Here is a 99,616-nt window from a genome sequence, read left to right on the forward strand (position 1 = left end):
CACAGGTTTGACGCCTACTGAATATCGGTCAAAGATTGGGTCCTAGATTAGTTTGTCCTGTTTTTTCGCAAATGGGGGATTTCGGACATCCGAAATATCAGGTTTTCTAGTTTTGCTGAAACGTTAAATGTTAACTATGAAAACTTGGGTCACCATTTTTTTTGTTTTTGCTTTTACATTGGCTTTAGGGCAGAGCAATTTGGTTTATTTGGAACTGGGAGGAAACGCAGGTGTGGCATCCCTTAATTATGAGCGTAGTTTTCAAAGAGCAAATAATTTAGGTATTAGGGTAGGACTGGGGATTTCTTTTTTTGAATTTGAGGAGGAGATAAGTTCAAATTCTATGTCCGAATGTATAGGATGTGGTGTATTCAGCGGTTTGCCAAAAACTTCTCTTAGCATTCCTTTTTCCATTCAGTATCCTATCAACTTAGGAAATAACAATTATTTGGAAGCTGGTGTTGGCAGTACAGGGCAAATATCGAATAAGTCCATCCTTGTTCAGTATGGCTCCTTGTTTTTTAAAAGGCATTTTGGGGAAAATAGAAAGTGGATATGGAAAGCTGGGCTAACTCCAATTCTAGGGGTAGTGGGTAATAATTTGGATAAAGATTCCGAATCCACCATTTGGTTTGGAGCTTCGTTAGGAAAAAGATTCTAAAGTTGAGAGGAAAACAACTAACAATTTTCAGGACCATCTTAATGTTAATTACTTCAATAACAATTCATTAAGATAGTGAGAAGGCAATTTCAAGTTACTATTAGGTAGTACTAAGAATTGATGGTTAAGAATGGATTTGAAAATGCGTATGTCGAATAATTCGTCCATTAAACAAATAAATTGGAGAATCAATCGTTAATTAAGCAATTTGAGGTCAATGTTCCCAAAATTAATTTACAAAACTACTATTATGGCTGAAAAACTAGTTATTGTCTCGGATATGTGGGGCACCAAAAAGGGCCTTTGGATCACTTCATATTTAGGATATCTACAACAATATTTTGATATCACTTTTTATGATAGCCAACAACTTGCGAATATTGATTTGCCAGTACAGACCGAGCAGAACATCCATGATGCTTTTGTAAATGGAGGTATCGATACCGCGGTAGCCCATCTTCTGAAAAAGGAAACTTCACCTTGCTATTACCTAGCGTTCAGCACAGGAGGTACCATTGTTTGGAATGCCGCAAAAAAAGGTCTACCGGTAAAGTCGCTTTATGCGATTTCCCCAACAAGAATAAGGTTACAGAACGAAAAGCCTTTGGTTTCCCTAAATCTCATATATGGGGAAAGGGATACCAATAGGCCCAATGATATTTGGGCCAACAAGTTAGATGTGTACATGGATACCGTTCCAAATTACGGACACACACTTTATACCGATGAAAAAATAATTAGGAAAGTCTGTTTATCCTTGTTGAACGAAGTCACTTCGATAAACATCCCGGAAAAGATTGAAAAGAAAAAGGCGGTTTAAGAAACCGCCTTTAATTTTTTAACTGTTTCGTAGGACAGTTTTTGTTCTGCATAAGGCTTAGTAACCTTGAACTCCCTTTCGTCCGTACTGGGCATTTCAAACATGGCGTCCGTAAAGATAGCTTCGCAGAGAGATCTCAAACCTCTAGCGCCCAGTTTGTATTCAATCGCTTTGTCCACTATATAATCCAGGGCCTGCTCCGTTATGGTAAACGAGATGTTGTCCATAGCGAACAGTTTTTCATACTGCTTTATAATGGCATTTTTGGGTTCCGTTAATATGGCCCTCAATGTTTTTTTGTCCAGCGGATTCATATGCGTAAGCACGGGAAGCCTACCAATGATTTCCGGAATCAATCCAAATTCCTTAAGATCCTTTGGGATGATGTATTGGAGGATATTGGATTCGTCCAGATTCTCCTCTGCCTTGGAAGCACTGTAACCAACCGCTTGTAGGTTCAAGCGTTTTGTGATGGCCCTTTCAATGCCATCAAAAGCACCTCCGGCGACGAACAAGATATTTTCCGTATTTACCTCGATAAATTTTTGGTCCGGATGTTTCCTTCCACCTTTGGGTGGAACGTTTACGGTAGTACCTTCCAACAATTTCAGCAGTCCTTGTTGAACACCCTCTCCAGATACGTCCCTCGTAATGGAAGGGTTGTCGCTTTTACGGGCAATTTTGTCAATTTCATCGATAAAAACGATGCCACGTTCTGCCTTTTCCAGATTGTAGTCCGCGGCCTGTAACAAGCGGGTCAGAATACTTTCTACATCTTCCCCAACATACCCTGCTTCGGTCAATACCGTAGCATCCACAATGGCCAGGGGAACATTGAGCATTTTTGCAATGGTTTTTGCCATAAGGGTTTTTCCGGTTCCCGTTTGGCCTACCATGATAATATTACTTTTCTGTATCTCTACATCGTCCTCCTTGGAAGCTGGTTGCAATAGTCTTTTGTAGTGATTGTAAACAGCGACCGACATGACCTTTTTTGTGCGTTCCTGACCGATAATGAAGGTGTCCAAAAAGTCCTTTATTTCCTGAGGCTTTTTGAGCGTAAGTTCAGATGATAGGTCGTTGGTTTTGGTTTGTCTTGTTTCCTCTGCAACGATTCCATGGGCCTGCTCGATACATCTATCACAAATATGGGCATCCAGGCCGGCTATCAATAAATTGGTTTCCGGCTTTTTCCTTCCACAAAACGAGCATTCTAAGTTTTCCTTTGCCATATAAAAGATAATCTGACCAAAAACTTAACGAATATTATTGGTTTTTGGTTCACTAAAAAAATAAAATTCTAGCTTGTTGGACGAAATTATTCTTTGTCCCTTACTAAAATCTCGTCAATCATACCATATTCAAGGGCAACATCGGCTTTCATCCAATAATCCCGATCACTGTCCTCATGGATTTTTTCTATGGGCTGACCTGAGTGTTTGGAAATTATTTGGTAGAGTTCCTCCTTCAATTTAAGGATTTCACGAGCGGTAATTTCAATGTCGCTTGCCTGCCCTTGTGCGCCACCCATGGGTTGGTGGATCATAACCCTTGAATGGGACAAACCACTGCGTTTTCCCTTTTGGCCCGCACACAATAATACGGCTCCCATGGAAGCCGCCATCCCTGTACAAATGGTGGCTACGTCCGGCTTTATGAATTGCATGGTGTCATAGATGCCAAGACCGGCATAGACACTGCCGCCGGGCGAATTGATATATATCTGTATGTCCTTGGAGGCGTCCGCACTTTCCAAAAACAATAGTTGTGCTTGAACTATGTTGGCCACTTGGTCATTGATACCTGTTCCCAAAAAGATGATTCTATCCATCATCAAACGGGAGAAAACATCCATGGCAATGGCATTGAGCTGTCTTTCCTCGATTATGTTGGGGGTCATGTTTACAGGGTACATGCTGCTCATTATCTTGTCATAATACATACTGCTGATACCCTGATCCTTTATGGCGTAATTCTTGAACTCTTTTCCGTAATCCATAAACTCTTAATCGATTATTAGTAGTAAAAAAAGGTGCCGAAAAATAATTTTCCGGCACCGTAAAGATACTCAATTTATTGTTCGGATATTACCCGTAAACCTCTTTCACAAAGTTTTCATAGGTAACTTCTTTTGTCTTTAGGTTTCCTTTCTCCTTGTACAAGTTCAATAATTTTTGGCTCATAAGCTGTTCTGACAAACGCTTTACTTCATCCTGATTGCCCAAAACCCTTACTGCAATGGCATCCAATTCTTCCTCCTTTGGGTTCATTTGTCCAAATTGCGCCATTTGAGATTTGATGAATCCCTTCGCAAACTCCTTCAATTCATCAAATTGGACCTGAAGGTTGTTGTCCTTGATTATTTTACCCTCGATCAATTGGTAACGTAATCCCTTTTCGGATTTCTCATATTCCTCGCTGGCCTCCTCAGGGGTCAATTCCTTATCCCCCGTCATTTGTATCCATTTCGTCAAAAACCCTGTAGGAAGCTCAAACTTGGTATTTTCTATAAAGTACTCAGTTACGTCGTTGAGTAACTTTTGATCCGCTTGCTGTTCAAATTGCTTTTCGGAATCCTCGGCGATACGCTCTCTTAGTTCCTTTTCGGACTTCACGTTGTCTTTTCCGAAAAGTTTATCAAAAAGCTCTTGGTTTAATTCCGCGGGCTGCCGTTCGTTTATTTCTGTAATGGTGAAGGAAACCTCTGTGTCAAAATTATCGGCCTTATCCCTACCGATGCCCAAAGCACTGGATAGAAAATAATCCTCTTTAAAGAGTCCCTTGGTCTTCAAGGTAACAGTATCACCAACTTTCTTCCCAACCAAGCTTTCGATGGCTTTTTTGTTTTTGAGCTTGTCCATTTCCAGAAGTGACTGGTTGTCTATGCCCTCGGCCTCGTTTTCGAACTTACCGGAAACCTCGTCATTTTTACCAACTTCCTCTTTGCTCACAAGTTTTCCGTACTGTTTTTGGATACGCTCCACCTGTTCGGAAATCATTTTCTTATCGGCCACGATTTTATAATGGGTTATGGCCTTTTTAGTTTTCAAGGGAACTTCAAAATCCGGGGCCAAACCCAATTCAAACTCAAAATCCAATTCTTCCTGGTCCCAATCAAAATCGTCTTTTTGTTTTGGTAAAGGATTTCCAAGAACATCCAATTTTTCCTCCGTAAGGTATTTGTTCAAATTGTCTTGAAGCAATTTGTTCACCTCGTCTACCAATACGGCTTTTCCATATTGCTTCTTGATAAGGCCCATAGGTACCTGGCCCTTTCTAAAACCCGGAATATTGGCCTGTTTTTTATAATTTTTTAGGATAGTGTCCACCTTGTCTTGATAGTCCTCCTTGGTGATAGCGACTTTAACTACGGCGTTCAGGTCATCTATCTGTTCTTTTGTAATGTTCATTCCTTCAGTATCTTCTTAATTACTTAAATAAAACGGGAGGCAAAATTAGGCTATTTTCTTCTGTTGACCAAGTTTTTAAAGTCTTGAATCTCAAATAATAACTACTCTTTGTCTTCTTTTAACAGGGAAAACAAAATGGATTGTAAAAAAGAAAGCAGAAGACTGAATAAAAGGGCCCACCAGATGCCGTCCACATTGAATCCGGCTATTAAATTATCGGCCAAAAGAATTATCAACGCGTTTATAATAAGTAAGAACAACCCGAACGTAACTATGGTAACGGGTAGGGTAAGGATGACCAAAATGGGTTTGACCAAAAAGTTCAAAAGGCTCAGGACTATGGCAACGATTATGGCAGTACCATACGAATCTACCGATACATGGGGTAGGAAATTGGCCAATAGGATTACCGCCAAGGCACTCAACAAAATACGTAATACAAGTTTCATATCAATCTGGTTTAGGTTCTCCTTAAAGATAAAAAATAATGCGATAGGGTCAGATATCCAAGCATTAGGTGGACTGCCCTATTTTAGAAAGTTATATGATTTTTCAAAGAATTGATCCGGGTTTTCTGCATGCAGCCAATGTCCTGCGTTGTCGATAACCTCAATGTGCGCTTTGGGAAAATGCCTTTTGATTTGTTCCGTATCGGCATTGGAGACGTATTCAGATTTGCTTCCTTTTAGGAAAAGTGTAGGTCCGTTATAATTTTCAGAACTGGAAATGTTCTCCCCGATATCTTCCATCCGATCACTAAGTACGGTCAGGTTCATTCTAAACCCAAAAGTATTGTCCGCCGTTCTGTATAGGTTTTTCAGCAAGAACTGCCGCACACCAAAACTCTTCAAGTATTTTTTAAGTTGGTCGTCCGCATCGCTCCTTGTAGTTATTTTTTTTAAATCCAAATGGTTCAATGCATTAATAATATCCTGATGATGGGGAGGGTAAAACCTGGGCGCAATATCTGCCACCAATAATTTTTGCGTTTTCTCCGGATAGGTACAAGCGAATTGCATCACTGTCTTACCGCCCATAGAATGTCCTATCAGTGAGGTCTTTTCAATGTTTTTATCGTCTAGGTAGTGCAATAGGTCCTCGGCCAAGAGGTCATAGTTGAATTCTTGCGACCAAAAACTTCTACCGTGGTTTCTCTGGTCTATTAAGTGGACCTCAAAACCATTTTCGGCATAGAGATTCCCAAGGGTCTTCCAATTATCGGACATACCCAAAAACCCGTGCAGGATACAAAGTGGTTTGCCGGAACCTAGGATGTTGGAATGTAAAATTGGATTCATTTCAATTTGTTTTTGTACATGTTCACCACGTTTTCCAATCCCAGGTAAATGGATTCGCAGATCAGGGCATGGCCAATGGAAACTTCCAATAAACCGGGAATGTTCTGTCCAAAATATTGAATGTTGTCCAAGCTGAGGTCATGGCCCGCGTTGATGCCAAGTTCCAGTTCGTTCGCCTTTTTTGCGGCTTCCACAAATGGTAAGATGGCTCGCTCCCTATCCGTTGCATAGCCCGTTGCGTAGCTTTCGGTATAAAGTTCTATCCGATCCGTTCCCGTTTCTTTGGCACCTTCTACCATTTTGGGGTCAGGGTCCACGAAGATAGAGGTTCGTATACCTGCATTTTTGAACTCCTTAATCACTTCTTTCAAAAAGGACTTATGTTTTTGGGTATCCCAACCGGCATTGGAAGTTATGGCATCCTCCGCATCGGGTACCAAGGTTACCTGATCCGGTTTTATCGCTAGCACAAGATCTATGAATTTCGGGTTCGGATTTCCTTCTATGTTAAACTCGGTCGTAACGATATCCTTCAAGTCCCTTGCATCCTGGTAACGAATGTGGCGCTCGTCCGGTCTGGGATGGATGGTAATCCCATGGGCGCCGAATCGTTCAATATCCGAAGCAACTTTCAGCAAATTGGGCACATTTCCACCGCGGGCGTTACGCAAGGTGGCAATTTTGTTCACATTGACACTTAGTTTCGTCATATTGTCGATAATATAATATAAGGAGCCCAAAAATACGAATAAGGCACGCCTTTTGATATTATTAATTGTTATTTTGCGTTATAATTTCAGCTATGAATATTCAGCAACATATAATTTCCAACTTACCGGTTTTCGATGTTAAGACTACCTGTGGAGAACTTATGGAGTTCTTTAAGCGAAACACGTTTTCCCATATAGCGGTCATGGAAGAGGACCGTTTCTTAGGTGTGTTTTCAGAGAATGATATGGACGTTGTTTCGGATGATTCCAAGATTGACGAATACCGCTATGATCTGGAAACGTTTTTTGTAAGGAACGAAACGAGCTGGTTGGATGTGCTAGAAGTATTTGCCCGAAACGAGGCGAATCTGGTCCCCATTTTGGACGAGGTGGAAAAAGTGGTGGGCTATTATGACCTTACCGATATCGTCTCCGAATTTATAGATACACCCTTTTTTACGGACCCGGGAAACATATTGGTGGTCGCCACCGGCATCAAGGACTACTCCTTCAGTGAGATTTCCCAGATAGTTGAAAGTAACAATGCCCGACTCATTGGCGGTTTTATCACGGATATGGAAAATGACGTGGTACAGGTAACCATCAAAATAAGCACTGCCAACTTTGACAAGGTCCTACAAACGTTTAGACGCTATAATTACCAAATAATCTTTGGCAATAGCGACGATCAATTTTTGGAAGATTTGAAAAACAGGTCGGACTATTTGGACAAGTACCTAAACGTCTAGTATGAAGGTTGCGGTTTACGGTCAAATATATCAAGACAGTGCCATTGAGTATTTGGAAGAGCTTTTGGACGAAATCGCAAAGGAAGCTTCATCAGAGGTCTACATAGAAGAAGAATTCTACCATTTATACAAATCGAAAAATGCGGAAGCATCCTTTTCCACCTTCACGGCCCTAAAAGGCCTGGACACTTCATTTGATATGTTCGTAAGTTTTGGCGGGGACGGTACCATCCTGCGTGCTACGACCTTTGTAAAGGACCTTGGAATTCCCATTGTTGGTGTCAATACAGGTCGGTTAGGATTTTTGTCCACCTTTAAGAAGGAAGATGTACGAAAAGTGGTTCAGGAATTTTTGAAGGGCGACTACACGATCGTGGAAAGAAGTCTGGTTCAAATACATGCCGATGCTTTGGACGTTGAGTTTGGGGAATTGAATTTTGCATTGAACGAAATTACGGTCAGCAGAAAGGATACCACCTCCATGATTACCGTGGAGACCTATCTGAACAATGAATATTTAACCTCCTATTGGGCGGACGGCCTGATTATTTCCACCCCCACGGGTTCCACAGGTTACTCGCTGAGCTGCGGAGGTCCTGTTATGGTGCCAACCGCAAAATCCTTGGTCTTAACGCCCATTGCTCCACATAACCTCAACGCAAGGCCTTTGGTGATTTCGGACGATACGGAAATTAGATTGCGTGTTTCGGGTCGTGAGGAAAACCACTTGGTTTCCTTGGATTCACGCATAGCCTCCCTTGAAAATGGTCACGAAATTACCATCACCAAGGCACCTTTTGCAATCCGAATGATAGAATACAATTCTGAAAGCTTCCTGAAGACCCTTCGGAATAAATTATTATGGGGCGAGGACCGGAGAAATTGAACTTTCCATTGAACAATATTTACCGTTAAAATCTGTTTACCTTGTGAGAACGCCCTATGGGCCAAAACGTCGATTATGTTAACCGAATACCCCTGTAAACGATTCTTACTATGATACGTAGCCTGGTACTGCTTACTTTTTTAATGGTATCGATGGGTCTTAATGCCCAGATGTACGAAGTGGGTGTTTTTGCCGGAGGGGCCAATATGATCGGGGATGTTGGAAGGACCAATTATATTCTTCCGTCAGATTTGGCATTTGGGGGCGTGTTTAAATGGAATATTAGCAAAAGATATGCTTGGAGAGGCAGTCTTACCTACGGGAAATTCACTGCGGACGATACAAAATCCAGCGATACTTCCAGGCAACAGAGGGGCTATGTGGTAGATAATGCCATTTTAGAAGGTTCCGCGGGGCTGGAATTTAATTTTGTGGATTATAATTTGCACAAGTTAGGGCCGGCTTTTACCCCTTACCTATATACGGGAGTGACCTATTTTAGGTACGATTACAGCTATTTCAACGGTGGGGTTTTACAGGATTTATCACAGTCCGATGGCTCTTTTGCAATACCAATGACCGTAGGTTTTAAGTATCGTATCAACCAGTTTCTTATTTTTGGGGCGGAAATTGGTGCCAGATATACTTTTACGGATAATCTAGATGCCAGTAATCCAAAAGGTTCCAATTTTGAGGAGTTCGCTTTTGGAAATATTTTTAGCGATGATTGGTACGTATTCTCCGGGGTGACCTTGACCTACACCTTTGGAAGAAAACCCTGCCAGGATTGCTTTCAATAAATAACAATGGAAAGTAAAATAGACGATATTGATTCACATAATTTACCACGTCACATGGCCATCATCATGGATGGTAACGGAAGATGGGCCAAAGAGCGGGGAAAACTAAGGGTCTTTGGGCATGAAAACGGAGTTAAAACCGTTCGGTCTACTGTAGAAAACTGCGTAAAGCTAGGGATAGAGTTTCTTACTTTGTACACGTTTTCAACTGAAAATTGGAACAGGCCCAAAATTGAAGTGGATACATTAATGCGCCTATTGGTTTCCTCCCTGCGTAAGGAATTGGCAACTTTTTCAGAAAACAACATTCGTTTGAATACCATCGGGAATATTTTGGCCTTGCCCGATAAAGCCCGTTTGGAACTTTTGGAGGTCATGAAAAAGACGGAACACCATACTGGTATGACGCTGACATTGGCGCTCAGTTATGGTTCTAGGGAAGAGCTGCAATCCGCCATAAAATCGATAGCATCCAAAGTTAAAAATAATATAATTTCGCCCGAAAATATTGACGAAACCATTATTAATGACCATCTTTACACGCGAAATTTGCCAGACGTAGACTTGCTAATCCGAACGAGTGGAGAACATCGGATCAGCAATTTTTTATTATGGCAGATCGCATACGCCGAATTATATTTTATTGATGTATTTTGGCCCGATTTTAACGAGCATCATTTGGTAGAGGCCATAAAAAATTACCAGAACAGAGAACGAAGATTTGGAAAAACTAGCGAACAACTCATTTAGAGATATGACCAGGTTCATATCCGTGAACCACTTAACAGCCCTTTTTTTACTTCTTATTTTTGCGAAAACCACTGCACAGGATGTTTCCTTTGATAGGGATAAAACTTATATTTTAGGCGGTTTGGAGGTGATCGGATTGGAAAGTTACAATGAACAGACCGTAAAGACCTATACGGGACTTCGCGAAGGTCAGCCAATAACCCCTTCAAGTGAACAACTTAGCGATGTGGTAAAAAAATTGTGGGGATTGGAGCTTTTTACATCCATCGATTTTTTCGTTACCAACATCGATGACAACAATATCTTCCTGGAACTACAGATTATAGAGCGTCCCACATTGACGGATGTCACCTTTAATGGCGTCAAACCTCGTAAAGTTGACGAACTCAGAAACGATACGGATCTTAAAAAAGGGAAAAAAATTACCGAGAGTTTGATTTCCAATACAAAGAACTATCTCACCAATAAGTATAAGAAACAGGGCTACCTGAATACCAGGGTCAACATTATTACCGCCGTGGATACGTCCGAAACGAATGCCAGAAAAATGGTGGTAAACGTCAACAAGGGCGATAAGGTAAAAATCAAGGAAATCGTTTTTGAAGGCAACGAGGAGCTCTCCGATAAAAAATTGAGAAAGGCCCTTAAGAATACCAAGCGGAAGCGATTTGGTAGGTTTTGGAAAAAATCAAAGTATATCAAAGATGATTATGAGGAGGATTTGGATTTATTGGTTGATAAATATGCCGAAAATGGATTTCGTGATGCGAGGGTAATTTCCGATACGCTAGAAAAAGTAGATGAGAACAACATCCTTTTAAAAATCAAGGTAGAGGAAGGAAACAAGTATTATTTTGGGGATATCGACTTCGTAGGTAATACCGTATACACCGATCGTCAATTACATCAGGTGTTGGGAATCAAGAAGGGCGCAACCTACAATGGGGTATTGTTACGGGAACGTATTGCGGACAATAGTAAACCGGAACCGTACGATGTAACCAGTTTGTACCAAAATAATGGATACTTGTTCTCCACGATAAATCCGGTAGAGGTTTCGGCAGCGAACGACACCATCAATTTTGAAATTAGGATTATTGAAGGAAAGGAGACCTTTCTGGACCATGTGACCGTATCTGGAAACGATAAGACGAATGATCATGTGATTTACAGGGAATTGCGCACGCGTCCTGGACAAAAATACAATAAGTCGGACATCATTAGAAGTATCCGTGAATTGGGCCAACTGGGCTTTTTTGATGCGGAACAGATAAAACCGGATGTCCTAAATGCCAACCCCAACGAAGGCACCGTCGATTTGGCTTGGAGCTTGGTAGAGTCCGGATCTAGTCAAATTGAATTACAGGGTGGCTACGGTGGAGGAGGTTTCATTGGAACCCTGGGGCTTTCCTTCAACAATTTTTCCATACAAAACCTGTTCAAAGGGGAGGCGTACAAACCAGTGCCCATGGGCGACGGGCAAACCTTTGCCCTGCGTGTACAGGCCAGCCGGACCTTTAGGGTGTATAGCTTGAATTTCGCAGAACCTTGGATGGGCGGTAAGAAGCCAGTAAGGTTCAATTTAAATGTTTCAAGAACGCAGCAATTTGCGGCCCAGTTTACCAATAGGGGAATTGATGTAAATAAAGATCAGCAGTTTTCCATTACTGGGGTAAGCTTAGGATTGGCGAAAAGGGTACAATGGCCAGATGATTTCTTTACCATTTCGCATTCCTTGGGATACCAATTATATGACTTTAGAAACTATAATATTGGCCTGTTCAATTTTGGAAATGGGAAAGCCAATTCCATAGCCTATACTATAGGAATCAATCGGAATGCCATGGAAGGGGGGCGTATATTTCCTAGGGGCGGATCCAATTTTGAAATTACCGCGAAATTTACACCACCGTATTCCCTTTTCAGTAATAAAGATTTTGGAGCTTTGAAACAACGGAGCACAGAACTTACCGAGAAAAGATTTACTACCCAAGAAGGACTTACTGCTGCTGAGACAGCTGAATTGGAAGAAATAGATCAAGAGCGTTTCAGGTTATTGGAGTATTATAAAATCAAATTCAAAGGAGATTGGTATACTACCCTGTTGGGTAGTGCGGACAAATCCTTGGTGTTGCGTACCAATGCGGAATTCGGGTTTTTGGGAAATTACAACAGCGATACGGGAGATGTTCCTTTTGAACGTTTTTTCGTTGGTGGTGACGGTCTCAACAACTTCACATTGGATGGACGGGACATTGTTCAGCTTAGGGGGTACGAAAATCAATCCTTGACTCCGATTGATCCTGTCACAAGGCAACAGGAGGGTGGATTGATCTATAATAAGTTCTCCATGGAGTTACGATATCCGCTTACCTTAAAACCTTCGGCATCCATTTACGGACTTACCTTTTTGGAAGCAGGTAATTCCTTCAACAATTTTCAGCAGTTTAATCCGTTTCAATTAAAACGATCGGCCGGTGTGGGGCTTCGCATCTTTATGCCAGCGTTTGGTTTATTGGGGATTGATTTTGGCTATGGGTTCGATGAGGACTTAAGGCCGCAATCCATAGGCAATGGTCCAAGCGGATGGCAAACGCACTTCATAATTGGTCAGCAGTTCTAAATTTAAATTGGAATTATAGAATCGGTCTTTATGCTAATCCTTTCATTTTAAAAGTTTTAGTAATTTTGGCACGATATTTTCTATTAGATTAAACGATATCAATAATGAAGTCAAAAACAAAAGTTCTTTTATTTCTTGTGACCGTTCTTATGGGTTTGGTTTCCATGGCCCAAAGAGGTGTTCGAATCGCCTATGTGGACATGGAATACATACTTGAAAATGTGGAAGAATACCGTGATGCCAGTGCCCAGTTGGATACCAAAGTCCAAAAATGGAAAGTGGAAATCGAGCAAAAGCAAAGTGTGGTGGAACAGATGAAGAAGGATTTAATGGCCGAAAAGGTATTGCTGACTCCTGAACTCATTGAGGAACGCGAGGAAGAAATCCAGATCTTGGAGAAAGAGATGATCGAATACCAACAAGACCGGTTTGGTCCGCAAGGGGACTTGGTGCTCCAAAAACGCCGGTTGATACAGCCAATCCAAGATCAGGTCTTTAATGAGGTTCAAAAATTGGGTGCCAATAAAAAATATGATTTTATTTTTGATAAATCTGCGGATGTTGTAATGTTGTACTCCGAAAAAAGGCACGATATTAGCGATTTGGTTCTCAGGGGTATTGCAAGGACCAGAAAGATTAGCAAGCCGAAGGAAGGTACGGACAGTAGGAGTAGGTTGGAGGCTTTTGAAGGAGAGGATGAAATAGAGGCGGAAGAGGTGGTTTCGGAAGCTTTACAGGAACGAATAGACAGAGCTGCAGAGGCTCAGGCAGCCCGGGAGAAAACCGCTGCTGAAAAACGTGAGGAGCAGCTTAAATTGCGCGAGGAACGAAAGAAGGCCTATGAGGAACGACGAAAAAAATTGTTAGAGGAAAGAGAGGCCAAGAAAAAGGAAAAAGAAGCAGAAAGAAATAACGATAACTCGGGAAACGATCCCAATAATAACTAGAAATCAGAAACCATTAATTAATACTCAAATAAGAATTAAATTTTAACTCATGAAATGAGCCATAACAAGTCTTGATACGTACCGAGATGGTTATTGGCGAATTACATCTAACTTATGAAACACAATAAAAACAAACAGATGAAACAAGTAAAGAAAATTGCGGTTGCCTTAATGTTGTTCGTGGCGGCGACCAGTTTTGTAAATGCGCAGAGTAAAGTAGCTCATATAGATGTTACCCAGTTGCTTTCTGCCATGCCGGAGATGAAAGCTGCCGAGGCGGAACTAAAGAAGTTGCAGGAAACCTATGGTGCAGATATCCAGGCCTCTATGACCGAATTACGAAATAAGTACACCCAATATCAGAACGAAGCAGCTTCCAAATCAAAAGAGGAAAATGAAAAGAGGGCAGTGGAGCTTCAAGGCATGGAAAAAACGGTAGGTGAGTTCCAACAAAATGCACAACAGGAAATCCAAAAGAAACAGGCCGAATTGTTCGCCCCTATCTCTGAAAAGGCTAAAGCAGCCATAGAAAGGGTTGCCGCGGCCCAGGGTATTGATTATGTTATCGATGCACAGCCAGGTGGTGGATTGATCGTAGCTAGTGGTAAAGATTTATTGGCAGACGTTAAAAAGGAATTGGGGATTTAAGACCACCCCATAATATTTTAAAAAGCCATTCTGTACGGAATGGCTTTTTTAATTGGTCAGCTTAGATTTTATATTCTTCCACCGCAAACCGCGAATGAATTCTCCTTCTTCCGAACTTACCAAAAATGTTTCGCCCCGACTAATAGCCTGAAAATACCCTTGTAAATTGTCAAATAGGACTTTTGGTCTTTTTGATTTGAGTGCCATTTTAAGTGACGCGATAAGTGTAATCAAAAGCCCGTAACGCATGGTATACATGGCCTTTCCTTGTAACAACCTAGCTTTTCTGTTATAGGATGTTCCGGTGGGCCTGAGGTGTTTTACTTGAAGGCTCTCATCCGTAATTACTTGGAATCCGTGATATTGCGCCAATAATTCGTCAACCGTGTCCCAGCCCATGGCATTTTTAAGGCCGCCAATGGCCTCAAAACAGGTTTTGAAGTAGGACTTGAATGCGCCCCTAACATGTGTTTTGCTCATTGGGTGGTTCAAATGCCAATTTCCTTGACTGTCTTGTTCGTAGGCAAAACCGCCGGCAATACCTGCTTTTGGGTATTCGGTGAATATCTTGGAAATAGTTTGGAAATAGTGCTTCGGCAGAACGATATCGGCATCAAGTTTTACAATAAAGTCAAAATTATCATCCAACGTTTTCAATCCTTTGTTGAAGGCATTGATGACCTTGCTGCCTGGCATATGGCTTTTGTCCGATGTTGTATTCAGCAATTCGATATAAGGTACACTTTGTGCGAAGGCCTCCACAATTTCCGGGGTGCTATCGTTGGAATGGTCGTTGACGACCACAACTTTTTTAGGCGGAAGGGTCTGCAATATCACGGATTCCAAGGTCAAGGAAATACATGCTTCCTCATTATGGGCCGGTATGATTATGTAATACTTCAAGTAAAGGTTTTAACGGCTTTTTTTCCTAGTGGCGTAAACAATATAGTAACGCGGTGTAAACATTCGTAAAATAGGCCTTATACCTAGTTTTTTAACGGGATGGGTCCATTTCTTAGAATCCTGTATTTCCCAGCCTGCCTTCTCCAAAAGCCAATCGAACTGCCAATCCTCAAATTCGTGATAATGCCGGTCCCAAGGGTCGGTTTTACTTCGATAGGCTGGTGAGAACCAGAGTCGGAGTGGAATACTTGCCACCAATGTATCGGCCTTTATTTTTGAAAGCGCGTTCAAAGGAGCCAAAAGGTGTTCAAAAATTTCAAAAGCCGTCACTACCGATGCATCGGAATTGATTATCGACGAAAAATCCAGATCGAGATCTTCACCTTTCGTGTTTTCCACGGTATACCCTTCCCGCCGCATGATTTCCGAAAAAGGATTTTCCACGCCTAGGTCCAAAATGGCCTCATTGGGATCAATGTGCTTTTTCAGAAACTCCAAGGTGTATTGAAACCTTTTATTCGGAAAGGTATGTTCGTACATTTTTACAATTTATTCAACGCCCTTGTAAATAGTCGCTTGCGAATTTATTATTCCGCTTCCGCATATGCCTCTATAGGGGCACAGGTACATATTAAATTACGATCTCCATAGGCATCGTCCACTCTCCGCACCGATGGCCAGAACTTATTGTCGCCCACATAGGGCAACGGAAATGCCGCTTGTTGTCGTGTGTACGGGAAGTCCCAAGTATCGCTCGTCACCATTTGCAGGGTATGCGGGGCGTTTTTCAAAACATTGTTCGGATTGTCCGCTTGGGCTGCATCGATTTCGGTGCGAATAGAAATCATAGCATCACAAAAACGGTCCAATTCCTCCAAACTTTCACTTTCCGTGGGTTCTATCATCAAGGTGCCGGCCACCGGAAAGGAAACCGTAGGAGCGTGGAAACCATAGTCCATGAGTCTTTTCGCAATATCGGTCACCTCAATGCCATGTTGTTTAAAGGGTCTACAATCGATGATCATCTCATGGGCCGCCCTGCCTTTTTCACCGGTATAGAGGACCTCATATTTACCGCTCAACCGATGCTTGATATAATTGGCATTGAGAATGGCGATTTTGGTGGAATTCGTAAGTCCTTCCTGTCCCAACATTTTGATATATCCGTAGGAAATAAGGCATACGAGGGAACTTCCCCATGGCGCTGCGGATATTGCCGAAATTGCTTTTTCACCGCCTGTTTTTATCACAGGATTACCGGGTAAAAATGGAACCAATTGCGGGGCGACACAGATAGGGCCTACTCCCGGACCACCGCCCCCGTGGGGTATGGCGAAGGTTTTGTGCAAATTGAGATGGCAAACATCCGCACCTATGGTAGCGGGATTTGTCAATCCCACCTGTGCGTTCATATTGGCGCCGTCCATGTACACCTGACCACCGTGGTCGTGGATCAGTTTCGTAATTTTTCGTATGGAGGATTCGAACACCCCATGCGTGGAAGGATAGGTTACCATTAAGGCCGAAAGATGATCGGCATGCATTTTTACCTTTTCTTCCAAATCCGCTACGTCGATATTTCCTTTATCGTCCGTTTTGGTCACTACCACCTTCATTCCCGCCATAACGGCCGAAGCGGGATTGGTGCCATGGGCCGAAGCAGGAATCAGGCAAATATTTCGATGTCCTTCACCATTGGCCTCGTGATAGGCCCTAATGACCATTAAACCTGCATATTCACCTTGCGCACCTGAATTCGGTTGTAGGGAAGTACCGGCAAAACCGGTAATAGTTGTTAAATCTTTTGCCAATTCCTTCAATACGATTTGATATCCTTCAGCTTGCTCCACAGGCGCAAAAGGATGGATATTTGCCCAATTGGCATTGCTCAATGGCAACATTTCAGAAGCGGCGTTCAACTTCATGGTGCAGCTGCCCAAGGAAATCATACTGTGGTTCAAGGAAAGGTCCTTACGTTCCAACTTTTTGATATAGCGCATGAGTTCCGTTTCCGAATGGTAACTGTTGAACACCTTATTCTCAAGAAAGGATGTAGTCCTTTGAATATTTTGGTGAATGGCCGATTTTTCCAGTAGCTGCGAAACTTCCTTAGTTTCTTTTTGCATGGCTTCGGAGAAGATACCAATGATTTGGTTCAGGTCGTTGATGGAGGTGGCCTCGTTTACGGCGATTACCACCGTATCGGCATTCGGATATAAAAAGTTTACCTCTTCCCGCTCCGCGATGCCACGTATTTCGTTTGCATTCGCCTTTAATTGGATGGTGTCAAAATAGGCACTGTTACTTTGATAATACCCAAGTTTTTCCAAGGCATCCGTTAACGTAACCGCCGTGGTGTGTACTTTTTGCGCGATGTATTTCAAGCCTTTTGGACCGTGATAAACGGCATACATGCCCGCCATTACCGCCAAAAGCACTTGGGCGGTACAGATGTTTGACGTTGCCTTGTCCCTTTTAATATGCTGTTCCCTGGTCTGTAAGGCCATTCTCAAGGCGGGCCTATCGTCCCTGTCTTTGGTCACACCAATGATCCTTCCGGGAATGTTTCTTTTATATTCCTCCTTGGTCGCAAAAAAGGCGGCATGCGGACCACCATAACCCAGAGGAATCCCGAATCTTTGGGAGGTACCTACAACCACGTCCACCCCAAATTCACCGGGAGGGGTCAAAAGGACCAAACTAAGGATGTCCGCGGCAACCGCTATTTTGATATCCTTTTCCTTGGCTTTTAAAACGAATGCCTTATAATCATGTACCTGACCATATTTCCCAGGATATTGTAGCAAAGCACCGTAGAAGGAATCCTCAAACCCAAATTCCTCATGATTACCAAAGACCAATTCTATGCCCAGTGGATTTGCCCTGGTTTCCAATAAAGCCATTGTCTGGGGCAATACTTCCTCCGAAACAAAGAATTTTACAACCTCGTTCTTTTTCTGTTCCCTGGTCCTGACCTCAAAAAGCATGGTCATGGCCTCCGCGGCGGCGGTACTTTCATCCAGAAGGGAGGCATTTGCCAGTTCCATTCCGGTGAGATCGGAAATAACCGTTTGAAAATTCAAAAGGGCTTCCAACCGGCCTTGGGCAATTTCCGCTTGGTAGGGCGTATAGGCCGTATACCAACCCGGATTTTCCAAAATATTTCGTTTGATTACTGACGGAGTCAAGCTCTCGTGGTATCCCAAACCAATGTAGGAGCGAAATACCTTGTTCTTTTTGGAAAGTTCCTCCAAATGGGCCAAGAATTTATGTTCGCTCATTGGGGCTGCAAGATCCAATGGATTTTTTAGTCTGATATCATCGGGTATAGTTTCATATATCAGCTGATCTATACTCTCAACAGCGATCGTTTTAAGCATATGGTCCAAGTCTTCCTCTCGTATTCCAATATGGCGGGATGCAAACACGTCAGTCTTCATGATTTGAATAAATTAGTCGTGCAAAATTAGGCATTAATTACGTCAAAAAATACCCGTAGAATAGCTTCTTGGGGAAAGTTTTTAACCATAAACCAGGGTTATAAACAGTTTGGGTACATTTGTTTCATGGGGATGTTTAAGCGCCTGTTCAATTTCTATATAAATGCAAGTATCCATGTAGCTTTTGGGGTGTTTGCATTGACCCATGTTACCATAAAAACTTTTGGTTTAAAAGGGGACGATCATTTGGCCTGGTTTCTATTTTTTGGCACCATCGTGTGTTACAACTTTATAAAATACGGGGTTGAGGCCAGAAAATATATCATAGTGGCAAATCCCTATCAAAAAAACATTCAGATCGTAAGTTTTTTGGCCGCACTAATTGGGAGTTACCACGCCTATTTTCTAAAGAGGGATATTTGGTTGGGCATACTTGTTCTGGTGCTATTAACCGGACTTTATGCCATCCCCGTATTGCCAAATGCAAGAAACCTCCGAAATTTAGGGGGTCTAAAATTATTTTTGGTAGCCTTGGTCTGGGCCGGGGCAACCGTTGTCCTTCCAACCTTAGGTTCGTTGCACACTGTTACTTGGGATATTTGGGTGGAAACTGCCCAGCGGTTTTTTTTCGTTTTGGCCTTGTTAATTCCCTTTGAAATCAGGGATCTTAGGTATGATGATCCGGCACTAAGGACACTTCCGCAGCGGTTTGGTGTTTGGCGGACAAAAATGATCGGGGTGCTTTTTGTGTTGTTGTTCTACGTGTTGACCTTTTTCAAGGACGATGTGTTGGAGGTGGAAATCATCGTCAAGACGGTACTTTTCTTTGGTCTTATTGTCTTGATGTTTTTGTTCGGTAAAAATCAGGGTAGGTATTTTGCTTCTTTTTGGGTAGAGGCAATCCCTATAGCGTGGTACTTTCTTTGGGTGCTTTGCCTTTGTTGGTGCTAGCCCTGTCTTCTGATACTTTCCTTCATTTTTTCCTTTTCGGTCTCGGAAAGGGAATGAAGATTTGCCTTGCTGCAAAGGGAGGTAAGTTTGGTATTCTGCTTCGCGTAAGCAGCACAGACCTTACAATAGATAAGATGGAATTTTAATTTAAGCCGTTCCACAAAGGTAGCCTCATTGTATTGAGCCTTTGTACAAATATCCGCCGCTTTTTCACACGAAATCATGCGTTGAACCATTTTTGATTTAAACATTCCATTAAGGCCGTTCTGGCTCTATGAATCATTACCCACAGGTTAGACGGGTTTATTCCCAATTCATTACAGATTTCTTCCGTAGAAATTCCTTGGATGGTCTTCATCGTAAATACCTGTGATTGTTTTTGTGGCAACCTGTCTATACAAAGCTGAAGGGCAAGGCCCAGTTCCTCGTTTTCAATGGTGTCGCTTCCCAAATTACCGTTTGGGTCCGCTACTTTTTCTTCCAGCCAATCCCCTTCGGTCTCATCAGGGTAACCCAAACTCATGCGCACTTCGGCCTTACCCTTTTTGGAGTTGGATTTGCGGTAGTAGTCTATTACCTTCCGTTTTAGGATGGCTATTAACCATGTTCTTTCGGCGGCATCGCCCTTGTAGTTTTTTGCCGATTTCAATCCGGCCAAAAAAGTTTCGGAGACCAAATCCTTGGCGACTTCTACATCGCTCACCTTACCAATGGCATAGTTGAATAGGTAATCGGCATACTGGTCTACCCAGGAATTCGGATTTAGTTGGTTCTCTGCCATCGTTGATTCTTGTTGTAAAAGTAATAGAATTTTCCGTCTTGGTTTCACATTTTAGGTATGTCCTATTCTATATTTTCATTTAAATTGGAATTTAATGTATTTTCGAAGTACGTAAATTAAGGTATGTTGCCAGTTTAAATAATATAAAAATACCGTCATGAAGTATCCAGTAATTCTGTTGCTTTCCTTTCTTCTAAACCTGTCCTGTGCCCAAACACAAACGCCTTCCTCAAAACCTATTAACAGTATAACTGCGGATGAAATGAAAAACGTGGTCCTGTTGGATGTACGCACTCCCGAGGAGTATGCCCAGGGCCATCTTGACAATTCTTTAAACATAAACTGGTTCGATGCCGATTTTGCCCAGCAAGTGGAAGGAATCGACAAGAACGAGACCATTTATGTGTACTGTAAAGTGGGGGGTAGGAGTGCCAAGGCACAAGAGAAATTAAAATCCTTGGGATACAAAAATGTAGTGAATCTTGAGGGTGGCTATGATGCTTGGTCCCTTAAACACCCCAGATAGGATTGGATTTTATACTTCCCACCCAATTTGTTTTCATCGATTCATATATCGTTTGGAATCGGTAACGTATTAAACGATTTTGGAATTTGAAAGAACTAAAGACACCTGTATTCGCCGTATCCTTTCCAGATAATTTTGAATCGGTTCGAAGTACAAAAATAAGCATCAGGGCAGATGACCTCCTTGCCCAAAGTAATCATCAGAACCCTCTTTTTTCCCTGGCCCTTCTAAAAAGGGAGGACTTGGACAATGCTCTATTTGAGGGTACTACCTTACAGGAAAAGTTTGAAGATTCCTGTCTTTCCCGGTTCTTTAAATCCGAGAAGATACAAAGTGGAAATATCGAGTTCAAAGGTTTTGAGACCTACAACCTGCATGCCCATACAGATGCCCTCTGGATGGATTCCCATTTTAAGATCAAATATTTTTTTGCATTGATCCTTTTGGATGACGACTACTTGCTTGAGTTCAATGCAATGCATGAAAAACTTCCGGACGATTCAGTGGATGCCTGGGTGATGTCCGTTTTTGAATCCATAGAAATCCTGGGCGATACAAAGGACAGGGAGCATATTTGGAAAGAGCATCAACAGGATATGGAAAAAGAGGACCATGTTTGGGATACTGCAAAGGAAGAGCAATCATCGGAATTCAAGGAAATTTATATCCCTGAAGATGGAGAGGAGGGTATCACTATTGGGGACTTTTCGTTCGATTTTATTTTGAAAGATTGTAAAGCTGAGATTCCCGAATTTTCGAGACAGTTATATGTAACCATTAAGGCAAGAACATCGGAACCAAAAATGGCAAAATCGGCCGATTTGTTGAGCGAGTACGGTGACGACGGCGAGGTTCAAATATCCATCCCTGCCAAGGGAATCCATACTAGTGGAATACCTATCGGACAAATAGAATTTGCAGAGGGAAAAAGCAACGCGCCCTACTACTTATATACCCGCATAGAGGGTTTCAAATACGATCTTGATTTTAACGGCGTGGTGAAATTCGAGGCTGGGTGGATATTGATCGATGGTGAAATGGCCAAAACCTATCATGATAGAAAGTATCCATTGCGTATTGCCAAGAAAATCGACTTACAAGGTTTGGATTGGAGCAATTACCAATTTCAGTCCATGGAGGAAACGGAGACCGCCAATCCGGAGCTGGTACGGTTCCTGGTTTTGGAAAACCCTACGTTTACTGAAATTCCGGAAGCTGTGTTTACATTCAGGAATCTTGAGGAGCTTTCCATTTCGCTGAAATCGGGAAATTGGCGAAATGAGAAATTACCATTGACAGAGGTATCAAATCGAATAGGGGAGCTGAGGGAATTGAAGAAACTGCATATTTCGGGCGCCGAAATTCAGGCACTTCCACAAAGTCTTTCCCAATTAAAGGACTTGGAACAACTATCTATCAACAATTGTAAATTGAATTCGGTTCCCCAAGAATTGTTTCAACTGCCCAAGTTGAAATTTTTGTGGCTTGCCACAAATGAACTAAATCAAATACCGCAAATTATAGCCCTTCCTGAGCTTAGGACTCTAGACCTGAGTAACAATCTGTTAAAGACCTTGCCCGAGGCTTTGGCGGTCCAACCTAAGTTGGAAACCTTAAAATTAACGGGTAATCCTTGGGAAACTCTGCCCACAGGATTCAATGGTATCCAGAATTTGGAACTTCCTATCGGGGATAAATTACGATTGCTGGATTTTGAATATAAAGGAGCCGATGGACACGGACTGATAGCATGGGATGACAGCCAATTTTATGCATATTCGGACGCGCACCTTATTGCCAGGGTAGACAAGGTCATTGAGGAAAATAACCTGAAATCAATGGCCGATGCACTGCGAAGTACCGTTAAAAAGGCTATCGGTTTTAAGTACTTGGGAGCGGAGGATTATTCCGGGATCGGCAACCATCGTTTTGGCGGGATGCCGGACCTGCCAAGGGAAATAGAGTATCCGGAATTTTACGATGCCTACAGGAAGGAAAAGTACAAGTATGAGTTTATTGGGCAGATCAATTGTAAGGAACTGGCTCCTTTGCAGGATTACCTTCCCAAAACGGGCATGTTGTATTTCTTTTTGGAAACCGTTCACAGTATATATAATAGCTCGAACAATCCTTGTAAGGTAATTTATGTTGCGAGTAATGATGGATTGGTTTCTGGTAGGAATATGAATTTTGACCGCGACGATTATTATGAAATGATGGACGGTGCATATAAGGCCTATACCGTATCGGCTTTTCAAATGAACAGCGCACCTTCATACTATGCCCATTATGTAAATAAACACCACTTCTTGGGAAAAGCCTCCATTTTGGCGGATAACCGTGATTTTCTAGAGGAAGCTTTTGACGTATTTGAGGAACCCATAAATAAGGACAACCCGGGTTTTGAATATGCGGTCAACAATTATTCCTTTACACAACATGAGGATCCGGAGCTGCAGGCCTCGTTAAGGCTTAAGGGGAATCCGCAGGATTGGGTCATATTGTTGACGGTTACTTCTTCAGGCGATATGCAATGGGGAGATGCCGGCGAACTTTTCTTTGTCATCCACAAAAGTGATTTGGCCAAAAAGGATTTCAGCAACGTTTTTGTAACCATGGAAAGCAGTTAAACAATACAATAGGTATAGACCCCATCGGGGTTTAATTTGCTTAAACTGCCTAGCGGCTCAAATAAATCTTGTTGGCCAGATACAATTGGATGTCCTCCTCTGCCATTCCAGCTGGAAACTCATTATCGTAGGCAAATTGAATAATGGACTTTTCATCCTCCAGAAAGTCGTTTTCCAAGGCAATACTGGAGCAAAGGAAGCTTTTTTCCGTATCACATTTATCAGAATGTCCAAAGCCCAGCACATGGCCCAATTCATGTTTGAAAAGGACTCCTGCGGGGTTGGAAATCCACAATCTGGCATTGCTCAAAACCCCAACATTGTTGGAGGTCATTGCATACCCTGAATAGGTGCCTCCATCAATAATGGCGAACATATCCGGCCAAAGAGCCTCCACTTCGGAGGTTTGTCCAAAGAAGAGGTGTGCATTGGATTCGTCCAAGCTTTCTACCAAGGAAACGCTAAAGTCACTATTCTCGAAGATTTCATTGTATTCTGCCAGTGCGGCATCCACATTGTTCCGGAATTCATTGCTCAGTGTTCCGTCAAGATACAGATGAATCGGTTCGTTCCATCGGCTCGATACTTCCAGAGGAGCACCGTGGGTTGGGGCTTTCCATAGGGTGAGGTACTGAAAATAAGTGATAAATTCCTGTTCCTCCGTGGTCAATAATGCATATTCGTCAATATTGTTAATGGAAAGTTCAAAGGACTGCTCCACGATGGAATTTCCATCAAAAACGGATATAGTAAATGGTAGCCTCTGTAATTGTTCAAAATCCAATACCGTTCCGTTTGATAGGGTAATCTCGCCCGTAGTTTCGTTAATATCCAAACCACTTTGCGATTCCATGGTGAAAGTTAGTGTATCCCCATCCGCATCCGAAGCAGATACGGTCCCAATGGAAGTCCCGGCAGGGGCATGTTCGTCTATACTGTAGGATTTTAATGTAATGGTAGGTGAACTGTTCCCGTTTTCTTCTGGAGTGCCGGAAGAATCCTTGCTACAGGAAGCCAATAACAATACCGAAATAACAAAACTAAGCTTTCTCATTTGTGACCGATGGTTTGTGGTTTAGGGCCACAAAGTAGTTTCATCTTACCGCACATAAAATTTTATGTGGTCAACCGTTTTGAAAATGTTGTGTGGAGTGACTTTTTAAAAATGTTACGAATTTCTCTTCCAAAAAATGGCTATAGTAATCCGGCCCTTTCCAAGAGCGCCTCCACTTTGGGTTCCGCACCTCTAAAACGTTTGTAGAGTACCATCGGGTTTTCCGTGCCACCTTTTGACAGCACATGTTCCTTGAACCTAGAGGCCACTTCCTTATTGAATATCCCTTGTTCCTTAAAGTAGGCGAAGGCATCGGCGTCCAGGACTTCGGCCCATTTATAACTATAATACCCGGAAGAGTATCCTCCTTGAAAAATATGTGAGAACGAGGTGCTCATGCAAGTTTCGGGGGTGTCAGGATATAATTTAGTGCCCTCAAAAGCTTCGTCCTCATGTTTTTTTACATTAATAATTTGGGAAGGGTCTATGCCGTGCCATGACATATCCAACAGTCCAAAACTTAATTGTCTAAGTGTTTGCATACCTTCCTGAAACGTGGCAGATTCCTTTATTTTGGTGATGAGTTCCATGGGGATTATCTCCCCGGTTTCATAATGCTTGGCAAATAGCTCGAGGGCTTCCTGCTCATAACACCAATTTTCCATCACCTGACTAGGCAGTTCCACAAAATCCCAATACACGGACGTTCCTGAAAGGCTTGGGTATTTGGTGTCCGCCAACATGCCGTGCAGCCCGTGTCCAAATTCATGGAACAGCGTCGTCACCTCATTGAATGTAAGCAGGGAGGGCTTGCTTTTGGTCGAAGGGGTAAAATTGCACACATTGCTTATATGTGGACGCACGTTTTCACCATTTCTTTTCCATTGGGATTTAAAGGATGTCATCCATGCACCTCCGCGTTTTCCGGGTCTTGGATGGAAGTCGGCATAAAAGAGCGATATAAAATTACCGTCCCCGTCATACACCCTGTATGTTTTTACGTCCTCATGATATTTGTCGATGTCCGTTACCTCTTCAAAATTAAGGTCGAACAGTTTTTCGGCCACCTTGAAAACCCCATCGATAACATTTTCCAGTTTGAAATAGGGTTTTAGTTTTTCATCGTCCAAATCGAACAACTTTTGTTTCAGCTTTTCGGAATAATAACTGCCATCCCATTTTTCAAGTACCTCAATGCCATCCAGATTTTTGGCAAAATCCGCCAATTGCTTGAACTCCCTTTCTGCGGCGGGTTTGGCCTTTTCTAGGATTTCGTTTAGAAAATCATATACTTTTTGGGGACTTTCCGCCATACGTTCCTCGAGCACAAAATGTGCATGGGTTTTATAGCCCAACAATTGCGCCCTTTCAAAACGCAGATTGGCAATTTTGAGCACGTTTTCCTGATTGTCCAACGCGTCATTATGAAACCCTTTGCTGCCAAAGGCTATGGAAAGTTCCTTTCGCAATTCCCTATTTTTGGCATATTTCATAAATGGGATGTAACTGGGATAATCCAGGGTGACCATCCAGCCGTTATCCTTTCCCTTGGCCATTGCCAATTGTGCGGCAGCTTCCTTTTCACCTTCGGGCAGCCCATCCAAGTCTTCCTCGTCCGTAAGATATAGTTGGTATTTGTTGGTTTCGGCAAGGACATTCTCACCAAATTTTAGCGTAAGCTTGGAAAGCTCGGCATCTATCTGTCGCAATCGCTTTTTCTTATCTTCTGGTAGATTGGCCCCGTTGCGGCTGAAATTTTTATATTTTTTTTCCAACAAGGTTTTTTGTTCCACATCCAGACCTAATATGTCCTTTTTTCCGTAGACCTCTTTAATTCTTTTGAACAAGGCTTCGTTGAGGGTAATGTCATTGCTGAACTCCGAAAGCAAGGGCGAAACCTCTTGGGCGATTTTTTGGATATCATCGTTCGTCTCAGCGGAATTGAGATTGAAAAAAACACTGGAAATCCGGTCCAATTGTTGACCCGCAAATTCCAAGGCCTCAATGGTGTTTTCAAACGTTGGCTCCTCTGTGTTGCCCGTAATCGCATCTATTTCGGCCTTTGCATCCTTAATTGCCTGTAAAAAGGCGGGTTTAAAATGTTCGGTCTTTATTTTGGAAAAAGGTGCGGTGTCAAATGGTTGGAGTAGGGGATTGTTTTTTTCTGTTTGGGATTGCGACATGATGGTAAGCTATTTTTTCTTGAGTTAAGAGTTAAGAGTTTGAATAAGTTATTTTATCATTGTTCACTGTCCACTATCCACTGTTCACTTTTCATTGTTCACTTTTCACTTTTCATTGCGAACCGACTTAGCCCCCTCAATCACTTTTTGTTTCAAACCTTCTTTGTAAAAGATGATTTTATCCAGAACACACTTATCCGAACTGCCAATAATCTGGGCGGCCAAAATTCCGGCGTTTTTGGCCCCGTTCAGGGCTACGGTAGCCACAGGAACGCCTCCCGGCATTTGAAGAATGGACAAAACGGAATCCCACCCATCTATGGAGTTACTGCTTTTAACAGGCACTCCAATAACAGGTAACGGCGACATGGATGCTACCATACCCGGTAAATGTGCAGCCCCTCCGGCGCCAGCGATAATTACAGAATATCCGTTTTTATGGGCGTTTTTACTAAAGTCGAACAGTTTTTCAGGAGTTCTGTGGGCCGATACAATATCCACATCCACCTCTATGTCAAAACCTTTTAAAATGTCTATAGCATCCTGCATTACGGGTAGGTCGCTGGTGCTGCCCATTACTACGGCTACTTTACTCATAACTTATTTACTTATTACTTTGATTTTTTCCTTTACCTCCTGTGCTACATGTCTTGCTCGGGTCATATTTTCATCGACAATGGTCACATGGCCCATTTTTCTGAAAGGTCTTGTTTGTTTTTTTCCGTAAATGTGCGGTGTCACCCCTTCTAGCTTTAAAATTTCCTCCATGTTTTCGTATACCACATCGCCAGTATACCCTTCCCCACCCACTAGATTGACCATGATTCCAGCCACTTTACTTTCCGTAGCACCCAAGGGTAGGTCCAAGATACAGCGAATGTGCTGTTCAAACTGGTTGGTATAACTAGCTTCAATACTGTAATGCCCACTATTATGGGGTCTTGGGGCCACTTCGTTCACCAATATTTGATCGTCTTGGGTCTGGAACATCTCAACGGCCAATAGACCCGTCAAGCCAATTTTTTCAGCTACCTTTAAGGCAAGTTCCCTAGCCTTGGCGGCTACTTTATCGTCAATCCTGGCGGGACAGATAACATACTCAACTTGGTTCGCTTCCGGATGAAATTCCATTTCCACAACAGGGTAGGTCTTTATGTCCCCGCTGTTATTCCGCGCCACGATGACCGCCAGTTCGTTCTTAAACGGAATCATGGTTTCTGCGATGCATTCGCCTTTGGGTAGGCCTTCCAAATCAGATAGTGTCCTGACCACTTTTACCCCTTGGCCGTCATAGCCAAATTGTGCGGCCTTCCATACAAAAGGCAGTTTCAATCCACCGTTTTGGACACTGTCCTCAATTTCGCTCAAATAGGCAAAGCGCTGAAATTCAGCCGTTGGGATTTCATGGTCCACATAAAAAAGCTTTTGCTTGGCTTTGTTTTGAATGATACGCAGGGCCCTTGGTTGTGGAAACACCTTTAGCCCCTCTTTTTCCAATCGCTCCAAAGCGTCCAGATTTACATTTTCAATTTCTATGGTAAGTACATCCAGACCTTGGCCAAAATCATAGACCGTGTCGTAATCAAGTAGATCGCCTTGTACAAATTGGTTGCAGGAAATATTGCAGGGAGCTTCGGGGGAAGCGTCCAATACCTTGGTCCAAACATCCCACTTGCGGGTTTCGTAGAGCATCATTTTGCCCAATTGGCCTCCGCCAAGAATACCTAGTTTAAAATCGGAAGAAAAATAGTTCATATCGAAGGCAAAAATACGGTTAAATCTTAGAATCCTGATTCCCATTATTCAAAAACACGGGGCAAAACCCTATATTTGCCAACCTTGATAATTTTTTAAAATTGATACGCTTACACGACAAATTTTTCAAACCTTTCCTCAGCGAATTACAGATCCAAGGAGCTGTAAGGCGTATGGCGGAGGAAATTGCCGTGGACTATAAGGATGGAAACCCCATCTTTGTTGGGGTGCTCAACGGGGCCTTTATGTTCGTTTCCGATTTTCTAAAGGCGTATCCGCATCCTTGCGAAGTGTCTTTTGTAAAACTAAGTTCCTACCAAGGGCTTACCTCAACCGGGATCGTGGAAACCCTGTTAGACGTTCCCGATAATATTGAAGGCCGCAGTATCATCATTTTGGAGGATATCATCGATACCGGACGCACTTTACAAAAACTGGTGCATTTGTTCAGCAACACCAAGGTGAAGGAATTTAAGATCGCCAGTCTTTTTTATAAAGCGGAAGTCTACAATGGCGAATATGCCATAGATTATGTGGGGCTTGAAATCCCTGATAAATTCATAGTGGGCTATGGACTGGATTACAAGGAATTAGGAAGGAACCTTAAGGAAGTATACCAATTAAACCAAAAACATATGATCAATCTTGTACTCTTCGGCAAACCGGGAGCGGGCAAGGGCACACAAGCTCAATTTTTAAAGGAAAAGTATAATTTAAAGCATATTTCTACGGGAGACGTTTTCCGGTTCAACATCAAAAACGGAACGGAATTGGGAACCTTGGCCAAATCCTACATTGATAAAGGCGATTTGGTACCCGATGAAGTGACCATAAAGATGTTGGAGGAAGAAGTGGATAAGAATCCCGATGCGGACGGGTTCATTTTCGATGGATTTCCACGTACTACCGCCCAAGCGGAAGCCTTGGATAACTTTTTGGAATCCAAGGATATGAAGATAGACGCCACCATTGCCCTGGAGGCCAACGATGACATTCTTATTGAACGGTTGTTGGAAAGAGGCAAGGTCAGTGGTAGATCAGATGATCAGGATGTAAGCAAAATCAAAAATCGGTTTGAGGAATACAATTCAAAAACGGCACCCTTAAAAGAGTTTTACGAGGACCAGCATAAATTTCACAGTGTGAACGGTATCGGTTCTATAGATGAGATTACCCAACGCCTAACAGCGGTAATCGATTCCTTAAAAGCATAGTCGCACATTGTTATAATTGCCGAAGTTTAATCGGCTTAAAATCGAATAGAACCCATGGCAGAGGAGGTGATAAGGCCCAAGGATGCCTTAAAGAGCTGTTTTATTATTGGATGCGGTTCCATGCTGGCGGTCGTTCTCATAGCTTTAGCCTATTTAATATACCTCCATTACTTTTATGACCCGTTGTCATAAACCCATTGCCCGTCGTTCATGCTTAATTGCGTAGCTTTGTAGGCGATTAAAACACCATATTCAACATGACCGAAGGTAATTTCGTAGACTATGTAAAAGTGCATTTGGCTTCCGGAAACGGTGGCAAGGGATCTATGCACCTACACCGTGAGAAATATGTGGCAAAAGGAGGCCCGGATGGGGGAGACGGTGGTCGCGGCGGTCATGTAATCGTAAGGGGCAATCAAAATCTTTGGACTTTGGTCAATTTCAAGTTCAAGAAGCATTTCAAGGCAGGCCATGGCGAGCACGGGGGCAAGAGCAGAAGTACAGGGGCGGATGGTGCCGATGTTTTTCTGGACGTGCCCTTGGGAACCGTTGTCAAAAACCCGGATACGGACGAGGTGCTTTTTGAGATTACCGAACATGGTGAGGAAAAAATTGTCCTGGAAGGCGGTATGGGCGGCCTTGGAAACTGGCATTTTAAGACATCCACCAACCAAACCCCTAGGTATGCCCAGCCGGGGATTCCCGGGCAGGAGGGGTATTTTCTATTGGAATTAAAGATTTTGGCAGATGTAGGTTTGGTAGGCTTTCCAAATGCAGGAAAGTCCACACTACTTTCCGTAATAACTTCGGCAAAACCCAAAATCGCCGATTATGAGTTCACCACACTGAAGCCCAATTTGGGAATCGTGGAGTACCGTGACTTTCAGAGTTTCGTCATGGCCGATATTCCGGGAATCATAGAAGGTGCCGCGGAGGGAAAAGGTCTGGGACATTATTTCTTGCGACATATAGAACGCAATGCCACTTTGCTGTTTTTGATTCCTGCCGATAGCAAGGACATCAGTCAGGAGTATGCGATTTTATTGGATGAATTACGACGGTACAATCCGGAATTGTTGCACAAGGAGCGTTTGATCGTTATTTCCAAATGTGATATGTTGGATGCCGAATTGATGGACGAAATGAAACAGGAGCTGGATGTGGATTTCAAGGGAATTCCCTACATGTTCATCTCGTCAGTAGCGCAAATAGGCATTACGGAACTAAAGGATAAACTTTGGCAAATGCTGAATGATTAATATTTATTATTGATGAAGCGGTATTTAAAAAATATTGTTGAGTTAAATGATAATCCCAAGAGCAGATTCTTTGCCTACTTTATCCAGATTTTAATTTTAGTATCCATTATTTCTTTTTCTTTTGAGACGGTACCTGATTTGGAACCACAAACCCGTATTCTTCTCCGTGGCATTGAGGTTTTTTGTGTCACTGTCTTTACCCTGGAGTATTTGTTACGCATATACGTTGCCGATAAAAAGACCAAATTTATATTTAGTTTTTACGGTGTCATTGACTTTTTAGCAATTCTCCCTTTTTACCTTGCATTGGGCATCGATTTGCGATCTTTGAGGGCCTTGCGGTTTCTTCGCTTGTTCAGGATGCTCAAATTGATGCGCTACAATAGGGCGATTAAACACTTTACAAGGGCCATTGTCATGGCCAAGGAAGAGATTTTGCTATTTCTTTTTGTCACCCTTATTCTGATTTACTTTTCCGCTGTTGGTATCTACTATTTTGAGAACAAGGCCCAACCAGAGCATTTTTCATCGGTCTTTGATAGTCTTTGGTGGGCAATAATTACATTGACTACGGTTGGCTACGGCGATGTATATCCAATAACTGTGGGCGGTAGGATCTTTACCTTTTTTATTTTGATGATCGGTTTGGGTATTGTAGCAATTCCAACAGGAATAATTTCATCGGCGCTCACAAAAAGTGTGGACAGGAAAGAGGAGGACTGAATTTTTACTATCTTAAAGTAAAATATTCAGGATGAAATATATAACAACACTGCTGCTTGCTTTATTGCTGGTTTCCTGTGGAACGATAAAGGTGCACTACGATTATGAGCGGGAAACAGATTTCTCTGGCTACAACACCTATAATTATTTTGCGGATATGCAGACCGGAATTCCGGAACTGGACGAAAAGCGTTTTTTTAAGGCCATGGATATTACACTCCAGACCAAGGGCCTCAAGTTTTCCGAAGAACCCGATATCCTTATCGATGTAAAAAGTATCATCTATGAAGCCCGATCAAGAAATACGGTAGGCGTTGGACTTGGTGGCGGTAACGCTGGTCTTGGTGGCGGTGTCTCCCTCGGGATTCCCGTGGGCGGTCCCAATCTTACCCGGGAGATTGAAATTAACTTTATAGATGCTCGTAAGGATGCCATGGTATGGCAAGCCATAGGTACGCAACCTTATAAGGAAGGTGCCCCACCGGCCGTAAAAGAGGAAAAGATGCAAGAATTGATTTCAAAAATATTTGACAAGTATCCCCCAAAAACAAAAAATTAAAGGCTTTCAAAAGACTTTTTTAAATACCCCGCTCTTCTTCGCCAAGCCCTAGTTTATAGGGTTTTTGAGCTATGGTAGCGGCATTATTAAGAACTTAATTTATTGTTTATCAGTATATTACATTTTAGTTAGATAAAACTTCCGTTCGGTGACGACTTTCTACCGTTCGTCATAAACCTTTTAGTTTCTCCCCCAAGGACCTGTAGTTTTACGTCGTAGTATTAATCAATTAAAAAACAACATTATGAAAACTATTGACAAAACAAAAGCAACAGTATTGGTAATTGGGGTTCTTACCGTAATGGTATCCCTGATAGGAGCCTTGAAAGATTTAAACCTTATGAATTACTTTTTCCCATTGTATGCGGGATTGACCTTAGTGGGCGTATCCCTCTTGAACAAGGAAAACATAGTGGAAATTCCAAATAAGGAAGCCAACGTGTAAGGAAAGAAAAATAATCATGAACCGAATCCATTAATCGAAAAAACAAATAGCATGATTGCAATTGTAAAAATTATTATGGTATTGGTAATTCAAATCTTATTTTAGTTTCAGCCTATTTGGCTGAAACTATTTTTGTTCCCCCTTTAGTTACCTTTTAATACCCGTATGGCTTCCTTTATAAAAAAACACAGATGGGCTATTTCATTTTGGCTGGTCCAGTTCCTTTCCTGGGGCGGGTTGGTCTTTATTGCCTATGCCTTTACCCCGGATACTGATGGTTACAAAGCCACTAACATTTTCAAATACGGTCTTTTGTCCACCTTTTTGATAGGTGTCTTTTCCACAAGTATATTACGATATTATCTAAAAAGCATCATCAATTTTGATGCTTTTGGAACAGGACAGATTATAAAAATATTAGTCGGGATTTCGCTGGTGTCACTAATATATTTTGGGCTTTCCTACGGTACGGGCTACTATATGGGTAAATATGGGGAAGAAGACGTTAAGGTGCCGGAAATGTATAAGGATTTTGGAACCGGTTTGTTGATGATCAATTCCTTTATCACCATTTTTGGTTGGACTATTTTTTATATATCGGTAAAAATTGCGGCAAAATTGAATGCAAACAGGGTGGAGCGTGCTGAGCTCAATGCGACCTTGAGACAGGCACAGTTGAATACCTTAAAAGGACAGATAAACCCGCATTTTATGTTCAACAGCCTGAACAATATTCGCGGACTTATGTTGGAAGATGTAGAAAAATCGAGGGATATGCTAACCAAGCTTTCCGAGATGCTCCGGTACTCCCTTACCAAGAACAATGTCAATGCCATAAATTTAGCGGAAGAACTGGAAATGGTGGAGAACTATATTGCACTTTCCAAAATCCAGTTCGAGGATCGTTTGGAATTCATAAAGGAAGTGCAGGATAAGACTTTGGAGCAAAAGATACCTCCAATGATTATTCAATTGTTGGTGGAGAACGCGGCAAAACATGGGATTTCCAACCTTAAGTCCGGAGGTACCATAAAACTGCTAACCAGTTTGGAGGAAGGGAATTTGATTATCAAAGTTGCGAATACCGGAACATTACAAATAGCCGAGGGTTCCACGCAGCTAGGTCTTCAAAACATCAAGCAACGAATACGTCTCCTCTATGGGGATCAGGCTAATTTCTCCATTGAGGAAATAAATGGCGAAGTTGTTGCCACCATAAAAATACCCTTGTCATGAGCCAAATTAAAGCAGTCATTGTAGAGGATTCAAGGCTTGCCCGAAACGAGTTGAAAGAACTCATTAAGGGCTATCCACAAATTGAGGTTATCGGCGAGGCCGAAAATGTAGATGATGGGTTCGCCCTCCTCAATAATGAGCTTCCCGATCTCCTTTTTTTGGATATCAATATGCCGGAAAAGGACGGATTCGAACTTCTTGAGATGCTGGATGATGTTCCAATTACCATCTTCACGACCGCTTTTGATGAATATGCCATAAAATCCTTCGAATACAACGCTTTGGACTATTTGTTAAAACCTATCAATGAAAAGCGTTTTGCCCAGGCCATAGAAAAGGTGGAGGAAAAACTCAGCAAAAATACTGAAGCTACCACAAAGGAAAACACGGAACGATTGACGGGTAACAGTCAAATTTTCATCAAGGACGGGGAAAAATGCTGGCTTATAAAGGTGGGCGATATTTCCCATTTTGAAATCGTGGGCAATTATACCCGGGTGTTTTTTCAGGATGAAAAACCCATGCTGTACAAATCCTTGAACCAAGTAGAAGAGAAGCTCCCGGAAAAATATTTTTTCAGGGCCAATCGGCAGCAGATTATCAATACCAATTTTATCACCAATGTGGTGCCTTGGTTCAATGGAAAACTAAAACTGACCATGGCCAATGGAGAGGAAATTGAAGTTTCACGAAGACAATCCTACCTTTTCAAGGACAAAATGAGCCTTTAATTTCTACGGACCTTTACAACGTACGTGGCTATTTTGTCACCTTCAAATACAATATGGGTGTCATATAACCCGGTCCGATTAAAGGTATAATTCATATGAATTTTTCCAGGTTCCAACAAGGTGATCTTTGGCTGAACTTCCACATCCTTTCCGCCATTATTTAGGGCAAGCCTAAATTTTTTTACGTCCAAACCCTCAGGTATTTTGAGTTCAAACGAAGTGTTTACATCCCGTAAAACCTCCAAATGCATTTTTTTGGGTAGGTTTGGTGCAATGCAGAATCTAAACGACGCTTTGTAAATCACCGGTGCTTCCATAAAATCACTTAGGGTTGGCGGCTCTTCCAATAACGAGAATTCCGGTTCCAACGGGTAGTGGTTCTTTGCGAATAATTCAGGATTCGGTAGGAAATAAACATCATCATAATCAGGTTCGAAATGAGGTCCTTCGGCATCGAGCATGATTCTTCCAGCAGCCCATGTGGCATCGCACAAATACCATTGTCCGTCCAGCTGTACCGTATTCCAGGAATGGTTGGGCGGGTTGTTTTCACTTAAAAGCAAGGTGGGTGTCCGCCCATAACCGTTTACGATTTCGCTCTCAAATCCGGCCAGGTTGGCCATTTCTTTTATGAGGTAGGCGTACCCAGTACAAGCTGTCCTCTTTTCTGAAACTAATTTTTCAAATACCTTGGGAGTAAAGCTTTGGTTCCATTCCAAAAAGCCTGCCCTATCCTTTTGTATTTTCTTTCTTTTTTTACGGGTTTTCAGATAGGACTGGTAATCGTTCTCAATGTTGGTGCAGACCCAAGTGAAAATCGCCCTGAATTTTTCAATATCGGTAGGTAGGTCCTTGGTCAGCTCATAGGTCAATACCGGTAGGTTTTTCAGGCTATGTCCTTTATATGAAAAAGCGATGCTATCGGCCTTGGAAAAGTCAGATTCCTTTAAATTGACAAACTGTCCAAGACCGATAGCATGGTAAAAAAGCAGCAATAAGGATGCTAATCGCATTATTTAAAGAGTGCGATGAATTTTTGGAAAATGTTTCTCTTGGACTTGTAAGCGCCACCTACTACTACATCGCCCATGAGCTCGATATCAGTGGCATCGAAAACGATGATAATATCGATGGTGTCGTTTTGACTTGCGGCAACTTTAAACTCTTTGGTGTCGTACCCAATATAGCTAAAGACCAAGACGTCGTTGGCTTCCAGTTTTTGCGGAAACTCGAACTTCCCATCATAGTCGGTCGTCGTGCCTATGGAAGTTCCTTTGAGTATGACATTAACGCCCGGCAAGGGCAAATCGGTCTCGTCCAAAACGGTTCCCCGTACGGTGTAGCTTTCGTCCACAACCTTCGCGTTGCCTACTTTTTGGGAAATTACCATTTCCATTTTTGGAGTGGCTTGGGCAACTTCCTGGGATTGGACAGGAGCAGTCGCGCACAGTGCCAAAAGCGAAAAACTGGCAATGCCTAAATTTTTTGGAAAGATGTTCATGTTCATGATGCCAACGGATTCAAATTCATAGTTCTTGAGTTGGGAGGTCCTGAATCGGCCACAGGTGTTGCCATTGTCCTTTTTAAAATGCTGTACGACTTGCAAATCCGATAGTCCGGTAAAATCGATAACTTCCTTTTGACAGCTGTTGCAATAACCTCCTTGCTCGGTCTTTTTAAAATTAGCAAAATTTTCTGAACATGGTTCTAGAACGGAAAGCCTAAATGAATTTTTCATAATAACGTAGTTTTAAGGATTGACCCTAAACTACTTTCATTCTTGCGCTTTAAAAACTACGGTTTAGGCAAATAGACCTTTGAATGAGGGAAACGGTGGTATCAGTCGACCTGAACCCGAATACCCTCACTGTGGCTGCTAAATTCTGGGGCGTACATGCTCTGTATGGTGGTGATGCCATTGCTAAAATTCCCCGAATTGTTGACCCTAAGGTCATATTCAAAAACATACACACCTTTTGGCATGTAGTCAAAGAAAAAGTTCGTGCTGGCATCTTTGGTGCTTTGATAATAGCCCAGACCATCCTGCCATTTATATAGGGAGAGCACATTGATCGGCTCAAAACCGGCGGCCCGCATATCCTTAAGGTGAATGAACTCCATATCCCGGTCCAATTTCAGCTCGATCCGCACCCGAACCAGATCTCCAACGTTCAGTTGGGTACTTTCCTTGATTTCGGTCAGGAGTTCCCCATGGTTCGTATTCTTTTTCAGGAAGAGCTTTTTCTTTACTTCCAAGGCCTTGCCGGCCTCTTTTCCCGCTGGGGTGATGTGGTCTAAATCCTCAAAATACTGCCAGTAAAGCGCGCCCCAAGCAATTCCTTCCCCTTTCTTCTGAATACGGACCGTTGCCATTTCAGGACTTATTTCCTGGGAATTCCAGGAGGTTTTAAAATACCCGGTACCGGATTCTATCTTGACGTTCTCTAGTTTTTTTGGGTCAATTTCTATGGAGCCTACTTTTACATCAACGGCATCGGTGACGGACAGCCAATCGCTCCCTTGTAATAAAAGTGCATAGACCGCATTGCTTGTGGCCTTTGTCGTCTCCCATTGATTGGTCTGTTTATTTTTCAATAGCCAGACTTTTAGCTCGTCAATGGTCTTGGTGTCGTTCCCAATTTCCGAAAAGGCTTCAATTAATAGGGAATGCGTTTCAATGGGTGCCTGTTGCCAATACCAATAAGGCGTGTTTTCTTTCCAGTACATACCCAATTCTTTGGATTGTACACTGTTTTCCTCCAAGGCACGCAGGATTTTCTGGGCCGATGCTTCATCTCCGGCCCGATACAATGTCAACGCGATAAGTCCTTTTGAGTATAAATTTCTATCGGTCCAATAGGTACGGGCCTGTCCCAAATAGTATTCCATGATTTCCGATACTTTTTTTGAGGTTTTTATGTCCTTAAAAAAGCTGCGCATGTATAGGAAATGTAGTTGGTTTGGACTTAAATGGTCCTTGGAAAGATCTTTCGAATACTTTTTCATACGCTCGTATTCGGCAACAAATTCGGCATCTAAATAGGAAATTGCGGATTCCAGCATTGAACTTGTATTTGAGTTTGAGCTTGTATTTGAATTTGAACCGGTAAGTTTTGTCAGATGTCCAAACCCAATGGCAATGTGTTGGGTTATGAACCTATTTTCACGGCCCCCATTGAACCAAGGCCATCCACCCGAAGGCAATTGGGCCTCTTCCAATTTTCGTAAGGCAATTTCCTGTTCGTTCCTCATTTTGTTCAGGTTGAACAAAAGTCCGATACGTTTCTTCTGTTCGGTTTCAGATTGTGCCTCCCTTAGCCACGGAGTTTCCTGAATTAAAAGCGATTTGAGTTCCTGATTTTTCTCTAAGTTGCTCAAAAGAGCATCGGAGCTGGCCCATTGGTCGAACACCTGTTTGATTCTTGGATTGGAATTGGCGATATGGCTCGCCAAGGTATTCGCATAGTATTTGGAAAAAGTCTGTTCATTGCATTCATACGGATATTCCATAAGGTAGGGCAGGGCCTGTACGGCATACCAAGCCGGGTTTGAAGTAATTTCCAAGGTCAATTTCTGGTGGTCGAGTGTTTTCGACGAAGCGTTTTTCAGCTTATCCAAAACAAAGGTCTTGTCCTCATTACTTCGCACCCACATGGGTAGGGTTTCCGTAACCAACATGCGATTGGTGAGGACGGGTAAAGCACCCTGCTCGCCATCACTATTAGTACCCGACTTTGCAACGATTTTGTATTGTACCCCCTGAACGCCTTTGGGTATGTTCAAGGTCCAGGAAATTTGGGTGTTTCCCTTAGCCCCAACGCTGAACGATTGTTGATTTTCTATATTTCCAAGTGCCGCATCTATGGATTTTCCCGTTAGGACATCGGTGAGTTCCAATTGTCCCATCCCTTCTAAGGGATTCTCAGAAAGGTTCGCGATTTTGGTACTCAGGGTAATCGTATCGCCCTCCCGTAAAAAACGTGGGGGATTGGGGAGTACCATCAAGTCCTTTTGGGTGACGGTGGTTAGGTTTCTTATGGCCGATTTCAAATCCTTTGTATAAGCCAATAATTGGAGGTTCCAGCGGGTCAATGCCTCGGGGGTGGTAAAATTAAAAGAAACATTCCCCTCGGCATCCGTGGTCAATTGCGGAAAGAAAAAGGCCGTTTCTTGAAGGTTTTTACGGATAATTATATTTTCAAAAGCAAAATCCTGATTGGTATTTTCAGCTGGGGAATTTGGAGCAGGAGGTGGGGGTATTTCCATTTTGCTTTCGGAATCCTCATCGCCCATTACCATGTCCATTCTTTCTGCCCTTACCTCGGTAACGGCTCCGGTTATTCTTTTTCTTTTTTGAGTGGCATATCCAGTTACAACGACTTCTTCCAAAGCACTAGGGTCTTCTTTCAGATAAATGATTAAAAAATTATCATCCTTTATTTTCTCGTAATGAGTTTGTTGCCCTATATATGAAAATACCAATGTTTCACCTTTACTAGCCTTAATTGAAAAATTTCCATCAAAATCTGATTGTGTACTCGTGGTAGAACCTTGAACGATAATATTAGTTCCAGGTAATGCTAGACCTTGTTCATCATACACCGTTCCATGGATGTACCCTTTTGGAACTGTATTATCCGTGTATGACTTGTTGGGGGTCTTGGGACGCATTCTTCGTAAATACCTCTGTTGAGCTCCATAACTATTACTGAAACTTAACCCAAACCACTCCAATTGGTCAAACAGTAAATTAGGTACCCGACCGAAAGAATTATTGTATTTAAAATAATCCCTAAAATTTTCGGTGCCAAAGCTCAAATAGGAATTAACATAGGAACGTGAATAGTATGTTGGTCGGATTAAGGGATTGAAATACCAATTATGGGACACGAACTGATCTAAAGAGGCATCGTACATGCTGGCCAACAATTCCGCCGTAACCTTTTCGCCTTTGGGGCCTTTTATTTTGAAGCTCCAGGTTTCATCGGTTCCTGGGGCGATTTTATCCCGAAACGTACCGGTCTCTATTTGCAGCTCCGTGTCCGGGTAGGGCACAGATACCTGAACGGTTCCCGAATGGAAGGAATTGTAGGCCGTAAAACTGTAGCCCACGGCAAAACCTCCCAAATCCTCTTCCGTTATCGGAACACTGATGGATTCACACTCTTTTTTCACGGTTAGGATATCGGTCTTGATGCGCTCTCCGTCCTTTTCCACCCAATAGGTGATGTTCAAATCCCTTGCATTGCTAAAAAAGGTGATTTCTGCCGCGTCGCCGGTTTGATAGCTCTGTTTATCGGTTTCTACATGGAATAGTTGATTGTCAGGTAGGGTTTTTTCCTTTGGATCTATCAGTTTTGTAGTCGTTTTGGCGGTGACCTGTTGACCAAAGACATCGGTACTTTCCAATTCAATAAGGTAACTTCCGGTTTCCCATTTTTTGAGGTTCGGTAGTTCGATGGATTCACTTTTTCCGGTATCAAATTCGGTTTCAAAGACCAACGTGCCCTTCTCCCAAAAATCTACGGAATGTTCCTGCCCATAAGCTTCATGCGGAAAAAGTTCCTTGAATTCCGCTTTGCTCCAATTCTGATAATCCGGCGCTTCCCATGGCCTGGGCCTGAGTACATGTTCAGGAGCTTGCAATTTGTACATTTTCAGTATTCCCTTGGCGGATACTTTTTGTCCGTTGAGGTTTTGGGTTACGATGGTAAACGTATTCTGGGTATTCGCCTTGTTCAGGGACTCGGTCAAAAGAATATTGGCCGTCATGGCGTGATAGCCCACGTTGACCGTGGTGGTTGCCGTTCTCGTTTCGCCGTTGACATCGGTTACATCGGCAGTGATCACATAGGAAAATACGGGAAGATTTTCTTTGGATGACTTGAGATCCGGTAGGGCCTTAAAATAGATACTGAAATTTCCTTCGTTATCCGTTTGAAGTTCACCATGGGCTATTTCCTGACTTTCTCCCCAATAGCCGGGTCCCCTTCGCCACGAAAACCAAATGGGGTAATTGACGTTACGCGTTACCCGATAACTAACCTTGGCATCTGTGATGTTGCTCCCCGCAAAGGATTTGGCACTGCCCTTTACGGTGACGGAGTCGTTTACTTTGAATACCTCGGTGACGGGTTCGAAGCCGACCTCAAATTTGGGTCTTTTGTATTCTTCGACCGAAAAGTAACTGTATTCCCGGACAAGGCCAGTGGGTCCTGTGACCGATAGGTAATACTGTCCGGTAAGTCCCGTATTTGGTATGGTGAAACTGCCTTGGAAGGAACCGAAATCATTGGTGTGAACTTCCAGTTCTGTTGCCTTCTGTCCATTGGCGTCGAATAGTTCAACCGTTACCTTTTGATCGGTTACCAGGGAAGATTTATTTTCGTTTTGCTTGATCAGCACCCCTTTGAAATAGAGCGGTTGGCCCGGTCTATAAATGTTTCGGTCCTTGAACAAAAAGCTTTTTAGGACAACATCCGGTCCACTGTTTTGCCTATTTTTTTGACGGATGTACGTATTCCCGAATTGCGCTTGGTCGTCCTTGTAAACCACTTTTATTTGCTCAACGGACAAACTTTTTCCGCCCAACGCGATACTAACAAATCCGTTTTTATCAGTAGTATAGCTTTTGCTGTTGAACAAAATCAGGTTACCGCGGTGGTGTAGGGTCACTTTGGCTCCGGGTTTGGCGGCCCCGTTGTTTCTGTCCACCACCTGAAAAAGATGCTCTTTGTCCGTAGTGGTCTGCAGCAATGCCAAGTTGGTAACCTGAACCTCACTGTAGGCAAAACTGTCAAGGTCATCCCCTTTAGGAAGGGCCAAAATCAAATACTGGCCATTTTGAAGTTGAGGGATTGGAATTTCGATGCTGTGAAGTTGATAATCGCCCTCATCTATCAAGTTGACGGACCATTCCTTGGATGGTTTTAATTTTTGAATGAATTCCAGTTTTTCGGATTCAGGATACATGTTGTTCAGGTCTTCCCACTGTTTGTCCGAAATTGGGTAGGCTCGCAAATCCAACAAGGTCCTATTTTTGTAATTCACCAAAAGCTTTGCGGGCTTCGAAATGGGAATATATTTCTCCGTTTGCAGCTGCAGGGATGGTGCCTGGATCTGTGATTTGAGATATTCACATAGTTGGGCGCCCCTTGTATCTGGATATCGGCTTATGACCTGATTACAAAGGCCGATGGCATCTTTTAACTTCCATCGGTGTTGTGGGGCATCCGGCGTAAACCTATCCCCTTGGGTTTTGTACAGTTTGGCCAATTCGTAGGTGTATAGTCCCGATGTCTCATGTTGCCGAATATTTTCTGCACTGTCTAGGAGTACTTTCTCCAGAACATCATCCTTGTTCTCAAAGACCGCATTGGCATGAATAAAATTTAACCGTTCGATATCGACCAAGGTAAGGGCTTCCAACTTGGGATCCAAAAAGTGAAAGGAAACCAGTTCTTGATATAATTTAAGGGCCTTTGATTGTAATGAAGTGTCATCCTGAGTGGGGATGTCCAGTTGTGTGAAAGAATAGGCATCACATAGATATTCTGGAGCATCGATTTCAAATGTATCGGCAGGTCTGGTGATGCTGTTTTCATTAGAAGTGTAGAAATTCAGCGCATTGTGTGCCAGTAAGTCGTAAAGCGTGGGTCTATATAATTCCGAACCTTCTTCGGCCTCGATCAAATCCTTAAATTCCTGAAGGTCGGTTTTTTGGAGCATTTTGGAATCCGACAAGGCGTTTTGAAAGTGAGTATCGATTTCCTTGAATAGGGTGGTAAGGTCCCAGGTCCTAAAATCGACCGTATCGACCTTGGTTTCGGTGGCCGTTCTATTGTAGAATTGATAGCGGTTTTGCTGAAAATACTGCCAATAGAGATTGGCGAGATAGCTTTCCAAGATGTTTTTTTTGGGAAAGGACGCCTTTTTAATTTCGGTTTTAAACTTGTTTATAACTGAAAGTCGGGCATCTTCTTCCAGAATCATTAGGTACTTGGAGGTAAACAACAGGGCCTTTATTCGTTGGACTTCGTTTCTGTCATCCTCCGCTTTTTGATAGATTTTTTGGACCAAATCATAAGCACTACGGGTAAGTTGGTCCTTTTCAAGTTTCAGTACCTGGTTCCAGAGTTCATTATAGGACATATTGGCTTCTTGACCGTTCATTAGTTGTGAGAATAGAAGTACACTAAGGATTATAGAAATCTTTTTCATGCGTTTAGGATTGGATCAAAGACTTGATTTTAAAATATTTCCTTTTGTATAGGTATATAACTTGCCAAAACAAATCCCTCGATGAGGGTTTCATCATGCTAAATTTACACAACAAAAGTGTGCCAAACTGATTGAGCTATCAATGATAAATGAGTAAACAGGCCTTTTGGGTTAGTCAGTGATCGATGTGTCCTCTTTAATCGATACTACTATAATGTTTTTAGGAGTCCGCCATCGATGGGGATGTTCGTTCCGGTAATGAATGCGGCTTTGTCCGACGCTAGAAATGCAGCCAAATAGCCGTATTCCTTTGGGTCGCCAATGCGCTGTAGGGGAACTTTTTGTTCCATTTCGCTGCGCACATGACTTTCTGGAACGCCCATTTGTTCCGCTTTTTTGGCGTTGAGCTGGGCGATACGGTCCGTATCAAAATACCCCGTAAGTACATTGTTAACGGTAATTTGGTACTTGCCCACATCTGTGGCCAGGGACTTGGCCCAAGTGACTACGGCTGCGCGAATAGAGTTGGACAATGCCAAATAGGAAAGTGGTTCCTTCACTGAAACGGACGCCACATTGATGATCCGTCCCCAATTTTTTTCCATCATCCCTTTCAGGGCCAATTCCGTGGTGAGAACGACGGTTTTAAAGAGCAGGTCAAAGGCTTCCTGGTAATCCGGCACCTTCTTTTCCAAGGCACCACCCGCAGGAGGTCCTTGGGTATTGTTTACGAGGATATCCACGGAATAAGTACTATAATAATTTGTGATGATTTTTTGGAACGATTGAAAATCGGAGAAATCCACTGTCAGATATTGATGTACCTGACCATGGTAGGTTGGTAATTGTGATACGATATTTTTTAATTTTTCCTCGCTTCGGGACATCAGGGTCACACTGGCGCCGCTTTCCGCCAACTGCATGGCGATGGCCTTCCCTATTCCGCCGCTACTACCGCCAACCAGGGCTTTTTTTCCTATGAGAGATATGTTCATTCTTAGTTAATAGTTATGAGTTAAAAGTCTATAGTTATAAGGAAAATCAATTTGAACATCACGTCCTACATTCTATATCAGTAAATTATATCATTTTTGAACATGATATTTGAATTTGAACCTGAATTTAGTTCCCCCTTTGGGGGCAAGGGGGCCTATCGATATTCCTCCCTTACCGGACAAAATACATCCATGAGCTTGCAGTGTGTCAATGCCTTTCCGCTGTGTTTTTTATGTGGTGCTATAATTACGATGTCACCCGGTTTGTAAACCTTGGTTGTGCCATCCAAGGTAAACTCAAAAGTGCCTTCCAGCACGTGCATGACCTGTTCGTGCCTATGCGAGTGTTCCGGGACTTCGGCGTTTTTATCGACCGTCCAATAGGCGATACTCATGGTTTCCGCGTGCACCAATTTCCCGTGATATCCGGGCATGATTTCTTTTGACGCGATGGTTTCCAGGTTCAAGTCCATTTTTTTGATTTTAGTCCTAAGGTAAAAAGAATATCACAGGCCTTAAAATGGTTTGCGCTGCTAACGTCAATCTGTATCTTTACCCCATAATTTAGAATCATGCGAATACATTTTATTGCCATAGGTGGCAGTGCCATGCACAACCTGGCCTTGGCCTTGGCACACAAAGGTTACCAAATTACCGGAAGCGACGACGTTATTTTTGAACCGTCAAAATCCAGATTGGAAGCCAAGGATTTATTACCGGAACAGTTTGGATGGTTTCCTGAAAAAATCCAAAAGGAATTGGACGCTGTGGTACTTGGAATGCATGCCAAGGCCGACAATCCGGAATTGTTAAGGGCCCAGGAGCTTGGACTGACCATTTATTCCTATCCCGAATTTCTATACGAACAATCCAAAAACAAAACCCGGGTTGTAATAGGCGGTAGCCACGGCAAAACGACTATTACTTCTATGATCTTGCATGTGATCAAGTACCATCAGATACCCGTGGACTATATGGTGGGAGCGCAATTGGAAGGTTTTGACAGAATGGTACATTTGACGGAAGAGAACGATTTCATTGTTTTGGAAGGGGACGAATATTTATCCTCGCCCATAGATAGGAGGCCTAAGTTTCATTTATATCGACCGAATATTGCCCTGTTGAGCGGTATCGCATGGGACCACATCAATGTATTTCCAACGTTTGAAAATTATGTGGAGCAGTTTCGGATTTTTGTAGATAGCATCGTTGAAGGTGGCAGTATCACCTTCAATGAGGAGGACCCGGTAGTTAAGAAAGTTGTGGAAGCTTCTGAAAACCAAATCAGAAAACTCCCGTATAGCACACCCGATTATGAGGTGGTGAATGGGGAAACTTTGTTGTCAACGCCTGAAGGACCTATGCCTATTTCGGTATTTGGCAAGCACAACCTGAGCAATTTGGCGGGAGCCAAATGGATCTGTCAGAACATGGGCGTGGACGAGGCTGATTTTTATGAAGCGATAGCTACTTTTAAAGGTGCTTCCAAGCGGTTGGAGAAAATAGCAGAGGGCAAGAATTGTATTGCTTTTAAGGATTTCGCCCACGCGCCCAGTAAGGTCATGGCCACCACCACGGCCGTGAAGGAACAATATCCAGATAGAAGGTTGGTGGCCTGTTTGGAACTGCATACATATAGTAGTTTCAATCCAGATTTTTTGAAGGAATACAAGGGGGCTTTGAATCTGGCGGACGAGGCCGTTATTTTCTTTTTGCCGGAATCCGTGGCCATTAAAAAGTTGAAGGAAGTAACCCCGGAACAGATTATGGAGGCTTTTGCTCGCAAGGACCTGAAAGTGTTTACGGATGCGGAATCTTTTCATGCGTTCATCCAACATATGGATTATTCCAATACGACACTTTTATTGATGAGTTCAGGTAATTACGGCGGATTGGATTTGGGCGAACTGACCCGATCCATTGAAAATGTTTAGATGAGCCTTTCTTTCCGGGAAGAATCATGTTCAATAGTAAAGAGCATCTTTATATATCTGTGATTACGATATTGTCAACCTGAAATAATTAGTTCAGTATATTTGGAATATGGAAGCTAAGCCCTTTTCTTTTTCAATCAAAAATTGGTCCGATGACGATAAGCCTAGGGAGAAACTACTTCATAAGGGGCGTTCCGCCCTTTCCGATGCGGAACTGATCGCCATCTTGATAGGGTCCGGAAACAGGGAGGAAAGCGCCGTTGAACTTTCCAAACGGATATTGGCTTCCGTGGACAACAACCTGAACGAATTGGGAAAGCTCTCCATTCAGCAATTGATGAAATTCAAGGGCATTGGCGAGGCCAAGGCCATTAGCATTTCAGCAGCTTTGGAAGTGGGCAGGCGGAGACGAGGGGAGGATTCCCTAAAAATCGAGAAAATAGGCAGTAGCCAGGATGCCTTTGAAGTCCTACAGCCCATCATGGGGGAATTGCAGCACGAGGAATTCTGGATTTTGTACCTGAACAATTCCAACAAGATTTTGCACAAGGCCCAGTTGAGCAAAGGGGGAATAACGGGAACTTTGGTAGATGTGCGTTTGCTCATGAGACAGTCTTTGGAGTTGGGGGCCGTGGCCCTGATTTTGGCGCACAACCATCCTTCGGGAACCTTAAAACCGAGTCAGGCCGATACCGAAATTACCCAAAAAATCAAAAATGCATCGGAGTCTTTGGACATTCGTGTTCTGGACCACCTGATCATCACACAAAAGGAATATTTTAGTTTTGCCGATAATCAATTGTTGTAAATGTTATTGATCTACACCCATAAAATCACACCTCGCCTAACGTACACCATGAAGCAGGTATTTACCAGGATTTTGGGTATAGAAATAGGTTTTACTACCAAGGTGGAGGATTTCATAAAACATAAGAATGAAAAGATAACCTATACCAAACAGCCATTACAGAACGAGTTCTTCGTGCGCAGTCACGACCTTTTGTTCGAACAAGGTATCAACGATGTGGATATCAATGTAATGAGTTGGGACAATGTTCCCTGTTTTTTCTTTGCGGGGGAACGCAGTAGTCTGCCTTTTGACATTTTTGCGGCTTCATTTTACCTGATCAGTCGGTATGAGGAGTATTTACCTCACGTTAAGGATGCCCACGGGCGTTTTCCGTCCAAGGGAAGTCTGGCCTATGAACATAAGTTCTTGGAACGCCCGGTGGTGGATATTTGGGCGATGAAACTCTTCGTGATACTAAAGGAACGGTTTCCAGGTTTGGTCCAGGGGCCTAGAAAATATAAATTCTTGTCCTTGATAGACGTAACCACTTCCCATTGTTATGCGAATAGGGGAGTTATACGGGGGGCTGCCGGATTTTTACTGGATCTAGGAACGTTCAGGATAAAAAGGCTGATAGAAAGAATTGCGGTGGGACTGAACATTAAAAAAGATCCGTATGACAATTTCGCCACCTTAATAGAGTGGCACAAAAAGTTGAAAATCAATAGTATTTTCTTTTTTCAGTTTGCCAACTACTCCAAATACGATAAAAACGTATCCACAAATAGCATCAATTTTAGGTCGTTGATTAAGTATATTGGCGATTATTCCACTGTGGCCCTAGCAGCCTCCTATAGTTCTTTTAACGATGTGGAACTTTTGAAAAACGAAAAACATAATCTCGAGGACGTGGTCAACAGACCGGTAAATTATTCCAGGATGCGGTACAACCGGGTGGACGTTCCGGAAACCTATAGAAATTTGATTGCCGCGGAATTCACGGATGATTTTACCATGGGCTATAGCTATCAAATAGGGTTTAGGGCGGGCACCTGTACGCCCTTTCAGTTTTATGATATTCCTTTGGAAGTACAGCAACCCATAAAGGTCTTTCCTTTTGTACTGCATGATTATGCCCTGAGGGAAATCCATAAGAAAAAGGAATTGGAACGCAGAATGGACGCCATTTACAATGAAATAAAATTGGTGAAGGGTACTTTTATATCTATATTCTCGAACGAATTGTTGGGTTCTGACCATACCTTCGATTGGAAGGAAGTGTACCATCAGTTAATTACAAAGTACCATGTTTAAAAATCTGGTCACGGACGTATTTTTTGATTTGGACCATACCCTATGGGATTTTGAGCGGAATTCGTCCCTAACCTTTGAAAGAATATTGGCCGAACACGGTATCCAAATCCCACTTGAGAATTTTTTAAGGGTGTACGTTCCCACAAATTTGGCTTTCTGGAAATTGTATCGGGAGGAGAAAATAACCAAGGAAGCCCTTAGATATCAACGCTTAAAAACGGTGTTCGACCAACTAGGACACCCCGTTTCCGATGAGGTGATACATAGTTTGTCCAGCGAGTACATCAATCATTTATCCTCATATACCCATTTATTTCCAGATACCGTTGCTGTGCTCAACTACCTAAGGCCTAGGTATCGGCTCCATATCATTACCAATGGATTTCAGGAAATTCAGGAAAAAAAGTTGAAGAATTCCGGTATACACCATTTTTTTGAACATATCGTGGATTCCGAAATGGCGGGGGTGAAGAAACCCAACCCCATCATTTTTGAACTTGCCTTGGATAGGGCAAAAGTCCATCCGCAGAAATCCTTGATGATAGGGGATAGTTTGGAAGCGGATATTCTTGGAGCTAAATCCGTTGGTCTGCATACCTTACATTTCAATGCCCATGGAAATCCCGTTCATGACCATGCCCCCATTATCACGCAGCTTCGGGAAATAAAATCCTATTTATAGAGTTATATCTCTTACATGGGATAGGGAGTTTCTATCCGGTAATTGTTTCCAAAGGATGATTGTGTTACGAAAAATAGGTCTTCTGTTCGTTGGGCTTGTATTGTTGTTTTCCTGTTCCGATAAACAGGACTTTGGTCAATATGACGACCTGACCATTACCCCCACTTTCGAAACCAGTATTTTCTACGTAAAGACCCAGGAATCGATAATAAATAGGGTTACGGGCATCAGTTTTTTTTCCCAGGATTTCAATTTTGACGCCTTTGAAGAGGATATTTTTACCGAAAGGGTGTTGGAAGGTTCCATAACCTATGAATTGGAAAATACTACAAGTAAGGAAATTGAGATAACCATAGAGTTTTTGAACGAAAATGGGGATGTATTGGACACCGAGTTCTTCCAAATGGATGCCGCACCAACGGCCCTATTGACCCGGGTTGTGGCGTATGGCGGTGCGGACAAAAGTCTTGATATTCTTAGGAATACCTCCCAGGTAAGGCTGAGCGCCAGAAACCTTGGTGACAATACCAGTACCTCCAATTTGCCGGATCCGGCCATCGAACTTCGTTCCATTGCAAAATTTACGGTCAGGGTAAAATGAAGCGAATCCTTTCCATATGCATTCTAGCGGTCTTGTCATGCAATTTTCTGCAGGCCCAGAACAAGCAGATTCTTTACGATTTTAATGAAATTCCCCAATCCTTGATGGTGAATCCAGGTGTGGAGAGCGATTTTAAATGGTACACGGGCATTCCAATGATTTCAGGGATTTCTGGCTATGCGGGTTCCAATGGGGTTTCCGTTAATGATATTTTTGCCGAGGACGGACTGGACATCAACGATAAGATTAGGGATAGAATGGTGTATGGCATGGGCCGTAGGGATGAATTCAGTGGCAATGTTCAACTAGAAATACTCAACATTGGGTTTCGAAGTGGCAATCCCAATCTTTTTTATTCCGGTGGGGCCTATTTGGAGTTTGATAACATCACGTATTGGCCAAGGGATTATGCCCAGTTGATATTTGACGGTAATGCCGATCAGCTGAACAGAAGGTTTGACTTGGGGGATTTGAAAACGCGGGGTTCCTTGGTGGCGGTCTATCATTTGGGGGTGAACAAGAAGGTGGACAAAAACCTGACAATTGGCGCGAGGGGGAAACTATATTCGGGTATCGTGGATTATAATTCCACCAGAAACAGTGGCTATTTGGTCAACACGGAAGGGCAGAATAACATTCTCAATACTACCTTAAATGCCGATCTGCAATTAAGAACATCCGGTTTCGGGCAATTGGATGAAGCATCGGACAATGAAACAACCGGGAATACAATAATGAAACGGGCCCTTTTTGGAGGAGATTTGGGTCTGGGTGTAGATTTGGGATTTTCATATCGGCTTAATGAACAAACGGTATTTACTGCCAGTGTATTGGATCTGGGGTTTATTTATCATAGTGGGGATACCCAAAATTATTCGCTGAATGGAATTGCCAGTTCAGAGGGAATCCAGATAAATGTATTGCGTGAACTATCGAATTTGAATCGGGATTATTGGCAGGACCTCGTAGATGAAATCGAGGAACTGGTACCTTTTGAAGAGAATAATTCGGCCTATTTGACCTTTAGGCCTACCAAAGTAAATGCTTCATTACGGTATGATTTTGGACTGCCCAAAGGGTCAGCTGAAGACTGCGATTGTACCATTGATCCTTCCGGAGGGAATTCACCTAGAATCGCATATAGGAATTCCGTTGGGGGCCACCTTTTTTTGATCAACAGACCAAGGGGTCCACAAGCGGCGATTACAGGTTTTTACATGCGGAGGCTAGGCAATATCTTGGCGGTGAAGGCAACCTATACGGCCGATAAGTTCAGCTATACGAATCTTGGTTTTGGACTCAATCTTCAGGCGGGGCCCATAAACCTCTATGCCTTGGCAGATAACCTGTTATCCTATGGGAACATCGCGGCAAGTAATTATGCATCTTTTCAGTTAGGTTTAAATATTATATCTTGGGGCCGAAAGTAAGTGGACGGATTTTTGGCATGCTTTTTTCATTTACTTTGTATGAACAAAAACACCCTTGACTTTGAGAACCTTGTTAATAGTACTTACCGTTTCATTTAGTAATTTCTTGTCCGCACAGACAGACTTGAACAATTACAAATATTTTGTAGTTCCCAAACGATTTGAGGCGTTCAGGAAAACCAACCAATATCAAACCAGTACTTTGATTAAATACCTGCTTTCTGAAAAGGGATTTAATGCAGTTTATGATGATGCGCTTCCTCCGGACCTCGCATCCGATAGATGTTTGGGGGTTTGGGTTGATCTATCGGATGATTCTTCCATGTTCACGACAAAAACCACTTTGGTACTAAAGGACTGCAATGGTGCCGATGTTTTTGAAACACAACAAGGGAAAAGCAAGATTAAGGAATACAAATCGGCCTATAATGAGGCCATTGGAGAGGCCATGCAGAGTTTGGATGGTGTTGATTACGAGTACACGGCTATGGAGGCTCCCAAAGAGACACTAACGTTAAGTTTTAAGAACGATGTTAGAAGCCTAAAAAATAAGGAAATAGCTGAAAGAATGGAGCCAAAGGGTATCAATACCGATAAGGTACAGCGAAAAGCTCCCAAAAACCAGAATCCAATGGTGGTGCAGGAAGCTACTACAGAGAACCAGTCCTATAAAAGTTTGGAGCCCGTACCGTCCAATATCGGTTCAAAAAATGAATCACAAGTTGCGGAAAACGGGGAAATTTGGTACGCCCAAGAAATCGCCAATGGCTATCAATTGGTGGACAGTACCCCAAAGGTTCGAATGAAATTGTTCAAGAGTTCCAATGAAAATATGTTCATGGCCCAATCCGATGAAAAAAGTGGCATTGTCTACCAAAAGGAGGGCCAATGGATTTTTGAATATTATGAGGGCGAAAACCTGGTTCAAGAACCTTTGAACATCAAATTCTAAAAGTCATACTTGTCCTTCCAACGTTTTTTTAGATAGTCGCTCAGGGCATTTTCCCGTTGATTTTTTCCCGGTTGGTAAAACGATGTTCCAGATAGTTCATCTGGCAGGAACTCTTCGTTTACAAAATTGTTCTCGTAATCATGGGCATACTTATAATCGGCGCCATAACCTAGGTCTTTCATCAATTTTGTGGGTGCATTTCTCAAATGTAAGGGTACGGAAAGGTTTCCTGTTTGTCGTACCGTTTGTTGCGCTTTGCCAATAGCCATGTAACTGGCGTTGCTTTTTGGCGAGGTTGCCAAGTAGACCGCACATTGGCTTAGAATAATTCGGGCTTCGGGATAACCAATGGTGGTTACGGCCTGGAAAGTTGTATTTGCCATGATTAATGCGGTGGGGTTGGCAAGACCGATGTCTTCCGAAGCGGAAATCAACATCCTTCTGGCAATGAATTTCACGTCCTCACCACCTTCAATCATGCGGGCCAGCCAATAGACCGCGCCGTTTGGGTCGCTGCCTCGTATCGATTTAATGAAGGCCGATACAATGTCATAATGCTGCTCCCCGGTCTTATCGTATAAAACGGTATTTTTTTGGGCCTTGGAAAGGACTAGGTCGTCCGTAATTATAATTTCTTCAGAGGGTTCCGAGTTGATGACCAGCTCAAAGACGTTCAACAGTTTTCGGCCGTCCCCACCGGATAGTCGCAGTAGGGCCTCGGTTTCCTTCAGGGTGATTTTTTTCTTTTTAAGAATCGTGTCGTTTTTCATCGCCCTCTCTAAAAGCAGTTCCAGGTCTTTTTTTCCGAAGGGGTTCAGAATGTAGACCTGACATCTAGATAATAGGGCCGGAATGACTTCAAAACTTGGATTTTCGGTCGTGGCACCAATCAACGTTACCCAACCTTTCTCAACGGCCGCTAACAGGGAATCCTGTTGCGATTTGCTAAACCGATGGATTTCGTCTATGAACAAGATCGGGTTTTTGGCTGTGAACAGGCCTCCGGCTTGTTTAGCCTTATCAATAACTTCTCGAATGTCCTTGACTCCACTATTAATGGCACTCAATACATAGAACGGTCTCTCACTTTCTTTAGCAATGATGTTGGCCAAGGTCGTTTTTCCCGTACCCGGCGGACCCCATAAAATAATGGATGGAATAACACCTTTTTTTATTTGATGGGTCAAGGAACCGTTTTCACCAACCAGATGGTTCTGGCTGATATATTCTTCCAGGTTCTGTGGGCGTACCCGCTCCGCTAATGGCTCGTTCATGATGTAAAAATAGGCTAAAGTTGAGGAAGTTCCTTATTCGAGATACGATTGGGTTGACCTAACAGGTTTTTAAAACCTGTCAGGTCTGGCAAAGAAAATCATCAAGACCTTTAATATATTTAAATGACATTTTTACCGATTCCCAATTTTGGCCGATTAATTGTTAAATTGTTTCCATGTCCGATTCAGAACATTTTAAATTTTCCAACTCCGTGCTGTTCGCCCCACTTATAGGGGTGTTAACTGTTTGGTCCGTATATTGGATAGAATTGTTGAACGGGACCAATTTTAACGAATTCGGCATTTATCCTAGAAGTTTGGCCGGATTAAAAGGAATCGTGCTCAGTCCTTTCATACATGGTTCTTTGGAACATTTGTACAATAATACCATTCCATTGGCAATATTATTGGCCGCACTTTTCTATTTCTACAAAAGTATAGCCTTGCGGGTCGTTCTTTTGGGTATTGTTTTATCAGGGGTTATTACGTGGGGCATTGGTAGAACTTCCTTTCATATAGGTGCAAGCGGACTTATTTATGTCTTGGCCAGTTTTATATTTTTCAAGGGAATTATAACCAAACATTTTCGGCTGGTAGCACTATCCTTGATAGTCGTTTTTATCTATGGAAGCTTGTTGTGGTATATTTTTCCGGTCAAGGAAGGAATTTCTTGGGAGGGTCATTTGGGAGGCTTTTTGACGGGATTGATATTCGCACTTGTTTTCGACGCTAAAGTCCCAAAACCAAAAAAGTATGATTGGGAACGGGAGGATTATAATGAAGCAGATGACCCCTTTTTAAAACATTTTGATGCCGATGGTAATTTTATAGAAACTCCTCATTTTTCAAATCAAGAATCGGAATCGGAAGATGGTCTCCAAATACGATATATCTATAAATCTTCCGAAAAAACAGACGATACTGAGAAAACTTAGTTTCTAGTTCTTTGCCTTAATGCCTCGTATAGGAAGACACCACAGGCAACGGAAACGTTCAGCGATCCTATTTCCCCCAATAAGGGTAGTTTGGCGCAATAATCAGAAGCTTTTAGAATCGAGGGGGATATACCTTGATCCTCGGCACCCATAACGATGGCTATAGGTCCTTTAAAGGAAATATCGTAAACGGAATCATTGGTTTTTTCCGTAGCGGAAACAATTTGTATACCTGAAGCTTGTAAGAAGAAAATAGCATCCTTGATATGGTCTACTTTGGCAATTGGCACTTTAAAAGCCGCACCTGCCGATGTTTTAATGGTGTCCGCAGTAACCGGTGCGGCGCCTTTTTTTTGAATGATGATTCCGTCTACTCCGGTACATTCCGCCGTTCTTATAATCGCACCAAAATTCCGTACGTCAGAGAGTTGGTCCAAAAGTAAGAATAGGGCAGGGGTGTCTTTGTTATTGGCTCTTTCGACCAATTCCTCCAATGAATAGAATCTAACGGGAGAAATATTGGCAACGGCCCCCTGATGGTTATTTTTTGTGAGTCTGTTTAGCTTTTCAGCGGGAACATACACAATATTGATTTCATTCCTTCTCAAAAGGCTTTCTAGTTCTTTTTTTAAATCCCCTTTAAGCCCTTTTTGAAGAAATACCTTATCAATTTCCTCTTTTGAGTTTACAGCTTCAATAATGGCCCTTATGCCATAGATTTGGGTGGTTTTTTCCATGGGCTAAAGATAGGTATTATACCGTGATGCTTTTTGCCTTTTTTAACAACTATTATTTAGTGTAATACAATATTTACAGGAATCACAACAAATTAAACAAATCGAAAAGGAAGGTGTTTCGTTGGAACAGTTCATCTTTTGAATGTGTTATTGTGGTACTCCTAGGGAAATCAGCATAGGGAATACATGACTCATCATATTATATTTATTCTATGATTTCAGTCTGTCATTCACCCTATCCGGGGTTTTGATATAGGTTTTGCCTTTCAATTCTTCCATTTTTTTGAGTTGTTCATTTCCAAACTGAGATTTGTTTCCCTTAAACTCGATTTTCCAAATTCTTCCTTCCTTGGATTCCGAAATATAGAGCGCCCCATCTTTGTCCTGGGCCAAACCCATAGGTCTATATTTTGCATCCGGCATTGAAGCAATTGTGTCCGTTTTTGCAAAACCATCAGCGAAAACTTCCCAACTACCTGTAGGTCTTCCATTTTCAAAAGGAATAAAGGCTATAATATATCCTGCTTGTGGATAGGGTGTTCTGTTTGTGGATCCATGAAAGGCAACAAAAGCGCCGTTCTGATATCGTTCTGGAAATTGATTTCCTTTATAGAAAAGTAGGTCATTTGGAGCCCAGTGTGCGGGTAGCCCCATCAAAGGTTTTGTATATTCTTTTGCCTCCAGTTTTCCATCCCCACCATATTCCGGGGCGACCAACTTCTTACCTTGAAAATGGTCATAGTAACTATAGGGCCAACCATAATTATCCCCTTTTTTAATTTTCATGAACTCCTCTGCTGGAAGTACCGCTTGGTCCCATTCCGTATAGTCCTCAGGGGCATGGTTGTGTAGATAGTCCCGTCCGTGCTGCACCGCATATAGGGCATTGTCCTCGTTGTTCCAGGAGAAGGCAACGATGCTACGTATTCCCGTGGCATAAAGTTCACCATCCGTTTGAATTTGGTTTGGTTTGTTTTTGTCAAAACGCCAAATACTTCCTAGATATTCCAACATTGGGCAGGGCATATGGCCTTTTATCTTACCTTGGGAATTAGCGTCCTCACAAGCATTGGTAGGGGCTGAAAAAGTCACATACATAAAACCATCATTGTCAAAAGCCAATGATTTGGCATTGTGCCATCTTAGTGGGAAACGATCGGTAAGAATGACCTCTGGATTTGACTCGGGTATTAATTTATCGGGAGATAGTTTTTGTCTGTAAATTACCTGTTCAGAGCTAAAATATAAATAACCTTGGTGTATACGCATTTCCGTGGCAAACTTGCCGTCATTTGGATATCCGCCAAATCTTTGCACAATATCCGCCCTGCCATCGCCCGTCGTGTCCCTAAGTGCAATATTTCCCAGGGTACCTTCTGTCTCCCGTAATTTCACATAAATATCTCCGTTATCGTTTACTGCCAAATGTCTGGAGGGACCTATGCTGTCTACTACAGTTATTGCTGAAAATGAGCCGGGTAATATCAAACCTCCGTTTTTCTCCTTTTCTTCTGGATTTGTTTTTTTCCAGAAAATAACTTGTTTGGTTGGTTCCTTTTTTTGAATTGGTTTTCTCTGCTCTTTGCAACCAGTTAGCATTAAAACAGTTGCTATGAAGATTAACGGGATTCTCATTTGCATTTGCGGGAAGTTGAATTTATCCAATGGCCATGCAATATATTCATTTTGATGCTCAATCAAAACTACGCATAATGATCTTGAAAAACTACAGAGTCTTGGGCTAAATCAAAAGCCCAAAATATGAACTCTCCTTTAGATTGTGAAATTCCGGTGAGAAATGGGAGCTTATGACTAGATGCGGAATTTTCCGTGCTTCATAGCTGGGCTATGGAGGGGAAAAAGATAAAGTATAGATTCACTACTGCAATTTTTTAGTCAACATGAAAAAGTTTAAACTAATTCAATATTAAAGTTGTTTGAAGTCCAAACTAATAATGGGTGTAAATCCCCAAATTACCATGAAGATGTATATTACTCGTTGGAATCTTAAATTGATTCACTACAATGTATTGAGATATACAAAGGCCTTTATCAAATCTTCCTCTTCTTTAATCTTTATTTTGTTTTCCTTTAAGTACTTTTTTAAGGCTTCTTTGTCGCTTCCTTCCAATTGTTTTAATAATTTACTGTTTGAAAGCGGAATTTCATCTATACGGTTTACGCCTTCCTTTTGAAAATAGTACTCGGTAAATTGAGAGAATCGTGCGGGGACTGCTTTCACAAAAGAGTTGGGAGCAGGTTTGCCTTCTGTAAATTTAACACGGATCCTTCTGTAAAGGTCATAGGTGTTACCATCATTTAAGAGCAGCAAATAGCCATTCAATGTTTGGTTTTTTGATGTGACAAATGTTTTGAAAGATAGTTTTTTCCCATCGATTAAAAGGGAAATGTTTTTATCTCTTGATAGGCCCTTAACGCCTTCTTCTTCTAAAAGGGTGTTTTTAATCTCTATTTCTTCGTTCAAGGCATTGTATCGATAGAACATTCTTCCCATGTTCTCATCGTTGTAAAAAATATCCGTTTGTTTGAAGTTATTGGATACGTAGGGAGAGCCTTGAAATTCGTCATAATTTTTGGTTCGTTTGGCATCTCTACTGGCCATATCTCCTAATAGGGTATTTATTATCGCCGCACTTCCGTCCATAGACCCTCCTGAGGAAGCATTGCTTAGTGCTTGACCAGAGTATTGAGCTGTTAAAAAGGAGGTTGAAAGTGCAAGTGTGGCTAAAAGAAGTAATTTTTTCATGTTTATTTTAATTTTACTCTTATCTAAAGGTACTAAACTTTTTTTTGAAGGTTTTGGGTTTGAAGTTTAAATATTTTTATTTTAACAATGTATCAGATTTTGTGTTTAGTTTGATTAAAATTTCAATTTTAGCCCCTGTTTTTCATGGTAACTACATATTGTATTTAATTCGAATAATAAAAAAAAGCGGTTCCAATGTTGGAACCGCTTTTTTATCTATGTACGATTTGGAATTACAACTCCAAATCCAAACAATAATCGATAAGTCCTGTAGATGTTGCAGGTTCCGGACCTAAATCCAGAATAGTATTGCCATTTGCGGAGATTACTTGGAAGGTGACCTCTTCGTCAAAAGACCCTCCATTGTAAACAATTTGGATAGCCTGTGCGCCTGCTGGCACCTCAAAGGTCAATTCCTCTGTGGTTTCATCAGGATATGGTCCTCCGTTATCCAAGCTGTTTGTCAATGTGATTGGATCGTTGTCGTCGATAGTAATACTCAAATTACCGCCGTTCCAACCATCTCCATAGGAGTCGACGGTGATTACGGTCCAAGTACCTGCAGTAGGCACGATTGGGGCACAGATTACATTGGCCGTAAATCTAAACGGTGAGCTAAAAAAGCCACCGGTAAGGGTACCAGTATTCTGTCCGGAGGAAAACCTTCTCCCATCCTCGGCAACTAGTTCGAACCGCACCCTGTACTGATCTCCCGGTTCTACTGCATCCAAGGATACGCCTGCCGCACCCAAAATTTCAGTGACACCTGTACTGTAAGTAAATCCTTGAAGACCAAATTCGGTATCGTCAAAAGTACTTATGTTGGTAATAAGCCCTGATGCATCACCTGGTGTATCGCCGGTATTGTCGATGAATTCTCCGAAAACATCAACGCTAACAATTGTGGCGGATTCATCGGACTGTATTTCAAAGTTCCCTGTGAACGTACTGGCGGTGGAACCTTCTGCTACATCCGGGAAGGACGAGGACAGTGTTCGTAGCACAGCTCCCCTTGTAGTATCCGCGAGGACATCCGTGATGACACTCTCGTCTTCGGTACAACCCTGAAAAACAAGGGCCAAGGCTGCCAAAACTGTATAACTTATATTTTTGATTCTCATTGTCATAATGTTTTAAAATTAATTGGCTTGTGGAAACGCTGGACTGGCAGGATTGGTATCCCAAAATACCTGATTGGTCAAGTCCGCACGTTGTTGCAAGTTAGGATTGGTGATTACCTCGTCCTGTGGGTAGAAGAAAGATCTTGGGAACGGTCCCGGATCTGGTTCCCAACTTGGGGACAAGGTGGTAGGATATCCAGTTTTCCTGTAGTAGTTCCAGGCCTCCTGTGCACCTCCCCATTGGGCGATCCAATACTGTTCAGCAAAGATATCTTCCTGCGCATCTCCTGAAGCGGCCGTGAATGCCGCGACAGTATCGTCGATATAGTCGGAAACTTCCGTTTCGGTCGGTTCAAAGGATTTGTCGGCATTTCCGTCAACTGCACCAAATGTCTGAACCTTTGCAATGGATTTTTCCATGGCACTTCTTAAGAAGGCGGCCTTATCAGTTGCGCTTGTAGCCATCGCACCTCTCCAAAAATCTACATAAGAAGATAATATGATAGGCCTTATACCTGCTCCACCACCACCTTGGCCAAGGCCAATGGGTTCGAAACTGTTATCATCAAAACGTCCCGCAGCTGGATATACCCCGTAAGCGGTCTTAAAGAAGCCATCTGGGGGAGTTCCTTCATCGTTACCATGTGTTCTTCCCCAGTAACCATTAGGTACACTACAGAAAGTAAATCCGCCATCAACAAAGTGCTGAGGAACTGAGAATAGACTACAGCTAAGAAACTGTTCGTCCGGATCGGCGTCCGCTCCTGGAGTGGCTTCTACCTGACGGTAAAAATAGTACCGAATCCGCGGATCGTCCTTAACCAACATTGTTTCCATCAACCAGTTGCTCAAATAACCTCCAGCACCAGTTGGGCTATAGTCATTGGCGTATTCTGGATGTCTTGTGTCTGGCTGTAATACCCTTGTGCCGTATTGGAACTGGAAGTCATCTTCTACGTCTGATATGAAGTTATCATCAGCAATAACCGCATTGAAGGCAGCAGTATTTCCCGTCAAGAAATAAGTTCTTAAACGAATGGAGTTGATCAATTTGATCCATTTGCTGCTATCGCCTCCATAATAGAAATCATCCGCTCCCTGTGTTGGAGGGTTTGTGGCGAATAATGCCTCTGCCTCGTCCAAAAGGGATAATGCGCCATCATAAACCACTGGACCGTCATCCAACACTGGCGCAGGGAATTCATCAGGATTTCCGGCTTGAGTAAACGCAGCTTGTCCAATGAAGTCCGTAAGTAACAATAAGGAGTACGCTTTAATTGTTTGTCCAACTGCCACATGAAAATCGTAGTTGATGTCACTTGCTGCATTGATTTGTTGTAATGCATCTACGTTCGTGAAAAGACCTACATCAACTGCTGATCCCGCCAAGTTGAACTCACTACTGTAGGTACGCGCCCATACGCTGTTCATAACACCACCTTGGAAGTTGTTGAAGTAGATACGCCCTGTCATATATTCTATTCTGGTGAGCTGGGCGCTTAAATCACTGAATCGTTCCATATTGGATACTGCAGCTAATTGAATCGAGTTCAATATCAGATTAGGGTCCGCCTGACTGATCGCCAGGTCGTTTGGACTGACTCTAAGGTCCAAATCCGTGGTTTCACAGGCATTGAATACAAGCCCTGTAAAAGCAACTGTTAAAACTGTTTTTAATATTTTTTTCATTTTAGCAAATTTTATAATTAAAAGGATGCAGTCACTGTCAATCCATACCTGCGGCTACTTGGCCCGTTCAAGAAATCGAAGCCCCTTGCATTTCCGATACCTGCACCAGCTACGTTGGGGTCAAAATTGGCACCATCTGGCATGTTATAGGCATCGTACCAAAGGTTGAACCCTTGTACGGTAAAGCCCAGCTTGCTGAACGGTGTCCTATCTAGGTACTTGCTAGGTAGGTTATATGTTAGGGAAACCTCTTGCAATCTAATTACAGAAGCATCGTATACTTGTAATTCGGTAGGACCGAACAAGACGTTGCTAAAGAAATACTGCGAGTTGTTGATCTGCAAATCATTGGGTTGTCCCGTGGCCTGTCTGATGCCCGGTAAGATATAGGTATTCTCCCTATTTACGGTTTCCTTTATCAATCCCCGGCCTTGCAATAAGGCTACGGTATTGGCAACCATGTCACCTCCTGCGGTATGGCTTATCTGGAAGCCCAACCTCCAGTTTTTATAACTTAGAGTATTTATAAAGTTCATCACGTAATCCGGTACCGCATCCCCGATAATTGGCACGTTTCCATCAGCATCTACCTGAGTGGTAATATAGTTACCGGCCTCATCTATAAGTAAGTTTCCACTGGCATCACGAGCAACGGCATTACCTACGATACTTCCAAGAGACTCTCCCTTAATTGCGGCGTTACCCCCAATATCCAAATCCGTGGAACCGGCATAGATGATGATATCCTGCTCTTGTTCCTCAACGGTCTCTTTGTTAGAGAAGAAATTCACGTTGGATTTCCAGCTAAAACCATCAGGGTTTCTAAAGATATCCACACCCAAATCCGCTTCGTATCCGATGTTGCTGATCTGGCCTATGTTACTTTGTGTAAAGGTGAAGCCAGTTGAGGGAGAAAGTGGCTCACGCACAATTAGGTCATCCGTAGTCCTGTTATAATAGGTGAAGTCCAAGGATACCCTGTTTTGGAATAAACGTGTTTCTAAACCAAGCTCGAATTCCTTCAACAACTCGGGCTTTAAATTTGGATTTGCCTTAAAGTTCGCGATTTGGTTGGTCGTTACACCACCATCCTCACCGTACACCAAGGTATTCTGTTCTGCAATACTCAAGGTAGGGTATCCAGTTGGGAAATTAGCGGAAGTACCGTAACCAGCCCGTAACTTCATGTAGTTGATTCCTTTTTCAGAACGTAGGCCTGTAAAAGCGGCCGTTGGGATAAAGGATAAACTCGCCCCTGGATAGGTTAAACTTCTATTTTCGGTAATCAAGTTACTTACCCAGTCCGTTCTACTACTTACGTTTAGGAACAGGAAGTTGTCATAGTCAAAGCTCACATCCCCAAAGACACCTACGATATTTCTTTTTTGGCTTCTTTGGATCGGTTGCTGGTTCAAGTAGTTATAGTGGCGCTTGATACCGTACACGATCTGTCCTATACTGGAAACACCCTGTCTGTCAAAGAAATCGGAACGAGCGTTGGCACCTACGTTGAACGTCATGCCGATTTTTTCACTTAAGTCGTAATTACCGCTTAATGAGGCAAAGTGGTCCCAGATGGTGTTGTTGTTGTCATAGGTATCCAAGAATCCAAAAATATCACTCTGCTGGTCCACACCACCTTTATTTGAGGCGTTTTCGTTGCGTTCGTTATAGAAATCTAGACCGGTACGCCATGTAGCGGCCAAATTGTCATTGATGTCATAAGTCAATGAAGCATTCCAAAATACCCTGTTGGTCAATTGGCGGTTGGTCACGTTCTTGGCCAACCATCTCGGGTTCACAATATCGTTCCCGTTACGGTAGTAGACACTTCCACCGGTAATCGGGTTTTCGAAAGGTAAGCCCATCAAATCAACACTGATCGGGGTGAACATTACGTGTCCATAAACAGATACGCCACTTACACCACCGTTACCCAAACTAGCGGCAATCGGAGGAGATTTGTAATCAGTGCGCGCATAGTTCATGGTGGCCGCAATCGTAAATTTATTGGATAGTTTTGACCTACCACCAACCGAGAAGTTCATCCTATTTGTAGAGTTCCCAGGAGTAAAGCCAATATCGTTCAAATATCCAAGGTTTGCGTTGTAGGTGGTATTCCCATCCTCTGAGGCCCCCTGGAAGTTTACCGAGGTATTGGTGGCATATCCGGGTTTGAAGAAATTCTTGACAGATTCGTATGGCTGCCAAGCATATCTTGCCCCCTGTAACTCTGGGAATGCGGCCCTAGTAGCGGCTACGGCAGTCGTGGAATAGGGATGTTCCAAGGTTCCGTTCTCGTCTATCAAGGCCTGTCTCCCCCATCCGGAAACACCGCCTTCATCAAAACTGGGTCCCCAGTTACTGAAGAACCAACCAAATTGCTGGTCAAATCCATTTCCATATTGGAACTGATAATCCGGTAAGGACGCGAACTCGTTAACAAAATAGGACTGGTTGACAGTAATTTCATTTTTTTTAGATCCTCCGGTACCCGCACCAGCTTTCGTGGTAATCAATATAACCCCGTTCTTACCCAATGTACCGTATAAAGTGGTAGCGGCAAGACCTTTCAACACTTCTACATTGGCAATGTTGTTTGGGTCTATGTCCAAAAACCTTGAAGAACCCGTGTTTCCACTAAGGAACGCTGGATTAGATGGGTCATTGGCATCGGCGCTGGTTCCTACGTTGGTGTCATTACTAAAGGGGACGCCGTCCACGATAAAAAGTGCTTGGTTACTCCCGCTAAATGAACTTAGACCACGAATGGTTACGTTCGTAGCGGAACCGGACATACCACCTGCAGCGGTGATATTGACCCCGGCAGCTTTACCCGCCAAGATACGGGCAACGTCACCTTCGGTCCTGTTTTCAATGGATTCCGCCCCAACAGAGGTCACGGCATAACCCAAAGCTTTTTTCTCCCTTTTGATCCCTTGACCTGTAACTACAACCTCTTCTAGGGCTTGGGCATCCTCCTGCATCTGTACATTAAGGGTGTTAGATGCGCCAACGGTCTGCTTTATTTCGCGCATACCTATGTAGGTAAAGGCAAGGGTTTGTCCAGCACTCGCAGTGATACTGTAATTTCCATCAAAATCAGTTTGGGTACCCGTAGTTGTGCCTTCAACCACAATGTTTACACCAGGGAGAGGTAAGCCATCCTGGTCTGTAACCGTACCGGAAACTGTTTTTTCTTGTGCATAGGATATATGCACAATCAACACTAATAATAGCGTCAACAATCCATTTAGTTTTGTTCTCATTTTTTAATTATTTGAATTAGCTAGCAGCAAAAATCACAAAATGGCGTTAATAATCCAAGTGAATTTTAATAAAACTTTAAGAAGTAGAAGGATTCTTAGGAGTTATAGATTAAACACTATTGGGATTTTATATAATGTAATATAACAGCTCGAATTATGAGAATTCCATAATTCTTTTGAACTCACCGTGTGATAAATAGTCGAAATAATTTTAGGATTTTTAGTAATCTTCTAATTGTTTTGTTTGTCTTCTTAAGTGTTGGGCTCGGCAAGGAGGTCATGATTTTTAAGGGGTTTAAAAAAGTTTCCAAAATTATTGGCTTGTGGTTTGTTTTAAAGTTAAATATCACTACATTTGCCGACCCTTAAATAAAGGGTAGTTTTTTATACATATTTATATAGTATGCCAACAATTTCACAATTAGTACGAACAGGAAGGGCCACAATTACCAAGAAGAGTAAATCGGCTGCTTTGGATTCGTGTCCTCAAAGAAGGGGGGTATGTACTCGAGTATATACTACAACTCCTAAAAAGCCAAACTCGGCAATGCGTAAAGTTGCAAGGGTAAGGTTGACAAACGGGAAAGAGGTGAACGCCTACATTCCTGGTGAGGGTCACAATTTGCAAGAGCACTCGATAGTATTGGTAAGAGGCGGAAGAGTTAAGGATTTGCCAGGGGTTAGATATCATATCGTTCGTGGAGCATTGGACACAGCAGGTGTGGCCGGTAGAACACAACGTAGATCTAAATATGGTGCTAAACGTCCTAAAAAGTAAATAACACTTTTTAATAAGAAGTAATGAGAAAAAGACAGGCAAAGAAAAGACCACTTTTACCAGATCCAAGGTTTAATGACCAGTTGGTGACCAGATTTGTCAACATGATGATGTGGGACGGTAAGAAATCTGTGGCGTTCAGTGTTTTTTACGATGCTATCGATATCGTTGAGGCCAAGAAAACAGATGACGAAAAATCAGCTTTAGAGCTGTGGAAGGATGCTTTGAGCAATGTGATGCCCCATGTGGAGGTAAGAAGTAGAAGGGTAGGAGGTGCAACTTTTCAAATACCGATGCAAATTCGTCCAGACAGAAAGATTTCAACAGCAATGAAGTGGTTGATAAGCTATGCGCGAAAACGAAACGAGAAAGGGATGTCCCAGAAACTGGCCGCCGAAATTTTAGCAGCTGCGAAGGAAGAAGGTGCAGCTGTTAAGAAAAGGGTGGATACCCATAAAATGGCGGAAGCGAATAAAGCATTTTCCCACTTTAGATTTTAATCAGAGAAATGGCAAGAGATTTAAAATTAACTAGAAACATAGGAATTGCTGCGCATATAGATGCGGGTAAAACAACAACTACGGAACGTATCCTTTTTTATACAGGCGTTAGCCATAAGATTGGTGAAGTTCATGACGGTGCCGCTACGATGGACTGGATGGAGCAAGAGCAGGAGCGTGGTATAACTATTACTTCTGCTGCTACTACGTGTGAATGGGTTTTTCCTCGAGTTAATGGAGAGCCAACTGAGGACTCAAATAGTTATCATTTTAATATAATAGATACTCCGGGCCACGTGGATTTCACTGTGGAGGTTAACAGGTCTTTGCGTGTATTGGATGGTTTGGTTTTCTTGTTTAGTGCAGTTGATGGTGTTGAGCCCCAATCTGAAACTAACTGGAGGCTAGCTGATAATTACAAGGTTCCTAGAATTGGATTTGTGAATAAAATGGACCGTCAAGGTTCGAATTTCCTTGCAGTGTGTAACCAAGTGAAAGAAATGTTAGGTTCGAATGCCGTTCCTATTGTTCTGCCAATTGGTGAGGAAGCAGATTTTAAAGGAATTGTCGACTTGGCCAAAAACCGTGCAATCGTTTGGCATGAGGATAACTTTGGATCAACTTTCGATGTTATCGATATTCCTGAGGATATGCAGGCCGAAGTCAAAGAATATAGGGCTGCCTTGATCGAAGCCGTTGCGGAATATGATGAAGAGTTGATGGAGAAATTCTTCGAGGATGAGGAATCAATCACGGAGGAGGAAGTTCACGCTGCTTTAAGGGCTGCCGTAATGGATAGGGCCATTATTCCCATGATTTGTGGTTCTTCCTTTAAAAATAAAGGTGTCCAATTCTTGTTGGATGCAGTATGTAGGTATTTACCATCTCCTTTAGATAAGGATGCCATTGAAGGTACGAATCCTGATACTGGCGCTATAATTACCCGTAAACCGGATGTAAAGGAGCCATTTGCCGCTTTAGCATTTAAAATAGCTACCGACCCTTTTGTAGGTCGCTTGGCTTTCTTCAGAACATATTCAGGTAGATTGGAGGCAGGTTCTTATATATTGAACAATAGATCGGGAAAGAAAGAACGTATATCCCGTATTTATCAGATGCATTCCAATAAGCAAAATGCAATCGATTTTATCGAGGCTGGGGATATCGGGGCAGCGGTTGGTTTTAAAGATATTAAGACTGGTGATACAATGTCAGATGAAAAGCATCCGATTGTTCTTGAAAGTATGAACTTTCCGGATCCTGTAATCGGTATTGCTGTGGAGCCTAAAACAAAGGCAGATGTTGATAAATTGGGTATGGCCTTGGCAAAACTTGCCGAGGAAGATCCAACGTTCCAGGTGAAAACGGATGAAGCTTCAGGACAAACCATTATCTCAGGTATGGGTGAGCTTCACTTAGATATTATCGTTGACCGTCTGAGAAGGGAGTTTAAAGTAGAGGTGAACCAAGGTCAGCCACAAGTTGAGTACAAGGAGGCTATTACAAAAGCTGCAGATCATAGGGAGGTTTACAAGAAGCAATCCGGTGGTCGTGGTAAGTTTGCTGATATCGTCTTCACGATGGAGCCAGCTTCCGATGAGGAAAAAACAGGCTTGGAGTTCGTGAACGAAGTTAAAGGAGGTAATGTGCCTAAAGAATACATCCCAGCGGTTGAGAAAGGATTTAGGGAAGCCATGAAGAATGGTCCTTTGGCCGGATTTGAAATGGATAGTATGAAAGTGACTCTTAAGGACGGGTCGTTCCACCCTGTGGATTCTGATTCCCTATCCTTCGAGTTGGCAGCTAAAATGGGCTATAAGGCCGCCGCGAAAGCTGCAAGAGCTGTGTTGATGGAGCCAATTATGAAGCTGGAAGTTATTACTCCTGAAGAGAATATGGGTGATATCGTGGGTGATTTGAACCGACGAAGAGGTCAGGTAAGCAATATGTCAGACCGTGCAGGAGCCAAGGTTGTTAAGGCAACCGTACCGTTGTCTGAAATGTTTGGTTATGTTACTTCTTTAAGAACTCTTTCTTCTGGTAGGGCGACATCGACCATGGAGTTTTCACACTACGCCGAAACACCTTCCAATATATCCGAGGAGGTTATCAAGGCGGCAAAAGGTATAACAGCATAATTAAAGGTAATGAGTCAGAAAATTAGAATAAAGCTTAAGTCTTACGATCACAACTTGGTGGATAAGTCTGCTGAAAAAATCGTAAAAACGGTAAAGACTACCGGTGCTGTTGTAACGGGGCCAATTCCTTTACCAACCCATAAGAAAATATTCACAGTATTGCGTTCGCCGCACGTGAATAAAAAGTCAAGAGAGCAGTTCCAATTGAGTTCGTACAAAAGACTATTGGATATTTATAGCTCTTCATCCAAAACTATTGATGCCCTGATGAAGTTGGAACTTCCTAGCGGTGTTGAGGTAGAGATTAAGGTTTAGTAAGACTCGATTCTCTTTGTTTAAGAAGTGAATCGCTAGTCAAACAAACACTGAGTGCATACGAAGTGTCTGTGACAAAGTCAAGAGGGTTCCGAAACATTCGGAATATACATGTCCTGAGCTGCGAGCGAGGGAAAAACGGAGATAAAATAATTTCAGGGTTGAATTATTTTTGACCCTATTTTTTTGAATAGTTTTTAATAAATAGTAATTAATAAATAAAGTATGTCTGGGTTAATAGGAAAAAAAGTAGGCATGACCAGCATTTTTGACGAGAATGGAAAAAACGTTCCATGTACCGTTATTGAGGCTGGGCCATGTGTAGTTACCCAAGTCAGAACCGAAGAGGTGGACGGGTATAATGCCCTTCAACTTGGTTTCGATGACAAGGCAGAAAAGCGTGCTAACAAGGCCGAAACCGGTCACTTTAAAAAAGCAGGTGCTTCTCCCAAGAAAAAGGTCATTGAGTTCCAAGGATTTGAAGGAGAGTACAAATTAGGGGACACTCTAAGTGTTGATTTGTTTGTAGAAGGAGAATTTGTGGATGTTATTGGTACATCTAAAGGTAAAGGATTTCAAGGTGTTGTAAAAAGACACGGTTTTGGCGGTGTTGGTCAGTCAACACATGGTCAACACAACAGATTAAGGGCTCCTGGGTCCATTGGTGCAGCTTCTTATCCGGCTAGGGTTTTCAAAGGAATGAAAATGGCTGGTAGAATGGGTGGTGAAAGGGTGACCGTTCAAAACCTTAGAGTTTTAAAAGTGGTTCCGGAGAAAAACCTTTTGGTGGTAAAAGGATGTGTTCCCGGTCACAAAAATGGGTACGTAACTATTCAAAGATGGCAATAATGAAGGTAGCAGTATTAGATATTAAAGGAAAAGATACGGGTAGAAAGGCTGAGCTTTCTGACAGCGTATTCGGAATAGAGCCAAATGAACATGCCGTCTACTTGGATGTTAAGCAATTTTTGGCCCATCAAAGACAGGGTACCCATAAAGCTAAGGAACGTGGTGAAATAGCTGGGAGTACCAGAAAGATAAAGAAGCAAAAAGGAACAGGAACCGCTAGGGCAGGTAGTATCAAATCTCCTGTTTTTAGAGGCGGGGGTAGAATTTTTGGACCTAGACCTAAGGACTATTCTCAAAAACTGAATAAGAATCTTAAGCGTTTGGCAAGAAAATCTGCTTTAAGTATTAAGTCAAAGGAGAATGCAATCATAGTAGTGGAGGACTTTGATTTTGACACACCAAAGACTAAGGATTTTGTAAATGTTTTAAAGTCGTTAGGGCTAGAGAACAAAAAGTCCTTAATAGTGTTGGGCGATTCAAATAAAGGCGTATATTTGTCATCTCGTAATTTCAAGGGTTCTGATGTTGTAACCAATTCAGGGTTAAGTACTTACAAAATATTAAATGCATCAAGCGTTGTATTGTTGGAGGGCTCACTAGAAGGAATCGAATCAAATTTAAATAATAAGTAGAATCATGAGCGTGTTGATAAAACCAATTATAACGGAAAAGATGACCGCTGAAGGCGAGTTGAACAACCGTTATGGTTTCCTAGTTGATCCGAAGGCCAACAAGATTCAGATTAAGGATGCGGTGGAAGCTACTTATGGTGTTTCGGTGAAGAAAGTTAGAACGATGAATTATGGGCCATCTAGAAAGACCAGATATACAAAAACTGGTGTGCAGCATGGAAAGACAAACGCTACAAAGAAGGCAATTGTCGATGTTGTGGAAGGTGATATAATTGATTTTTACAGTAATCTATAAAGACAAGGAATGTCAGTTAGAAAATTAAAACCAATCACTCCTGGACAGCGTTTTAGAGTAGTAAATGGGTTTGACGCCATTACTGCTGATAAGCCGGAGAAGAGCTTACTTGCTCCGTTAAAAAAGTCGGGAGGTAGAAACAGTCAAGGAAAGATGACCATTCGCCAAAAGGGAGGTGGTCATAAAAGAAGGTACCGTGTAATCGATTTCAAAAGGGATAAGCAAGATGTGACAGCTATCGTAAAGTCGATTGAGTATGATCCAAATAGAACGGCATTTATTGCGTTGTTGGAGTATGCTGATGGTGAGAAGAGATATGTTATTGCCCAAAATGGTTTGAAGGTTGACCAGCAGGTTTCTGCCGGTACAGGTTCTGCCCCAGAAATTGGAAATGCTTTGCCTCTCGGTGAAATTCCTTTGGGTACCATTATTTCCTGTATCGAGTTACGTCCTGGACAAGGTGCTGTGATGGCTAGGAGTGCCGGTACTTTTGCTCAGTTGATGGCAAAGGATGGGAAATTTGTAACCGTAAAAATGCCTTCTGGTGAAACAAGATTGGTTTTATCTGCTTGTATGGCTACCGTTGGTGCTGTTTCAAACTCTGATCATCAGTTGTTGGTGTCTGGTAAAGCCGGTAGAAGTAGATGGTTGGGTAGAAGGCCTAGAACAAGGCCAGTTGCTATGAACCCTGTTGATCATCCAATGGGAGGTGGTGAAGGTAGGGCTTCAGGAGGTCACCCAAGATCAAGAAATGGTGTACCTGCTAAAGGTTATAGAACTCGATCTAAGACCAAGAGTACCAATAAGTATATAATAGAACGTAGAAAGAAATAAAAAGTAGAAAGAAATGGCACGTTCACTAAAAAAAGGACCTTACGTTCATTACAGTTTAGAAAAGAAGATTCAGGAAAGTGTTTCTTCCGGTAAGAAGTCCGTAATAAAAACATGGTCCAGGGCATCAATGATAACTCCGGATTTTGTAGGACTTACAATTGCTGTGCATAATGGGAAACAATTTGTACCTGTTTTCGTAACCGAGAACATGGTTGGACATAAATTAGGAGAATTTTCACCAACAAGGTCTTTTAGAGGTCATGCAGGTGCAAAGAATAAAGGTAAGAAGTAAGCTATGGGAGTTCGTAAAAAACAAATGGCCGAAAGAATTAAGGCTGAAAAGCAGAAAGTAGCTTTCGCTAAATTGAACAACTGTCCAACATCACCACGGAAAATGAGATTGGTTGCCGATTTAGTTCGTGGCGAGAAGGTAGAAAGGGCTTTGGCTATATTGAGATTCAATCCTAAGGAAGCTTCGAGAAAGTTGGAAAAATTGTTGTTATCCGCTTTGGCCAATTGGCAAGCCAAGAACGAGGATGCCAGTTTAGAAGACGCTGATTTGGTTGTTTCCGAAATTCGTGTGGACAGTGGGGCAATGCTCAAAAGGTTGCGTCCTGCTCCTCAAGGAAGGGCACATAGGATAAGAAAACGTTCAAACCACGTAACCTTGGTTTTAGGGTCTAATACAAATACAGAAAGCTAGAATGGGACAGAAAACAAATCCAATAGGAAATCGTCTAGGAATTATCAGGGGATGGGAGTCCAACTGGTACGGTGGAAATGATTACGGCGATAAGTTGGCAGAGGATGATAAGATTAGAAAGTATATCCATGCTAGGCTTTCTAAGGCAAGCGTTTCCAGGGTTATTATCGAAAGAACCCTTAAACTTATAACGGTTACCGTAACTACGGCAAGACCTGGAATTATAATAGGTAAAGGCGGGCAAGAGGTAGATAAGTTGAAGGAAGAGCTTAAAAAGATTACCAATAAGGAAGTCCAGATAAATATCTACGAAATTAAGAGACCTGAGTTGGATGCCAATCTTGTTGCTGCCAGTATTGCACGTCAAATCGAGAGCCGAATTTCTTTTAGGAGAGCAATTAAAATGGCGATTGCCGCTGCTATGAGGATGAATGCGGAAGGTATTAAAGTACAGATATCCGGTCGTTTGAATGGTGCGGAAATGGCACGTTCAGAATCTTACAAAGAAGGTAGAATTCCATTGTCCACTTTCAGGGCTGATATAGACTATGCTTTACAAGAAGCTCAAACTACTTATGGAAAATTGGGTATTAAGGTTTGGATTATGAAAGGTGAAGTTTATGGAAAAAGGGAACTTTCTCCATTAACTGGAATGCAAAAAGGACAGGCCTCCAAACCCGGTAAACAAGAAGGTGCAAGAAAGCCACGTCGTAGAAAGTAATAACTAAAGAAGTAGAGAAAAATGTTACAACCAAAAAGAACTAAGTTCCGAAAAATGCAGAAAGGCCGGATGAAAGGTATTGCCGGCAGAGGGCATCAACTTTCTAATGGTATGTTCGGAATAAAATCTATGGACTCTTCTTTTTTGACTTCCCGTCAAATTGAAGCCGCTCGTATTGCAGCTACAAGATATATGAAAAGGGAAGGTCAACTATGGATAAAAATTTTTCCAGACAAGCCTATTACCAAAAAACCTTTGGAGGTGCGTATGGGTAAAGGAAAGGGTGCGCCTGAATACTTTGTGGCCGTTGTAAAGCCAGGTAGAGTGATGTTCGAAATTGCCGGTGTGTCAATTGACATAGCCAAAGAGGCACTTAGACTTGCGGCTCAGAAGCTACCGGTACGAACAAAATTCATTGTTGCAAGAGATTATACAGTTGACAATTAATCGTAGGAAATCATGAAAAATCAAGAAATAAAGGAGTTGTCTGTTGAAGGGCTTACGGAAAAACTTGCAGAGTATAAGAAGCAACATGCAGATTTAAAAATGGCTCATTTTGTGACTCCATTGGAAAACCCTCTTCAAATTAGAAAAGTAAGAAGAACGGTTGCAAGATTGGCTACTGAATTAACTAAAAGGGAAAACCAATAATTGGTTCTGCTTTATGGAAAAAAGAAACTTAAGAAAAGAGAGAATTGGGGTAGTAACCAGCGACAAGATGGAAAAGTCCATTGTTGTTTCTGAGGTTAAGAGAGTTAAACACCCTATGTACGGTAAGTTCGTTTTGAAAACAAAGAAATATGTTGCCCATGACGAAAAGAACGATTGCAATATCGGCGATACCGTAAAGATTATGGAGACACGTCCTATGAGCAAGACCAAGTGTTGGAGGTTAGTAGAAATCTTAGAAAGAGCCAAATAAGTTATGTTACAGCAAGAATCTAGATTAAAGGTAGCGGATAATACCGGAGCTAAGGAAGTTTTAACTATCCGTGTTCTAGGTGGTACAAAAAGAAGATACGCTTCCATTGGGGATAAAATCGTAGTTACCGTAAAGGAAGCTACTCCAAACGGAGGTATAAAAAAGGGTGCGGTTTCTACAGCCGTGGTTGTTAGGACCAAAAAGGAGGTAAGAAGACCGGATGGTTCTTATATCCGATTTGATGACAATGCATGTGTATTGTTGAATCCAGCAGGTGAAATGCGAGGTACGCGTGTTTTCGGCCCCGTAGCGAGAGAGCTAAGGGACAAGCAGTTCATGAAAATTGTTTCATTGGCCCCCGAGGTACTATAATTAGACTAGTAAAATGAAGAAGTTAAAGATAAAAACAGGAGATACGGTAAGGGTCGTTGCCGGAGACCATAAAGGTTCTGAAGGTAAGGTTATGTCCGTAAATCTTGAAAAAAATAAAGCGATTGTAGAGGGAGTGAATATGGTTTCCAAACATGAAAAACCAAGTGCACAAAACCCCCAAGGTGGTATCGTTAAAAAGGAAGCCTTGATCCATATTTCCAATTTATCGTTGATCGACTCAAAATCTGGTGAAACTACGAGAGTAGGTTACGAGGTGAGAGACGGAAAAAAGGTTAGAGTTGCCAAGAAATCAAATGAAGTAATTTAGTTATGGCTTACGTTGCAAGATTAAAGAAAGAATATAAAGACCGTATCGTAGCGGCCTTGACCGAAGAATTTGGTTACAAGAACGTAATGCAGGTTCCAAAACTCAAGAAGATTGTTGTGAGTAGGGGTGTTGGTGCTGCTGTGGCCGATAAAAAACTCATTGATCATGCTGTGGATGAGATGACAATGATTACGGGTCAAAAGGCAGTGGCTACCATGTCTAAAAAGGACGTTGCGGCTTTCAAACTAAGAAAAGGTATGCCGATAGGTGCTAAGGTGACACTGAGAGGAGACCGGATGTATGAATTTTTGGATAGATTGGTTACTTCGGCCCTTCCTAGGGTTAGGGATTTTCAAGGAATTAAGGCCACTGGTTTTGATGGACGTGGTAACTATAACCTTGGAATCACGGAGCAAATCATTTTCCCAGAGATCAATATTGATAAGATTAACAGAATCAATGGGATGGATGTGACATTTGTAACCTCTGCCGAAACGGATAAGGAAGCAAAATCATTATTAACGGAATTAGGATTACCTTTTAAAAAGAACTAGGATGGCTAAAGAATCAATGAAAGCCCGTGAGAGAAAAAGGGCAAAGGCTGTAGCTAAATATGCTGAAAAACGTAAAGCTTTAAAGGAAGCTGGAGATTATGAGGCGCTACAGAAATTGCCAAGAAATGCCTCTCCGGTACGTATGCACAACAGGTGTAAACTTACCGGAAGACCTAAAGGTTACATGAGGACTTTTGGTATCTCTAGGGTAATGTTCAGGGAAATGGCAAACCAAGGTTTGATACCTGGGGTTAAAAAAGCCAGCTGGTAAAATAAATTGAATAACTGGTTTCAGGTTTAGCAAAAGGCTAAAAACCGTCACCGAATTATATATAAATGGTAACAGATACTATAGCAGATTATCTAACAAGGATTAGAAATGCGAGTAGGGCAGGACACAGAGTTGTTGAAATCCCTGCGTCGAATTTGAAAAAGGAAATTACTAAAATATTATTCGATCAAGGATATATTTTAAGTTATAAGTTCGAGGATGACAAAGTTCAAGGTACTATAAAAATTGCCTTGAAATACGATAAATTAACCAAAGAACCTGTAATTAAGAAAATAGAGCGTATTAGTAAGCCAGGTTTGAGAAAGTATGCTTCCAACGCTAACTTGCCTAGGGTCCTCAATGGATTGGGTATTGCGATTGTTTCAACGTCTCACGGTGTTATGACGAGTAAGCAAGCCAAGGCGGAGAACGTTGGTGGGGAGGTTTTATGCTACGTATATTAATAGAAAAAGAGTTAGAAGATGTCTAGAATAGGAAATAATCCGATAGCAATTCCAGAAGGCGTAACCATAGAGGTCAAGGATAAGGAAATTACCGTTAAAGGGAAATTAGGTGAATTGACTCAAGAGTTCTCTGGAGTAGATATAAAAATAGAAGACGGGCAGGCATTTGTAACAAGGCCGTCTGACTCTAAAGAGCATAAAGCAAAGCATGGTCTGTACAGAGCATTGGTATTGAATATGGTGAAGGGTGTGTCACAAGGATGGACCAAGGAATTGGAATTGGTAGGTGTAGGTTATAGAGCAAGTAACCAAGGTCAAAAACTTGATTTGGCTTTAGGTTTTTCCCACAATATTATTTTCGACTTGGCACCAGAGGTAAAAGTTGAGACCATATCAGAAAAAGGTAAGAACCCTATTGTAAAACTAACTTCACACGATAAGCAGTTGGTTGGGCACATTGCGGCGAAGATTAGATCCTTCCGTAAGCCAGAGCCTTACAAAGGAAAAGGTGTCAAATTTGTTGGTGAACAATTAAGAAGAAAAGCAGGTAAATCGGCTTAATAAAAGTATTATGGGATTATCAAAAACACAAAGAAAGTATAGAATTCGAAGGAGAATCCGCAAGGTTTCCAATGGAACTGCCGAAAGGCCAAGATTATCCGTCTTTAGAAGCAACAGCGAAATCTATGCACAATTGATAGATGATGTGAAAGGTGTTACTTTGGCGGCTGCTTCCTCCAGAGACAAGGATATCGCATCGGCAAAAGGAAACAAAACGGAAATTGCTGCTCTTGTAGGTAAGGCGATTGCAGAAAAATCTAAGGCTGCCGGTATAGAAAAGGTAGCTTTTGATAGGGGCGGAAACCTTTACCATGGAAGGGTTAAGTCCTTGGCAGAGGGTGCAAGGGAAGCAGGTTTAAAATTCTAAATAATAGGTATGTTCCAGAAGTACAAAAATGTAGAAACAGTTAAACCAGGAGGTTTAGATTTAAAGGATAGATTGGTGGGCGTTCAGCGTGTTACCAAAGTTACGAAAGGTGGTAGGGCATTTGGTTTTTCTGCTATCGTAGTTGTTGGCGATGAAAATGGAGTGGTAGGACACGGTCTTGGTAAATCAAAAGAGGTGGCTACCGCAATCGCAAAGGCCATTGAGGACGGAAAAAAGAATTTGATTCGTATTCCTTTGAACAAAGGTACTTTGCCTCATGAGCAAAAAGGTAAATATGGTGGTGCTCGAGTTTACATTCAACCTGCATCGCATGGTACAGGTGTGATTGCCGGTGGAGCAGTTAGGGCGGTATTAGAGGCCGTGGGTGTTCACGATGTATTATCTAAATCTCAAGGATCTTCGAATCCTCACAATGTAGTAAAGGCAACTTTTGACGCATTATTACAATTAAGGAATGCCAAAACAATTTCACAACAGAGGGGAGTTTCCTTGGAGAAGGTTTTTAAAGGTTAAGACAGTTAATTATGGCAAAAATTAAAGTAAAACAAGTAAAGAGCGGTATTAAGAAGCCACAGAACCAAAAAAGGACGTTGCAAGCTCTTGGATTGAAAGGAATAGGTCAGGTTGTTGAACATGATGCAACACCTAATATTCTTGGAATGATAAATAAAGTTAAACATTTGGTTTCTACCGAAGAAGCTTAAACATAAATCTAATGAACTTAAGTAATCTAAAACCTGCAGAAGGTTCCGTTAATAGAGAGGGTAAACGTTTAGGTAGAGGACAAGGCTCAGGTAAAGGTGGTACCGCTGCAAGAGGGCATAAAGGTGCTAAATCTAGATCTGGTTACTCAAAAAAAATTGGGTTCGAAGGTGGTCAGATGCCCTTGCAGAGACGAGTTCCCAAGTTTGGTTTTACCAACATAAATAGAAAGGACTACAAAGGAATAAACCTTGGAAAATTACAGGAGTTAGTAGATAACAAAGTAATTGAGAGTTCAGTTTCCTTCGAAACTTTGGTCGAAAACGGCATTGTAGGAAAAAATGACTTAGTTAAAATATTAGGAGGCGGTGAACTAAAGACCGCTCTAAAGGTATCGGTACATAAATTTACTGCTTCCGCAAAAGCTGCTATCGAGGCTGCGGGTGGTGAAGCAATAAGTTTATAAGTATATACGGGAACATGAAGAAATTTATAGATACAATATCCAATATTTGGAAAATAGAGGAGCTAAGGAGTAGGATACTAATTACTCTTGGGCTTCTTTTGGTGTATAGGTTTGGTTGTCAAATCGTTCTTCCAGGTATTGATTCTACCCAATTAGGTGGTTTGGCCGATGGTACTGACCAAGGTATTTTTGGTCTACTTAACGCTTTTACGGGAGGGGCATTTGCGAATGCGTCTATTTTTGCCTTGGGTATCATGCCTTATATATCGGCCTCTATCGTAGTCCAATTAATGGGTATTGCCATACCGTATCTTCAGAAATTACAAAAGGAAGGGGAAAGTGGTAGAAAGACTATTAATCAGATTACACGTTGGTTGACCATTGGTATTTGTATTGTTCAAGCTCCTGCTTATTTATATGGTCTAGGTGCATTTGGTGTTCCTGATAGTGCCTTTATATTGGGTAAAGGTTTGGATTTTATGATTCCGGCAGTTATTATATTGGTTTCGGGCTGTGTTTTTGCAATGTGGTTGGGTGAGAAAATCACCGATAAGGGCATTGGAAACGGTATTTCTTTATTGATTATGATTGGTATCATAGCCACGATGCCGCAATCTTTTGTACAGGAGTTTGTTTCCAGGACAACCAATAATAACGGTGGACTTATGTTCATTCTGATTGAAGTTATTGTTTGGTTCTTAGTGATTTTGGCAAGTGTATTGTTGGTAATGGCCACCAGGCAGATACCCGTTCAGTATGCTAGAAGGACCGCTTCCGGAGGATATGAAAAGAACGTAATGGGATCTAGACAATATATTCCTTTAAAGCTTAATGCTTCTGGAGTAATGCCCATAATTTTTGCACAGGCAATTATGTTCGTTCCTGGTATGATCGGTGGTGCTTTTGATGATACAACTTTTGGACAGTGGATGCAGGTACAATTCAGTGATATTTTTGGTTGGGCCTACAACTTGTTATTTGCTTTCCTTATTATAATTTTTACCTACTTCTACACCGCTATTACCGTACCTACCAATAAAATGGCGGATGACTTGAAACGTAGTGGAGGTTTTATTCCAGGAATTAGACCTGGAAAGGAAACTGGCGATTATTTGGATAAAATAATGTCATTAATTACGTTACCTGGATCAATATTTTTAGCTTTGCTGGCCGTTTTACCAGCCATCGTCGTAAAATTATTGGATGTACAGGCCGGATGGGCACTATTTTATGGTGGAACTTCCCTTTTAATTATGGTAGGGGTTGCAATCGACACTGTGCAACAGGTGAATTCATATCTATTGAATAGACATTACGATGGATTGATGAAAACCGGAAAAAATAGAAAAGTAGCATAATTTATGGCCAAACAAGCAGCGATAGAACAAGATGGATCCATTATAGAGGCATTGTCTAACGCAATGTTCCGAGTTGAATTGGAAAATGGACATGTAGTTACAGCGCATATTTCAGGTAAGATGCGTATGCATTATATCAAATTATTACCTGGAGATAAGGTCAAATTGGAAATGAGTCCTTATGACCTTACAAAAGCAAGAATTACTTATAGATACTAAGATAGCATGAAAGTAAGAGCATCAGTAAAAAAGAGAAGTGCCGACTGTAAGATTGTTCGCAGGAAAGGCAGATTGTACGTAATCAACAAAAAGAATCCTAGATTTAAACAAAGACAAGGGTAATTATGGCAAGAATCGCGGGTATTGATATACCAAAACAAAAAAGAGGCGTAATCGCCTTGACCTATATTTACGGGATAGGAAAGAGCAGGGCCAAGGAAATTTTGAGTAAAGCCCAAGTTAGTGAGGATACTAAAGTTTCTGATTGGAACGATGATGAGATAGGTCGTATTAGGGATGCAGTTTCTTCCTTTACTATAGAAGGTGAGTTACGCTCCGAGATTCAATTGAATATTAAGCGTTTAATGGACATTGGATGTTACAGGGGTATACGTCATAGAGCTGGCTTGCCATTAAGGGGTCAACGTACAAAGAACAACTCTAGGACCAGAAAAGGAAAGAGAAAAACAGTTGCTAACAAGAAGAAAGCAACTAAATAATAATCAATAGTAGTCATTAGTATTTAGACGTTAGAAGAATCTGTTTGAAATGTAAAAGTCTAGGATTCCAATAACTTAAAACTAACAACTAGAAACTAAAAAAATATGGCAAAGGCTAATACGAAAGTAGTAAAAAAGCGTAAAGTTATCGTTGATTCCGTGGGAGAGGCACATATAAATGCCTCATTCAATAATATAATCATTTCTTTGACTAATAAAAAAGGTGATGTTATTTCTTGGTCATCGGCAGGAAAATTAGGATTCAGGGGGTCTAAGAAGAACACACCTTATGCTGCGCAAGTTGCGGCAGAGGATTGTTCAAAAGTTGCCCATGAAGCAGGTTTGAGAAAAGTGAAGGTTTTTGTGAAGGGACCTGGAAATGGTCGTGAATCCGCTATCCGCTCCATACACAATTCTGGAATTGAGGTAACTGAAATCATAGATGTTACACCAATGCCTCACAATGGGTGCAGACCTCCAAAAAGAAGACGAGTTTAATTAAGTATTAATATTTCACCGAAGGTGTAATTACGATTATCGAAGGATAAGCCTTAATTCATAATCCCACCTTCATAATTTTAGAAAATGGCAAGATACACAGGACCTAAATCAAAAATCGCCCGAAAATTTGGTGAGGCGATATTCGGGGACGATAAATCCTTTGAGAAAAAAAATTACCCTCCAGGACAACATGGAAGCAACAGGCGTAGAGGAAAGCAGTCTGAGTATTCCGTACAGTTGATGGAAAAACAAAAAGCTAAATATACCTACGGTATTCTGGAAAAGCAGTTTAGAAACCTTTTCGCCACTGCCAAAAGAAAAGAAGGTGTTACGGGTGAGATTCTTTTGCAATTATGTGAGAGCCGCTTGGATAACGTGGTGTTCAGAATGGGAATTTCCCCTTCAAGAAGCGGTGCCAGACAATTGGTTTCCCATAGACATATCACAGTGAACGGCGATATCGTAAATATTCCTTCCTATACATTAAAGGCAGGAGACGTTGTAGGTGTTAGGGAAAAATCCAAGTCTTTACAAAGTATTCAGGATTCACTTTCGGCAAACAGTAGTGTTTACGAATGGATTACTTGGAATAGCGAAAAAAAGGAGGGGACATTCGTTTCCGTTCCGGAGAGACTTCAGATTCCTGAAAACATCAAAGAACAATTAATCGTCGAGCTTTACTCAAAATAAAAACAACACTGATCCAATTATGGCATTATTTAATTTTCAGAAACCCGATAAAGTAATAATGATCGATTCCTCAGACTTCGAAGGAAAGTTCGAATTTCGTCCTTTGGAGCCTGGTTATGGATTAACTGTTGGGAATGCACTTAGAAGGGTGTTGCTTTCTTCCTTGGAAGGCCATGCCATTACATCCGTAAGGATTGATAAAGTAGAACATGAGTTCTCAGTGATTTCGGGTGTTGTAGAAGATGTGACCGAAATTATCCTAAACTTAAAACAAGTTCGTTTCAAGAAGCAGATCGAAGATTCTGAGGCTGAAGTCGTTTCCATTTCAGTTAGTGGTAAGGAACAATTGACTGCCGGGGATTTCCAAAAGTTCATCTCTGGTTACCAAGTGCTTAATCCAGACTTGGTCATTTGTAACATGGACCCCAAGATCAGTATAAATATGGAAATTACCATAGATAAGGGTAGGGGATATGTTCCTGCTGAAGAAAACAAGAAGTCCGGTGCTCCAATTGGAACAATAGCTGTCGACTCTATCTTTACGCCGATCAAGAACGTAAAGTATAGCATAGAGAACTATCGTGTTGAGCAAAAGACCGACTATGAAAAATTGGTTTTTGAGATTGTATCCGATGGTTCCATACATCCTAAGGATGCCCTAACGGAGGCTGCCAAGGTATTGATCCATCATTTCATGTTGTTCTCTGATGAGCGTATTACGCTTGAAGCCGATGAAATCGCGCAAACGGAAACCTATGATGAGGAATCCCTGCACATGAGACAGTTGTTGAAGACCAAATTGGTTGATATGGACCTTTCTGTACGTGCCTTGAACTGTCTAAAGGCAGCGGAGGTGGATACCTTGGGAGATTTGGTTTCTTTCAACAAAAACGATTTGATGAAGTTTAGAAACTTCGGAAAAAAATCCCTTACAGAGCTTGAGGAGTTGGTAATCAACAAAGGACTGAGCTTTGGAATGGATCTTTCAAAATACAAATTAGATAAGGATTAATTAATCATATTTTGCTCCTCGTTCGACCGAGTTTGGTAGCAAGATGATAATACTATAATAATGAGACACGGTAAAAAAGTTAACCATTTAGGAAGAAAATCGGCGCATAGAAAGGCTATGTTGGCCAACATGGCATGTTCTTTAATTGAGCATAAAAGAATCAATACAACGGTTGCAAAGGCTAAAGCTTTAAAGCAATTTATTGAGCCATTGATTACAAAATCCAAAGCTGAAAATAATCAATCCGCAGAAAAAGGTACGCACAACAGACGTATCGCTTTTAAAAACCTTCGTGATAAATATGCCGTGTCTGAATTGTTCAGCGTTGTTGCTGAAAAGGTCGCCGATAGACCTGGTGGTTATACTAGAATCATCAAATTGGGAAATAGATTGGGTGATAACGCGGATATGGCCATGATAGAGTTGGTTGATTTCAACGAACTATACAATGCCGGTAAGCCTAAGAAAAAATCTACTAGAAGAAGTAGAAGAGGTGGAAAGAGTTCAGGTGCCGATGCTCCTAAAGCAGAGGAGACAGAAGTGAAGGAAGTAGTTGCAGAGGAAGCGGCTCCGGAAGTCGAGACTGCCCCAGAAGCTGAATCACAGCCTGAAAACGAGGTAAAAAAAGAGGATGACTCAAAAGAGTAACATGTCAATAAATATTGATAATTATAAAAGGATAGGTCTTACAGCCTATCCTTTTTTTATGTTTTTTTGTGAACGGATAAATAGAAAAGGAACATCATGAAGTATCAAGCCAAAAAGAAAGCTTTAATATTATTGGCCGATGGAACCATTTTTTATGGTAAGTCGGTAGGGGACAAAGATGGGACCGCCTTCGGGGAGGTCTGTTTTAATACCGGTATGACGGGCTATCAGGAAATATTTACGGACCCTTCCTATTTTGGTCAATTGATGGTAACTACCAATGCCCACATAGGGAATTACGGTACGAACGTTGACGAAGTGGAATCCGAGACCATTAAGATAGCCGGGCTCATATGCCGAAATTTTAGTTACGAATATTCCCGTCCCTTGGCGGATGCCAGCTTAAAGGAATTTTTGGACAAGAACGATCTTTTTGCCATTTCAGATGTGGATACAAGGGCTTTGGTCAGTTACATTAGGGACAATGGGGCTATGAATGCGGTCATTTCCACGGAGGTTGACAATATTCCAGAGTTGAAAAAACAACTTGAGAAAGTTCCCAGTATGGAAGGATTGGAACTCGCCTCAAAGGTATCTACCAAAGAACCCTATTTTTATGGGGATGCATCAGCGCCCGTAAAAATAGCGGCCCTGGATATCGGAATAAAGAAAAATATACTTCGTAACCTGGAAAAGCGTGGTGCGTATATTAAAGTATTCCCTTACAACGCAACCTTCGCAGAAATGTCTGACTGGAATCCGGATGCCTATTTCATTTCAAACGGTCCTGGTGATCCGGAACCTTTAAGTGAAGCGATTCAAGTTGCCAAGGAGATTATAAAAACCGACAAACCTCTGTTTGGAATCTGTTTGGGCCACCAGGTCATCGCATTGGCCAATGGCGTTTCTACTTATAAGATGCATAATGGTCATAGGGGTATCAACCATCCCATCTTGAATTTACTTACCGGGAAGGGGGAAATTACCTCGCAAAACCATGGATTTGCAATCAATCGAGAAGAAACGGAGGCCAATCAGGATTTGGAAATTACCCATGTGCATTTAAATGACCAAACCGTGGCGGGAATCCGAATGAAAAACAAGGACGTCTTTTCGGTGCAATACCACCCGGAAGCAAGTCCTGGACCCCATGATGCGGACTATCTTTTTGATGATTTTTTCAAGTTGATCGAGAAAACGTCAATGCAATCCACAGAAGTTTAAAAAATCGTTATATTCCTTTGAAATGGAACAATCGTTTTAACAACGTGGGTTTAACGTTCGTATCTTTACAAATCACATTTTAATTCAGTTACTAAAGAAAATAACAAATGAGTATCATATTAAGCGTTCACGCAAGACAAATTTTAGATTCAAGAGGAAATCCCACTGTTGAAGTAGATGTTATCACTGAAAACGGTGTCATGGGAAGGGCTGCTGTACCATCTGGGGCTTCTACGGGAGAACACGAGGCAGTTGAACTCAGGGACGGAGGAAAAACTTTTATGGGCAAAGGGGTCATGAAGGCAGTTGAAAACGTAAATACTGTCATCGCTGAGGAAATACTTGGAATGTCCGTTTTTGAGCAAAACCTTTTGGACCAGACAATGATCGATTTGGACGGTACTCCTAACAAATCCAAATTAGGTGCAAACGCTATTTTGGGCGTTTCCTTGGCTGCAGCTAAGGCCGCTGCCAATGAGTTGGGCATGTCCTTATACAGATATGTAGGAGGGGTTAGTGCCAATACCCTACCTGTTCCCATGATGAACATTATTAATGGGGGGTCGCATTCAGATGCCCCCATCGCTTTTCAAGAGTTTATGATCATGCCCGTAAAGGCGAAGAGTTTTTCGCATGCCATGCAAATGGGTACTGAGATCTTTCATAACCTAAAAAAAGTATTGCATGATAGGGGTTTGAGTACAGCCGTAGGTGATGAAGGTGGATTTGCTCCAAATCTTGCCGGTGGAACTGAGGACGCTTTGGATACCATTGCAAAAGCTGTTGATAAGGCAGGCTATAAATTGGGGGACGATGTAATGATCGCTTTGGATTGTGCATCCGCAGAATTTTATGTGGATGGTAAATATGATTATACCAAATTTGAAGGAGATAAGGGAGTGGTGAGGACTTCTGAGGAACAGGCCCAGTATTTGGCGGACTTGACTGCCAAATATCCAATTATTTCCATTGAGGACGGAATGGACGAGAACGATTGGGATGGTTGGAAGGCCCTTACCGATAAAATTGGTGATAAGGTTCAATTGGTAGGTGATGATTTGTTCGTTACCAATGTAGAACGATTGTCAACAGGAATCGAGAAAGGCATTGCCAATTCCATTTTGATCAAGGTAAATCAAATTGGTACTTTGACCGAAACGATTGCAGCGGTGAACATGGCCAAGAATGCAGGATATACTTCGGTAATGTCCCATAGGTCCGGTGAGACGGAAGATAATACGATTGCCGATTTGGCCGTAGCGTTGAATACAGGACAAATCAAAACAGGTTCCGCATCCAGATCTGATCGTATGGCCAAATACAACCAATTGTTGAGAATAGAGGAGGAATTGGGAAGTATGGCCTACTATCCTCAGGAAAAGGCCTTTAAGGTCAAATAATAATAGTTTTGCAAAAAAGGCTTTCTTTTAGAAAGCCTTTTTTTTTGGAACAGTCTAAAACTTTAATTACCTTTTCTAGGTTATAAATTCCCCTATTTAAAAGTGTATGAATAATTTTTTATTTGTTTCAGCGGAAAACGATGCGATTCCAAATTGCAAGGCCGGAGGAATGGGCGATGTGGTGAGGGACGTTCCCAGGGAAATCGCCAATCGTGGGGATTTTGCACATGTAGTAGTGCCATCTTACGGGAGGTTGCATCAAAACGGGATTTTCAAGACGGATTTGGAGTTCAATTTAAGGGGAACGGTCTATAAGGCGGAGTTGTACGAAGTTGTTCCCAAAAAGATCATAAAGAATATTACACATTATGCCATTCATCACCCTGAAATCAAAGAGGGTGGTATTGCCCACATTTACCATGATGACCCAACGGAACCATTTTTTAACGATTTCGTCAAGTTCATGATATTCTGCACCGCTGTGGCAGAAGCTATTAAGGTGGGTGCCTTTGGAAAATTGGACGTAGTCCATATGCACGACTGGCATTCCAGCGCGGTTCTTTTTTTGAAGACCTATCATCCCGCTTATCGCGATTTAAAAAAAATGCGATATGTCTACAGTATCCATAATTTGGCAATACAGGGCATCCGACCCTTTTACAACAACTATGCCTCTGTAAATAATTGGTTTCCCGAGGTTCAATTGGACCATAAGGGTTTAATGGACCCTAGATACCAGGATTGTATCAATCTTATGGCCGTGGGAATTCGATTGGCGGATGCCGTACACACGGTTTCCCCATCCTATAAGGAAGACGTTATGTTGCCGAGCAGGCCGCCCGAATTTATTGGGGGTGAGGGGCTGGAAAAGGATCTTCAAAAAGCGAATAATGAAGGAAGGCTCTTCGGGATATTAAATGCCTCCAATTATAACAACATTAGAACGGCCGAAAAAGGCAATCTGTATCGGAATACCGTTAAGGCACTGTTTAGATGGTTGCAGGACGAATCCAAAAAGTATAAGGCCGATTTTCTCGCCCATACAGGGGAAAAGATTATGCAATATGTTGGGAACCGGCCCAAGTTCATTGTATCAAGTGTTGCCCGGCTGACGGAACAGAAATTTTATTTCCTAAAACGTTCGCCCGAAGCTTTTGAGGAAATTTTAAAAAGATTGGACAAAGCAGAGGGTATTTTCATGCTTTTGGGAACCGGTAATCCTGATTATGAAGATCTGTTCAGGAAGATGAGCTACAAGCATAAAAATTTTATTTTCACCAATGGCCAATCTGAAGACCTTATAGATTCCATGTATTTGGAAACAGATCTTTATTTTATGCCTAGTTTGTTCGAGCCATGCGGTATAAGTCAGATGTTGGCCATGAGAAACGGGAACCCTTGCCTGGTACACCATACAGGGGGTCTTAAGGATACTGTAACCCACATGAAAACGGGGTTTGCCTTTGAAGGAAAGACCTATGACCAGCAGATAAGGAACATGGTGAAGGTTTTTGACGAGGCCCTGAACGTTTGGGAAAACGATAAACCCACTTGGAAAAGAATTAAAGCGAACGCAAAAAAAATGCGATTCACCTGGGAAGATTCCGTGGATGCTTATTACAAAGACCTCTATTTGTTATAGGTTTTTCCGTACGACTAACTTATTGTTAATTTTAGCCCAAAGAAGTGGGCGGAATTGTTAAAATACCCCTGTTTTATTAAATTTACAGCTAATCGATTAACACGTAAAATTCAGAGATGTCAGATAAAGCTACTTTAGAATATAATGGTAAAAAATATGAATTTCCGGTAGTTAAAGGAACGGAAAATGAACTTGCCATTGATATAAAATCTTTAAGGTCCTCAACAGGAGGTATAATTACAATAGATCCAGGATATAAGAACACGGGTTCATGTGAAAGTGCCATTACTTTTTTGGATGGTGAAAAGGGTATTTTAAGATATCGGGGATATTCTATAGAGGAGCTAGCCGAGAAAGCCGATTTTTTGGAAGTGGCGTACTTACTAATATTTGGTGAATTGCCAAATGAGGATGAATTGGCCAAGTTCCATAAGGATATCACCGATGAATCCCATGTTGACGAAGAGATGAAGAAAATTTTGGACGGTTTTCCAAAGTCGGCCCATCCTATGGGCGTACTTTCTTCTCTAACAAGTGCCCTTATCGCTTTTAATCCGTCTACCGTAGATGTAAGTTCGGAAAAGGATATGTATCGCTCTATTGTTAGAATTTTGGCCAAGTTCCCTGTTTTGGTCGCATGGACGTTACGTAAGAAAAAGGGCTTGCCCTTGGATTATGGTGACGATACCTTGGGTTATGTGGAGAACATTCATAAAATGATGTTCAAAAGACCAAATCAGGAATACAAAAAGAACAAGGTCGTTATCGATGCCTTGGATAAATTATTGATTCTCCATGCAGACCACGAACAAAACTGTTCTACTTCAACCGTACGTATTGTAGGTTCATCCCATGCCGGATTGTTCGCGTCATTGTCGGCCGGAATTTCCGCACTTTGGGGGCCCTTGCATGGCGGAGCCAATCAGGCAGTACTGGAGATGTTGGAGGCTATTGAGGCTGATGGCGGTGACACAAAAAAATATATGGCGAAAGCCAAGGATAAGGATGATCCTTTTAGGCTGATGGGCTTCGGTCACAGGGTTTATAAAAACTTTGATCCTCGCGCCAAGATTATCAAAAAGGCTGCGGACGAAGTACTGGGAGATTTGGGAATTCAAGATCCCATTTTGGATATCGCCAAAGGATTGGAAAAAGAAGCCTTGGAAGATTCCTACTTTGTAGATAGAAAACTGTATCCCAACGTGGATTTCTATTCGGGTATTATTTACCGCGCTTTGGGTATACCTACTGAGATGTTTACCGTAATGTTCGCTTTGGGAAGGCTTCCCGGATGGATTGCCCAATGGAGGGAAATGAGATTACGGGGAGAGCCCATAGGAAGGCCACGTCAGGTGTATATCGGTGAAAATCTACGACCATTTGTAGATTTAAAATCTCGTTGATCAAATAATCGATTTTAAAATTTAGAACGCCCTTTTAAAGTTTAAAGAGGGCGTTTTTAATAGTACCTTAGCGCTCAAAATTGATAAGTATGCTTAGGCTAAGTGTAAATGATGAAATATCAAGGTTAAGGGCCGTGGTTTTGGGTACGGCAAAAAGTCCCGGACCAATTCCCAAACCGGAAGAGGCCTATGACCCAAAATCCTTGGAACATATCCTGGCGGGTACCTACCCAAAGGAAGAGGATATGATTAGGGAGATGGAGGCTTTTTCCAAGGTATTAAAGAAATACGATGTGGCCGTCTTTAGACCTGAGGTCTTGGAGGATTGTAACCAGATATTTTCAAGGGATATCGCGTTCGTAATCGAGGACAAGCTTATCATTTCAAATATTTTGCCCGATAGGGAAAAAGAAGTGGATGCCATACTTCATGTACTCGATAAAATTGAGGAAGACCATATTTTACATCCACCGGAAAAAGTGCATGTGGAGGGAGGTGACGTTATGCCTTGGAACGATTATATTTTTGTGGGAACCTATACGGGTGCCGATTATGCAGACCACATTACCGCCAGGACCAATGTGCATGCGGTCGAATATTTGCGCGAGCAATTTCCCAAGAAAAAGGTTCTGTCCTTTGAGTTGAGAAAATCCAAAAATGCCAAGGAAAACGCCCTACATTTGGACTGCTGTTTTCAGCCTTTGGGAAAAGGGAAGGCCATCATTCATAAGAATGGATTTTTGGTGGAGAAGGAGTACCAATGGTTGGTCGATTTCTTTGGCAAGGAAAACGTTTTTGAAATAACGGCAGACGAAATGTACCATATGTTCAGTAATGTATTCTCGATAACCCCAGAGGTGGTGGTATCGGAAAAGAGTTTTACCCGATTAAACAGTTGGCTTAGGGTACAGGGTTTTACCGTTGAGGAGATTCCATACGCGGAGATTTCCAAACAAGAAGGACTTTTAAGATGTAGTACGTTACCATTAATACGGGAATAATTTATGATGCAGATTACCAATACCATTTTGATGATTCGGCCAGTGAACTTTCGTATGAACGAACAAACGGCCGTGAACAATTATTTTATGGAAGATTTGGATGAGAAGAACAACCAGATCAACCAAAAGGCACAGGATGAATTTGATGCCTTTGTGAGTACTTTGAGGTCTGCCGGTGTGAATGTCATTGTAGTAGATGATACTATTGATCCAGATACGCCCGATAGTATTTTTCCCAACAACTGGATTTCTTTTCATGAAAATGGTACGGTTGGGGTATACCCCATGTTCGCCGAAAACAGAAGAAACGAACGGCGCGAGGATATTCTGGAAATTATGGAGCAACACGGTTTTCTTATCGATAACGTCATGGATTATACCGCCGCAGAAGTGGAAGGGGTGTTTTTGGAAGGTACCGGGAGCATTATTTTGGACCGTGTAAACCAAAAGGCCTATTGTGCCCTATCGGAAAGGGCAGATGAAGATTTGTTCATCGAATTTTGCGAGGATTTCGATTGTATGCCCGTCATTTTTACGGCCAATCAATCCGTAGATGGAAAACGATTGCCAATTTACCATACGAATGTCATGATGGCCCTTGGCGAGGACTTTGCCATTATTTGTTTGGACAGTATCGACGATAAAAAGGAACGCAAAAATGTGATGGACCACCTAAGAAACGATGGCAAGGAAATCATCGCCATAAGCGAACGGCAGATGCATCATTTTGCCGGGAACATGTTGGAAGTTCTTGGAAAGGACGGCCAGCGATTTTTGGTCATGAGTTCCGCTGCGTTTGCTAGTTTGGACGAATCCCAAATCGAGGCAATAGAAAAACGATGCAAAATAATCCACAGTCCCCTGGATACGATTGAAGCCTGTGGGGGTGGAAGCGCCCGCTGTATGATGGCCGAAGTATTTTTACCTAAAAAGTAATAGAATTTATTGGCACCGCCAAGGGGGGTTAATACTCCAAGGCTTGCTTGGAAATTAAAAGTTTGCTTTCAAAGAATGCCTCGTGAGCTTGCCCCCTAGGTAGTTTACTTAGTAACAGGTCATTTAAAAAGGAACTTGAGTTTCTTCGCCAGTTTTTCCGGTAATTTATATGGTGGATATCGAAGTGGAATTTCCGGCCAAAAACTTTTTTTTATGATGGCCTTTTGGTGTGAAAAGGTATCGAAGGAATATTTTCCATGATAGCGGCCAATACCGGAAGCACCTACGCCTCCAAACGGTAGTGTGCTATTTGTAATATGGAGCAAGGTATAGTTCATGACCCCTCCGCCAAAACTGTAGGCATTGATTATTTTCTCCCTAAATTTTTTCCTTTTACTAAAAACATATAGGGCAAGAGGCTTTTCATAGTTTGAAATATAACTATGTATGTCCTCTTCCGTTTCATAGGAAATTATGGGAAGCAAGGGGCCAAATATTTCACCTTGCATTATTTTACTATCTAGTTTGGGTTCGTCCACCAACGTTGGGGCAATATATAGGGTCTGGTCATTAAAATCCCCGCCCAGCAATATGCGTTGTCCGGTCAACATTTTCTTTAAATCCTTGTAATGCGATGTATGGGCGATTCGGGCCAAATCGGGAGAGTCTTCTACGGAAGGGCCGTATAACTCTGAAATGCTCTTGCCAAGTTCCGTCACCAAATCTTTCTTTACCTTTTTGTGCACCAGAATATAATCGGGTGCAATACAGGTCTGACCGCAGTTTAGGAATTTACCCCATACGATGCGTTTGGCACTAACGGCAATGGAGGCCGATTCGTCCACTATGCAGGGGTTTTTGCCTCCAAGTTCCAAGGTGACGGGCGTTAGGTGTTCCGCGGCCTTTTGATAGATTATTTTGCCCACTTTCGTGCTTCCCGTAAAGAAAATATAGTCCCATTTCAGGGATAATAATTCTTGGGAAGTTTCGATACCGCCCTCCGCGACGGCTACATAGTCCTCGGGAAATACTTCCGTAATAATTTCACTGATGATTTTGGACGTGCTGGACGTAAATTCAGAGGGTTTTAATACGGCCGTATTGCCAGCGGCCAAGGCTCCTATAAGGGGTGATATGGTCAGTAGGAAGGGATAGTTCCAAGGTGCAATGATGAGTGTGTTACCATAGGGTTGCGGGTAGAGCCAATCCGAAGAGGGAAAATTGACCCACGTGGAATTCACCCGTTTTGGTGTGCTCCAATAGTTTATATTTTTCAGGGTCTCGTCCAATTCATAGAGTACGAACTGGGTTTCCGTGGCAAGGGATTCGAACTTCGGCTTTTTAAAATCGGAATACAGGGCATCACAAATTCGGTCTTCATAAGTAATTACGGCCGCTCGTAGCTTTTTAAGGTAGGATTTTCTAAACTTCAGGTCCTTTGTAGCCCCAGAACCAAAAAATTCCCGTTGTTTTTTCACAAAGGATGCAATCATAGGTCATTTTGTTTTTGCAATGTTTCGAATCATACCACCAAAAATAAAATAATGAAAGGGAACGAGACTGTACCAATACAAGCGCCCCTTTAGGCCACGTGGGCGAAAAGTGGCGGTCTGATGCAATACATTGTCCCTGTCGATTTTAAATTCCAGCCATGCCTCACCAGGCAATCGCATTTCGGCAAAGAGCAACAGTCTTTTTTTCTTTTTATCCGCCAAGAGTACCCGCCAAAAATCCAGGGAGTCCCCCGGATAAATTTTATCAGGATGGGTCCGTCCCCTTCTCAATCCCACACCCCCTATCAGTTTGTCCAAAAATCCACGTAATCTCCATAGGCTATTGCCGTAATACCAACCCTGTTCCCCACCGATCTTCCAGATATTTTCAAGTACTTTTTTGGAATCCGAAATTTGGAGGGTCTGTTCGTCCTTGAGCACTCCAAATTTTGGCACCTGAATGTATTTTTCCAGACTCTTGTTGAAACGGCCGCTAACCATACTGTCCTTCCAGCTACTAATGACCAAGTTTTGCTCTATTTTCTTAAAGGCCATTTCAATGGCTTCCTTATAGCTATGGGTTTTAATTTGAAGTAGTTCCGCCAGTCTCTGATCCTTTGCCACCACCTCAATTTTCATACTGTCCACAAGGTTCAATGCCAATTTATAGGAAGTGGAGGTTACAAAATACAGCCAATAGGAAGACAGTTTTGGCGTCATGACGGGCACCGTAAAAATCCAGTTTTTAAAGCCTCTTACCTGTGCATATTGATGTAGCATTTCTTTATAGGTAAGTACATTGGGGCCCGCTATATCGAAGGAATCGTCGAAGGTTTTTTCGTTGCCCAGTACACCTATCAAGAAGGAAATAACGTCCCGTATGGCGATGGGGTGCGTTTTGGTCAAGACCCATTTTGGGGTAATCATGATAGGTAATTTTTCGCAGAGATCTCTAATAATCTCAAAAGAGGAACTTCCGGAGCCCACGATAATCCCTGCCCGAAGCACTGTGAGCGAAAAGGGACCTTTTGAGAGGATATCTTCCACATTTTTACGGGAACTTAGATGCTTGGATAGTTTTTCATCGTTCACGATACCGCTTAGGTAAATGACCTGACGAATGTTGGTGGACTCCACGTAGGTAATGAAATTTTTGGCCGTTGTGGCTTCCTTTTCGTCAAAATTGGTGGTGGAAGAACTCATGGAATGTATCAAGAAATAGGCTGCGTCCAAATCCATGGGCAGAAGATTCGGCCGTACCGCTTCCAAAAAGTCGATTTCTATAATTTCAACTTGCGCCCTTGTTTCCTCATCAATGGAAAACCGTTCAGTGTCCCTTACGGCACATACCACTTTATGTCCATCGGCAATCAATTGCGGTAATAACCGCATTCCTATGTAACCATTCGCACCGGTAAGAAGGATTTTCATGTTTTAAAATTGAATTAAGATGGAATATTTGGATTTCAGGACTTATAGATCCTCCAAAGAGGTGGGCGAACTATCGGCCTTGAATTCCAATATTTTTTTAAAGAATTTTTGTACCGCCTTGGTATCGGATGCCACTTTGATAAAGTAGTGGTCTCGATACAGGGAATATACGGAGGACTCCCCCTTGTACAATGTCAGTTTGTAATAGGGAACAATAAGCGCAAAGGTCTCCAAAAGCGATCGGAACCTCACAATGATACCTTTGGGCCTAAGCTCAATATTACAGGTGTCCCTATTATTGTCCAAAATGAGCAAATTCCTTATTTCAATACTGGCATCCGTAATGATGAGTCTTGGGGAGCCAATACCGCCTAGGGTCCAACGTTCCTTGAGGGTAAAGGGTTTCCCCACTTCGGTGTCGATTTTCTGCGTAATGGAGGGGTTTGAATAAGATACGTTCAATAGCATGCAATTCTTTTTTTTGACTTTACACAAGCGTTTTTAAAGTTACAGAAAAGAAGGGTCAAAGACCATAGTTTCGCTTTAAAAGGGCAAAAAATGCTTAGTTTTGCAGCCTTAAATCCTTGCAGATGACCATTGAAATAATTCTTGAAGCAAAAGTGAAGGAAGCCGTACAGGCTACCTACGGTGTTGAACTCATATCTGTGGAATTTCAGCCTACAAGAAAGGATTTTGAAGGGGACGTTACCGTAGTGGTCTTTCCCATGCTCCGGCAGGTAAAGGGCAACCCCGTACAAATTGGTGAGCAAATTGGTGCCTATCTTGTAAAAGAAGTGGCTGCCGTGGCTGGATATAATGTGGTCAAGGGTTTTTTGAACATCGTTATTTCGGATAGGTATTACCTGGACTTTTTCAATGCGGTGAAGGATAAGACCGATTTCGGTCTGGTACCTACCTCCAATGAAGCCGTTATAGTCGAATATTCTTCCCCAAATACCAACAAGCCCCTGCATTTGGGCCATATTCGAAACAATCTCTTGGGATATTCCGTCGCCGAAATCCTGAAAGCATCAGGTAAGAAGGTCTATAAGACTCAGATTATCAATGATCGTGGCATCCACATTTGTAAGAGCATGCTGGCATGGCAACGCTTTGGAAACGGCGAAACTCCCGTAAGTACGGGGTTAAAGGGCGATAAATTGGTGGGCAATTATTATGTTGCTTTTGATAAGGCTTACAAGGCGGAGATTGGGCAACTCGTTGAAAAGGGAGTGGATAAAAAAGTGGCCGAAAAGGAAGCGCCTATCTTGTTGGAAGCCCAGAAAATGCTCCAAAAATGGGAGGCCGGCGACGAGGAAGTTGTTTCGCTTTGGAAACAAATGAACGGTTGGGTGTACGATGGTTTTGAGATCACCTATAAAAATTTGGGCGTGGACTTTGACACCTACTATTACGAGAGCGACACCTATCTGTTGGGAAAGGACGTAGTTGCGGAAGGTCTGGAAAAAGGTGTTTTTTATGGAAAGGAAGATGGAAGTGTTTGGATAGATTTGACCGACGAAGGCCTTGACGAAAAAATTGTACTGCGTTCCGATGGTACCGCGGTATATATGACCCAGGATATAGGGACGGCCATACAAAGGGTAAAGGATTACCCAGATGTCAACGGTATGGTCTATACCGTAGGCAACGAGCAGGACTATCATTTCAAGGTACTGTTTTTGATCCTGAAAAAACTCGGGTTTTCATGGGCCGAAAAACTCTATCATCTAAGTTACGGGATGGTGGACCTTCCCAGTGGAAAAATGAAGAGTAGGGAAGGTACGGTGGTAGATGCCGATGACCTAATGGAAGACATGACCCGAACCGCGGAAGCAATCTCCAAGGAATTGGGCAAGTTGGAGGGATATTCGGAGCCTGAGCGCGCTGCCCTTTACAAAATGATTGGCCTGGGGGCCCTTAAGTATTATATTCTCAAGGTAGACCCCAAAAAGCGGATTTTGTTCGATCCGGAGGAGTCGGTCGATTTTCAAGGAAACACCGGCCCTTTTATTCAATATACCTACGCGCGTATCCAGTCCATTTTAAGAAAGGCCCAGGAGACCAAGGTAGAGAGCAACCTACCTGCCCAAATTTCCGGACTCCATCCCAAGGAAAAAGAGTTGTTGAAACAAGTGCAGTTGTTTCCCGAAACTATTCAATTGGCGGCCGAAAATTATAGTCCGGCGTTGATTGCAAATTACACGTACGATTTGGTCAAGGAATTCAATTCCTTCTATCAGCAGGTTTCCATATTGGGGGAATCTGATGAACAAAAGAAGGTTTTTAGGGTGCAATTGTCCAAAAAAGTGGGCGATACCATTAAAACGGCTTTCAGTTTGCTGGGAATAGAAGTTCCGGAGAGGATGTAAATGAGAAAGACCTTTGATTTTAAGCAAAGGTCTTTCAGAACAATTTGAGTTAGTAAAAACAAATTATTTGTTTTCAGCGGATTGTGCTGCCACTGCGGCACCATAGACTACCAGACCAAATCCAATTTTATTCACGGCGTCACCTATATTATAGATTACATCCATGTTTAGCCCCAAACCTGCTAAACCATCATACCATCCTGGCGTTCCTGCCATGTACCCTAATGGATAAATTGCCCATCCAACAAGCACGAACCAGCAAAGCATCTTATGTGCTTCCAACGTTGCTCCCCCCGCTTGTACAGCCAATTTTTTCGCACTTCCGAGCCATATTTCGTAAACGATGTAGAAATAGGCTAGACCAGATAACAATCCCCAGAACGCAGCATTGTCCCTGTAGACGGCTTCACCAAAATAACCGGTTACAAGCATGATTACCGAGGCGGCGATAAGCTTCCACATAAGTGATTTTTTCGCTCCGGCTACTTTTAAGATGAGGTAGAACTCCACGCACATAAGAGGTACCGTCAATACCCAGTCAACATATCTGAAAAAAGTAGGTGATTCCCCTACACCAGACCAATAATCGCGCATGTACCAATAGTGAACGGCGGCGATAAATGTAATCAATCCTGAAACTAGGATAGAAGTTCTCCACTTTCTGTCAAAGTTGTTCATCGACAAAAAGAAAAAGGCTGAAGCTGCCATCATGGCCATGCAACCTACAAAAAAGGTGAACCCAACGTAATCGTCATTAGCGATTTTAGTTACGTCGGCAAACATCGGAAAAATTAGTAATAATGTTTTCATATAACATAGCATTTTTTGTTTAAGTAAATGTAGTAAAAGTTAAACAATAAAATGATAAAAATTGTTTAAAGTTTTTGTCATAACTTTAAACAAATTCAAAAATATTTTGGATATGAAAAACTGGCTACTGTTGACAACATTTTTTGGATTATGGCTTTCCACACAACTCTCCTCTGGTCTCCAAGACTATTTAGCCTATTCCTTTATTCTTACTTTTGGTGTTTTGCACGGTGCAAATGACATTGTCCTAATTAGAAAGCAATATCAAAATTTGAATACAACCGGGGCAATCATTCCTTATATATTGGTAATATCCTCGGTTACCTTATTGTTCTTCTTTTCCAAAGCCTTGGTGTTAGCCGTATTTATAGTTATAAGCGGATATCATTTTGGAGAACAACATCTTAAGGAAATGTTGACTAATTCACATTGGTTTCATAAATTCTTATTTACCTTCTATGGTTTGACCATTTTGTTTATGATTTTTTATGCCAATATTGTAGAGGTTCAGCAAATAATTTATGATGTAACGGGGTATTTATTTCTTAGTGACTATATTAAAATGGGGCTATACATAAACCTGATTGGGCTGTCCATTTCAGTGGCCTTATTGAAATTTAAAAAAGTATTGAGGATAAATTTGGTCAAAGAATTATTTATGTTCTTTGTTTTCTATATTGTTTTTAATGTAGCCTCTTTACTTTGGGCATTTTCAATATATTTTATTCTTTGGCATAGTATTCCTTCTTTGAAGGACCAAATGGAAGTTTTATATGGTAGTTCAAAGCCTAGCTACCTTATGGACTATGTAAAGACCTCCTGGATTTATTGGGCCGTTTCAATACTCGGCCTTTTAATTTTATACCTTCTATTACAGAATCATTTAGACTATTTCATTTCCGTAGTTCTATATGTGCTGGCGGCAGTAACGTTTCCACACGTCATTGTAATGTCAAAACTTGAAGGGAAATGAGATGGGGTTTTTGTTAATTGCTGGGTTAGATTTTTCTGTTACCCTTTTTAGTTTGGGGTTACTCTATTTTGATAGGTAGTTGATTTTTCTACGAAATTAACTACTACATAAGAACCTCAAAACTAATCCAACCAAAACTTGTTGGCTATCCCCAACCAACACGTATTAAAAACGAATCCGAAAACTTGCGTTGGGAGTCACACCTATGGATGCCCGTTGCACCGTTTCAATTTCGTTGGTATTGTTCAGCCTGTAGTAGGTATTCAAGATGTTTTTTCTGTTCGTAAAGTTTAATACCGATGCGCCTACGGATGCCCTTATGGTCTTGCTGAGGTTGAAATCATAGGTTGCGGATGCATCGGCCCTAAAATATTCAGGTAAGCTACTGCTGTTTGGGTCCTCATAGTTTATCTCATTTGGAAATATAGAGGAGTCCAGAGGATTGGTAACGTCTGGCCTGGTATACGGTTTTCCGGACCTATAGTTAAAACCGACACCAATTTTAAAATCATTGTAATTATAATTTCCGGCCAGGGTAAAGGAATGTTCCAATTCCAGGTTGTTCGGAAAAATGGGCGGGTCAACGGTGTTAAACGTATAGTTATTGTCATTATAGGCATAACTGAACCAAACGCTATAGTCGTTCGTTTTTTTGTTGATCAAGAACTCCAGACCCTTTACTAGATACTCGCCAATCTCACCGTCAAACTGATCTTCATTCTGGAAACCTTGGGTCCTCACATTGATGCCCGTAACATTTTTATAGAAGGCCTCAACACCAACGTACAACCTGTTTTCGTCGTAGTTGAAGCCCAGCGACCCCTGTTTGCTTTGCACTATTGGCAACTCATTTTCATCTGCCAAGGTCCATCTTCTTTTTTCCAGACCAAGAAAATTTTGTTCCAGGTCAATGATCTGGTTGGTGTATTGGCTCTTGAATTCGCCCAAGGCCTCCACCTTAAAATTACGTGCGAACTCATAGGAGATACTTAGCCTAGGTTCTATAAGGACTTTCTCAAAGGTATTGATGTTGCTAATGTAATTTAACCTTCCCCCAACTTGGGCGAAGAGTTTTCTGTCCTCCGTTTCAAAGCAGAATTCTGAATAAACGCTATGCGACCTGATTACGCCCTTTACACTACTTTCAAAAAAGGGGAGGTTGATTCGTGTAATATTTTCAATGCCCGTTTCCGTGAATTGGTATCCGTTCGTCCATTGCAAGGTGGGCGTTAGTTTGTAAACAGTATTGAGTTTTGCACCGGATTCCTTAACCAGGTTGTTTTGGTACAATTGCCGTGACGCACTTTCCGTAATACTGAAGGCCGTGAGCCTGTATTGGGTGTAATAGACGTTTGCCTGAGTGTAAAAGTTATCCGTCCATTCGCTTTCAAGGCTTCCGCCAAAGGATATGTTGATTTGGTCCAAGGAACTTTCGGTAGCATCGGTACCATCGGGCCTTAGGGTAAAATTGTCAAGATCATTATTGATATGAATGAGGCTCAGCCTTATTTTGTGATATCGGTCTATATCGTATAACAACTTGCCCGTAAAATCGTAAAAATAAAAGTCATTGTCCGTTCGTACCTCACTATCCTGAAATGCCTTTTCCGAAAATGTAGTGTAGGTGGGTGTCTCAAGAAAATCGGTTACGGACCTTCTTCCGGAGAACTGAATGGCCATGTTTTCGGCAAGGGGTATCTGTCCGTAAACATCTCCATTGATTAGGTTGAACCCAGCGCCACCATATACGGAATTTTGGATGTCATTTTTGGTGCGAAGGTCCATGACCCCACTTACACCATCCCCGTATATGGAACTCGTTCCATTTTTTATCACTGTGATTTTATCGGTTAGATATGGGTTAAAAGCCGATATTAGCCCAAAAAAATGGCCGGACTGGTACATCTTTATGCCATCCCATAAAATCAGGTTTTGGTCATTGGTGCCACCACGGATGTTTATGTCCGATACGGTCTCGTCCACACTTTTGATTCCCGGAAATGCTTGAGCCGATTGTAGGATGTCCGGCTCGATCAAACCCGGTAGGATCCCGAATTCCGCGGTATTCATTTGAATGCTACCATCGGAAAACTTGGCAAGGCCATCCGTAAGAAATTTATAGACGACGACCTCTTCCAGTTCCTGATAGCTAAGTGCCAAGGCTATGGACGTACAAGGAGCCTTGTTGCTCAGTTTTTTCGCCGAAATAAAATAGGGTTTGAACCCCAAATGACTGATTTGGATGATTGCTGTACGGGGCACCTCCTCAAAAGCGAAGGTCCCGTCCATATTGGTGACCATGGCGATGTCAGTATCCAATACCCGTACCGTGGCGCCCGGTATCGTATTGTTCTCATAATTGTCCAGTACCGTGCCGCAAATGGAAAGTGTATCCGTAAGAATGACGGAATAATATCGGTCACTAAGTCTTTCAATTTCTAAGGGCGTTTGGGAAATTATTTGGACAATGGCGGATTCAAGGTTCTCCGTCTCCGGTCGATGGAGTTGAATACCCTCCAAATCCGCATCGGCAAAGGAAAATTTTACATTGAATTCGGTTTCCAATTCCTGAAGCAAACCAATGACGGAAATTTTTGGTTTGGATGTTTGCTGTGCCCGTCCGCCGTTCACAAGGAACAACAGAAGCACTATGAAAAGATGGACACTAAGCGTTTTAAGGGGCGCTTTCCTCATAGAACAGCACTTTGTTGCCCTCTAATTTAAAACTAATTTTAAGAGGTGTGCTTATACTTTTTAATGCCAAATCCAAATTGGAATTGCTAAACGTGCCTGTAAAAAGTTGATTTTCATCAATGTTTTCAAGAGTAATTTTCAAATTATGTTGGCGTTGCAATTCTGCAAGAACAAATTTAAGCGGTATGCTTTTAAAGGTACTCTCGTTGTTTACCCAAGAGGGTTTTCCGTTTACATCCACCTTTGATTTTTTCATTGTACCCTCAATGGCAAGAGCGGAATTTCCCGCCGGCAGTTGAAACTCCTCGCCGTTAAAAGTTACACGTACCAAACCTTCATAGCAGGTAACCTCAAAATAACTGTCCCTGTCCTCCACATTGAACTGGGTACCCAAAACGGTGACAGTTCCCTGTGAGGTGGAAACCGTAAACTTTTTTCCTTTGGCCACTTTAAAATACGCCTCACCGTCTAATTTGATGGCTCTTTTGGAATCCCAATTTTTTTCGTTGTAAGAAAGAGTGGATTCCGCATTTAGGAGTATTTCAGAATTATCCGGCAGGGTAATTTCCCTGTTTTGGGCCAGCTTGGTAGTAATTGTTTCATCAAGCGTGTTAAAATAGAAATAAGCCCCTGTAAGCAACACGGCGATGACCGCTGCCACTCGTAGGAAGGCTTTAAAAGGGGATAAGGTAATGACCTTTGCTGATTCCTGGCTTTCTTTGGAAGCCTGAAGCCGCTCCCATGCCTTTTCACGATCAAATTCAGGAGCCCGTAATTCTTTGGAAGTCTCCGCTATTCTTTGATAGGTAGCATACTCTTCGGACTTCTTGAACGCTTCAAGTTCCGCCTCCGTAAGCTCATTAGAAAGCCATTTTGCCAAGTAATTTTCTTGCATATCTTTTAGCTTTATACCTCTTTAACAACTATCCAATCAAAAACCCTACTACAAATTTCAAGTTCAAACACAAATATCAAATTCAAATACAAGAATCAAGTTCAAAAACAGGAGTCAAGTTCAAAAATGAAATTTTTAACTTCACTATCACACTATCACACTATCACACTATCACACTATCACACTATCACACTATCACACTATCACACTATCACACTA

At 42.1% G+C, this 99,616-nt stretch carries 101 protein-coding genes (1 of these 101 running past the window's edge); 68 read left to right on the forward strand and 33 right to left on the reverse strand.

The window, feature by feature from the left end:
- From FEK29_RS13950 to FEK29_RS13960, 3 genes are all read left to right on the forward strand, one after another.
- Positions 1 to 46 carry the 3' end of a helix-turn-helix domain-containing protein gene (locus FEK29_RS13950; protein WP_161595365.1) on the forward strand. Its footprint begins 716 nt before the window's first position, so only the last 46 of its 762 coding nucleotides appear in the window; its start codon lies beyond the left edge, outside the window; the stop codon is at positions 44 to 46.
- A gap of 90 nt (positions 47 to 136) precedes the next feature.
- Positions 137 to 661, forward strand: coding sequence for a hypothetical protein (locus FEK29_RS13955; RefSeq protein ID WP_138259057.1), 525 nt, complete (start codon positions 137 to 139; stop codon positions 659 to 661).
- Between the two features lie 250 nt (positions 662 to 911).
- Positions 912 to 1,481, forward strand: a complete 570-nt coding sequence (locus tag FEK29_RS13960; protein ID WP_138259058.1) for a hypothetical protein — start codon at positions 912 to 914, stop codon at positions 1,479 to 1,481.
- On the opposite strand, the gene clpX is transcribed toward FEK29_RS13960, so the two are convergent.
- The 6 genes from clpX to FEK29_RS13990 all read right to left on the reverse strand — a co-directional run bounded on the left by clpX (position 1,478) and on the right by FEK29_RS13990 (position 6,899).
- The gene (gene clpX / locus FEK29_RS13965; protein ID WP_138259059.1) at positions 1,478 to 2,713 is read right to left on the reverse strand and encodes an ATP-dependent Clp protease ATP-binding subunit ClpX; all 1,236 of its coding nucleotides are present in this window, start codon (positions 2,711 to 2,713) and stop codon (positions 1,478 to 1,480) included. The two genes, FEK29_RS13960 and clpX, sit on opposite strands and share 4 nt — an antisense overlap.
- Positions 2,714 to 2,799: 86 nt before the next feature.
- The gene (gene clpP, locus FEK29_RS13970) at positions 2,800 to 3,480 is read right to left on the reverse strand and encodes an ATP-dependent Clp endopeptidase proteolytic subunit ClpP (RefSeq protein WP_138259060.1); all 681 of its coding nucleotides are present in this window, start codon (positions 3,478 to 3,480) and stop codon (positions 2,800 to 2,802) included.
- A gap of 88 nt (positions 3,481 to 3,568) precedes the next feature.
- The gene (gene tig, locus FEK29_RS13975; RefSeq protein ID WP_138259061.1) at positions 3,569 to 4,891 is read right to left on the reverse strand and encodes a trigger factor; all 1,323 of its coding nucleotides are present in this window, start codon (positions 4,889 to 4,891) and stop codon (positions 3,569 to 3,571) included.
- Between the two features lie 101 nt (positions 4,892 to 4,992).
- Positions 4,993 to 5,340 (reverse strand): phage holin family protein, encoded by a 348-nt coding sequence (locus FEK29_RS13980; protein ID WP_138259062.1) that lies wholly within the window; start codon positions 5,338 to 5,340, stop codon positions 4,993 to 4,995.
- Between the two features lie 78 nt (positions 5,341 to 5,418).
- Positions 5,419 to 6,189, reverse strand: a complete 771-nt coding sequence (locus FEK29_RS13985) for an alpha/beta fold hydrolase (RefSeq protein WP_138259063.1) — start codon at positions 6,187 to 6,189, stop codon at positions 5,419 to 5,421.
- Positions 6,186 to 6,899: a pyridoxine 5'-phosphate synthase gene (locus tag FEK29_RS13990; RefSeq protein ID WP_138259064.1), complete on the reverse strand. Its 714-nt coding sequence runs from the start codon at positions 6,897 to 6,899 to the stop codon at positions 6,186 to 6,188. Before FEK29_RS13990 ends, FEK29_RS13985 begins: the two co-directional genes overlap by 4 nt.
- A gap of 92 nt (positions 6,900 to 6,991) precedes the next feature.
- Between FEK29_RS13990 and FEK29_RS13995 the strand changes: the two genes are divergently transcribed.
- The 7 genes from FEK29_RS13995 (at position 6,992) to FEK29_RS14025 (ending at position 14,302) form a co-directional block, all read left to right on the forward strand.
- Complete coding sequence (locus FEK29_RS13995) at positions 6,992 to 7,648, forward strand: CBS domain-containing protein (protein ID WP_138259065.1); 657 nt, start codon at positions 6,992 to 6,994, stop codon at positions 7,646 to 7,648.
- Position 7,649: 1 nt separating this feature from the next.
- The gene (locus FEK29_RS14000) at positions 7,650 to 8,534 is read left to right on the forward strand and encodes an NAD kinase (RefSeq protein ID WP_138259066.1); all 885 of its coding nucleotides are present in this window, start codon (positions 7,650 to 7,652) and stop codon (positions 8,532 to 8,534) included.
- Positions 8,535 to 8,644: 110 nt separating this feature from the next.
- Positions 8,645 to 9,334: a type IX secretion system protein PorG gene (gene porG / locus FEK29_RS14005; RefSeq protein ID WP_138259067.1), complete on the forward strand. Its 690-nt coding sequence runs from the start codon at positions 8,645 to 8,647 to the stop codon at positions 9,332 to 9,334.
- A 6-nt stretch (positions 9,335 to 9,340) separates the two neighbouring features.
- A complete protein-coding gene (locus FEK29_RS14010) occupies positions 9,341 to 10,084 on the forward strand; it encodes an isoprenyl transferase (RefSeq protein ID WP_138259068.1) in 744 nt (247 codons plus the stop codon).
- 4 nt (positions 10,085 to 10,088) lie between these two features.
- Positions 10,089 to 12,707 carry an outer membrane protein assembly factor BamA gene (bamA, locus tag FEK29_RS14015; protein ID WP_138259069.1) on the forward strand — a complete coding sequence of 873 codons (2,619 nt, stop codon included), beginning with the start codon at positions 10,089 to 10,091 and terminating at the stop codon, positions 12,705 to 12,707.
- Positions 12,708 to 12,811: 104 nt separating this feature from the next.
- Positions 12,812 to 13,654, forward strand: coding sequence for an OmpH family outer membrane protein (locus tag FEK29_RS14020; protein ID WP_138259070.1), 843 nt, complete (start codon positions 12,812 to 12,814; stop codon positions 13,652 to 13,654).
- Positions 13,655 to 13,792: 138 nt separating this feature from the next.
- Positions 13,793 to 14,302, forward strand: coding sequence for an OmpH family outer membrane protein (locus FEK29_RS14025; RefSeq protein WP_125221169.1), 510 nt, complete (start codon positions 13,793 to 13,795; stop codon positions 14,300 to 14,302).
- 48 nt (positions 14,303 to 14,350) lie between these two features.
- On the opposite strand, the gene FEK29_RS14030 is transcribed toward FEK29_RS14025, so the two are convergent.
- Genes FEK29_RS14030 through gcvP form a run of 3 tightly spaced genes read right to left on the reverse strand, consistent with a single transcriptional unit; the run spans position 14,351 to position 18,645 of the window.
- Entirely contained in the window at positions 14,351 to 15,205 is an 855-nt protein-coding gene (locus tag FEK29_RS14030; protein WP_138259071.1) for a glycosyltransferase, read from the reverse strand.
- Positions 15,206 to 15,214: 9 nt separating this feature from the next.
- Positions 15,215 to 15,745 (reverse strand): class I SAM-dependent methyltransferase, encoded by a 531-nt coding sequence (locus tag FEK29_RS14035; protein WP_138259072.1) that lies wholly within the window; start codon positions 15,743 to 15,745, stop codon positions 15,215 to 15,217.
- A gap of 47 nt (positions 15,746 to 15,792) precedes the next feature.
- Positions 15,793 to 18,645 (reverse strand): aminomethyl-transferring glycine dehydrogenase, encoded by a 2,853-nt coding sequence (gene gcvP / locus FEK29_RS14040; RefSeq protein WP_138259073.1) that lies wholly within the window; start codon positions 18,643 to 18,645, stop codon positions 15,793 to 15,795.
- Positions 18,646 to 18,771: 126 nt separating this feature from the next.
- Between gcvP and FEK29_RS14045 the strand changes: the two genes are divergently transcribed.
- Positions 18,772 to 19,596 carry a UbiA prenyltransferase family protein gene (locus FEK29_RS14045; protein ID WP_138259074.1) on the forward strand — a complete coding sequence of 275 codons (825 nt, stop codon included), beginning with the start codon at positions 18,772 to 18,774 and terminating at the stop codon, positions 19,594 to 19,596.
- On the opposite strand, the gene FEK29_RS14050 is transcribed toward FEK29_RS14045, so the two are convergent.
- Both FEK29_RS14050 and FEK29_RS14055 read right to left on the reverse strand, forming a co-directional pair.
- Entirely contained in the window at positions 19,593 to 19,820 is a 228-nt protein-coding gene (locus FEK29_RS14050; protein ID WP_138259144.1) for a hypothetical protein, read from the reverse strand. The two genes, FEK29_RS14045 and FEK29_RS14050, sit on opposite strands and share 4 nt — an antisense overlap.
- Positions 19,817 to 20,377 (reverse strand): sigma-70 family RNA polymerase sigma factor, encoded by a 561-nt coding sequence (locus tag FEK29_RS14055; protein WP_138259075.1) that lies wholly within the window; start codon positions 20,375 to 20,377, stop codon positions 19,817 to 19,819. Before FEK29_RS14055 ends, FEK29_RS14050 begins: the two co-directional genes overlap by 4 nt.
- Positions 20,378 to 20,534: 157 nt before the next feature.
- On the opposite strand from FEK29_RS14055, the gene FEK29_RS14060 reads away from it, so the two are divergent.
- Positions 20,535 to 20,903, forward strand: a complete 369-nt coding sequence (locus tag FEK29_RS14060) for a rhodanese-like domain-containing protein (protein WP_138259076.1) — start codon at positions 20,535 to 20,537, stop codon at positions 20,901 to 20,903.
- 86 nt (positions 20,904 to 20,989) lie between these two features.
- Positions 20,990 to 23,533: a DUF1963 domain-containing protein gene (locus FEK29_RS14065; RefSeq protein WP_138259077.1), complete on the forward strand. Its 2,544-nt coding sequence runs from the start codon at positions 20,990 to 20,992 to the stop codon at positions 23,531 to 23,533.
- Positions 23,534 to 23,582: 49 nt separating this feature from the next.
- On the opposite strand, the gene FEK29_RS14070 is transcribed toward FEK29_RS14065, so the two are convergent.
- The 4 genes from FEK29_RS14070 to FEK29_RS14085 form a co-directional block, all read right to left on the reverse strand.
- The gene (locus FEK29_RS14070; protein WP_138259078.1) at positions 23,583 to 24,587 is read right to left on the reverse strand and encodes a hypothetical protein; all 1,005 of its coding nucleotides are present in this window, start codon (positions 24,585 to 24,587) and stop codon (positions 23,583 to 23,585) included.
- Positions 24,588 to 24,727: 140 nt separating this feature from the next.
- On the reverse strand, positions 24,728 to 26,770 hold the full coding sequence (locus FEK29_RS14075; RefSeq protein ID WP_138259079.1) for a M3 family metallopeptidase: 2,043 nt from the start codon (positions 26,768 to 26,770) through the stop codon (positions 24,728 to 24,730).
- 105 nt (positions 26,771 to 26,875) lie between these two features.
- A complete protein-coding gene (purE, locus tag FEK29_RS14080) occupies positions 26,876 to 27,367 on the reverse strand; it encodes a 5-(carboxyamino)imidazole ribonucleotide mutase (protein ID WP_138259080.1) in 492 nt (163 codons plus the stop codon).
- Positions 27,368 to 27,370: 3 nt separating this feature from the next.
- Positions 27,371 to 28,525, reverse strand: a complete 1,155-nt coding sequence (locus FEK29_RS14085; protein ID WP_138259145.1) for a 5-(carboxyamino)imidazole ribonucleotide synthase — start codon at positions 28,523 to 28,525, stop codon at positions 27,371 to 27,373.
- Positions 28,526 to 28,626: 101 nt separating this feature from the next.
- Between FEK29_RS14085 and FEK29_RS14090 the strand changes: the two genes are divergently transcribed.
- The 7 genes from FEK29_RS14090 to FEK29_RS14120 all read left to right on the forward strand — a co-directional run bounded on the left by FEK29_RS14090 (position 28,627) and on the right by FEK29_RS14120 (position 34,692).
- Positions 28,627 to 29,739 (forward strand): adenylate kinase, encoded by a 1,113-nt coding sequence (locus tag FEK29_RS14090; protein WP_138259081.1) that lies wholly within the window; start codon positions 28,627 to 28,629, stop codon positions 29,737 to 29,739.
- A gap of 257 nt (positions 29,740 to 29,996) precedes the next feature.
- Positions 29,997 to 30,998: a GTPase ObgE gene (obgE, locus tag FEK29_RS14095; RefSeq protein ID WP_138259082.1), complete on the forward strand. Its 1,002-nt coding sequence runs from the start codon at positions 29,997 to 29,999 to the stop codon at positions 30,996 to 30,998.
- A 12-nt stretch (positions 30,999 to 31,010) separates the two neighbouring features.
- On the forward strand, positions 31,011 to 31,721 hold the full coding sequence (locus FEK29_RS14100) for an ion transporter (RefSeq protein WP_138259083.1): 711 nt from the start codon (positions 31,011 to 31,013) through the stop codon (positions 31,719 to 31,721).
- Positions 31,722 to 31,752: 31 nt separating this feature from the next.
- Positions 31,753 to 32,280, forward strand: a complete 528-nt coding sequence (locus tag FEK29_RS14105) for a DUF4136 domain-containing protein (protein ID WP_138259084.1) — start codon at positions 31,753 to 31,755, stop codon at positions 32,278 to 32,280.
- Between the two features lie 244 nt (positions 32,281 to 32,524).
- On the forward strand, positions 32,525 to 32,725 hold the full coding sequence (locus FEK29_RS14110; protein WP_138259085.1) for a hypothetical protein: 201 nt from the start codon (positions 32,525 to 32,527) through the stop codon (positions 32,723 to 32,725).
- A 165-nt stretch (positions 32,726 to 32,890) separates the two neighbouring features.
- A complete protein-coding gene (locus tag FEK29_RS14115; protein WP_138259086.1) occupies positions 32,891 to 33,961 on the forward strand; it encodes a sensor histidine kinase in 1,071 nt (356 codons plus the stop codon).
- Positions 33,958 to 34,692 (forward strand): LytR/AlgR family response regulator transcription factor, encoded by a 735-nt coding sequence (locus FEK29_RS14120; RefSeq protein ID WP_138259087.1) that lies wholly within the window; start codon positions 33,958 to 33,960, stop codon positions 34,690 to 34,692. Before FEK29_RS14115 ends, FEK29_RS14120 begins: the two co-directional genes overlap by 4 nt.
- Here FEK29_RS14120 and FEK29_RS14125 read toward each other — a convergent pair.
- The 5 genes from FEK29_RS14125 to FEK29_RS14145 all read right to left on the reverse strand — a co-directional run bounded on the left by FEK29_RS14125 (position 34,689) and on the right by FEK29_RS14145 (position 44,380).
- The gene (locus FEK29_RS14125; protein WP_138259088.1) at positions 34,689 to 35,705 is read right to left on the reverse strand and encodes a transglutaminase domain-containing protein; all 1,017 of its coding nucleotides are present in this window, start codon (positions 35,703 to 35,705) and stop codon (positions 34,689 to 34,691) included. The two genes, FEK29_RS14120 and FEK29_RS14125, sit on opposite strands and share 4 nt — an antisense overlap.
- A complete protein-coding gene (locus FEK29_RS14130; protein ID WP_138259089.1) occupies positions 35,705 to 36,430 on the reverse strand; it encodes a carboxypeptidase-like regulatory domain-containing protein in 726 nt (241 codons plus the stop codon). The genes FEK29_RS14125 and FEK29_RS14130 overlap by 1 nt, the downstream gene beginning before the upstream one ends.
- A gap of 101 nt (positions 36,431 to 36,531) precedes the next feature.
- A complete protein-coding gene (locus tag FEK29_RS14135) occupies positions 36,532 to 42,912 on the reverse strand; it encodes an alpha-2-macroglobulin family protein (RefSeq protein ID WP_138259090.1) in 6,381 nt (2,126 codons plus the stop codon).
- 209 nt (positions 42,913 to 43,121) lie between these two features.
- A complete protein-coding gene (locus FEK29_RS14140; RefSeq protein ID WP_138259091.1) occupies positions 43,122 to 43,907 on the reverse strand; it encodes an SDR family oxidoreductase in 786 nt (261 codons plus the stop codon).
- A 155-nt stretch (positions 43,908 to 44,062) separates the two neighbouring features.
- A complete protein-coding gene (locus FEK29_RS14145; RefSeq protein WP_138259092.1) occupies positions 44,063 to 44,380 on the reverse strand; it encodes a cupin domain-containing protein in 318 nt (105 codons plus the stop codon).
- A gap of 99 nt (positions 44,381 to 44,479) precedes the next feature.
- Here FEK29_RS14145 and FEK29_RS14150 point away from each other — a divergent pair, with 99 nt between their 5' ends.
- The 7 genes from FEK29_RS14150 to FEK29_RS14180 all read left to right on the forward strand — a co-directional run bounded on the left by FEK29_RS14150 (position 44,480) and on the right by FEK29_RS14180 (position 51,610).
- Entirely contained in the window at positions 44,480 to 45,841 is a 1,362-nt protein-coding gene (locus FEK29_RS14150) for a UDP-N-acetylmuramate--L-alanine ligase (protein WP_138259093.1), read from the forward strand.
- A 109-nt stretch (positions 45,842 to 45,950) separates the two neighbouring features.
- Positions 45,951 to 46,649: a RadC family protein gene (radC, locus tag FEK29_RS14155; RefSeq protein WP_138259094.1), complete on the forward strand. Its 699-nt coding sequence runs from the start codon at positions 45,951 to 45,953 to the stop codon at positions 46,647 to 46,649.
- A 48-nt stretch (positions 46,650 to 46,697) separates the two neighbouring features.
- Complete coding sequence (locus FEK29_RS14160; RefSeq protein ID WP_240042759.1) at positions 46,698 to 47,945, forward strand: polysaccharide deacetylase family protein; 1,248 nt, start codon at positions 46,698 to 46,700, stop codon at positions 47,943 to 47,945.
- The gene (locus FEK29_RS14165) at positions 47,938 to 48,627 is read left to right on the forward strand and encodes a YjjG family noncanonical pyrimidine nucleotidase (protein WP_138259096.1); all 690 of its coding nucleotides are present in this window, start codon (positions 47,938 to 47,940) and stop codon (positions 48,625 to 48,627) included. Before FEK29_RS14160 ends, FEK29_RS14165 begins: the two co-directional genes overlap by 8 nt.
- A gap of 61 nt (positions 48,628 to 48,688) precedes the next feature.
- Positions 48,689 to 49,228: a hypothetical protein gene (locus tag FEK29_RS14170; RefSeq protein WP_240042760.1), complete on the forward strand. Its 540-nt coding sequence runs from the start codon at positions 48,689 to 48,691 to the stop codon at positions 49,226 to 49,228.
- Complete coding sequence (locus FEK29_RS14175; protein WP_138259098.1) at positions 49,225 to 50,658, forward strand: DUF5723 family protein; 1,434 nt, start codon at positions 49,225 to 49,227, stop codon at positions 50,656 to 50,658. Before FEK29_RS14170 ends, FEK29_RS14175 begins: the two co-directional genes overlap by 4 nt.
- 61 nt (positions 50,659 to 50,719) lie before the next feature.
- Positions 50,720 to 51,610: a hypothetical protein gene (locus tag FEK29_RS14180; protein WP_138259099.1), complete on the forward strand. Its 891-nt coding sequence runs from the start codon at positions 50,720 to 50,722 to the stop codon at positions 51,608 to 51,610.
- Here FEK29_RS14180 and FEK29_RS14185 read toward each other — a convergent pair.
- Positions 51,607 to 52,884, reverse strand: a complete 1,278-nt coding sequence (locus FEK29_RS14185) for a replication-associated recombination protein A (protein ID WP_138259100.1) — start codon at positions 52,882 to 52,884, stop codon at positions 51,607 to 51,609. The genes FEK29_RS14180 and FEK29_RS14185 overlap by 4 nt on opposite strands.
- Positions 52,885 to 53,060: 176 nt before the next feature.
- Here FEK29_RS14185 and FEK29_RS14190 point away from each other — a divergent pair, with 176 nt between their 5' ends.
- Positions 53,061 to 53,819, forward strand: coding sequence for a rhomboid family intramembrane serine protease (locus tag FEK29_RS14190; protein WP_138259101.1), 759 nt, complete (start codon positions 53,061 to 53,063; stop codon positions 53,817 to 53,819).
- Here FEK29_RS14190 and rlmB read toward each other — a convergent pair.
- From rlmB to FEK29_RS14220, 6 genes are all read right to left on the reverse strand, one after another.
- Positions 53,816 to 54,556 carry a 23S rRNA (guanosine(2251)-2'-O)-methyltransferase RlmB gene (gene rlmB, locus FEK29_RS14195; RefSeq protein WP_138259102.1) on the reverse strand — a complete coding sequence of 247 codons (741 nt, stop codon included), beginning with the start codon at positions 54,554 to 54,556 and terminating at the stop codon, positions 53,816 to 53,818. The two genes, FEK29_RS14190 and rlmB, sit on opposite strands and share 4 nt — an antisense overlap.
- A 210-nt stretch (positions 54,557 to 54,766) precedes the next feature.
- Complete coding sequence (locus tag FEK29_RS14200) at positions 54,767 to 56,191, reverse strand: PQQ-dependent sugar dehydrogenase (protein ID WP_138259103.1); 1,425 nt, start codon at positions 56,189 to 56,191, stop codon at positions 54,767 to 54,769.
- A 385-nt stretch (positions 56,192 to 56,576) separates the two neighbouring features.
- Complete coding sequence (locus FEK29_RS14205; RefSeq protein ID WP_138259104.1) at positions 56,577 to 57,323, reverse strand: hypothetical protein; 747 nt, start codon at positions 57,321 to 57,323, stop codon at positions 56,577 to 56,579.
- A 233-nt stretch (positions 57,324 to 57,556) separates the two neighbouring features.
- Positions 57,557 to 58,444 carry a hypothetical protein gene (locus tag FEK29_RS14210; RefSeq protein ID WP_138259105.1) on the reverse strand — a complete coding sequence of 296 codons (888 nt, stop codon included), beginning with the start codon at positions 58,442 to 58,444 and terminating at the stop codon, positions 57,557 to 57,559.
- 18 nt (positions 58,445 to 58,462) lie between these two features.
- The gene (locus FEK29_RS14215) at positions 58,463 to 60,133 is read right to left on the reverse strand and encodes a SusD/RagB family nutrient-binding outer membrane lipoprotein (RefSeq protein ID WP_138259106.1); all 1,671 of its coding nucleotides are present in this window, start codon (positions 60,131 to 60,133) and stop codon (positions 58,463 to 58,465) included.
- Positions 60,134 to 60,150: 17 nt separating this feature from the next.
- A complete protein-coding gene (locus FEK29_RS14220; RefSeq protein ID WP_138259107.1) occupies positions 60,151 to 63,402 on the reverse strand; it encodes a SusC/RagA family TonB-linked outer membrane protein in 3,252 nt (1,083 codons plus the stop codon).
- Positions 63,403 to 63,805: 403 nt separating this feature from the next.
- Here FEK29_RS14220 and rpsL point away from each other — a divergent pair, with 403 nt between their 5' ends.
- The 38 genes from rpsL to ctlX all read left to right on the forward strand — a co-directional run bounded on the left by rpsL (position 63,806) and on the right by ctlX (position 88,729).
- The gene (gene rpsL / locus FEK29_RS14225) at positions 63,806 to 64,180 is read left to right on the forward strand and encodes a 30S ribosomal protein S12 (RefSeq protein WP_027078345.1); all 375 of its coding nucleotides are present in this window, start codon (positions 63,806 to 63,808) and stop codon (positions 64,178 to 64,180) included.
- A gap of 23 nt (positions 64,181 to 64,203) precedes the next feature.
- Positions 64,204 to 64,680 carry a 30S ribosomal protein S7 gene (gene rpsG / locus FEK29_RS14230; protein ID WP_138259108.1) on the forward strand — a complete coding sequence of 159 codons (477 nt, stop codon included), beginning with the start codon at positions 64,204 to 64,206 and terminating at the stop codon, positions 64,678 to 64,680.
- Positions 64,681 to 64,688: 8 nt separating this feature from the next.
- Positions 64,689 to 66,818: an elongation factor G gene (fusA, locus tag FEK29_RS14235; RefSeq protein WP_138259109.1), complete on the forward strand. Its 2,130-nt coding sequence runs from the start codon at positions 64,689 to 64,691 to the stop codon at positions 66,816 to 66,818.
- Positions 66,819 to 66,827: 9 nt separating this feature from the next.
- Positions 66,828 to 67,133, forward strand: a complete 306-nt coding sequence (gene rpsJ, locus FEK29_RS14240) for a 30S ribosomal protein S10 (protein ID WP_007094989.1) — start codon at positions 66,828 to 66,830, stop codon at positions 67,131 to 67,133.
- 225 nt (positions 67,134 to 67,358) lie between these two features.
- A complete protein-coding gene (rplC, locus tag FEK29_RS14250; RefSeq protein ID WP_138259110.1) occupies positions 67,359 to 67,982 on the forward strand; it encodes a 50S ribosomal protein L3 in 624 nt (207 codons plus the stop codon).
- Positions 67,982 to 68,614: a 50S ribosomal protein L4 gene (gene rplD, locus FEK29_RS14255; RefSeq protein ID WP_138259111.1), complete on the forward strand. Its 633-nt coding sequence runs from the start codon at positions 67,982 to 67,984 to the stop codon at positions 68,612 to 68,614. The genes rplC and rplD overlap by 1 nt, the downstream gene beginning before the upstream one ends.
- Before the next feature lie 4 nt (positions 68,615 to 68,618).
- Complete coding sequence (gene rplW, locus FEK29_RS14260) at positions 68,619 to 68,909, forward strand: 50S ribosomal protein L23 (protein WP_138259112.1); 291 nt, start codon at positions 68,619 to 68,621, stop codon at positions 68,907 to 68,909.
- 9 nt (positions 68,910 to 68,918) lie between these two features.
- On the forward strand, positions 68,919 to 69,743 hold the full coding sequence (rplB, locus tag FEK29_RS14265; RefSeq protein WP_138259113.1) for a 50S ribosomal protein L2: 825 nt from the start codon (positions 68,919 to 68,921) through the stop codon (positions 69,741 to 69,743).
- Positions 69,744 to 69,756: 13 nt separating this feature from the next.
- Positions 69,757 to 70,035: a 30S ribosomal protein S19 gene (rpsS, locus tag FEK29_RS14270; RefSeq protein WP_138259114.1), complete on the forward strand. Its 279-nt coding sequence runs from the start codon at positions 69,757 to 69,759 to the stop codon at positions 70,033 to 70,035.
- Positions 70,036 to 70,038: 3 nt separating this feature from the next.
- Entirely contained in the window at positions 70,039 to 70,446 is a 408-nt protein-coding gene (gene rplV, locus FEK29_RS14275; protein WP_138259115.1) for a 50S ribosomal protein L22, read from the forward strand.
- Position 70,447: 1 nt separating this feature from the next.
- Positions 70,448 to 71,167 carry a 30S ribosomal protein S3 gene (gene rpsC / locus FEK29_RS14280; RefSeq protein WP_138259116.1) on the forward strand — a complete coding sequence of 240 codons (720 nt, stop codon included), beginning with the start codon at positions 70,448 to 70,450 and terminating at the stop codon, positions 71,165 to 71,167.
- Positions 71,168 to 71,188: 21 nt separating this feature from the next.
- The gene (rplP, locus tag FEK29_RS14285; RefSeq protein WP_138259117.1) at positions 71,189 to 71,614 is read left to right on the forward strand and encodes a 50S ribosomal protein L16; all 426 of its coding nucleotides are present in this window, start codon (positions 71,189 to 71,191) and stop codon (positions 71,612 to 71,614) included.
- 12 nt (positions 71,615 to 71,626) lie between these two features.
- Positions 71,627 to 71,818, forward strand: coding sequence for a 50S ribosomal protein L29 (gene rpmC / locus FEK29_RS14290; RefSeq protein WP_094996004.1), 192 nt, complete (start codon positions 71,627 to 71,629; stop codon positions 71,816 to 71,818).
- A 13-nt stretch (positions 71,819 to 71,831) separates the two neighbouring features.
- Positions 71,832 to 72,089: a 30S ribosomal protein S17 gene (rpsQ, locus tag FEK29_RS14295; RefSeq protein ID WP_094996003.1), complete on the forward strand. Its 258-nt coding sequence runs from the start codon at positions 71,832 to 71,834 to the stop codon at positions 72,087 to 72,089.
- A gap of 3 nt (positions 72,090 to 72,092) precedes the next feature.
- Positions 72,093 to 72,461, forward strand: a complete 369-nt coding sequence (gene rplN / locus FEK29_RS14300) for a 50S ribosomal protein L14 (protein WP_027064819.1) — start codon at positions 72,093 to 72,095, stop codon at positions 72,459 to 72,461.
- 13 nt (positions 72,462 to 72,474) lie between these two features.
- Positions 72,475 to 72,789, forward strand: a complete 315-nt coding sequence (rplX, locus tag FEK29_RS14305) for a 50S ribosomal protein L24 (protein ID WP_138259118.1) — start codon at positions 72,475 to 72,477, stop codon at positions 72,787 to 72,789.
- A gap of 2 nt (positions 72,790 to 72,791) precedes the next feature.
- Positions 72,792 to 73,343: a 50S ribosomal protein L5 gene (rplE, locus tag FEK29_RS14310; protein WP_094996001.1), complete on the forward strand. Its 552-nt coding sequence runs from the start codon at positions 72,792 to 72,794 to the stop codon at positions 73,341 to 73,343.
- Between the two features lies 1 nt (position 73,344).
- Positions 73,345 to 73,614 carry a 30S ribosomal protein S14 gene (gene rpsN / locus FEK29_RS14315; protein WP_138259119.1) on the forward strand — a complete coding sequence of 90 codons (270 nt, stop codon included), beginning with the start codon at positions 73,345 to 73,347 and terminating at the stop codon, positions 73,612 to 73,614.
- A gap of 65 nt (positions 73,615 to 73,679) precedes the next feature.
- A complete protein-coding gene (gene rpsH / locus FEK29_RS14320; RefSeq protein ID WP_138259120.1) occupies positions 73,680 to 74,078 on the forward strand; it encodes a 30S ribosomal protein S8 in 399 nt (132 codons plus the stop codon).
- 18 nt (positions 74,079 to 74,096) lie between these two features.
- The gene (rplF, locus tag FEK29_RS14325; RefSeq protein WP_138259121.1) at positions 74,097 to 74,639 is read left to right on the forward strand and encodes a 50S ribosomal protein L6; all 543 of its coding nucleotides are present in this window, start codon (positions 74,097 to 74,099) and stop codon (positions 74,637 to 74,639) included.
- A gap of 10 nt (positions 74,640 to 74,649) precedes the next feature.
- Entirely contained in the window at positions 74,650 to 75,006 is a 357-nt protein-coding gene (rplR, locus tag FEK29_RS14330; protein WP_138259122.1) for a 50S ribosomal protein L18, read from the forward strand.
- Between the two features lie 9 nt (positions 75,007 to 75,015).
- Entirely contained in the window at positions 75,016 to 75,540 is a 525-nt protein-coding gene (gene rpsE, locus FEK29_RS14335) for a 30S ribosomal protein S5 (protein WP_138259123.1), read from the forward strand.
- An 11-nt stretch (positions 75,541 to 75,551) separates the two neighbouring features.
- Positions 75,552 to 75,731: a 50S ribosomal protein L30 gene (gene rpmD / locus FEK29_RS14340; protein WP_138259124.1), complete on the forward strand. Its 180-nt coding sequence runs from the start codon at positions 75,552 to 75,554 to the stop codon at positions 75,729 to 75,731.
- An 11-nt stretch (positions 75,732 to 75,742) separates the two neighbouring features.
- The gene (gene rplO, locus FEK29_RS14345) at positions 75,743 to 76,195 is read left to right on the forward strand and encodes a 50S ribosomal protein L15 (protein ID WP_138259125.1); all 453 of its coding nucleotides are present in this window, start codon (positions 75,743 to 75,745) and stop codon (positions 76,193 to 76,195) included.
- A gap of 14 nt (positions 76,196 to 76,209) precedes the next feature.
- On the forward strand, positions 76,210 to 77,553 hold the full coding sequence (gene secY / locus FEK29_RS14350) for a preprotein translocase subunit SecY (protein ID WP_138259126.1): 1,344 nt from the start codon (positions 76,210 to 76,212) through the stop codon (positions 77,551 to 77,553).
- A gap of 3 nt (positions 77,554 to 77,556) precedes the next feature.
- Entirely contained in the window at positions 77,557 to 77,772 is a 216-nt protein-coding gene (gene infA, locus FEK29_RS14355; protein ID WP_013305172.1) for a translation initiation factor IF-1, read from the forward strand.
- 6 nt (positions 77,773 to 77,778) lie between these two features.
- Positions 77,779 to 77,895 (forward strand): type B 50S ribosomal protein L36, encoded by a 117-nt coding sequence (ykgO, locus tag FEK29_RS14360; RefSeq protein ID WP_013305171.1) that lies wholly within the window; start codon positions 77,779 to 77,781, stop codon positions 77,893 to 77,895.
- Between the two features lie 2 nt (positions 77,896 to 77,897).
- Positions 77,898 to 78,272 (forward strand): 30S ribosomal protein S13, encoded by a 375-nt coding sequence (gene rpsM, locus FEK29_RS14365; RefSeq protein ID WP_138259127.1) that lies wholly within the window; start codon positions 77,898 to 77,900, stop codon positions 78,270 to 78,272.
- Between the two features lie 105 nt (positions 78,273 to 78,377).
- On the forward strand, positions 78,378 to 78,770 hold the full coding sequence (rpsK, locus tag FEK29_RS14370) for a 30S ribosomal protein S11 (RefSeq protein ID WP_138259128.1): 393 nt from the start codon (positions 78,378 to 78,380) through the stop codon (positions 78,768 to 78,770).
- Between the two features lie 87 nt (positions 78,771 to 78,857).
- A complete protein-coding gene (gene rpsD, locus FEK29_RS14375) occupies positions 78,858 to 79,463 on the forward strand; it encodes a 30S ribosomal protein S4 (RefSeq protein ID WP_099546251.1) in 606 nt (201 codons plus the stop codon).
- Positions 79,464 to 79,482: 19 nt separating this feature from the next.
- Positions 79,483 to 80,475 (forward strand): DNA-directed RNA polymerase subunit alpha, encoded by a 993-nt coding sequence (locus FEK29_RS14380; protein ID WP_125221120.1) that lies wholly within the window; start codon positions 79,483 to 79,485, stop codon positions 80,473 to 80,475.
- A 60-nt stretch (positions 80,476 to 80,535) separates the two neighbouring features.
- Positions 80,536 to 81,123, forward strand: coding sequence for a 50S ribosomal protein L17 (gene rplQ, locus FEK29_RS14385; protein WP_138259129.1), 588 nt, complete (start codon positions 80,536 to 80,538; stop codon positions 81,121 to 81,123).
- A 96-nt stretch (positions 81,124 to 81,219) separates the two neighbouring features.
- On the forward strand, positions 81,220 to 82,347 hold the full coding sequence (carA, locus tag FEK29_RS14390) for a glutamine-hydrolyzing carbamoyl-phosphate synthase small subunit (protein ID WP_138259130.1): 1,128 nt from the start codon (positions 81,220 to 81,222) through the stop codon (positions 82,345 to 82,347).
- Between the two features lie 107 nt (positions 82,348 to 82,454).
- Positions 82,455 to 83,747, forward strand: a complete 1,293-nt coding sequence (gene eno / locus FEK29_RS14395) for a phosphopyruvate hydratase (protein ID WP_138259131.1) — start codon at positions 82,455 to 82,457, stop codon at positions 83,745 to 83,747.
- Positions 83,748 to 83,853: 106 nt separating this feature from the next.
- A complete protein-coding gene (locus FEK29_RS14400; protein WP_138259132.1) occupies positions 83,854 to 85,389 on the forward strand; it encodes a glycogen synthase in 1,536 nt (511 codons plus the stop codon).
- A 116-nt stretch (positions 85,390 to 85,505) separates the two neighbouring features.
- Positions 85,506 to 86,792, forward strand: coding sequence for a citrate synthase (locus FEK29_RS14405; RefSeq protein ID WP_138259133.1), 1,287 nt, complete (start codon positions 85,506 to 85,508; stop codon positions 86,790 to 86,792).
- An 89-nt stretch (positions 86,793 to 86,881) separates the two neighbouring features.
- A complete protein-coding gene (locus FEK29_RS14410) occupies positions 86,882 to 87,793 on the forward strand; it encodes a dimethylarginine dimethylaminohydrolase family protein (protein WP_138259134.1) in 912 nt (303 codons plus the stop codon).
- Positions 87,794 to 87,796: 3 nt separating this feature from the next.
- Positions 87,797 to 88,729, forward strand: coding sequence for a citrulline utilization hydrolase CtlX (gene ctlX, locus FEK29_RS14415; RefSeq protein WP_162850217.1), 933 nt, complete (start codon positions 87,797 to 87,799; stop codon positions 88,727 to 88,729).
- 119 nt (positions 88,730 to 88,848) lie between these two features.
- Here ctlX and FEK29_RS14420 read toward each other — a convergent pair whose 3' ends face one another.
- From FEK29_RS14420 to FEK29_RS14430, 3 genes are read right to left on the reverse strand one after another with little or no spacing between them, the layout of a single operon-like run.
- On the reverse strand, positions 88,849 to 90,222 hold the full coding sequence (locus FEK29_RS14420; RefSeq protein ID WP_138259135.1) for an aldehyde dehydrogenase: 1,374 nt from the start codon (positions 90,220 to 90,222) through the stop codon (positions 88,849 to 88,851).
- Between the two features lie 3 nt (positions 90,223 to 90,225).
- A complete protein-coding gene (locus FEK29_RS14425) occupies positions 90,226 to 91,653 on the reverse strand; it encodes an SDR family oxidoreductase (protein ID WP_138259136.1) in 1,428 nt (475 codons plus the stop codon).
- A gap of 42 nt (positions 91,654 to 91,695) precedes the next feature.
- A complete protein-coding gene (locus FEK29_RS14430; protein WP_138259137.1) occupies positions 91,696 to 92,121 on the reverse strand; it encodes a hypothetical protein in 426 nt (141 codons plus the stop codon).
- 122 nt (positions 92,122 to 92,243) lie between these two features.
- On the opposite strand from FEK29_RS14430, the gene argS reads away from it, so the two are divergent.
- Positions 92,244 to 94,025: an arginine--tRNA ligase gene (argS, locus tag FEK29_RS14435; RefSeq protein WP_138259138.1), complete on the forward strand. Its 1,782-nt coding sequence runs from the start codon at positions 92,244 to 92,246 to the stop codon at positions 94,023 to 94,025.
- 63 nt (positions 94,026 to 94,088) lie between these two features.
- On the opposite strand, the gene FEK29_RS14440 is transcribed toward argS, so the two are convergent.
- Positions 94,089 to 94,835 carry a bacteriorhodopsin-like gene (locus FEK29_RS14440; protein ID WP_193554890.1) on the reverse strand — a complete coding sequence of 249 codons (747 nt, stop codon included), beginning with the start codon at positions 94,833 to 94,835 and terminating at the stop codon, positions 94,089 to 94,091.
- Between the two features lie 112 nt (positions 94,836 to 94,947).
- Between FEK29_RS14440 and FEK29_RS14445 the strand changes: the two genes are divergently transcribed.
- Positions 94,948 to 95,808: a Brp/Blh family beta-carotene 15,15'-dioxygenase gene (locus FEK29_RS14445; protein ID WP_138259139.1), complete on the forward strand. Its 861-nt coding sequence runs from the start codon at positions 94,948 to 94,950 to the stop codon at positions 95,806 to 95,808.
- A gap of 165 nt (positions 95,809 to 95,973) precedes the next feature.
- Here FEK29_RS14445 and FEK29_RS14450 read toward each other — a convergent pair whose 3' ends face one another.
- Positions 95,974 to 98,502, reverse strand: coding sequence for a TonB-dependent receptor (locus FEK29_RS14450; protein ID WP_138259140.1), 2,529 nt, complete (start codon positions 98,500 to 98,502; stop codon positions 95,974 to 95,976).
- The gene (locus tag FEK29_RS14455) at positions 98,483 to 99,397 is read right to left on the reverse strand and encodes a FecR family protein (protein ID WP_138259141.1); all 915 of its coding nucleotides are present in this window, start codon (positions 99,395 to 99,397) and stop codon (positions 98,483 to 98,485) included. The genes FEK29_RS14450 and FEK29_RS14455 overlap by 20 nt, the downstream gene beginning before the upstream one ends.
- Between the last annotated feature and the right edge of the window lie 219 nt (positions 99,398 to 99,616).

Source organism: Maribacter aurantiacus (assembly GCF_005780245.1).
GTDB classification, from domain to species: domain Bacteria; phylum Bacteroidota; class Bacteroidia; order Flavobacteriales; family Flavobacteriaceae; genus Maribacter; species Maribacter flavus.

Bases quoted from the DNA above. Each gene is read 5' to 3' on its own strand.
- FEK29_RS14060 (WP_138259076.1), top strand. From the start codon at position 20,535: ATGAAGTATCCAGTAATTCTGTTGCTTTCCTTTCTTCTAAACCTGTCC.
- ykgO (WP_013305171.1), top strand. From the start codon at position 77,779: ATGAAAGTAAGAGCATCAGTAAAAAAGAGAAGTGCCGACTGTAAGATT.
- FEK29_RS14150 (WP_138259093.1), top strand. From the start codon at position 44,480: ATGCGAATACATTTTATTGCCATAGGTGGCAGTGCCATGCACAACCTG.
- FEK29_RS14130 (WP_138259089.1), bottom strand. From the start codon at position 36,430: ATGAAAAATTCATTTAGGCTTTCCGTTCTAGAACCATGTTCAGAAAAT.
- fusA (WP_138259109.1), top strand. From the start codon at position 64,689: ATGGCAAGAGATTTAAAATTAACTAGAAACATAGGAATTGCTGCGCAT.
- rplO (WP_138259125.1), top strand. From the start codon at position 75,743: ATGAACTTAAGTAATCTAAAACCTGCAGAAGGTTCCGTTAATAGAGAG.
- rpsC (WP_138259116.1), top strand. From the start codon at position 70,448: ATGGGACAGAAAACAAATCCAATAGGAAATCGTCTAGGAATTATCAGG.
- rlmB (WP_138259102.1), bottom strand. From the start codon at position 54,556: ATGGAAAAAACCACCCAAATCTATGGCATAAGGGCCATTATTGAAGCT.
- ctlX (WP_162850217.1), top strand. From the start codon at position 87,797: ATGATGCAGATTACCAATACCATTTTGATGATTCGGCCAGTGAACTTT.
- FEK29_RS14205 (WP_138259104.1), bottom strand. From the start codon at position 57,323: ATGAAAAAATTACTTCTTTTAGCCACACTTGCACTTTCAACCTCCTTT.
- argS (WP_138259138.1), top strand. From the start codon at position 92,244: ATGACCATTGAAATAATTCTTGAAGCAAAAGTGAAGGAAGCCGTACAG.
- rplB (WP_138259113.1), top strand. From the start codon at position 68,919: ATGTCAGTTAGAAAATTAAAACCAATCACTCCTGGACAGCGTTTTAGA.
- FEK29_RS14410 (WP_138259134.1), top strand. From the start codon at position 86,882: ATGCTTAGGCTAAGTGTAAATGATGAAATATCAAGGTTAAGGGCCGTG.
- rpsN (WP_138259119.1), top strand. From the start codon at position 73,345: ATGGCTAAAGAATCAATGAAAGCCCGTGAGAGAAAAAGGGCAAAGGCT.
- purE (WP_138259080.1), bottom strand. From the start codon at position 27,367: ATGAGTAAAGTAGCCGTAGTAATGGGCAGCACCAGCGACCTACCCGTA.
- rplW (WP_138259112.1), top strand. From the start codon at position 68,619: ATGAGCGTGTTGATAAAACCAATTATAACGGAAAAGATGACCGCTGAA.
- clpP (WP_138259060.1), bottom strand. From the start codon at position 3,480: ATGGATTACGGAAAAGAGTTCAAGAATTACGCCATAAAGGATCAGGGT.
- FEK29_RS14420 (WP_138259135.1), bottom strand. From the start codon at position 90,222: ATGATTGCATCCTTTGTGAAAAAACAACGGGAATTTTTTGGTTCTGGG.
- FEK29_RS14115 (WP_138259086.1), top strand. From the start codon at position 32,891: ATGGCTTCCTTTATAAAAAAACACAGATGGGCTATTTCATTTTGGCTG.
- rpsL (WP_027078345.1), top strand. From the start codon at position 63,806: ATGCCAACAATTTCACAATTAGTACGAACAGGAAGGGCCACAATTACC.
- FEK29_RS14120 (WP_138259087.1), top strand. From the start codon at position 33,958: ATGAGCCAAATTAAAGCAGTCATTGTAGAGGATTCAAGGCTTGCCCGA.
- FEK29_RS14075 (WP_138259079.1), bottom strand. From the start codon at position 26,770: ATGTCGCAATCCCAAACAGAAAAAAACAATCCCCTACTCCAACCATTT.
- rplF (WP_138259121.1), top strand. From the start codon at position 74,097: ATGTCTAGAATAGGAAATAATCCGATAGCAATTCCAGAAGGCGTAACC.
- FEK29_RS13985 (WP_138259063.1), bottom strand. From the start codon at position 6,189: ATGAATCCAATTTTACATTCCAACATCCTAGGTTCCGGCAAACCACTT.
- rplR (WP_138259122.1), top strand. From the start codon at position 74,650: ATGGGATTATCAAAAACACAAAGAAAGTATAGAATTCGAAGGAGAATC.
- rplX (WP_138259118.1), top strand. From the start codon at position 72,475: ATGAAGAAGTTAAAGATAAAAACAGGAGATACGGTAAGGGTCGTTGCC.
- FEK29_RS14165 (WP_138259096.1), top strand. From the start codon at position 47,938: ATGTTTAAAAATCTGGTCACGGACGTATTTTTTGATTTGGACCATACC.
- FEK29_RS13990 (WP_138259064.1), bottom strand. From the start codon at position 6,899: ATGACGAAACTAAGTGTCAATGTGAACAAAATTGCCACCTTGCGTAAC.
- rplV (WP_138259115.1), top strand. From the start codon at position 70,039: ATGGGAGTTCGTAAAAAACAAATGGCCGAAAGAATTAAGGCTGAAAAG.
- FEK29_RS14125 (WP_138259088.1), bottom strand. From the start codon at position 35,705: ATGCGATTAGCATCCTTATTGCTGCTTTTTTACCATGCTATCGGTCTT.
- FEK29_RS14190 (WP_138259101.1), top strand. From the start codon at position 53,061: ATGTCCGATTCAGAACATTTTAAATTTTCCAACTCCGTGCTGTTCGCC.
- FEK29_RS14425 (WP_138259136.1), bottom strand. From the start codon at position 91,653: ATGAAAATCCTTCTTACCGGTGCGAATGGTTACATAGGAATGCGGTTA.
- FEK29_RS14000 (WP_138259066.1), top strand. From the start codon at position 7,650: ATGAAGGTTGCGGTTTACGGTCAAATATATCAAGACAGTGCCATTGAG.
- bamA (WP_138259069.1), top strand. From the start codon at position 10,089: ATGACCAGGTTCATATCCGTGAACCACTTAACAGCCCTTTTTTTACTT.
- rpsM (WP_138259127.1), top strand. From the start codon at position 77,898: ATGGCAAGAATCGCGGGTATTGATATACCAAAACAAAAAAGAGGCGTA.
- FEK29_RS13980 (WP_138259062.1), bottom strand. From the start codon at position 5,340: ATGAAACTTGTATTACGTATTTTGTTGAGTGCCTTGGCGGTAATCCTA.
- FEK29_RS14455 (WP_138259141.1), bottom strand. From the start codon at position 99,397: ATGCAAGAAAATTACTTGGCAAAATGGCTTTCTAATGAGCTTACGGAG.
- FEK29_RS14450 (WP_138259140.1), bottom strand. From the start codon at position 98,502: ATGAGGAAAGCGCCCCTTAAAACGCTTAGTGTCCATCTTTTCATAGTG.
- FEK29_RS14105 (WP_138259084.1), top strand. From the start codon at position 31,753: ATGAAATATATAACAACACTGCTGCTTGCTTTATTGCTGGTTTCCTGT.
- tig (WP_138259061.1), bottom strand. From the start codon at position 4,891: ATGAACATTACAAAAGAACAGATAGATGACCTGAACGCCGTAGTTAAA.
- infA (WP_013305172.1), top strand. From the start codon at position 77,557: ATGGCCAAACAAGCAGCGATAGAACAAGATGGATCCATTATAGAGGCA.
- FEK29_RS14055 (WP_138259075.1), bottom strand. From the start codon at position 20,377: ATGGCAGAGAACCAACTAAATCCGAATTCCTGGGTAGACCAGTATGCC.
- eno (WP_138259131.1), top strand. From the start codon at position 82,455: ATGAGTATCATATTAAGCGTTCACGCAAGACAAATTTTAGATTCAAGA.
- FEK29_RS14175 (WP_138259098.1), top strand. From the start codon at position 49,225: ATGAAGCGAATCCTTTCCATATGCATTCTAGCGGTCTTGTCATGCAAT.
- FEK29_RS14035 (WP_138259072.1), bottom strand. From the start codon at position 15,745: ATGTACGAACATACCTTTCCGAATAAAAGGTTTCAATACACCTTGGAG.
- FEK29_RS14050 (WP_138259144.1), bottom strand. From the start codon at position 19,820: ATGATTTCGTGTGAAAAAGCGGCGGATATTTGTACAAAGGCTCAATAC.
- FEK29_RS14020 (WP_138259070.1), top strand. From the start codon at position 12,812: ATGAAGTCAAAAACAAAAGTTCTTTTATTTCTTGTGACCGTTCTTATG.
- FEK29_RS14445 (WP_138259139.1), top strand. From the start codon at position 94,948: ATGAAAAACTGGCTACTGTTGACAACATTTTTTGGATTATGGCTTTCC.
- carA (WP_138259130.1), top strand. From the start codon at position 81,220: ATGAAGTATCAAGCCAAAAAGAAAGCTTTAATATTATTGGCCGATGGA.
- rplE (WP_094996001.1), top strand. From the start codon at position 72,792: ATGGCTTACGTTGCAAGATTAAAGAAAGAATATAAAGACCGTATCGTA.
- rplC (WP_138259110.1), top strand. From the start codon at position 67,359: ATGTCTGGGTTAATAGGAAAAAAAGTAGGCATGACCAGCATTTTTGAC.
- FEK29_RS14220 (WP_138259107.1), bottom strand. From the start codon at position 63,402: ATGAGAACAAAACTAAATGGATTGTTGACGCTATTATTAGTGTTGATT.
- rpsH (WP_138259120.1), top strand. From the start codon at position 73,680: ATGGTAACAGATACTATAGCAGATTATCTAACAAGGATTAGAAATGCG.
- gcvP (WP_138259073.1), bottom strand. From the start codon at position 18,645: ATGAAGACTGACGTGTTTGCATCCCGCCATATTGGAATACGAGAGGAA.
- FEK29_RS13955 (WP_138259057.1), top strand. From the start codon at position 137: ATGAAAACTTGGGTCACCATTTTTTTTGTTTTTGCTTTTACATTGGCT.
- rpsQ (WP_094996003.1), top strand. From the start codon at position 71,832: ATGGAAAAAAGAAACTTAAGAAAAGAGAGAATTGGGGTAGTAACCAGC.
- FEK29_RS14200 (WP_138259103.1), bottom strand. From the start codon at position 56,191: ATGAGAATCCCGTTAATCTTCATAGCAACTGTTTTAATGCTAACTGGT.
- rpsS (WP_138259114.1), top strand. From the start codon at position 69,757: ATGGCACGTTCACTAAAAAAAGGACCTTACGTTCATTACAGTTTAGAA.
- clpX (WP_138259059.1), bottom strand. From the start codon at position 2,713: ATGGCAAAGGAAAACTTAGAATGCTCGTTTTGTGGAAGGAAAAAGCCG.
- FEK29_RS14400 (WP_138259132.1), top strand. From the start codon at position 83,854: ATGAATAATTTTTTATTTGTTTCAGCGGAAAACGATGCGATTCCAAAT.
- FEK29_RS14110 (WP_138259085.1), top strand. From the start codon at position 32,525: ATGAAAACTATTGACAAAACAAAAGCAACAGTATTGGTAATTGGGGTT.
- rpsE (WP_138259123.1), top strand. From the start codon at position 75,016: ATGTTCCAGAAGTACAAAAATGTAGAAACAGTTAAACCAGGAGGTTTA.
- FEK29_RS14405 (WP_138259133.1), top strand. From the start codon at position 85,506: ATGTCAGATAAAGCTACTTTAGAATATAATGGTAAAAAATATGAATTT.
- rpmD (WP_138259124.1), top strand. From the start codon at position 75,552: ATGGCAAAAATTAAAGTAAAACAAGTAAAGAGCGGTATTAAGAAGCCA.
- FEK29_RS14135 (WP_138259090.1), bottom strand. From the start codon at position 42,912: ATGAAAAAGATTTCTATAATCCTTAGTGTACTTCTATTCTCACAACTA.
- secY (WP_138259126.1), top strand. From the start codon at position 76,210: ATGAAGAAATTTATAGATACAATATCCAATATTTGGAAAATAGAGGAG.
- FEK29_RS13960 (WP_138259058.1), top strand. From the start codon at position 912: ATGGCTGAAAAACTAGTTATTGTCTCGGATATGTGGGGCACCAAAAAG.
- obgE (WP_138259082.1), top strand. From the start codon at position 29,997: ATGACCGAAGGTAATTTCGTAGACTATGTAAAAGTGCATTTGGCTTCC.
- FEK29_RS14380 (WP_125221120.1), top strand. From the start codon at position 79,483: ATGGCATTATTTAATTTTCAGAAACCCGATAAAGTAATAATGATCGAT.
- FEK29_RS14160 (WP_240042759.1), top strand. From the start codon at position 46,698: ATGAAGCAGGTATTTACCAGGATTTTGGGTATAGAAATAGGTTTTACT.
- rplD (WP_138259111.1), top strand. From the start codon at position 67,982: ATGAAGGTAGCAGTATTAGATATTAAAGGAAAAGATACGGGTAGAAAG.
- rpmC (WP_094996004.1), top strand. From the start codon at position 71,627: ATGAAAAATCAAGAAATAAAGGAGTTGTCTGTTGAAGGGCTTACGGAA.
- FEK29_RS14140 (WP_138259091.1), bottom strand. From the start codon at position 43,907: ATGAACATATCTCTCATAGGAAAAAAAGCCCTGGTTGGCGGTAGTAGC.
- FEK29_RS14045 (WP_138259074.1), top strand. From the start codon at position 18,772: ATGGGGATGTTTAAGCGCCTGTTCAATTTCTATATAAATGCAAGTATC.
- FEK29_RS14100 (WP_138259083.1), top strand. From the start codon at position 31,011: ATGAAGCGGTATTTAAAAAATATTGTTGAGTTAAATGATAATCCCAAG.
- FEK29_RS13995 (WP_138259065.1), top strand. From the start codon at position 6,992: ATGAATATTCAGCAACATATAATTTCCAACTTACCGGTTTTCGATGTT.
- FEK29_RS14210 (WP_138259105.1), bottom strand. From the start codon at position 58,444: ATGAGAATCAAAAATATAAGTTATACAGTTTTGGCAGCCTTGGCCCTT.
- rplN (WP_027064819.1), top strand. From the start codon at position 72,093: ATGTTACAGCAAGAATCTAGATTAAAGGTAGCGGATAATACCGGAGCT.
- rpsD (WP_099546251.1), top strand. From the start codon at position 78,858: ATGGCAAGATACACAGGACCTAAATCAAAAATCGCCCGAAAATTTGGT.
- rpsG (WP_138259108.1), top strand. From the start codon at position 64,204: ATGAGAAAAAGACAGGCAAAGAAAAGACCACTTTTACCAGATCCAAGG.
- FEK29_RS14010 (WP_138259068.1), top strand. From the start codon at position 9,341: ATGGAAAGTAAAATAGACGATATTGATTCACATAATTTACCACGTCAC.
- FEK29_RS14185 (WP_138259100.1), bottom strand. From the start codon at position 52,884: ATGAACGAGCCATTAGCGGAGCGGGTACGCCCACAGAACCTGGAAGAA.
- FEK29_RS14085 (WP_138259145.1), bottom strand. From the start codon at position 28,525: ATGAACTATTTTTCTTCCGATTTTAAACTAGGTATTCTTGGCGGAGGC.
- rpsJ (WP_007094989.1), top strand. From the start codon at position 66,828: ATGAGTCAGAAAATTAGAATAAAGCTTAAGTCTTACGATCACAACTTG.
- FEK29_RS14025 (WP_125221169.1), top strand. From the start codon at position 13,793: ATGAAACAAGTAAAGAAAATTGCGGTTGCCTTAATGTTGTTCGTGGCG.
- rplP (WP_138259117.1), top strand. From the start codon at position 71,189: ATGTTACAACCAAAAAGAACTAAGTTCCGAAAAATGCAGAAAGGCCGG.
- rpsK (WP_138259128.1), top strand. From the start codon at position 78,378: ATGGCAAAGGCTAATACGAAAGTAGTAAAAAAGCGTAAAGTTATCGTT.
- FEK29_RS14215 (WP_138259106.1), bottom strand. From the start codon at position 60,133: ATGAAAAAAATATTAAAAACAGTTTTAACAGTTGCTTTTACAGGGCTT.
- FEK29_RS14145 (WP_138259092.1), bottom strand. From the start codon at position 44,380: ATGGACTTGAACCTGGAAACCATCGCGTCAAAAGAAATCATGCCCGGA.
- FEK29_RS14070 (WP_138259078.1), bottom strand. From the start codon at position 24,587: ATGAGAAAGCTTAGTTTTGTTATTTCGGTATTGTTATTGGCTTCCTGT.
- FEK29_RS14440 (WP_193554890.1), bottom strand. From the start codon at position 94,835: ATGAAAACATTATTACTAATTTTTCCGATGTTTGCCGACGTAACTAAA.
- FEK29_RS14430 (WP_138259137.1), bottom strand. From the start codon at position 92,121: ATGCTATTGAACGTATCTTATTCAAACCCCTCCATTACGCAGAAAATC.
- rplQ (WP_138259129.1), top strand. From the start codon at position 80,536: ATGAGACACGGTAAAAAAGTTAACCATTTAGGAAGAAAATCGGCGCAT.
- radC (WP_138259094.1), top strand. From the start codon at position 45,951: ATGGAAGCTAAGCCCTTTTCTTTTTCAATCAAAAATTGGTCCGATGAC.
- porG (WP_138259067.1), top strand. From the start codon at position 8,645: ATGATACGTAGCCTGGTACTGCTTACTTTTTTAATGGTATCGATGGGT.